The 109,614-nt window shown below is 66.2% G+C and carries 121 protein-coding genes and 1 tRNA gene (2 of these 122 only partly in view); 83 read left to right on the top strand and 39 right to left on the bottom strand.

Annotated elements, in window-relative coordinates; all coding sequences use genetic code 11:
• A protein-coding gene (locus tag B4A39_RS09325) for an LD-carboxypeptidase (RefSeq protein ID WP_292035775.1) crosses the window boundary here: on the bottom strand, window positions 1–279 show its start. 573 nt of this gene lie to the left of the window's left edge; 279 of the gene's 852 nt are visible here — the first part of the coding sequence; its start codon is at window positions 277–279; its stop codon lies off the left edge, out of view.
• An 82-nt stretch (window positions 280–361) separates the two neighbouring features.
• Here B4A39_RS09325 and B4A39_RS09320 point away from each other — a divergent pair, with 82 nt between their 5' ends.
• The 3 genes from B4A39_RS09320 to B4A39_RS09310 all read left to right on the top strand — a co-directional run bounded on the left by B4A39_RS09320 (window position 362) and on the right by B4A39_RS09310 (window position 5,552).
• Complete coding sequence (locus B4A39_RS09320) at window positions 362–1,762, top strand: UDP-N-acetylmuramate--L-alanine ligase (RefSeq protein ID WP_292035772.1); 1,401 nt, start codon at window positions 362–364, stop codon at window positions 1,760–1,762.
• 117 nt (window positions 1,763–1,879) lie between these two features.
• The gene (locus B4A39_RS09315; protein ID WP_292035770.1) at window positions 1,880–3,481 is read left to right on the top strand and encodes an ATP-binding protein; all 1,602 of its coding nucleotides are present in this window, start codon (window positions 1,880–1,882) and stop codon (window positions 3,479–3,481) included.
• Window positions 3,482–3,521: 40 nt separating this feature from the next.
• On the top strand, window positions 3,522–5,552 hold the full coding sequence (locus tag B4A39_RS09310) for a TonB-dependent receptor (RefSeq protein ID WP_292035869.1): 2,031 nt from the start codon (window positions 3,522–3,524) through the stop codon (window positions 5,550–5,552).
• Between the two features lie 17 nt (window positions 5,553–5,569).
• On the opposite strand, the gene B4A39_RS09305 is transcribed toward B4A39_RS09310, so the two are convergent.
• Window positions 5,570–6,409 carry an acid phosphatase gene (locus tag B4A39_RS09305; protein WP_292035767.1) on the bottom strand — a complete coding sequence of 280 codons (840 nt, stop codon included), beginning with the start codon at window positions 6,407–6,409 and terminating at the stop codon, window positions 5,570–5,572.
• A 159-nt stretch (window positions 6,410–6,568) separates the two neighbouring features.
• Between B4A39_RS09305 and B4A39_RS09300 the strand changes: the two genes are divergently transcribed.
• Genes B4A39_RS09300 through B4A39_RS09280 form a run of 5 tightly spaced genes read left to right on the top strand, consistent with a single transcriptional unit; the run spans window position 6,569 to window position 11,033 of the window.
• Entirely contained in the window at window positions 6,569–7,234 is a 666-nt protein-coding gene (locus tag B4A39_RS09300) for a PepSY-associated TM helix domain-containing protein (protein ID WP_292035764.1), read from the top strand.
• Window positions 7,235–7,259: 25 nt separating this feature from the next.
• Complete coding sequence (locus tag B4A39_RS09295) at window positions 7,260–7,775, top strand: DUF2271 domain-containing protein (RefSeq protein WP_292035761.1); 516 nt, start codon at window positions 7,260–7,262, stop codon at window positions 7,773–7,775.
• An 11-nt stretch (window positions 7,776–7,786) separates the two neighbouring features.
• Window positions 7,787–8,581 carry a DUF4198 domain-containing protein gene (locus B4A39_RS09290; RefSeq protein ID WP_292035758.1) on the top strand — a complete coding sequence of 265 codons (795 nt, stop codon included), beginning with the start codon at window positions 7,787–7,789 and terminating at the stop codon, window positions 8,579–8,581.
• A complete protein-coding gene (locus tag B4A39_RS09285; RefSeq protein WP_292035755.1) occupies window positions 8,551–9,657 on the top strand; it encodes an FAD:protein FMN transferase in 1,107 nt (368 codons plus the stop codon). Before B4A39_RS09290 ends, B4A39_RS09285 begins: the two co-directional genes overlap by 31 nt.
• A gap of 2 nt (window positions 9,658–9,659) precedes the next feature.
• Window positions 9,660–11,033 carry a sulfite reductase subunit alpha gene (locus B4A39_RS09280; RefSeq protein ID WP_292035752.1) on the top strand — a complete coding sequence of 458 codons (1,374 nt, stop codon included), beginning with the start codon at window positions 9,660–9,662 and terminating at the stop codon, window positions 11,031–11,033.
• A gap of 4 nt (window positions 11,034–11,037) precedes the next feature.
• On the opposite strand, the gene B4A39_RS09275 is transcribed toward B4A39_RS09280, so the two are convergent.
• From B4A39_RS09275 to B4A39_RS09265, 3 genes are all read right to left on the bottom strand, one after another.
• A complete protein-coding gene (locus B4A39_RS09275; protein WP_292035749.1) occupies window positions 11,038–11,715 on the bottom strand; it encodes a Fe2+-dependent dioxygenase in 678 nt (225 codons plus the stop codon).
• Window positions 11,716–11,797: 82 nt separating this feature from the next.
• Entirely contained in the window at window positions 11,798–14,065 is a 2,268-nt protein-coding gene (locus tag B4A39_RS09270; protein WP_292035745.1) for a TonB-dependent receptor, read from the bottom strand.
• Window positions 14,066–14,193: 128 nt separating this feature from the next.
• Window positions 14,194–15,405: an NAD(P)/FAD-dependent oxidoreductase gene (locus B4A39_RS09265; protein ID WP_292035742.1), complete on the bottom strand. Its 1,212-nt coding sequence runs from the start codon at window positions 15,403–15,405 to the stop codon at window positions 14,194–14,196.
• 127 nt (window positions 15,406–15,532) lie between these two features.
• Here B4A39_RS09265 and B4A39_RS09260 point away from each other — a divergent pair, with 127 nt between their 5' ends.
• From B4A39_RS09260 to B4A39_RS09200, 13 genes are all read left to right on the top strand, one after another.
• The gene (locus tag B4A39_RS09260) at window positions 15,533–15,829 is read left to right on the top strand and encodes a YerC/YecD family TrpR-related protein (RefSeq protein ID WP_207825290.1); all 297 of its coding nucleotides are present in this window, start codon (window positions 15,533–15,535) and stop codon (window positions 15,827–15,829) included.
• Between the two features lie 9 nt (window positions 15,830–15,838).
• Window positions 15,839–16,720 carry an ATP phosphoribosyltransferase gene (gene hisG / locus B4A39_RS09255; RefSeq protein ID WP_292035734.1) on the top strand — a complete coding sequence of 294 codons (882 nt, stop codon included), beginning with the start codon at window positions 15,839–15,841 and terminating at the stop codon, window positions 16,718–16,720.
• Window positions 16,720–18,027: a histidinol dehydrogenase gene (gene hisD / locus B4A39_RS09250; protein WP_292035731.1), complete on the top strand. Its 1,308-nt coding sequence runs from the start codon at window positions 16,720–16,722 to the stop codon at window positions 18,025–18,027. Before hisG ends, hisD begins: the two co-directional genes overlap by 1 nt.
• On the top strand, window positions 18,024–19,457 hold the full coding sequence (hisB, locus tag B4A39_RS09245; RefSeq protein WP_292035728.1) for an imidazoleglycerol-phosphate dehydratase HisB: 1,434 nt from the start codon (window positions 18,024–18,026) through the stop codon (window positions 19,455–19,457). The genes hisD and hisB overlap by 4 nt, the downstream gene beginning before the upstream one ends.
• 166 nt (window positions 19,458–19,623) lie before the next feature.
• Window positions 19,624–20,226 carry an imidazole glycerol phosphate synthase subunit HisH gene (gene hisH / locus B4A39_RS09240; protein ID WP_292035726.1) on the top strand — a complete coding sequence of 201 codons (603 nt, stop codon included), beginning with the start codon at window positions 19,624–19,626 and terminating at the stop codon, window positions 20,224–20,226.
• The gene (hisA, locus tag B4A39_RS09235) at window positions 20,223–20,957 is read left to right on the top strand and encodes a 1-(5-phosphoribosyl)-5-[(5-phosphoribosylamino)methylideneamino]imidazole-4-carboxamide isomerase (RefSeq protein WP_292035723.1); all 735 of its coding nucleotides are present in this window, start codon (window positions 20,223–20,225) and stop codon (window positions 20,955–20,957) included. Before hisH ends, hisA begins: the two co-directional genes overlap by 4 nt.
• A complete protein-coding gene (hisF, locus tag B4A39_RS09230) occupies window positions 20,954–21,721 on the top strand; it encodes an imidazole glycerol phosphate synthase subunit HisF (RefSeq protein WP_292035720.1) in 768 nt (255 codons plus the stop codon). Before hisA ends, hisF begins: the two co-directional genes overlap by 4 nt.
• 148 nt (window positions 21,722–21,869) lie before the next feature.
• On the top strand, window positions 21,870–22,508 hold the full coding sequence (gene hisIE / locus B4A39_RS09225) for a bifunctional phosphoribosyl-AMP cyclohydrolase/phosphoribosyl-ATP diphosphatase HisIE (protein ID WP_292035717.1): 639 nt from the start codon (window positions 21,870–21,872) through the stop codon (window positions 22,506–22,508).
• Window positions 22,509–22,559: 51 nt separating this feature from the next.
• Window positions 22,560–24,020, top strand: coding sequence for a glucose-6-phosphate dehydrogenase (zwf, locus tag B4A39_RS09220; RefSeq protein ID WP_292035714.1), 1,461 nt, complete (start codon window positions 22,560–22,562; stop codon window positions 24,018–24,020).
• Entirely contained in the window at window positions 24,013–24,726 is a 714-nt protein-coding gene (pgl, locus tag B4A39_RS09215; RefSeq protein WP_292035712.1) for a 6-phosphogluconolactonase, read from the top strand. The genes zwf and pgl overlap by 8 nt, the downstream gene beginning before the upstream one ends.
• Window positions 24,726–26,630, top strand: coding sequence for a phosphogluconate dehydratase (gene edd, locus B4A39_RS09210; protein WP_292035710.1), 1,905 nt, complete (start codon window positions 24,726–24,728; stop codon window positions 26,628–26,630). Before pgl ends, edd begins: the two co-directional genes overlap by 1 nt.
• 28 nt (window positions 26,631–26,658) lie before the next feature.
• On the top strand, window positions 26,659–27,642 hold the full coding sequence (gene glk / locus B4A39_RS09205) for a glucokinase (RefSeq protein ID WP_292035708.1): 984 nt from the start codon (window positions 26,659–26,661) through the stop codon (window positions 27,640–27,642).
• A 70-nt stretch (window positions 27,643–27,712) separates the two neighbouring features.
• The gene (locus B4A39_RS09200; protein ID WP_292035707.1) at window positions 27,713–27,988 is read left to right on the top strand and encodes a hypothetical protein; all 276 of its coding nucleotides are present in this window, start codon (window positions 27,713–27,715) and stop codon (window positions 27,986–27,988) included.
• Between the two features lie 77 nt (window positions 27,989–28,065).
• Here B4A39_RS09200 and B4A39_RS09195 read toward each other — a convergent pair whose 3' ends face one another.
• The 4 genes from B4A39_RS09195 to B4A39_RS09180 form a co-directional block, all read right to left on the bottom strand.
• Window positions 28,066–28,464 carry a hypothetical protein gene (locus B4A39_RS09195; RefSeq protein WP_292035705.1) on the bottom strand — a complete coding sequence of 133 codons (399 nt, stop codon included), beginning with the start codon at window positions 28,462–28,464 and terminating at the stop codon, window positions 28,066–28,068.
• The gene (gene hmgA, locus B4A39_RS09190) at window positions 28,461–29,756 is read right to left on the bottom strand and encodes a homogentisate 1,2-dioxygenase (RefSeq protein WP_292035704.1); all 1,296 of its coding nucleotides are present in this window, start codon (window positions 29,754–29,756) and stop codon (window positions 28,461–28,463) included. The genes B4A39_RS09195 and hmgA overlap by 4 nt, the downstream gene beginning before the upstream one ends.
• A 110-nt stretch (window positions 29,757–29,866) precedes the next feature.
• The gene (locus tag B4A39_RS09185; RefSeq protein WP_292035703.1) at window positions 29,867–30,985 is read right to left on the bottom strand and encodes an acyl-CoA dehydrogenase family protein; all 1,119 of its coding nucleotides are present in this window, start codon (window positions 30,983–30,985) and stop codon (window positions 29,867–29,869) included.
• A gap of 4 nt (window positions 30,986–30,989) precedes the next feature.
• A complete protein-coding gene (locus B4A39_RS09180) occupies window positions 30,990–32,174 on the bottom strand; it encodes an acyl-CoA dehydrogenase family protein (protein WP_292035701.1) in 1,185 nt (394 codons plus the stop codon).
• A 130-nt stretch (window positions 32,175–32,304) separates the two neighbouring features.
• On the opposite strand from B4A39_RS09180, the gene B4A39_RS09175 reads away from it, so the two are divergent.
• A complete protein-coding gene (locus tag B4A39_RS09175; protein ID WP_292035699.1) occupies window positions 32,305–32,829 on the top strand; it encodes a GNAT family acetyltransferase in 525 nt (174 codons plus the stop codon).
• Here the strand turns inward: B4A39_RS09175 and B4A39_RS09170 are convergent.
• Together B4A39_RS09170 and B4A39_RS09165 are read right to left on the bottom strand one after the other, a co-directional pair.
• On the bottom strand, window positions 32,826–33,758 hold the full coding sequence (locus tag B4A39_RS09170; RefSeq protein ID WP_292035698.1) for a 2-hydroxyacid dehydrogenase: 933 nt from the start codon (window positions 33,756–33,758) through the stop codon (window positions 32,826–32,828). The genes B4A39_RS09175 and B4A39_RS09170 overlap by 4 nt on opposite strands.
• Window positions 33,755–34,012: an Lrp/AsnC ligand binding domain-containing protein gene (locus B4A39_RS09165; protein WP_292035696.1), complete on the bottom strand. Its 258-nt coding sequence runs from the start codon at window positions 34,010–34,012 to the stop codon at window positions 33,755–33,757. Before B4A39_RS09165 ends, B4A39_RS09170 begins: the two co-directional genes overlap by 4 nt.
• A 48-nt stretch (window positions 34,013–34,060) precedes the next feature.
• Here B4A39_RS09165 and B4A39_RS09160 point away from each other — a divergent pair, with 48 nt between their 5' ends.
• Entirely contained in the window at window positions 34,061–34,891 is an 831-nt protein-coding gene (locus B4A39_RS09160) for an alpha/beta hydrolase (protein ID WP_292035694.1), read from the top strand.
• Between the two features lie 90 nt (window positions 34,892–34,981).
• Entirely contained in the window at window positions 34,982–35,653 is a 672-nt protein-coding gene (locus B4A39_RS09155; RefSeq protein ID WP_292035692.1) for a bifunctional 4-hydroxy-2-oxoglutarate aldolase/2-dehydro-3-deoxy-phosphogluconate aldolase, read from the top strand.
• 112 nt (window positions 35,654–35,765) lie between these two features.
• Here the strand turns inward: B4A39_RS09155 and ppa are convergent, their stop codons facing one another.
• Entirely contained in the window at window positions 35,766–36,323 is a 558-nt protein-coding gene (gene ppa, locus B4A39_RS09150) for an inorganic diphosphatase (protein ID WP_105562476.1), read from the bottom strand.
• Window positions 36,324–36,461: 138 nt separating this feature from the next.
• Here ppa and B4A39_RS09145 point away from each other — a divergent pair, with 138 nt between their 5' ends.
• Complete coding sequence (locus B4A39_RS09145; RefSeq protein WP_292035686.1) at window positions 36,462–37,148, top strand: DUF599 domain-containing protein; 687 nt, start codon at window positions 36,462–36,464, stop codon at window positions 37,146–37,148.
• 255 nt (window positions 37,149–37,403) lie between these two features.
• Here B4A39_RS09145 and B4A39_RS09140 read toward each other — a convergent pair whose 3' ends face one another.
• On the bottom strand, window positions 37,404–38,243 hold the full coding sequence (locus B4A39_RS09140) for an N-formylglutamate amidohydrolase (RefSeq protein WP_292035684.1): 840 nt from the start codon (window positions 38,241–38,243) through the stop codon (window positions 37,404–37,406).
• Window positions 38,244–38,370: 127 nt separating this feature from the next.
• On the opposite strand from B4A39_RS09140, the gene cpdR reads away from it, so the two are divergent.
• A complete protein-coding gene (cpdR, locus tag B4A39_RS09135) occupies window positions 38,371–38,727 on the top strand; it encodes a cell cycle two-component system response regulator CpdR (protein WP_292035682.1) in 357 nt (118 codons plus the stop codon).
• A gap of 113 nt (window positions 38,728–38,840) precedes the next feature.
• Window positions 38,841–38,915: transfer RNA gene (locus B4A39_RS09130), tRNA-Val, on the top strand.
• Between the two features lie 119 nt (window positions 38,916–39,034).
• Here the strand turns inward: B4A39_RS09130 and B4A39_RS09125 are convergent.
• Entirely contained in the window at window positions 39,035–39,829 is a 795-nt protein-coding gene (locus B4A39_RS09125; RefSeq protein WP_292035681.1) for a DUF2971 domain-containing protein, read from the bottom strand.
• Between the two features lie 62 nt (window positions 39,830–39,891).
• On the opposite strand from B4A39_RS09125, the gene B4A39_RS09120 reads away from it, so the two are divergent.
• Both B4A39_RS09120 and B4A39_RS09115 read left to right on the top strand, forming a co-directional pair.
• Entirely contained in the window at window positions 39,892–40,623 is a 732-nt protein-coding gene (locus B4A39_RS09120; RefSeq protein ID WP_292035680.1) for an SOS response-associated peptidase, read from the top strand.
• Complete coding sequence (locus B4A39_RS09115; protein ID WP_292035678.1) at window positions 40,620–40,847, top strand: hypothetical protein; 228 nt, start codon at window positions 40,620–40,622, stop codon at window positions 40,845–40,847. The genes B4A39_RS09120 and B4A39_RS09115 overlap by 4 nt, the downstream gene beginning before the upstream one ends.
• On the opposite strand, the gene B4A39_RS09110 is transcribed toward B4A39_RS09115, so the two are convergent.
• Window positions 40,844–41,107, bottom strand: coding sequence for a hypothetical protein (locus B4A39_RS09110; RefSeq protein WP_292035676.1), 264 nt, complete (start codon window positions 41,105–41,107; stop codon window positions 40,844–40,846). The two genes, B4A39_RS09115 and B4A39_RS09110, sit on opposite strands and share 4 nt — an antisense overlap.
• 587 nt (window positions 41,108–41,694) lie before the next feature.
• Here B4A39_RS09110 and B4A39_RS09105 point away from each other — a divergent pair.
• Window positions 41,695–41,961 carry a hypothetical protein gene (locus B4A39_RS09105; protein ID WP_292035674.1) on the top strand — a complete coding sequence of 89 codons (267 nt, stop codon included), beginning with the start codon at window positions 41,695–41,697 and terminating at the stop codon, window positions 41,959–41,961.
• Between the two features lie 608 nt (window positions 41,962–42,569).
• Complete coding sequence (locus B4A39_RS09100; protein WP_292035672.1) at window positions 42,570–43,079, top strand: hypothetical protein; 510 nt, start codon at window positions 42,570–42,572, stop codon at window positions 43,077–43,079.
• On the opposite strand, the gene trpS is transcribed toward B4A39_RS09100, so the two are convergent.
• Window positions 43,076–44,092, bottom strand: a complete 1,017-nt coding sequence (trpS, locus tag B4A39_RS09095) for a tryptophan--tRNA ligase (RefSeq protein WP_292035670.1) — start codon at window positions 44,090–44,092, stop codon at window positions 43,076–43,078. The genes B4A39_RS09100 and trpS overlap by 4 nt on opposite strands.
• 213 nt (window positions 44,093–44,305) lie before the next feature.
• Here trpS and B4A39_RS09090 point away from each other — a divergent pair, with 213 nt between their 5' ends.
• On the top strand, window positions 44,306–44,866 hold the full coding sequence (locus B4A39_RS09090; protein WP_292035668.1) for a hypothetical protein: 561 nt from the start codon (window positions 44,306–44,308) through the stop codon (window positions 44,864–44,866).
• 33 nt (window positions 44,867–44,899) lie between these two features.
• Here the strand turns inward: B4A39_RS09090 and B4A39_RS09085 are convergent, their stop codons facing one another.
• The 3 genes from B4A39_RS09085 to B4A39_RS09075 form a co-directional block, all read right to left on the bottom strand.
• On the bottom strand, window positions 44,900–45,868 hold the full coding sequence (locus B4A39_RS09085) for a hypothetical protein (protein WP_292035667.1): 969 nt from the start codon (window positions 45,866–45,868) through the stop codon (window positions 44,900–44,902).
• Window positions 45,869–45,887: 19 nt separating this feature from the next.
• Window positions 45,888–46,922, bottom strand: coding sequence for an NAD(P)-dependent alcohol dehydrogenase (locus B4A39_RS09080; RefSeq protein ID WP_292035665.1), 1,035 nt, complete (start codon window positions 46,920–46,922; stop codon window positions 45,888–45,890).
• 116 nt (window positions 46,923–47,038) lie between these two features.
• The gene (locus B4A39_RS09075; RefSeq protein WP_292035664.1) at window positions 47,039–47,689 is read right to left on the bottom strand and encodes a TetR/AcrR family transcriptional regulator; all 651 of its coding nucleotides are present in this window, start codon (window positions 47,687–47,689) and stop codon (window positions 47,039–47,041) included.
• A 519-nt stretch (window positions 47,690–48,208) separates the two neighbouring features.
• On the opposite strand from B4A39_RS09075, the gene B4A39_RS09070 reads away from it, so the two are divergent.
• On the top strand, window positions 48,209–49,390 hold the full coding sequence (locus tag B4A39_RS09070) for an alpha/beta hydrolase (protein ID WP_292035662.1): 1,182 nt from the start codon (window positions 48,209–48,211) through the stop codon (window positions 49,388–49,390).
• Between the two features lie 55 nt (window positions 49,391–49,445).
• Here B4A39_RS09070 and B4A39_RS09065 read toward each other — a convergent pair whose 3' ends face one another.
• Window positions 49,446–50,432 carry a hypothetical protein gene (locus tag B4A39_RS09065; protein ID WP_292035660.1) on the bottom strand — a complete coding sequence of 329 codons (987 nt, stop codon included), beginning with the start codon at window positions 50,430–50,432 and terminating at the stop codon, window positions 49,446–49,448.
• 333 nt (window positions 50,433–50,765) lie between these two features.
• Here B4A39_RS09065 and B4A39_RS09060 point away from each other — a divergent pair, with 333 nt between their 5' ends.
• The 20 genes from B4A39_RS09060 (at window position 50,766) to B4A39_RS08970 (ending at window position 69,618) form a co-directional block, all read left to right on the top strand.
• A complete protein-coding gene (locus tag B4A39_RS09060) occupies window positions 50,766–51,392 on the top strand; it encodes a TetR/AcrR family transcriptional regulator (RefSeq protein WP_292035657.1) in 627 nt (208 codons plus the stop codon).
• Between the two features lie 9 nt (window positions 51,393–51,401).
• Entirely contained in the window at window positions 51,402–51,917 is a 516-nt protein-coding gene (locus tag B4A39_RS09055; protein ID WP_292035654.1) for a hypothetical protein, read from the top strand.
• A 160-nt stretch (window positions 51,918–52,077) separates the two neighbouring features.
• The gene (locus B4A39_RS09050) at window positions 52,078–52,785 is read left to right on the top strand and encodes a hypothetical protein (protein WP_292035652.1); all 708 of its coding nucleotides are present in this window, start codon (window positions 52,078–52,080) and stop codon (window positions 52,783–52,785) included.
• Window positions 52,785–53,414: a hypothetical protein gene (locus B4A39_RS09045; protein WP_292035650.1), complete on the top strand. Its 630-nt coding sequence runs from the start codon at window positions 52,785–52,787 to the stop codon at window positions 53,412–53,414. Before B4A39_RS09050 ends, B4A39_RS09045 begins: the two co-directional genes overlap by 1 nt.
• Window positions 53,411–54,052, top strand: a complete 642-nt coding sequence (locus B4A39_RS09040; RefSeq protein WP_292035648.1) for a hypothetical protein — start codon at window positions 53,411–53,413, stop codon at window positions 54,050–54,052. The genes B4A39_RS09045 and B4A39_RS09040 overlap by 4 nt, the downstream gene beginning before the upstream one ends.
• Before the next feature lie 102 nt (window positions 54,053–54,154).
• Window positions 54,155–54,964, top strand: coding sequence for a hypothetical protein (locus B4A39_RS09035; protein ID WP_292035646.1), 810 nt, complete (start codon window positions 54,155–54,157; stop codon window positions 54,962–54,964).
• Window positions 54,965–55,053: 89 nt separating this feature from the next.
• Window positions 55,054–55,500: a DUF805 domain-containing protein gene (locus B4A39_RS09030; protein ID WP_292035644.1), complete on the top strand. Its 447-nt coding sequence runs from the start codon at window positions 55,054–55,056 to the stop codon at window positions 55,498–55,500.
• Between the two features lie 146 nt (window positions 55,501–55,646).
• Window positions 55,647–56,183 (top strand): hypothetical protein, encoded by a 537-nt coding sequence (locus B4A39_RS09025; RefSeq protein ID WP_292035642.1) that lies wholly within the window; start codon window positions 55,647–55,649, stop codon window positions 56,181–56,183.
• Window positions 56,184–56,200: 17 nt separating this feature from the next.
• On the top strand, window positions 56,201–57,280 hold the full coding sequence (locus B4A39_RS09020; RefSeq protein WP_292035640.1) for a polysaccharide deacetylase family protein: 1,080 nt from the start codon (window positions 56,201–56,203) through the stop codon (window positions 57,278–57,280).
• Window positions 57,277–58,212, top strand: a complete 936-nt coding sequence (locus B4A39_RS09015) for an alpha/beta hydrolase (protein WP_292035636.1) — start codon at window positions 57,277–57,279, stop codon at window positions 58,210–58,212. Before B4A39_RS09020 ends, B4A39_RS09015 begins: the two co-directional genes overlap by 4 nt.
• 62 nt (window positions 58,213–58,274) lie before the next feature.
• Complete coding sequence (locus tag B4A39_RS09010) at window positions 58,275–59,429, top strand: DUF5694 domain-containing protein (protein ID WP_292035635.1); 1,155 nt, start codon at window positions 58,275–58,277, stop codon at window positions 59,427–59,429.
• Entirely contained in the window at window positions 59,429–60,769 is a 1,341-nt protein-coding gene (locus tag B4A39_RS09005) for a cytochrome P450 (RefSeq protein WP_292035632.1), read from the top strand. The genes B4A39_RS09010 and B4A39_RS09005 overlap by 1 nt, the downstream gene beginning before the upstream one ends.
• Window positions 60,738–61,421 carry a response regulator transcription factor gene (locus B4A39_RS16460; RefSeq protein WP_409449574.1) on the top strand — a complete coding sequence of 228 codons (684 nt, stop codon included), beginning with the start codon at window positions 60,738–60,740 and terminating at the stop codon, window positions 61,419–61,421. The genes B4A39_RS09005 and B4A39_RS16460 overlap by 32 nt, the downstream gene beginning before the upstream one ends.
• Window positions 61,418–61,747 (top strand): hypothetical protein, encoded by a 330-nt coding sequence (locus B4A39_RS09000; RefSeq protein WP_292035629.1) that lies wholly within the window; start codon window positions 61,418–61,420, stop codon window positions 61,745–61,747. Before B4A39_RS16460 ends, B4A39_RS09000 begins: the two co-directional genes overlap by 4 nt.
• A 7-nt stretch (window positions 61,748–61,754) precedes the next feature.
• On the top strand, window positions 61,755–62,186 hold the full coding sequence (locus B4A39_RS08995; RefSeq protein WP_292035626.1) for a hypothetical protein: 432 nt from the start codon (window positions 61,755–61,757) through the stop codon (window positions 62,184–62,186).
• The gene (locus B4A39_RS08990; RefSeq protein WP_292035623.1) at window positions 62,183–63,133 is read left to right on the top strand and encodes a HamA C-terminal domain-containing protein; all 951 of its coding nucleotides are present in this window, start codon (window positions 62,183–62,185) and stop codon (window positions 63,131–63,133) included. Before B4A39_RS08995 ends, B4A39_RS08990 begins: the two co-directional genes overlap by 4 nt.
• Window positions 63,130–65,763 (top strand): DEAD/DEAH box helicase, encoded by a 2,634-nt coding sequence (locus B4A39_RS08985; protein ID WP_292035620.1) that lies wholly within the window; start codon window positions 63,130–63,132, stop codon window positions 65,761–65,763. The genes B4A39_RS08990 and B4A39_RS08985 overlap by 4 nt, the downstream gene beginning before the upstream one ends.
• Window positions 65,760–67,055, top strand: coding sequence for a serine/threonine protein kinase (locus B4A39_RS08980; RefSeq protein ID WP_292035617.1), 1,296 nt, complete (start codon window positions 65,760–65,762; stop codon window positions 67,053–67,055). Before B4A39_RS08985 ends, B4A39_RS08980 begins: the two co-directional genes overlap by 4 nt.
• On the top strand, window positions 67,048–68,178 hold the full coding sequence (locus B4A39_RS08975; protein WP_292035614.1) for a UvrD-helicase domain-containing protein: 1,131 nt from the start codon (window positions 67,048–67,050) through the stop codon (window positions 68,176–68,178). The genes B4A39_RS08980 and B4A39_RS08975 overlap by 8 nt, the downstream gene beginning before the upstream one ends.
• A 9-nt stretch (window positions 68,179–68,187) precedes the next feature.
• Window positions 68,188–69,618 (top strand): hypothetical protein, encoded by a 1,431-nt coding sequence (locus B4A39_RS08970; protein WP_292035611.1) that lies wholly within the window; start codon window positions 68,188–68,190, stop codon window positions 69,616–69,618.
• 1 nt (window position 69,619) lies between these two features.
• Here B4A39_RS08970 and B4A39_RS08965 read toward each other — a convergent pair whose 3' ends face one another.
• The 5 genes from B4A39_RS08965 to B4A39_RS08945 all read right to left on the bottom strand — a co-directional run bounded on the left by B4A39_RS08965 (window position 69,620) and on the right by B4A39_RS08945 (window position 72,135).
• Window positions 69,620–69,901, bottom strand: coding sequence for a hypothetical protein (locus B4A39_RS08965; protein ID WP_292035609.1), 282 nt, complete (start codon window positions 69,899–69,901; stop codon window positions 69,620–69,622).
• 74 nt (window positions 69,902–69,975) lie between these two features.
• Window positions 69,976–70,437, bottom strand: coding sequence for a hypothetical protein (locus B4A39_RS08960; protein WP_292035607.1), 462 nt, complete (start codon window positions 70,435–70,437; stop codon window positions 69,976–69,978).
• Between the two features lie 24 nt (window positions 70,438–70,461).
• Window positions 70,462–70,854, bottom strand: a complete 393-nt coding sequence (locus B4A39_RS08955) for a hypothetical protein (protein ID WP_292035604.1) — start codon at window positions 70,852–70,854, stop codon at window positions 70,462–70,464.
• 92 nt (window positions 70,855–70,946) lie between these two features.
• Window positions 70,947–71,327, bottom strand: a complete 381-nt coding sequence (locus tag B4A39_RS08950; protein WP_292035600.1) for a hypothetical protein — start codon at window positions 71,325–71,327, stop codon at window positions 70,947–70,949.
• Window positions 71,328–71,805: 478 nt separating this feature from the next.
• Window positions 71,806–72,135 carry a helix-turn-helix domain-containing protein gene (locus B4A39_RS08945; protein WP_292035597.1) on the bottom strand — a complete coding sequence of 110 codons (330 nt, stop codon included), beginning with the start codon at window positions 72,133–72,135 and terminating at the stop codon, window positions 71,806–71,808.
• Between the two features lie 41 nt (window positions 72,136–72,176).
• On the opposite strand from B4A39_RS08945, the gene B4A39_RS08940 reads away from it, so the two are divergent.
• The 3 genes from B4A39_RS08940 to B4A39_RS08930 are packed head-to-tail and all read left to right on the top strand — an operon-like array spanning window position 72,177 to window position 74,346.
• On the top strand, window positions 72,177–72,731 hold the full coding sequence (locus B4A39_RS08940) for a GIY-YIG nuclease family protein (RefSeq protein ID WP_292035595.1): 555 nt from the start codon (window positions 72,177–72,179) through the stop codon (window positions 72,729–72,731).
• 11 nt (window positions 72,732–72,742) lie between these two features.
• Window positions 72,743–73,114, top strand: coding sequence for a helix-turn-helix domain-containing protein (locus B4A39_RS08935; protein ID WP_292035591.1), 372 nt, complete (start codon window positions 72,743–72,745; stop codon window positions 73,112–73,114).
• The gene (locus B4A39_RS08930) at window positions 73,111–74,346 is read left to right on the top strand and encodes a tyrosine-type recombinase/integrase (protein ID WP_292035588.1); all 1,236 of its coding nucleotides are present in this window, start codon (window positions 73,111–73,113) and stop codon (window positions 74,344–74,346) included. The genes B4A39_RS08935 and B4A39_RS08930 overlap by 4 nt, the downstream gene beginning before the upstream one ends.
• Here the strand turns inward: B4A39_RS08930 and B4A39_RS08925 are convergent.
• A complete protein-coding gene (locus B4A39_RS08925; protein ID WP_292035586.1) occupies window positions 74,312–74,905 on the bottom strand; it encodes a hypothetical protein in 594 nt (197 codons plus the stop codon). The genes B4A39_RS08930 and B4A39_RS08925 overlap by 35 nt on opposite strands.
• A 310-nt stretch (window positions 74,906–75,215) precedes the next feature.
• On the opposite strand from B4A39_RS08925, the gene B4A39_RS08920 reads away from it, so the two are divergent.
• Window positions 75,216–76,445, top strand: coding sequence for a tyrosine-type recombinase/integrase (locus B4A39_RS08920; RefSeq protein ID WP_292035583.1), 1,230 nt, complete (start codon window positions 75,216–75,218; stop codon window positions 76,443–76,445).
• Here the strand turns inward: B4A39_RS08920 and B4A39_RS08915 are convergent, their stop codons facing one another.
• Entirely contained in the window at window positions 76,446–76,655 is a 210-nt protein-coding gene (locus tag B4A39_RS08915; RefSeq protein WP_292035578.1) for a helix-turn-helix domain-containing protein, read from the bottom strand.
• Window positions 76,656–76,761: 106 nt separating this feature from the next.
• Between B4A39_RS08915 and B4A39_RS08910 the strand changes: the two genes are divergently transcribed.
• From B4A39_RS08910 to B4A39_RS08900, 3 genes are all read left to right on the top strand, one after another.
• A complete protein-coding gene (locus B4A39_RS08910) occupies window positions 76,762–77,298 on the top strand; it encodes a hypothetical protein (protein WP_292035573.1) in 537 nt (178 codons plus the stop codon).
• A 55-nt stretch (window positions 77,299–77,353) separates the two neighbouring features.
• Window positions 77,354–77,593 (top strand): DUF5961 family protein, encoded by a 240-nt coding sequence (locus B4A39_RS08905; protein ID WP_292035569.1) that lies wholly within the window; start codon window positions 77,354–77,356, stop codon window positions 77,591–77,593.
• A gap of 68 nt (window positions 77,594–77,661) precedes the next feature.
• On the top strand, window positions 77,662–78,525 hold the full coding sequence (locus tag B4A39_RS08900; protein ID WP_292035567.1) for a Ku protein: 864 nt from the start codon (window positions 77,662–77,664) through the stop codon (window positions 78,523–78,525).
• On the opposite strand, the gene B4A39_RS08895 is transcribed toward B4A39_RS08900, so the two are convergent.
• The 3 genes from B4A39_RS08895 to B4A39_RS16415 form a co-directional block, all read right to left on the bottom strand.
• Window positions 78,522–78,701 (bottom strand): hypothetical protein, encoded by a 180-nt coding sequence (locus B4A39_RS08895; protein ID WP_292035564.1) that lies wholly within the window; start codon window positions 78,699–78,701, stop codon window positions 78,522–78,524. The two genes, B4A39_RS08900 and B4A39_RS08895, sit on opposite strands and share 4 nt — an antisense overlap.
• Before the next feature lie 57 nt (window positions 78,702–78,758).
• On the bottom strand, window positions 78,759–79,490 hold the full coding sequence (locus B4A39_RS08890) for a hypothetical protein (protein ID WP_292035562.1): 732 nt from the start codon (window positions 79,488–79,490) through the stop codon (window positions 78,759–78,761).
• 169 nt (window positions 79,491–79,659) lie between these two features.
• Window positions 79,660–79,893, bottom strand: coding sequence for an excalibur calcium-binding domain-containing protein (locus B4A39_RS16415; RefSeq protein ID WP_349679245.1), 234 nt, complete (start codon window positions 79,891–79,893; stop codon window positions 79,660–79,662).
• Window positions 79,894–80,332: 439 nt separating this feature from the next.
• Between B4A39_RS16415 and B4A39_RS08885 the strand changes: the two genes are divergently transcribed.
• From B4A39_RS08885 to B4A39_RS08875, 3 genes are all read left to right on the top strand, one after another.
• Window positions 80,333–80,845, top strand: a complete 513-nt coding sequence (locus B4A39_RS08885) for a hypothetical protein (protein ID WP_292035561.1) — start codon at window positions 80,333–80,335, stop codon at window positions 80,843–80,845.
• 94 nt (window positions 80,846–80,939) lie between these two features.
• Window positions 80,940–81,848 (top strand): S-4TM family putative pore-forming effector, encoded by a 909-nt coding sequence (locus B4A39_RS08880; protein WP_292035559.1) that lies wholly within the window; start codon window positions 80,940–80,942, stop codon window positions 81,846–81,848.
• Window positions 81,845–83,281, top strand: coding sequence for an SMODS domain-containing nucleotidyltransferase (locus B4A39_RS08875; protein ID WP_292035557.1), 1,437 nt, complete (start codon window positions 81,845–81,847; stop codon window positions 83,279–83,281). Before B4A39_RS08880 ends, B4A39_RS08875 begins: the two co-directional genes overlap by 4 nt.
• Before the next feature lie 42 nt (window positions 83,282–83,323).
• On the opposite strand, the gene B4A39_RS08870 is transcribed toward B4A39_RS08875, so the two are convergent.
• Complete coding sequence (locus B4A39_RS08870; protein ID WP_292035555.1) at window positions 83,324–83,872, bottom strand: hypothetical protein; 549 nt, start codon at window positions 83,870–83,872, stop codon at window positions 83,324–83,326.
• Window positions 83,873–83,962: 90 nt separating this feature from the next.
• Here B4A39_RS08870 and B4A39_RS08865 point away from each other — a divergent pair, with 90 nt between their 5' ends.
• The 4 genes from B4A39_RS08865 to B4A39_RS08850 all read left to right on the top strand — a co-directional run bounded on the left by B4A39_RS08865 (window position 83,963) and on the right by B4A39_RS08850 (window position 87,959).
• Window positions 83,963–84,754, top strand: a complete 792-nt coding sequence (locus B4A39_RS08865; protein ID WP_292035553.1) for a hypothetical protein — start codon at window positions 83,963–83,965, stop codon at window positions 84,752–84,754.
• Complete coding sequence (locus tag B4A39_RS08860; RefSeq protein ID WP_292035551.1) at window positions 84,751–85,185, top strand: hypothetical protein; 435 nt, start codon at window positions 84,751–84,753, stop codon at window positions 85,183–85,185. Before B4A39_RS08865 ends, B4A39_RS08860 begins: the two co-directional genes overlap by 4 nt.
• Before the next feature lie 596 nt (window positions 85,186–85,781).
• Window positions 85,782–86,537, top strand: coding sequence for a Crp/Fnr family transcriptional regulator (locus tag B4A39_RS08855; protein WP_292035548.1), 756 nt, complete (start codon window positions 85,782–85,784; stop codon window positions 86,535–86,537).
• A 27-nt stretch (window positions 86,538–86,564) separates the two neighbouring features.
• The gene (locus B4A39_RS08850; protein WP_292035544.1) at window positions 86,565–87,959 is read left to right on the top strand and encodes a transporter; all 1,395 of its coding nucleotides are present in this window, start codon (window positions 86,565–86,567) and stop codon (window positions 87,957–87,959) included.
• Window positions 87,960–87,992: 33 nt separating this feature from the next.
• On the opposite strand, the gene B4A39_RS08845 is transcribed toward B4A39_RS08850, so the two are convergent.
• Genes B4A39_RS08845 through B4A39_RS08830 form a run of 4 tightly spaced genes read right to left on the bottom strand, consistent with a single transcriptional unit; the run spans window position 87,993 to window position 90,729 of the window.
• Complete coding sequence (locus B4A39_RS08845; RefSeq protein ID WP_292035543.1) at window positions 87,993–88,643, bottom strand: hypothetical protein; 651 nt, start codon at window positions 88,641–88,643, stop codon at window positions 87,993–87,995.
• A gap of 5 nt (window positions 88,644–88,648) precedes the next feature.
• Entirely contained in the window at window positions 88,649–89,383 is a 735-nt protein-coding gene (locus B4A39_RS08840; RefSeq protein ID WP_292035540.1) for a C39 family peptidase, read from the bottom strand.
• A complete protein-coding gene (locus tag B4A39_RS08835; RefSeq protein ID WP_292035537.1) occupies window positions 89,380–89,763 on the bottom strand; it encodes a hypothetical protein in 384 nt (127 codons plus the stop codon). The genes B4A39_RS08840 and B4A39_RS08835 overlap by 4 nt, the downstream gene beginning before the upstream one ends.
• Before the next feature lie 54 nt (window positions 89,764–89,817).
• Window positions 89,818–90,729, bottom strand: a complete 912-nt coding sequence (locus B4A39_RS08830) for a hypothetical protein (RefSeq protein ID WP_292035535.1) — start codon at window positions 90,727–90,729, stop codon at window positions 89,818–89,820.
• Between the two features lie 309 nt (window positions 90,730–91,038).
• Here B4A39_RS08830 and lepA point away from each other — a divergent pair, with 309 nt between their 5' ends.
• On the top strand, window positions 91,039–92,847 hold the full coding sequence (gene lepA, locus B4A39_RS08825; protein WP_292035533.1) for a translation elongation factor 4: 1,809 nt from the start codon (window positions 91,039–91,041) through the stop codon (window positions 92,845–92,847).
• A 171-nt stretch (window positions 92,848–93,018) separates the two neighbouring features.
• On the top strand, window positions 93,019–95,871 hold the full coding sequence (locus B4A39_RS08820) for a M16 family metallopeptidase (RefSeq protein ID WP_292035531.1): 2,853 nt from the start codon (window positions 93,019–93,021) through the stop codon (window positions 95,869–95,871).
• A 61-nt stretch (window positions 95,872–95,932) separates the two neighbouring features.
• On the opposite strand, the gene B4A39_RS08815 is transcribed toward B4A39_RS08820, so the two are convergent.
• Window positions 95,933–96,361 (bottom strand): hypothetical protein, encoded by a 429-nt coding sequence (locus tag B4A39_RS08815; protein ID WP_292035529.1) that lies wholly within the window; start codon window positions 96,359–96,361, stop codon window positions 95,933–95,935.
• Between the two features lie 84 nt (window positions 96,362–96,445).
• On the opposite strand from B4A39_RS08815, the gene B4A39_RS08810 reads away from it, so the two are divergent.
• The 7 genes from B4A39_RS08810 to B4A39_RS08780 all read left to right on the top strand — a co-directional run bounded on the left by B4A39_RS08810 (window position 96,446) and on the right by B4A39_RS08780 (window position 101,519).
• The gene (locus tag B4A39_RS08810; protein ID WP_292035528.1) at window positions 96,446–97,192 is read left to right on the top strand and encodes an NYN domain-containing protein; all 747 of its coding nucleotides are present in this window, start codon (window positions 96,446–96,448) and stop codon (window positions 97,190–97,192) included.
• An 87-nt stretch (window positions 97,193–97,279) separates the two neighbouring features.
• A complete protein-coding gene (locus B4A39_RS08805) occupies window positions 97,280–97,612 on the top strand; it encodes a hypothetical protein (protein ID WP_292035527.1) in 333 nt (110 codons plus the stop codon).
• A 1-nt stretch (window position 97,613) separates the two neighbouring features.
• A complete protein-coding gene (locus B4A39_RS08800) occupies window positions 97,614–97,907 on the top strand; it encodes a hypothetical protein (RefSeq protein WP_292035525.1) in 294 nt (97 codons plus the stop codon).
• A gap of 31 nt (window positions 97,908–97,938) precedes the next feature.
• Window positions 97,939–98,178: a hypothetical protein gene (locus B4A39_RS08795; protein ID WP_292035523.1), complete on the top strand. Its 240-nt coding sequence runs from the start codon at window positions 97,939–97,941 to the stop codon at window positions 98,176–98,178.
• A 134-nt stretch (window positions 98,179–98,312) separates the two neighbouring features.
• Entirely contained in the window at window positions 98,313–98,594 is a 282-nt protein-coding gene (locus tag B4A39_RS08790; protein WP_292035521.1) for a hypothetical protein, read from the top strand.
• Between the two features lie 73 nt (window positions 98,595–98,667).
• Window positions 98,668–100,551, top strand: coding sequence for a cobaltochelatase subunit CobT (cobT, locus tag B4A39_RS08785; RefSeq protein WP_292035518.1), 1,884 nt, complete (start codon window positions 98,668–98,670; stop codon window positions 100,549–100,551).
• Complete coding sequence (locus B4A39_RS08780; RefSeq protein WP_292035517.1) at window positions 100,548–101,519, top strand: esterase-like activity of phytase family protein; 972 nt, start codon at window positions 100,548–100,550, stop codon at window positions 101,517–101,519. The genes cobT and B4A39_RS08780 overlap by 4 nt, the downstream gene beginning before the upstream one ends.
• 9 nt (window positions 101,520–101,528) lie before the next feature.
• On the opposite strand, the gene B4A39_RS08775 is transcribed toward B4A39_RS08780, so the two are convergent.
• From B4A39_RS08775 to B4A39_RS08765, 3 genes are read right to left on the bottom strand one after another with little or no spacing between them, the layout of a single operon-like run.
• The gene (locus B4A39_RS08775; protein WP_292035512.1) at window positions 101,529–102,119 is read right to left on the bottom strand and encodes a demethoxyubiquinone hydroxylase family protein; all 591 of its coding nucleotides are present in this window, start codon (window positions 102,117–102,119) and stop codon (window positions 101,529–101,531) included.
• A 10-nt stretch (window positions 102,120–102,129) separates the two neighbouring features.
• On the bottom strand, window positions 102,130–102,669 hold the full coding sequence (locus tag B4A39_RS08770; protein WP_292035509.1) for a disulfide bond formation protein B: 540 nt from the start codon (window positions 102,667–102,669) through the stop codon (window positions 102,130–102,132).
• Window positions 102,670–102,704: 35 nt separating this feature from the next.
• Window positions 102,705–103,286: a YqaA family protein gene (locus B4A39_RS08765; protein ID WP_292035506.1), complete on the bottom strand. Its 582-nt coding sequence runs from the start codon at window positions 103,284–103,286 to the stop codon at window positions 102,705–102,707.
• Window positions 103,287–103,491: 205 nt separating this feature from the next.
• Here B4A39_RS08765 and hppD point away from each other — a divergent pair, with 205 nt between their 5' ends.
• From hppD to B4A39_RS08730, 7 genes are all read left to right on the top strand, one after another.
• Window positions 103,492–104,580: a 4-hydroxyphenylpyruvate dioxygenase gene (gene hppD, locus B4A39_RS08760; RefSeq protein ID WP_292035503.1), complete on the top strand. Its 1,089-nt coding sequence runs from the start codon at window positions 103,492–103,494 to the stop codon at window positions 104,578–104,580.
• The gene (locus B4A39_RS08755; protein WP_292035500.1) at window positions 104,581–104,763 is read left to right on the top strand and encodes a hypothetical protein; all 183 of its coding nucleotides are present in this window, start codon (window positions 104,581–104,583) and stop codon (window positions 104,761–104,763) included.
• 147 nt (window positions 104,764–104,910) lie between these two features.
• Window positions 104,911–106,089 (top strand): isoaspartyl peptidase/L-asparaginase family protein, encoded by a 1,179-nt coding sequence (locus B4A39_RS08750; protein ID WP_292035498.1) that lies wholly within the window; start codon window positions 104,911–104,913, stop codon window positions 106,087–106,089.
• Window positions 106,086–106,559, top strand: a complete 474-nt coding sequence (locus tag B4A39_RS08745; protein WP_292035496.1) for a methyltransferase family protein — start codon at window positions 106,086–106,088, stop codon at window positions 106,557–106,559. The genes B4A39_RS08750 and B4A39_RS08745 overlap by 4 nt, the downstream gene beginning before the upstream one ends.
• On the top strand, window positions 106,550–106,849 hold the full coding sequence (locus B4A39_RS08740) for a hypothetical protein (RefSeq protein ID WP_292035493.1): 300 nt from the start codon (window positions 106,550–106,552) through the stop codon (window positions 106,847–106,849). The genes B4A39_RS08745 and B4A39_RS08740 overlap by 10 nt, the downstream gene beginning before the upstream one ends.
• Window positions 106,850–106,941: 92 nt before the next feature.
• A complete protein-coding gene (locus tag B4A39_RS08735) occupies window positions 106,942–109,005 on the top strand; it encodes a TonB-dependent receptor plug domain-containing protein (RefSeq protein ID WP_292035489.1) in 2,064 nt (687 codons plus the stop codon).
• 51 nt (window positions 109,006–109,056) lie between these two features.
• A protein-coding gene (locus tag B4A39_RS08730; protein ID WP_292035486.1) for a fumarylacetoacetate hydrolase family protein crosses the window boundary here: on the top strand, window positions 109,057–109,614 show its 5' portion. It continues 450 nt past the right edge of the window; only the first 558 of its 1,008 coding nucleotides appear in the window; its start codon is at window positions 109,057–109,059; the stop codon falls past the right edge of the window.

The following is a 109,614-nucleotide window of genomic DNA, read 5'->3' as shown; positions in this document are numbered from 1 at the left end:
GGCGATGCGGCAGGCGCCGTAGCCGCCGCGCGCGAACCAGACGGCGCCGATACGCGGATCATTGGCGAACTCGACGAAGGCGCGGGCGCGGGTGGCGTCGTCGCCGCCGAAATGGCCATGCTTGTTGAAGACCGACGGATGAAAGACCAGTTGCACCTCGCCGCCCGGATAGGCCTGATCCATCCAGGCCTGGATGGCCGCGCCGCGCGCGGGGTCCAGACGCGAACTGGCGTTGACGACGCCGATCTTGAAAGGACCTGGCTTGAACGATGCAGACATGGCGATGGGGCTGGCCTCCGGCGTCGCCCGTGCTAGTCAGGCCGTCGGACATTCCCCGGTTTCGCGCGTCAAAATCAAGCCGATGAACAAAGACTATTTCTTCTGCGGCGTCGGCGGGTCCGGCATGCTGCCCCTGGCCATGATCGTTCAGGCCCAGGGCAACCGCATCGCGGGCTCGGACCGGGCGCTGGACCAAGGGCGCACGCCGGACAAGTTCGACTGGCTGCGCGCCCACGGCGTCGCCCTGCATCCGCAGGACGGATCGGGCGTGACCGGCGCAGACCAGATCGTCGTCGCCACCGGGGCGGTCGAGGAAACGGTGCCGGACATTGGCGCGGCCAGGCGCGTCGGCGCCGCCATCAAGACCCGCCCCCAGTTGCTGAGCGAGCTGTTCAATGCGGCCCCGACCTCGATCGGGGTGGCGGGCACCAGCGGCAAGTCGACCATCACCGGCATGATCGCCTGGATCCTGGACCGGGCGGGACGCCGGCCGACCGTGGTCAACGGGGCGGTGATGAAGAACTTCGCCGACGCGGACCATCCCTTCGCCAGCGCCCTGGTCGGCGGACCCGACCTGTTCGTGGCCGAGGTGGACGAGAGCGACGGCTCCATCGCCCGCTATGACGCCACCGTCGCGGTCGTCTCCAACATCTCGCTGGACCACAAGTCGATGGAGGAACTGCGCGACCTGTTCGGCGGCTTCGTCGGACGGGCGACGACGGCGGTTCTGAACCTCGACAATCCCGAGACGGCGGCGCTGGCCCAGGAACTGGCGTTGGCCCTGCCGACGGGCAAGGCGATCACCTTCGCCCTGGGCGAGGAAGAGGCCGACCTGTCGGCGCACGACCTCAAGCCCCTGCCGACCGGCATGAGCTTCGAGCTGCGGGTACGCGGCGAGGCTCCACGTCCGGTCGTGCTGAACGTGCCCGGCGCGCACAATGTCGCCAACGCCCTGGCGGCCCTGGGCGCGGTCAAGGCCCTGGGCGTCTCGGTCGATGCGGCGGTCGCGGCGCTGGAGAGCTTCGCCGGCATCCGGCGGCGGCTGGAGGTGGTGGGGACACGGAACGGCGTCACCGTCATCGACGACTTCGCCCACAACCCCGACAAGATCGCCGCCACGCTGAAGACCCTGCACGCCTTCGACGGGCGGCTGCTGGTCCTGTTCCAGCCCCACGGCTTCGGCCCGCTGAAGCTGATGCAGCGGGAGTTCATCGAGGGCTTCGCCGGGCTGATGCGCGAAAACGACGTCCTGCTGATGCCCGAGCCGGTCTATTACGGCGGCACCACCGACCGAAGCGTGGGGTCCGAGGACATCGCGGCGGGCGTGCGCGCCGAGGGTCGTCAGGCCGAGGCCCTAGCCACCCGCGCCGACTGCGGCGACCGGATCGTCGAGATCGCCAAGCCCGACGACCGGGTCGTGGTCATGGGGGCGCGCGACGACAGCCTGTCGAGCTTTGCGGCGGAGCTTCTGGCGCGACTTTAAGGTCCGCGCTCGGATCAATCGTCAAATTGTCCTTGCAAAACATTCATTTCCAGCAAAGCGGCTGTTAAGCGTCGCCGGCCTAACTGCGCTCTCGCGATAAGCGGGAGGGGCGACCAAATGGCCAGGATCGGAGACTTCGTCGAGGCGGCGCCGCCCATGGCGCCCGACGCCTTTGGGGCCGAGGCCTTCGACCGGTTCCAGGATGAGCCGAACACCCTGGTCATCGCCGTGGTGGACGAGGACGGACGGCCCGTCGGCCTGATCGAGCGCAACGCCTTCACCCTGAAGATGGCGGCCGAGTTCGGTCGGGCCCTCTATGCACGCCGCCCCGTCTCGGCCCTGATGGAGCCCGAGCCGCTGATGGTCGAGGCCGACGCCTCGGCCGACGTCCTGTTCCAGAACATGGATGCGGCAGGGTTGGGCGCCCTGCTGAAAGGCTTCATCGTCGTTTCACGCGGCCGCTACGTCGGGGTCGGGGCCGGTCTGCACGTGCTGCAGGCGGGCGTGGCCATCCACAAACGTCGCGCCGAGGCCATGAGCCAGCTGGCCCAGAACCTGGTCCGCGCCGAGGCCGAGGCCCGCGCCTCCAGCCGCGCCAAGTCCGAGTTCCTGGCGGTGATGAGCCACGAGATCCGCACCCCGCTGAACGGGGTGCTGGGGGTGGCCGCCCTGATGGAGCGCGAGCTGACGCAGGACGGCCTGCGGCCCTATGTCCGCACCATTCTGGATTCCGGGAACAGCCTGCTGCGGCTGCTGACCGACGCCCTGGACATGTCGCGGGCCGAGGCCGGCATCCTGACGCTGGAGCCGGCGCCCCTGGACCTCGACGCGGTGGCGGCGGACCTCTCGGCCCTGTGGCGGCCGCGCGCCGAAGAGAAGAACCTGCGGCTGACGGTGGCGACCGACACCGTCGAGGCGCGCTGGGTCGTCGGCGACGAGATGCGGCTGAAGCAGCTTCTGAACAACCTGATCGGCAATGCGCTGAAGTTCACCAACGAGGGTGCGGTCGAGGTCCGGCTGACCACCCGGCTGGACGACGGCCGGGTGCGGCTGGACGCCGTGGTGGATGACAGCGGACCCGGCGTCAGCGACGCGGCGGCTGTCGCCATCTTCGAGCCCTTCAACACCGGCGAGGCGGGGCGCCACGGCGCCGGCGCCGGACTGGGTCTGGCCATCTGTCGCCAGATCGTCGAGCGGATGGAAGGGGCGCTGGCGCTGGAGCGCTCGCCCGCCGGCGGGGCGCGTTTCCGCTTCGACCTGCATCTGCCGCTGGCCGAGGCCGACGCCCGGCGCGACGAGGACAGGACCGCCGCCCCGACCGCGCACGAGACCCTGCACGTGCTGGTGGTCGACGACCACGCCGCCAACCGCTTCGTCGCGGGCAAGGTGCTGGCGCTGTTCGGCTGCACCCACGAGACCGCCGACGACGGCCGGCAGGCTGTGGAGCGGGCGACGCTCGCCCCCTTCGACCTGATCCTGATGGACGTGAAGATGCCGGTGATGGACGGAGTGGCGGCGACGCGGGCGATCCGCGCCCTGCCGGGGGTGGCGGGCGCCGTGCCCATCCTGGCCCTGACCGCCAACGCAGACCCGCGCGACGAGGCCGAATATCTGGCCGCCGGCATGGACGGGGTGGCGCAGAAGCCGATCCAGCCCGACGCCCTGCTGAACGCCATCCGACTGGCGCTGTCGCGACATAGCGTGGCGAAGGCGGCTTAAGGGGCGCAACCGACGCCGCGCTGGGGTATTGTCCCGCTTGATGCTTCAGGACACGCCCCCCGCCCCCCCGACCACCACGCTCGACGAGGTGATCGTCACCGCCGCGCGCCTGCCCCCCGCGGCGGGCGAGGCCGCCTTCTCCGTCATCCGCCTCGGCGAGGACCCCCTGTCGACCGCCACGCGGCTGGACGAGGCCTTGGCCTCTGTCCCGGCGGTGTCGCTGTTTCGGCGGACCTCGAGTCTGGCTGCCAATCCGACGACCCAGGGCATATCCCTGCGGGCCATCGCACCGTCGGGCGCGGGGCGGACCCTGGTGACGCTGGACGGCGTGCCTCTGAACGATCCCTTCGGCGGCTGGGTGATCTGGTCGCAGACGCCGACCGAGAGCGTCGAGAGCCTGGACATCGTGCGCGGCGCCGGGGCCGGTCCCTATGGCGCCGGGGCGCTGACCGGCGTGATTCAGTTGAGAGAGCGCGAGCGCGGCGGGGTGCTTGACGCCTCGCTGGCCGAGCGCGGCGGGGCGCGGCTGGCTGGCTCGGGCGGCGTCGACGCCGGCCCGATGAGGCTGACCGGATCGGCGCTTTACGAAACCAGCGACGGCTATGTTCCGGTGCGCGGACCGGCGGCCGGGGCGGCGGACACGCCGCTGGACCTGGAGGCGAAGAGTGCGTCCCTGCGCGCGGACGCGCCGATCGGCGAAGCCGCCCTGTCGTTGCGCGCCGCCGTCTATGAGGAGGATCGCGGCTCGGGACTGGCGGGCGCGCGGTCCACGGCGAGCGGCCACGTGCTGTCCGCCACCGTCGCGCGTCAGGCCGGCGCCGACCACGCCGGATGGCGGCTGCAAGCCTGGCGACGCGAGAGCGACTTCGCCAACACCTCGGTCGCCGTGGCGGCGGATCGCGCCACGACCACGCCCGCCAACGACCAGTACGAGACCCCGGCGACCGGTTGGGGGCTGAACGCCGCCCTGCGTGGTCGCCGCGAGAGCGCGACGGGGCGACGGATGGAGTGGGAGGTCGGCGCCGACGCGCGCTTCAACGAGGGCGAGACGCGGGAGCTGTTCCGCTACATGGCGGGCGCCTTCACCCGCGACCGGATCGCTGGAGGCGAGGCCTCGGTGGCCGGCCTCTATGGTGAAGGCGCGCTGGAGGCCGGGCCCTGGTTGCTGGCGGGCGGGCTGCGGCTGGACAGCTGGAAAAATCAGAACGGCCGGCGGCTGGAGCGGGAGCTGGCCACCGGCGTCCCGACCCTTGACGAGACCGACCCCGAACGCTCGGGCGAGGTCGTCAGCGCCCGTCTGGCGGCCCGACGCATGATCGGCGGCGGCTGGGCGGCGCGGGCGGCGGCCTATTCCGGCTTCCGGCCCGCCACCCTGAACGAACTTCACCGGCCGTTCCGGGTCGGCAACGACCTGACCGAGGCCAATGCGGGCCTGGTCCCGGAGACCCTGCAAGGGGTGGAGGCGGGACTGGCGTTCGAGGGGCCGCTCTCGGCCTTCGGCGCGACCCTGTTCTGGAACCGGATCGAGGACGCCATCGTCAACGTCACCGTGGGCGAAGGCCCGGGGACCTTCCCGCGCGCGGGCTTCGTCCCGGCCGGCGGGGTGCTGCGCCAGCGCCAGAACGCCGGGACCATCGAGGCGACGGGTGTGGAGATCAACGCGCGTCAGACCGTGCGCGGCCGCCTGGACCTGACCGGCGCCGTCTCGGTCACCGACGCCCGCGTCGATGGCGGGGCCGCGGCGCCGCAGTTGACCGGCCTGCGCCCCGCCCAGGCCCCGATCTGGAGCGCGTCGGCGGGCGTGGACTGGCGGGCGAGCGAGAAGCTCCGCCTCGGCGCGCGCGCGCGCTACGAGAGCAAGCGGTTCGAGGACGACCTGAACAGCCGCGTGCTGGGGGCCGCCGTGACCCTGGACCTGCGGGCCGACTGGCAGGTCAATGACGCCGCCGCCCTGTGGCTGGCCGCCGACAACCTGTTCGACGCCGAGGTCGAGGTGTCCGAGACCGGCACGGGCGTCGAGGGCTATGGCCCGCCGCGCCTGTTCAGCGTCGGGCTGAGGCTGGCCTACTGACCGCCTCGACGCGAACCCTATGCGGCGAGCGCCGCAGCCTCTGAGGCGCAGTCGCTGGCGGGGGCCGCTTGAGCCGTGCGAGCGGTCGCGATCTCGGACCGCGCGGCCTCGACGTCGGCGCGGAATTCCGGCGCGGACTGCAGACGGGCGACGGTCGCGGAGGCCATCAGCCGGCCCTCTTCGGTGTCGCTGAGCCAGTGGACGTTGCACACGACGCGGCTCTGGCCGAAGGCGCGACCCCGCGCCAGAATTTCGTTCTGACGCTCCGGCGCGACCTGGGTCAGGACCAGGGCCCAGCCCCAGCCGATGGCGCTGTGCCCCGACGGATAGGAGCCGTCGTGGCGAAGGAAGTCCTCCTCGGCGGGGGTGCAGGTCGGGGTCGAGGTCACGACGAAGGGGCGCGTGCGCTGGTATTTGGTCTTGGTCGGATAGGTCGACAGACCGACATCGGCCATGGAGCGACGCAGCAGATTGTAGGTGCGCGGCGTTCCCGCCTCGCTGATCTCCACGCCCAGCGCGCAGGTGAAGGCGCGGGCCGCGTTGGGCAGGGACAGGTCGGCGTCGCGCGTGGCCAGCGACCAGCGGGGCGTGCCTTGCTGGCCCTGGGCCGCTGCGGCTGAGGCGTCGTCGCGCGCCTGGCCGGGCGAGCCGAACGCGGGCGGGGCGGGCAGGATGGCGAGGCTGTCGGGCGCGCCCCCCTGGGGCAGATAGGCGGCGGCGAGAATGGCGCGGATCTGCGCTTCCTGCTCCGGGGTCGTGGCCTGGATCGGCGATCCGCCAGGCTGCTGGGCCGCCGAGGCGCAGCCGACCGCGACGACCAGCGCCGCGACGGCCTTTGTGACGAGGGTGATCCGCATGACGGTGCGCTCCGCAGGGTTATGTCGGCCCCACGATCCCCCGAACCGGCTCACGATGTTATCCGGCGAAACCCGGACGGACGGCCCGATCCTATCCGCCGGGCGTCAGCGGCGCGAATGACGTTGCAAGTCGTTCGCACACTGTGGCAGAGCCGTGTTGTGAACCAAGCCACCGCCACCCCTTCCAAAACCGCCGCCAAGCCCAAGGCGGCGCTGAACGCCAAGCGGTCGTTCTGGCTGAAGCAATTGCACAGCTGGCACTGGATTTCGGCGGCGGTCAGCCTGGTCGGCATGATCCTGTTCGCCGTCACCGGCATCACCCTGAACCATGCGGCGCAGATCCCGGCCGAGCCGGTGACCAAGGAGGCCACCGCCACCCTGCCCGGCCCCCTGCTGGCGCGCCTGAGCGACTTTCCCGAGGACACGACCGATGCTGTGCCCGCCCCCGTGGCGCGCTGGGCGGCCGAGGCCTTCAAGGTGCAGGTGGCGAACCGGCCCACTGAAACCACGGCGGACGAAATCTATGTCGCCCTGGCCACGCCCGGCGGCGACGGATGGCTGACCATCGACCGTTCAACGGGCGAGGCCGTGCACGAGACGACGACGCGCGGCTGGGTCGCCTACCTCAATGACCTGCACAAGGGTCGGAACGCCGGAAAGGTCTGGTACTGGTTCATCGACGTCTTCGCCGTGGCCTGCGTGATCTTTTCCGTCACCGGCCTGGCCCTGCTGTGGCTGCACGCCCGCGGTCGGCCCTCGACCTGGCCCATCGTGGCGCTGGGCCTGCTGGTCCCCGTCGGCATCGCCCTTCTCTTCATCCACTAGCCCCTTCACTGGCGAGCATTATCCCATGCGCAAGCTGCCTCTCGTCCTGACCGCCGCCGGCCTCGCCGCCGCTGCGCCCGCCGTCGCCAACGCCGCAGACCTGACCGTCAACGTCGAACTGCCGCGCATTTCCAGCGCCTCCTACCACCGCCCCTATGTGGCCGTGTGGATCGAGAAGCCGGACCAGACCACGGCCCAGACCCTGGCCGTCTGGTATCAGCAGACCCGCAACAACGAGGGCGACGGCAAGGACTGGCTGAAGGATCTGCGCACCTGGTGGCGCAAGGGCGGCCGCGCCATGGATCTGCCCGCCGACGGGGTGTCCGGCCCGACCAAGGCGCCCGGCCGCCATACGGTGACCGTGCCCGCCGCCCGCCTGCGCGCCCTGCCGGCCGGTCAATACAACATCGTCGTCGAGGCGGCCCGTGAACTGGGCGGCCGCGAGGTCGTCCGCGTGCCCTTCCGCTGGGGCGGGGCCAATACGGCCGCCGGAACCGGCTCCACCGAACTGGGCGCCGTCCGCGTCGCCGTGACCCGCTAGGACCTGAGATCATGAAGAAGACGCTCGCCTTCCTGTCCCTGGCCGCTGTTCTGGCCGCCCCGCTGTCGGCCCAGGCGCACCGCGCCTGGCTGGCCCCGACGTCGACCGTCCTGTCGGGCAATGACGCCTGGGTCGGCTTCGACGCCGGCATGTCGAACGGGGTCTTCATCCCCGATCACGCCGCCATGCGTCTGGCCGGCCTGACCATCACCGCCCCGGACGGCTCGACCGCCCAGGCCGAGAATGTGATGCAAGCGAAGTATCGCTCCAGCTTCGACCTGCACCTGTCGCAGCCCGGCACCTATCGCGTCGCCAACGTCGGCTCGGGCTTCATGGCCAGCTACAAGCAGGGCGGCGAACAGAAGCGCTGGCGCGGCGCCGAGGCGGACTTCGCCGCCGCCATCCCGGCCGACGCCACCGAGGTTCAGGCCACGCGCACCGACAGCCGCACCGAGACCTTCGTGACCCTGGGCGAGCCCACGGATCTGGCCGTCGTCGGCAAGGGCCTGGAACTGTCCCCCGTCACCCACCCCAATGATCTGGCCGCCGGCGAGGCCGCGACCTTCAAGCTGCTGAAGGACGGCCAGCCCGCCGCCAACGTGGACGTGATCATCGCCCGCGGCGGCACGCGTTATCGCAACAACCCGGAAGAGATCACGGTCAAGACCGGCGCTGACGGCGCCTTCAGCGTGACCTGGCCGGAAGCCGGACTTTACTGGCTGGGCGCCTCGGTGCGCACGGCAGGCGTGAACGGCCAGCCCGGCTCGAACGCCTCGTGGAACGGCGCGCTGGAAGTCCTGCCCTGACCTCGAAACGCTCCAGTTCGGCCCCGCCGCCCCTCCAGATCGGCCCGGCGGTCGACGGCCGTCAGGACACGCGCGTCCTGATCCCCCCGACCACCCGCGCCCCGGAGCGGCCGCCCAGCGACCTGATCTGGTCGCTGGCGGGGGAGAGCATGGGCACCACCTGGTCGGCGCGTCTGGTTCCGCCGCTCGGAACGGCGCAGGACGCGTTTCAGACCGCGATCGAGGAGGAGCTGGCGCGCATCATCGCCCTGTTCAGTCCGTGGACGCCGGACAGCGAGATCAGCCGTTTCAACAACGCCCCCGCCGGGACGTGGAAGCTGTCGGACGAGTTCTGGAGCCTGCTGAACGCCGCGCTGGACCTGGCCGACGACGTCAACGGCGCGGTCGATCCGACGCTGGGGGCGCTGGTCGATCTGTGGGGGTTCGGCCCGCCGGGACCGCGCGATCCGCTCCACCCCCTGCCCGATGACGAGGAGATCGCCGCGGCGCTGGCCGTGTCCGGCTGGCAGAAGCTGCGGCTGAACCGTGACGGGCAGGCGGCGGTGCAGGCTGGCGGCGTCAAGCTGGACTTCTCGGGTATCGCCAAGGGTCACGCGGTGGACCGCGTCTCGGCGCGCCTGACGGCGATGGGCGCGACCTCGCACCTGGTCGAGATCGGCGGCGAACTGCTGGGGCGCGGCGTCAAGCCGGACGCCCAGCCATGGTGGGTGGAGATCGAGACCGTGCCGGGTTCGCCCGCGCCGCACACTGTGGCGGCCCTGTTCGATGTGGCCGTCGCCACCTCCGGCGACTGGCGCCGCGCCTTCGTGCATGAAGAGCGCCTCTATCCGCACACGCTCGACGGTTCGACCGGGCGGCCGGTGGACAATGGGCTGGCTCAGGTGACGGTGTTCGACGCCTCAGCCATGCGCGCCGACGCCCTGGCTACGGCCCTGACCGTTCTGGGCCCGTTCGACGGGCCGGAGTTCGCCGAGGCCATGCAGATCGCGGCCCACTTCGTCGAGCGCACGCCGCGCGGTCTGGTCGAGCGGATGACGCCCGCCTTCGCCGCCATGATGGACGAAGAAGCAGGCTGATCTTGACCGCCGACCTGACCCGCTGGCTGTGGACGGCCGTCGCCGTCGCCCTGTGGCTGGGCCTGATCGGCCTGACCGTCTGGCGCGTGCGGGTCGCGGCCCACCAAGCCGCCGAACAGGCGCGAGCCCTGGCCGAGGCGGCGGGCGACGACGCCGTCCTGGTCGCCTTCGCCAGCCAGACCGGGTTCGGCGAGGAACTGGCCTGGATGACGGCGCGGGCTCTGGGCGACGGCGGCGCGGGCGCGCGGATCACCACCTTCGCCGATCTGGATCTGACGGCTCTGAAAGGCGCCCGCCGCCTGCTGGTCATCGCCTCGACCACCGGCGAGGGGGACGCGCCTGACGGCGCCGCCCGCTTCGTGCGGCAGGTGATGAAGGCCGACGCCGACCTGTCGCATCTGTCCTATGGTCTGCTGGCCCTGGGCGACCGTTCCTATGACGCCTATTGCAGCTTCGGCCATGCGGTCGGCGACTGGCTGGAGCGCAGCGGCGCTCAGACCCTGTTCGATCGGGTCGAGGTCGACAACGGCGACGCGGGCGCCATCCGCCATTGGCAGCATCAACTGAACCAGCTGACCGGCTCGACCGCCACGCCCGACTGGACCCCGCCCGCCTATGACCGCTGGCGTCTGGTCGAGCGGTCGCTGCTGAACGCGGGCAGCCCCGGCGGCGCGGCCTGGCACCTGGCCTTCGAGCCGATCAACCACGCCCCCGACTGGGCGGCGGGCGACATCGCCGAGGTCGGTCTGCCCGTCCGCGACGGCGAGCAGCAGGCCAGCCGCGAATACTCGGTCGCCTCTTTGCCTTCGGACGGCCGGGTCGAGTTCTGCGTCCGCCTGATGACCGGTCCTTACGGCGCGCCGGGTCTGGCCTCCGGCTGGCTGACGCAGGACGCCCAGATCGGCGACGAGGTCGCCATGCGGGTGCGCCCCAACCGCAGCTTCCACGCCGCACCGCCGCAAGCCCCCGTCATCCTGATCGGCAACGGCACCGGCATCGCCGGCCTGCGCGGACATCTGAAGGCGCGGGCGCAGCATGAAAAGACCGGCGGCGCCTGGCTGCTGTTCGGCGAACGGACACGGGCGCACGACGCCTTCTACGACGCCGAGTTGCAAGCCTGGCTGGCGGCAGGCGTTCTGAGCCGTCTGGACCGCGCCTTCTCACGCGACGGGGGCGAGAACCGCTACGTCCAGTCGCTGGTGGCGGAACACGCCCGGCCGATGGCCGACTGGGTCGATCGCGGGGCCTATGTCTACGTCTGCGGCAGCCTGGAAGGCATGTCCAAGGGCGTCCACGCCGCGCTGGAGGCGGCGCTGGGCGAAGAACGGCTGACGCGGCTGACCGACAGCGGGCGCTATCGGCGCGACGTCTACTGAGGCGTCAGACCTCCGACCAGCGGCGCAGCAGGTTGTGATAGAGGCCAGTCAGTTCGATGACCGCCTGGTCCTTCGGCCCCTTGTCGAGATTGACCCTCTGGGTGGCGACGTCGAGGCGGAACAGGCTTTCGCGGTCGGCGTCGTCGCGGACCAGGCTTTGCAGCCACATGAAGCTGGAGACGCGGGCGCCGCGCGTCACAGGCGTGACCCGGTGCAGGCTCTTGGACGGGTAAAGGACCAGGTCACCGGCCGGCAGCTTGACCGACTGCGCTCCATACAGCTCCTCGATGATCAGTTCGCCGCCCTCATAATCCTCGGGCTCGGACAGAAAGAGGGTGGCCGAGAGGTCGCTACGGATGCGCACGTCCCCTCGCTGGCGGATGGCGTTGTCGACGTGGACGCCGAACTCGCCGCCGCCCTCGTAACGGTTGAACAGGGGCGGAAAGATCGTGTGCGGCAGGGCGGCCGAGACGAACATGGGGTTGGCGTTCAGAGCCTGGACGATCAGGGCTGACACCTCCTTCGCGGCCGCGCTGTCCTCGGGCAGTTGCTGGTTCTTCTTGGCGGTGGCCGACTGATGGCCCGAGGTCATGTTGCCGTCGGCCCAGGGGCCGGCGTCCAGGGTCCGGCGCAGGGCGGCGACCTCGGCCTTGGTGAAGACGTCGGGGATGTGCAGCAGCATGGCTCTCTCACCGCAGGAAACGCATCGGCCCCGCCGCTCGATTGAACGACGGGGCCGACATGATGGCGCGAAACGCCGCCGCTTAGTAGCGGACGTTCAGCGTCAGGATGGCCGAGCGGGCCGGAGCCACGTCGGCGTGGTGAACGCCGTTGGTGCGGATAATGTATTCCTCGTCCGTGGCGTTCTGGACGTTGAGTTGCAGCGAGGCGCGGTCGGTCACGTCATAGGAGGCGAACAGGTCCAGGCGGGTGTAGGCCGGGGCGTAGATACGGTTGCCGCCGCCGCCCGCGCCGCCCTGATTGCCGCCGTAGGACTTGCCGACATAGTAGACGCCGCCGCCGAGGCTGAGCTTGGGCAGCAGGCGATAGGTGGTGAACAGGCTGGCCGTGTGTTCTGGCGTATTGGCCAGTTCGTCGCCGACGTTGACGTTGTTATAGGCGCCTTCGACCAACTCCGAGTCCATCCAGGTGTAGCCGCCGAAGACCTGCCACTTGTCGGTCACATTGCCCGAGACGCCGAGTTCCAGACCCTGGACCTCGGCCTTGCCGGCCTGCTCATAGCGGCCGGCTTCCACCTGGATCTGAGCGTTCTTGCGCACGGTCTTGAACAGGGCGCCGCTGACCGCCAGGCGGTCGCCGAACAGATTGGCCTTGGCGCCGATCTCGAAGCTGTCGGTCTCTTCTGGATCCAGCAGGGTCGTGGCGAGGTTGCCGGTGCCCGTACCCGTCCCGCCGTTCTGGTCGCCGGCCGAAATGGTCGGCGGGGTCGAGGATGTGGCGTAGGAGGCGTAGATGCTGGTGTTGGCCGTCGGCTTGTAGACCGCGCCGATCTGATAGTTGACGAAGTCCCAGTCCGAGCGGGTCGAGGCGTAGACCGGCGCCGCGACCGTACCCGAGGCGTTGCGGGCGTCGACCGAATAGTCGTCCCAGCGCAGGCCCAGATTGACGATGAACTTCTCACCGAAGCTGATCGAATCAAAGGCGTAGACGCCCGTCGACTGGGTGTCGGTCGAGCTGACCAGACCGCGCGTGATTGTGCCGGTCCAGGGGTCGCTCGGGTTGGGGTTGTAGACCTGAGTGCAGTCCAGACCCGTCAGGGGCGCCGGGCAGGCCGTGCCGGTCAGGGTGGTGACCGTGTAGCCGGCGTTGTCGTTGATCTCGCTCGACAGCTCCAGGCCGAGGTTGAAGCTGTGCTTCACGCCGCCCGTCTGGAACGTGCCGGTCAGGTCGGTGACGTTGGCCAGGGTGTCGGCGGGGTTCCAGCGCGACTTCAGGCCCCGCTTCATCCACCAGACGCCGTTGATCTGCTGCGCGGCGCCGCCGTCGCCGGGGTTGGTGACGACGTAGTCGTTCAGGGTCTCGGCGTAGCGGGTGACGTTGCGGATCTTCAGGTTCTCGGTGAGCTGATGCTCCAGGGTGAGCGTGACCGAGTCCACCGTATTGGTCAGGTAGTCGCGCGCCGTCAGGCCGTAGAAGCTGTCGTAGGGCACGTCCAGAACGCCCGAGGCGTCCGGACGGGGCGCGTTCGCGCCGCCCAGCTTGGTGTAGAGCGGGATGCCGTAGTCAGGCATCTGGTCGCTGTCGAGGTGATAGTAGCTGGCGGTGACGGTAGTCCGCGTGCCGAGGCCCACGGCGATGGCGGCCGCGACGCCCCACTTGTCGAAATCGACTGCGTCGCGACCGGCGACATCACCCTGCGAAGCCATCAGGTTCAGGCGCATCGCGGCGGTCGGGCTGACCTGCCAGTTGGCGTCGACCGTGCCGCGCGCATAGCTGTCGGTGCCAATGCCGGCTGACCCGTGGATGAAGTTCTGCAGGCGCGGGGCCTTGGAGCCCAGGTTGATGCTGCCGCCGCCCGAGCCGCGGCCCGAGTAGACCGAGTCCGGCCCCTTGATGACTTCCACCTGCTCCAGGTTGAAGACTTCGCGCTGCTGGCCGCCGGTGTCGCGGATGCCGTCGACGAAGATGTTGTTGCCCGAGGCCTGGCCGCGGATGAAGGGACGGTCGGCCAGAGGCTGGCCGCCTTCACCGGCGCCGAAGGTGATGCCCGGCGAAGTGCGCAGGATGTCCTGAAGCGAGGTGGCGGCGGTCTGTTCGATGATCTGTTGCGGGATCACCGTGACCGAGCGCGGGGTGTCCAGCAGGGGTGCCACGAATTGCGGGTCCTTCGGCTCACGCTTGACGCGCTGGCCATGCACGTCGACCGCGCTCAGCGTCGTGGCGTCCTGGGTCACGTCCGCCGTGGCGATGGGGGCGTCGTCCGCCGCCAGAACCGGCGAAGCGCACAGCATTCCGGCGGCGCTGGATGCGAAAAGAAGCGCCTTGAGCGCGGTGGAACGGGCGTCGGACATGGGGAGGAACCAGTCAATTGATATTGAGACCGGCTCGCAATATCACCTTTTCAGGGTGCGACAATCTGACTCCTGCGACTAAATCGCAATTGCGGCAGAGATGTCACACTGACGTCATGAGAACGCCTTCACCCCGGTTTCGCGACCGCCTTGATCGAGACGGCCGGGTCGGCCAGCAGGGCCGAATCCACGGGCGTCGCCTTGCCGATCAGGAGACGCCCGCCCATGAATTCGGCCGGCGCGTTGACCGCCTCGACGCAGACGATGCGGTCGCCGGTCAGGTGGAAAACGGCGAAGCTTCCGCTGGCCGGGTCGCCACGCACCACCTGCGCGTCGGCGTCAAACGGCAGGCCGGCGATTTGAAGCTTCACGTCATACTGGTCGGACCAGAACCAGGGCGTTTCGGGCGCGGGCGCCGCGCGGCCGACGATGGCGGCCGCCGCCTGCTTGGCCTGCTCCAGGGCGTTGGGCACGCTTTCCAGCCGGTGCATGCGCCCGCCGTGGATCGGGATGGGCCGATGGGTCACGTCGCCGATGGCGTAGATGCTGGGATCGCTGGTGCGGGCCGCTTCGTCCACCACCACGCCGTTTTCGCAGGCCAGGCCGGCGGTGCGCGCCAGGGCCTCGCGCGCCAGGGCGCCGACGCCGACCAGGATGGCGTCCGCCGCAATCAACTCGCCATCCGCCAGCCGGACACCGCCGTCCTCGAAGCCTGAAACCTCGGCGCCCGTCAGGATCTCGACGCCGTGCCGGCGATGCAAGGCGGTGAAGAAGGTCGACAGGGTCTCCGACGCCACGCGGGCCAGCACCCGGTCCATCCGCTCGATCACCACCGCCTCGGCGCCGAGGGCGCGAGCCGAGGCCGCCGCCTCCAGGCCGACATAGCCGCCGCCGACGACCGCCAGCCGCTTGCCGGGAGAAAGCGCCGCCTTCAGCCGCTCGGCGTCCTCTAACGTGCGCAGTTCCAGCAGGTCAGACCGATCCGCGCCGGGGATGGCCAGCTTGCGCGCCATGGAGCCGGTGGCGAGGATCAGCACGTCATAGGTCTCGACCAGACCGTCGGCGAAGGTCACGGTCCTGGCCGCTGCGTCGATGGCCGTCGCGGTGACGCCGGTGCGCAGGTCGATATTCTGCTCCGTGTAGAAGCTCTCGGGCCGCAGCAGCAGGTCCTCCAGACCCGCCTCCCCCTTCAGCCAGGCCTTGGACAGGGGCGGTCGCTGATAGGGCGCCGCAGCCTCCTCGCCGGCCAGGACGATCTCGCCGTCAAAGCCATACTGTCTCAGAAGCGCCGCCGCCGAGCCCCCCGCGTGTCCCGCGCCGATAATCAGAACCTTGGTCATGGGGGACAGATAGAGTGGAGAGCAGTCAGTGGCGAGTGGCGAGACATTCCTTTTCCTCCCCACAGGTGGGGAGAAAAAAGCCCCATCGTCAACTCGCCTCGCTTGACCGTTCCATTGTTACAGCATAATGGAACGCGCCATGAGCACCGACGCCGCCAAGACCGCCCTGCTGGACGCCCTGCTTTCGCTGCAGACGCGGGCGGAGGCCGACGCCTTTCTGTCCGACCTCTGCACCCCCGCCGAGCTGCGCGCCTTTGCTGAGCGGTGGCAGGTGGCGCGCCTGCTGGACGGCGGGGACAAGACCTACCGCGAGATCGCGGTCGAGGCCTCGGCCAGCCCGACAACCGTGGTGCGCGTCGCGCGCTCCCTGAAGGACATGCCGCACCAGGGCTATCGCCTGGTGCTGGACAGACTGAAAGCCTGAGTTGAGATCATGAGCACCGTGCAGGGGCGGCTTCGCATCGCCGTCCAGAAATCCGGCCGTCTGGCCGAACGCAGCCTCGACCTGGTCCGCGACGCGGGGCTGCGCGTGGTCAAGGGCAACAACGACCTGCTGTACCGGATCGAGAACTATCCGATCGACCTCTTGCGGGTGCGCGACGACGACATCCCCACCTTCGTGGCGGACGGGGTGTGCGACCTGGGCATCGTCGGCGAGAACGTGCTGGAGGAGGTGAAGAACGGCGGGCCCAACGCCGAAGTGGTCATGCCGCTAGGCTTTGGCCGCTGCACCCTGAAGATCGCCGTCCCGCCGAGCCTGGACTACGCGGGGCCGTTGTCGCTGGACGGTCTGCGCATCGCCACCTCCTATCCGAAGATCCTGCGTCGTTTCCTCGACGAACGGTACGTGCGCGCCGACATCGTCACCATGCGCGGGGCGGTCGAGGTGGCCCCCCGGCTGAAGCTGGCCTCGGCCATCTGCGATCTGGTCTCGACCGGGGCCACGCTGGAGGCCAACGGCCTGACGGCCCATGAGACGGTGCTGGACAGCCAGGCGGTCCTGATCAAGTCGCCGACCGCGCCGGAAGCCGGGCTGCAGCACCTGCTGGACAGCATCATCGAGCGGATGGCGGGCGTCGTGTCCTCGCAGGGGGCCAAATACGTCATGCTGAACGCGCCGCGCTCGGCCCTGGATCAGATCACCGCCATCCTGCCCGGCGCCGGGTCGCCCACCGTCATGCCCCTGTCCGGCCGTGACGACGCCGTGGCCGTTCACGCCGTCTGTCAGGAAGCCGTCTTCTGGGAGACGCTGGAGAAGCTGAAGGCGGCGGGGGCCTCGGCCATCCTGGTCCTGCCGATCGAGAAGATGATGTGATGAAGCGTATCGACTGGAACAGGCTGGACGCCGCGGGGCGCAAGGCCGCGCTGGCCCGCCCGCAGCAGCGCACCGAGGGCTTCGTCACCAGCGTGGTGCGCGAGATCTTCGATGATGTTCAGGCGCGCGGCGGTCAGGCCGTCACCGACTGGGCGATCAAGCTGGACGGCGCCGCGCCGCGCCGGGTGGCGATCACCGAAAAGGCCGCCGCCCAGGCCCGCGCCGACCTGCCGCCCGCCGCCGCGCGCGCCCTGCGGGTGGCCGCCGACAATGTGCGCGTCTTCCACGCCGCGACCCGGCCGGAGGACACCGCCTTCATCGAGACCACGCCGGGCGTGAAGTCGAAGCTGGTCTGGCGACCCATCGGCTCGGCCGGCCTCTATGCGCCCGGCGGCACGGCGCCGCTGTTTTCCTCGCTGCTGATGCTGGCCATTCCGGCGGGCGTGGCCGGGGTCGGGCGGCGCGTCGCTGTCACCCCGCCGTCGAAGGACGGATCGGTCCACCCGGCCATGATCGTCGCCGCCGCCGAGGCGGGCCTGGACGAGCTGTGGCTGCTGGGCGGGGCGCAGGCCATCGCCGCGCTGACCTTCGGGGTCGAACTGGACGACGGCGTCATCGCCCCGGTCGACAAGCTGTTCGGTCCCGGCAACGCCTATGTGGCCGAGGCCAAGCGCTATGCGTCGTCCCTGCCCGGCGGTCCGGCGCAGGACATGCCGGCGGGGCCGTCGGAGCTGCTGGTCATCGCCGACCGCGACGCCGATTTCGAGATCGTCGCCGCCGACCTGCTGAGCCAGGCCGAGCACGACGCCGACGCCCAAGTCATCCTGGTCTCCGACAGCGGCACGGCCCTGACCGAAATCGTCGCCGAGGTGGAGCGTCAGGTGGAGACCCTTCCCCGCGCCGCCGTGGCCCGCGCCTCGCTGGAACAGGCCCGCGCCATCCGCGTGGCCGACATGGCCGAGGCCTGTGCGGTCGCCAACCTCTATGGTCCCGAGCACCTGTCGATCCAGGCCGACGAGGCCGAACGGCTGGTGGACAGGATCACCGCCGCCGGCGCCGTCTTCGTCGGCCAGTGGGCGGCCGAGACCCTGGGCGACTACGCCGCCGGCCCCAGCCACGTCCTGCCCACCGACGGCGGGGCGCGGACGCTCGGCGGCATCACCACCGCCAGCTTCATGACCACCATGTCGGTGCAGATGGTGACGCAGGCCGGCGCCGCCGCCCTGGCCCCGGTCGCCGCGCGTCTGGCGCGGATGGAGGGACTGGAAGGCCACGCCCGCGCCGCCGATCTGAGGACCGAAGCGTGACCCTGCCCGCCCCCTATCCCCCGCTGGTGTCCGGCGGCGAAGGTCTGGACCGCTATCCGGCCGACCCGACCGCGCTGGGCACGCGACTGGCCGAGCTTTACGGCGTCGCCGCCGCTCAGGTCCTACCGGTGCGCGGCCTGACGCACGGGCTGGAACTGGTCTGGCGTCTGGCCGCCCGCGACGGCTTGAAGGTGCAGGCGCCCGAGGCTGAGCCCTATCAAGGACTGGCGGCGCTCTACGCCCGCCCGGCGGAAGGCGCCGAGATCGCCGCCGTCGTCATCCGCGCCTTGGGCTCGCCCGAGGCGGTGGCCGAGATGGCTGAGCGCGTCGCCCCCGCCCTGTTGGTGGTGGACGAGGGTCTGGTCGAGTTCGCGGAGGCAGAGTCGGCCGCGAATGTGGTCAAGGACCACGCCAACCTGATCGTGCTGCGCAGCCTGTCGATGGCCTATGGCCTGGCCGGGGCGCGGGTCGGCGCCGCCGTGGCGCAGCCGCAGACCCTGGCGCGGCTGGCCAGCGTGCTGGAGCCCTACGCCCTGCCCGAGGTCTCGGTGCGGCTGGCGGGGCAGGCCCTGGACCCGTCGCGGATGATCGAGACCGCCGCGCGCATCGACGGCGTGCGCCGCGAACGCGCCCGCGTGGCCGAGGCCCTGTCGCGGCTGATGCCGCTGGAGGCCGGGGTCGGGCCGGTGATCATCGCCCGACCATCCGATCCGGCGGCGCTCATCGCCGACCTGCGCCGGTTTGGCCTCGAAGCCGATGAAGCGGGCGACCGGGTTCGCCTGCCGGTGTCGCTGAAGCCCGAAGTCAACGACCGGCTGCTGACAGCCCTGGGCGCCATAGCCCCGAAGGTCCGCCGCACCCGCGTCGGACAGGCCGTGCGCGATACGAAAGAGACGCGCATCGTCTGCGCCGTCGATCTGGACAGCGCCGGGCCGGTGAAGATCCACACGGGCGTCGGCTTCTTCGACCACATGATCGAACAGGTGGCGGCGCACGGCGGGTTCTCCATCCGCCTGTCTTGCGAGGGCGACCTGCACACCGATCCGCACCACACCATCGAGGACAGCGCGATCGCCCTGGGTCAGGCGCTGAAACAGGCGCTCGGCGAGAGGAAGGGCATTCAGCGCTACGGCTTCGTCCTGCCGATGGACGAGGCCAATGCGAGCGTCTCCATCGATCTGTCAGGGCGGCCCTATCCGGTGTTCGAGGGGACCTTCGCGACCCCCTTCATCGGCGATTACCGCACCGACCTGACGGCCCACGTCATCCGTTCGCTGGCCGAGAACCTGGGCGCGGCCATCCACGTCCGCGTCACCGGCGACGACGACCACCACAAGACCGAGGCCGTGTTCAAGGCCCTGGGCCGGGCGCTGCGTCAGGCCATCCGCGTCGAGGGCGATGTCGTGCCGAGCACCAAGGGGGTGCTGTGATGAGCGCAGCAGCCTTGATCCTCCCTTGCGAAGCGGGGGAGGGGGACCGCGCAGCGGTGGAGGGGGCAAGCCCCGCCCGCCGCGCCCCTATCTCGCCCCCTCCACCATGCTGCGCATGGTCCCCCTCCCCCGTCGCCGTGCGACAGGGGAGGATCGGAACCGGCTTATGAGCAACGTCACCCTGATCGGTTACGGCTCGGGCAATGTCGCCTCGGTGCGGTTCGCGCTGGAGCGGCTGGGCGCGCGGGTGCGGATCACCGCCGACCCCACCGATCTGGACGAGGCCGAGCGGGTCATCCTGCCCGGCGTAGGCGCGGCGGGTTACGCCATGCAGCGCCTGCACGCGCTCGGACTGGGGGAGCCGCTGCGGCGGTTCAAGCGGCCCCTGCTGGGGGTCTGCCTGGGCCAGCAACTGCTGTTCGAGACCAGCGCCGAAGATGGGGGTGCCGACCTGCTGCGCCTGATCCCCGGTCGGGTCGAGGCCATCGCCCCCGCCCCGTCGCGCCCCTCGCCGCACATGGGCTGGAGCCGGCTGACGATCCGGCGTCCTGACCCCCTGCTGGAGGGCGTCAAGGACGGCGACTGGGCCTATTTTGTTCACGGCTTCGTCTGCCCCGATGGCCCGGCGACGCTCGCCGCCGCCGACTACGGCATCGCCGTCCCCGCCGTGGTCAACAGCGCCAACCGCTGGGGCTGCCAGTTCCACCCGGAGCGGTCCGCCGCGGCGGGCGCGCGTATCCTGAAGAATTTCCTCGAGTTGCCCGCATGATCGTCTATCCCGCAATCGACCTGAAGGACGGCGTCTGCGTGCGGTTGATGCACGGTCGGTTTGATCAGGTGACCCGCTACGACGAGGTCCCGGCCGCGCGCCTGGCCGCCTTCGCCGCCGAGGGCGCCGACTGGGTCCACATTGTCGATCTGGACGGGGCTGAGGCCGGGCGCGCCATGCAGCACGGTCTGATCGGCGAGCTGGCGGCCTCCGTCGCGGTCAGGATTCAGTCGGGCGGCGGGGTGCGCTCCGAAGCCGATGTCGAGCGCCTGCTGGAGGCGGGCGTCAGCCGCGTGGTGGTCGGGTCGCTGGCCGTGACGAAATCCGATGAGGTGCTTGCCTGGCTGAACCGCTTCGGACCCGAACGCATCACCCTGGCGCTGGACGTCAAATACGAAGGCGGCGTTCCCGTCCCGGCGCTGAAGGGCTGGACCCAGTCGGCGGGGGTCGATCTGTGGAGCGTGCTGGACCGCTATCCGTCGGACCTGCTGACCCATGTGCTGATGACCGACGTGGGCCGTGACGGGGCCCTGACCGGACCCAATCTCGACCTGCTGGGCGAGGCGCTGGCCCGGCGCCCCGAACTGAAGCTGCAGGCCTCGGGCGGGGTGGCGTCGCTGGACGACCTGATCGCCGCACGTGATCTGGGCTGCGACGGCGCCATCGTCGGGCGCGCCATCTACGAGGGTCGCTTCACCGCCGCCGAGGCGCTGAAAGCCGTGGCCCGATGACCGCGAGACGCATCATCCCCTGCCTGGACGTCAAGGACGGGCGGGTGGTCAAGGGCGTGCGGTTCGAGGGCCACGTCGACATGGGCGACGCCGCCGAACTGGCCGCCCGCTATCGCGATCAGGGCGCCGACGAACTGGTCTTCTATGACATCACCGCCAGCCCGCAGGGGCGCACGCTGGATTATAGCTGGGTGCAGGACATCGCCCGGCTGCTGGACATCCCCTTCTGCGTCGCGGGCGGCATTCGCACGGTGGAACAGGCGGCGCGCTGTCTCGATCACGGGGCCGACAAGGTGTCGATCAATTCGCCCGCCCTGGAACGCCCCGAGCTGATCGGCGAGATGGCCGCGCGGCTGGGCCGGCAATGCGTCGTGGTCGGCGTCGACAGCGCCTTTCAGGACGGCGAGTGGCGGGTGCACAAATACACCGGCGATCCCGACGCCCGGCGCGGCGCCGGCAGGCTGACCCTGGACTGGATCGTCGAGGCGCAAGATTTGGGTGCTGGCGAGATCGTGCTGAACTGCATCGATCAGGACGGGGTGCGGCGCGGCTATGACATCGCCCAACTGGCCGAGGCGCGACGGCGGCTGACCATTCCGCTGGTGGCCTCGGGCGGCGCCGGGGCGGTCGAGCATTTCCGCCACGTGTTTGTCGAAGCCGACGTATCGGGGGCGCTGGCCGCCAGCGTCTTCCACTCGGGCGCGATCGCAATTCCCGATCTCAAACGTTACCTGGACGCGCAAGGCGTGGAGGTGAGGATATGACCACCCTCATTCCGCTCATCCCCGCGGAGGCGGGGACCCAGGACTTTGGCGACGAACGCCATGGGCCGGTTTTCGCGAACAAGGCCGCCGTCCGTCAGATGGCTCAAACCCGTGTCCCCGCCTCCGCGGGGATGAGCGGACAAGACAAATGACCCTCGCTGCTTCCATCGACATATCCCAAATCGACTTCGCCAAGGGCGACGGCCTGATCCCCGCCGTGGTGCAGGACGCCGACACCCTGCAGGTGCTGACCCTGGCCTATATGGACGAGGCGGCCCTGCGTGAAACCTTGGACAGCGGACAGGCCACCTTCTTCTCGCGCTCGCGCGGCGGACGGTGGAGGAAGGGCGAGACGTCTGGCGACTTTCTGAACGTGGTCTCGGTGACGCCCGACTGCGACGGCGACGCCGTGGTGGTAAAGGTCCGCCCGGTCGGCAACGCCTGCCACCTGAACCGGATCAGTTGCTTCGGCGACGAAGACGCGCCGGGCGTCGGCCGGATCGCACGCTTGGAACGCACCATCCATGTGCGCGCCCAGGCCGACCCGAACGACAGCTGGACAGCGCGCCTGATGGCCCAGGGGCCGAAACGCGCGGCGCAGAAGGTCGGTGAAGAGGGGGTGGAGACGGCTCTGGCCGGGGCGGCGGGAGATAATGCGGAACTCGCCAGCGAGGCGGCGGATTTGATCTATCACCTGCTCGTCCTTCTCCATGCGCGTAACATGGTGTTTCAAGACGTATTGGTCGTCTTGGCGAAGCGGGCGGAAGCGGCCAAGGACGATGGCTAAGCTTTAACGGCCAAGACCCCGCCTGCCGGGGCCACGGAGGATAAAACGCGAATGGCGGCTCTGATTCTGTTCGGCGGAGGCGGCGACCTCGCCATGCGGATGCTGTTGCCTTCGCTCTATTTCCTTGATCACGACGGCCTGCTGCCCGAGGGGCTGAAGATCATCGGCGCCGCCCGCTCAAGCGAAACGGCTGAGGAGTATGTCGCCAAGGTCCACGCGGCGGTGAAGGCCCGCGCGGAAGCCGACGGCGGCTGGGACGAGACCACCTGGTCGCGCATGGCCGCCCGCCTCGACTATCTGGCCGTGGACGCCACCGATCCCGAAAGCCTGAAGGCGCTGAAGGCCAAGGCCGGCGACGGCGAGACGACCTCCTTCCTGGCGGTCTCCCCCTCGCTCTACGGGCGCATCGTCACGGCGATGAAGGCGGCGGGCCTAGCGGAGAAGAACTGCCGCATCGTGCTGGAGAAGCCCGTCGGCCGCGATCTTGAGAGCTTCCTCGAAATCGACGACGCCGTGGCTCACGCCTTTGACGAGCGGCAGGTGTTCCGCATCGACCACTACCTGGGCAAGGAGACGGTCCAGAACCTGATCGCCCTGCGCTTCGGCAACACCATCTTCGAGCCGCTGTGGAACAATCTGACGGTCGATCACGTGCAGATCACGGTGGGCGAGACCGTCGGCGTCGGCGACCGCTGGCCCTATTACGACGACTACGGCGCCCTGCGCGACATGTTGCAGAACCACATGCTTCAACTGCTGTGCCTGGTGGCGATGGAGCCGCCAAGCGACCTGGACCCGGACTCGGTGCGCAACGAGAAGGTCAAGGTGCTGCGCTCCCTGCGTCCCATCACCCCGGAGGAAGCCGAGCGCGTCACCGTGCGCGGTCAGTATGTGGCCGGAACCAGTGAGGGTCAGCCGGCCAAGAGCTATGACGAGGAACGCGGCCAGCCGTCAGACACCGAGACCTTCGTCGCCATCCGCGCCGACATCGACAACTGGCGCTGGGCGGGGGTGCCCTTCTTCATGCGGACCGGCAAGCGCCTGCCCGAGAAGCGCACCGAGATCGTCATCCAGTTCAAGCCGGTGCCCCACTCCATTTTCGGCCACGGCGAGCGCGGCGAGATCAACGCCAACCGTCTGGTCATCGAACTGCAGCCCGAGGAAGACATCTCGCTGTCGGTGATGAACAAGAAGCCGGGGCTGGATCAGCGGATGCAGTTGCAGCCGATCAAGATGAGCCTGTCCTGGGGCGTGGACGGCAAGGGCGCCGCCCCGCCGCGCCGCCGCATCGCCTATGAGCGCCTGCTGCTGGACGCCATGCACGGCGACAGCACCCTGTTCGTGCGCCGCGACGAGGCTGAACAGGCCTGGAAGTGGGTCGACGAGGTGTCCGACGCCTGGTCGGGCGCCAGCTTCAAGCCGCTGGACTATGTCGCCGGAACCTGGGGCCCGGAAGCGGCGGACCTGCTGCTGTCGCGGACCGGCCGTCGGTGGAACACGCGCGATGCCTAACGACGCCATCAAGATCTTTCCCACCGCTGACGCCTGGGCCGCGGCCTGCGCCGCGCGCCTGGCCGAGGCCCTGGCTGAGGGCCTGAGCGACAACGGTCGGGCCGTCCTGGCCGGCGCGGGCGGATCGACGCCTTCGCCCATCTATGCGCGGCTGGCGCCGATCGATCTGGACTGGTCCCGGGTCACCGCGACCCTGGTGGACGAGCGCTATGTGCCGGAGACCTCCCCGGACTCGAACGCGGCGCTGATGAAGCGCACCCTGCTGACCGGACGGGCCGCCGCTGCGGGCTTCCTGCCGCTTTACGCCCCCGCCGTGACCGTGGATCGCGCCGCCGCCGAGGCGTCGAAGGCGTTGGAGACGCAGGGCGGACGCCTCGACGCCGTCCTGCTGGGCATGGGCGAGGACGGACATATCTGCTCCATGTTCCCCGAGAGCCCGACGTTGAAGACCCTGCTGACCCCCGGTCTGAAGCCGGCCGTCTATGGCGTGCCGGCGGGACGCGACGACATGGCGCCGCCGCAGGAACGGCTGTCGATCAACCTGCCCTATCTGATCGGCGCCCGGCGCGTGGTGCTGGCCCTGACCGGGGCGACCAAGCGCGCGGTGTTCGAGCGCGAGGCCGAAGGCGATCCGCGCATCCATCCGATCGCCGCAATGATCGCGGCGAAGGTTCCCCTTGAAGTGCTTTGGACGGAGGCTGTCTGATGGCGCTCAATCCCCCCAACCTAAATCCGATCGTGGCGGAGGTCACCGCCCGCATCGTCGAACGCAGCCGCGAGACCCGAAGCGACTATCTGAGCCGCATGGACGCCGCCCGCGACAGCGGCGCCGGGCGCGCCAAGCTGTCCTGCGCCAACTGGGCCCACGCCTTCGCCGGCCAGACCATCGCCGACAAGCTGACGGCCATGGACGGGTCGAAGCCGAACATCGGCGTGGTCACCGCCTACAACGACATGCTGTCGGCGCATCAGCCGTTCGAGCGCTTTCCCGACATGATCCGCAAGGCGGTGCGCGAAGTCGGCGCCACGGCCCAGGTGGCGGGCGGGACCCCGGCCATGTGCGACGGCGTCACCCAGGGTCGTCCCGGCATGGAGCTGTCGCTGTTCAGCCGCGACGTCATCGCCATGTCGACAGGCGTGGCCCTGACCCATGACGCATTTGACGCCGCCATGATGCTGGGGGTGTGCGACAAGATCGTGCCCGGCCTTTTCATGGGGGCCCTGGCCTTTGGCCATCTGCCGATCGTCTTCGCCCCCGCCGGTCCCATGCCGTCGGGCATACCCAACGCCGAGAAGGCCCGCATTCGCGCCGAGTACGCCCAGGGTCTGGTGGACCGTCCCACCCTGCTGGCCAGCGAGATCGGCAGCTACCATTCGCCGGGCACCTGCACCTTCTACGGCACCGCCAACTCCAACCAGATGATGATGGAACTGGGCGGACTGCACCTGCCCTCAACCGCCTTCGTCCACCCCGAGACCGGCCTTCGCGACGCCCTGACGGCGGCGGCGGCGCGGCGCACGGTCGAGCTGGCCCGGACCGGCGAGAGCCGCATGGCCGACGTCATCAGCGAGAAGTCGATCGTCAACATGATCGTCGCCCTGCTGGCCACCGGGGGCTCGACCAACCACGCCATTCACCTGGTGGCCATGGCGCGGGCCGCGGGCGTGCTGATCGACTGGACCGACATGGATCAGCTATCCTCGGTGACGCCGTTGCTGGCGCGGGTCTATCCCAATGGCTCAGCCGATGTGAACGCCTTCCAGGCGGCGGGCGGCGTGGCCTTCGTGGCGCGCGAACTGGCGATGGCCGGCAATCTCCACACGGATGTCGTGACGGTCATGGGTCAGGGCATCGAGGCCTATTTCCAGGAACCGTCGCTGGTGAACGGAGAGCTGGTCTGGCGCGACGGAGTGTCGGAGACTCTGGACCGCGATATCCTGCGCCCCGCGTCCGATCCCTTCCAGAAGGACGGCGGTCTGCGGCTGGTGCAGGGCGACCTGGGCCGGGCGGTGATCAAAGTCTCGGCCGTCAAGCCGGAGAACCGCATCGTCGAGGCCCCCGCCGCCGTCTTCGAGACCCAGGAAGACGCGCTGCAGGCCTTCAAGGACGGCAAGCTGTTCCGCGACGTGGTGCTGGTGCTGCGCTTCCAGGGCCCCAGGGCCAACGGCATGCCCGAACTGCACAGCCTGTCGCCGGCCCTGTCGGTGATCCAGGACAGGGGCTTCAAGGTGGCCTTCGTCACCGACGGCCGCATGTCGGGCGCCAGCGGCAAGACCCCCGCCGCCATCCACGTCTCGCCTGAGGCTTTGGCCGGCGGCCCTCTGGCCCATGTGCGGGACGGCGACATCATCCGACTGGACGCCGAAGCCGGGGTGCTGACGACCGTCGGCGTGTTGGACCTGACCGCGCGGCCGCTCGCCGTGCGCTCGCCCGCAAACGCCCACGGCGCCTCCTGGGGCTATGGCCGCGACCTGTTCGGCGCCTTCCGTCACGTGGTCACGACGGCCGAAGAGGGGGCGACCGTCTGCTTCGCCGTGCCCGTCCGTCCCGGCGGGCACACCGACACGCCGCCCCACCCCAACTTCGTCGACCGGACGGTGGACGCCTGATCCGCCCGGCCGAGCGCAGGAGACGCCCATGAACGATCTGAACCCTCGCGTAGGCCCTCTGCTGGTCGGGGACGTCGGCGGCACCAACGCTCGCTTCGCCCTGGCCCGGATGGTCGACGGCCGCCCGGTGGTGGAGCATCACGAGAGCTTTCCGGCGGAGACCTATCCCACCTTCCTGGAAGGGGTGAAGGCCTTTCTCGACGGCTGCGAGGTCAAGCCGACGGGCGGCGTCATCGCCGTGGCGGGACCGGTCGCCGACGGCGAGATCGACCTGACCAACTCGCCGTGGCGGGTGTCGGAGGGCGAGCTTCAGACCCTGGGCCTTGATCCGGTCAGGCTGATCAACGATTTCGAGGCCCTGGCCTGGGGCGCGCCCGTCGTGCCGGAGGCGGAGCTGGCGTCCCTGGGCGGGCCTGCGGAGGGCGATCCGCACGCCACCCTGGCCGTGGTGGGGCCCGGCACGGGCTTTGGCGTCTCGGCCCTGGTGCGGGACGCCTACGGCCGGGAAATGGCCATGCCGTCCGAAGGCGGACACGCCTGCTTCCCCCCCGGCGACGCGGTGGAGGACGAAATCCTGCGCATCATGCGCCGTCGCTATGATCGCGTCTCGATCGAGCGGCTGATCTGCGGCCCTGGACTGCTGAACATGCACCGCGCCCTGGCCGAAATCGACGGACGCGAGACCCATATCGACGACCCGGCCGAGATCACCGAGGCGGCCCTGAAGGATCCCGACAGCCCCTGCGGTCATACGCTGGCGCGGTTCTGCGCCATCCTGGGCGCCGTGGCGGGGGACATCGCCCTGACGACCGGCGCGCGCGGCGGGGTCTATATCGCGGGCGGCATCGCCCCGCGCATCCTGCCCTTCCTTCAGACCAGCCCCTTCCGCCAGCGGTTCGAGCGCAAGGGCCGGTTCCATGACTACATGGCCGCCATCCCGACCAAGGTCATCCTGCACAAGCAGGCCGCATTGCTTGGCGCGGCGCGCGTCGCCTTCGCCGACGCGGCCTGAAAATGTGATCACACAGGCGTGAACCGAATGTGAGGCGCGACGTTCTTCCCGCTCAACAAGGAGGAACACCATGCGTAAACTCGTTCTCGCCGCCGCTTCGATCGTCGCCGTCGCCGGCCTGGCCGCCTGCGGTGAAAGCGCCGCTGACAAGGCCGCCGAACAGAAGGCCGACGCCCTGGAAGCCCAGGCCGCAGCGACCCCGAACGAAGCCCAGGAGCAGGCGCTGAACGCCGAGGCTGACCGCATCGAGCAACAGGCCGGCAACGCCGACGGGGGCATGACGACCCAGAACACGCCGAACACCTCGCCGAGCACCACCCCGCCGGCCCCGGCGCCCGCCAACTAAGGCAAGCGCCCAACAGACAAGGCCCCCGCCGCGCAAGCGACGGGGGCCTTTTTCATGCCGTGACCATGGCGGCCAGGCTAGTCGATGCAGAGCGTCGCCTCGGCGTTGCCGGCCTTGACCGTGGTGCGGCAACCGAACCGGTTGCTGTCAGCCTGACAGACGCCGACGGCGGCGGCTCCCGGCGTGACGCCGCTGTTGCCGGCGATCTCGCACTGGCCCTCGCATTGAGAAGCGTCGGTGCAGCGCTTGCCCGCGTCGGCGTATTTCACCACGCACTGCCAGGACTGCATCCGGCCGACCTGGCGCATCTCGCCGCCCTGGGCGGTGCAGGCGCTGGAGCTGACGCTCATCGTCGGCGCGGGCTCGGCGTCTGTATGCGCGATCACCGGCTCCGGCGCCGGCGTCGGCGAACAGGCCGCCAGCCCCAGACCGGAGATGGCGAGACCGGCGGCGAGCAGCAGGGCCTTGATCGTCATTGGGCGTTTCCTTTTTCAAATCCGGTCCAGCAGTCGTCGTAGTCGAGCTGCATCTGCGGCGTCGCCTCGGCCCAGGCCGTGGTGCGGATGGGCATCCGTGTCTCGAACATGAAGGCCAGGGTGTTCTCGATCTTGTGCGGCTTCAGCTCGGCCTTCGTCGCGCCGTTCCAGCTGGCCTGGTCGGGGCCGTGGCCGCTCATGCGGTTGTGCAGGGAAGCGCCGCCCGGGGCGAAGCCGCCCGCCTTGGCGTCGTATTCGCCGAAGATCAGCCCCATGAACTCGCTCATGACGTTCCTGTGGAACCACGGCGGGCGGAAGGTGTCCTCGGCCACCATCCAGCGCGGCGGGAAGATGACGAAGTCGCAGTTGGCCGTGCCGGGCGTATCGCTGGGCGAGGTCAGGACGGTGAAGATCGACGGATCCGGGTGGTCGAAGCTGACCGTGCCGATGGTGTTGAACCGCGCCGTATCATAGCGATAGGGGGCGTAGTTGCCGTGCCAGGCGACCACGTCCAGCGGGCTGTGGTCAAAGGTGGTGGCCCACAGCTGACCGCCATACTTCTGCACGCATTGGGTCGGGCGATCCACGTCCTCGAACCGGGCGACCGGGGTCTCGAAATCGCGCGGATTGGCCAAGCCGTTGGAGCCGATGGGTCCAAGGTCCGGCAGGCGGAAGGGCGCGCCGTAGTTCTCGCAGACATAGCCGCGCACGGGTCCGTCGACCTCGACGCGGAACCGGACGCCGCGCGGAATGACCACGACATGGCCGGGCTGAGCCTCGATCACGCCCATCTCGGTGACGAAGCGGTGCGCGCCCTGCTGCGGCACGATCAGCAGTTCGCCGTCGGCGTCATAGAAGACGCGGTCGGTCATCGAGCGGTTCGCGACGTAGAGGTGGACGCCCACGCCCGCGCCGGAATCGGCATCGCCATTACCGCCATAGGTGGTCAGGCCCTCAACCCAGTCGGTCGGGGTGTCGGGCAGGGGCAGAGGGTCCCAACGCATCCGATTGGGATTGGGCGGGGTCTCGGTGAAGGGGCCGGACCGGACGCGCCTCTGCTCGAACGGCGCATAGGGGCCGTGCTGGGCCGAGGGCCGCAGACGATAGAGCCAGCTGCGCAGGTTGTGGTCGCGCGGGGCGGTGAAGGCCGCGCCCGACAATTGCTCGGCATAGAGGCCCAGAGCCGGGCGCTGCGGCGAGTTCCGGCCGACCGGCAGGGCGCCCTCAACCGCCTCGGTGGCGAAATGATTGGCGAAGCCGGTCTGATAGGCGGGCGCGTTGGATCGCGTCATGTGGTTTCTCCCTTGCGGGAGGTTTAGCCGGGCGCGACCGATGCGTCACCCCGGCCGCGTCCAGCCTTGTCCTGGATCAAATTCCCTTCTCCCCTTGAGGGAGAAGGAAGTCAGAAGCCCTGCGCCCGCGCCAGCCGTTCAGCGTGGAAGCCGGCGTCGCCGAGCAGTTCGTTGAGGACGCGGACGCGCTTCATGAACAGGCCGACGTCGAACTCGTCGGTCATGCCGACGCCGCCGTGCATCTGGACCGCCTCCTGCACCGCCAGTTCGGCGACGCGGCCAGCCTTGGCCTTGGCGATGCCGGCGGTCTGTTCCGCGTCGGGGCGGCCGGCGTCGATGGCCTGAAGCGCGGCGAGCGTCGCGGCCCTGGCCAGCTCCAGCTCGGTGAAGAGGTGGGAGGCGCGGTGCTGCAGGGCCTGGAACTCGCCGATCAGCTTGCCGAACTGCTTGCGGGTCTTGAGGTAGTCCAGCGTCAACTTGAAGGCCTGATCCCCGGCTCCGACCAGGGAGGCGGCGGCGCAAGCGCGGCCCAGAACGAACGCGGCGTTCAGCGGCCCCTGCCCCTCGCCCACGGCGCCGATGACGGCGTCGGCGTCCACCATCACCTCGGCCAGGGTGATCCGCGCAGCGTTGTGGGCGTCGACCATGACGGTGCGCTCGACCGCCACGCCTGGCGTCTTCGGGTCGATCAGGAAGAGGGTCAGGCCCTCGTCGGTCTGCGCGGCCACGATCAGGGCGTCGGCGACGTGTCCGTCCAGCACGAAGCCCTTGGCGCCGTTCAGTTTGAAGCCGTTGCCGGACCGTTCGGCCCGCGTCCTGATCTTGCTCGGCGCGTGCTTGGGTCCTTCGTCAACGGCGAGGCTGAGGATGGCCTCGCCCGCCGAAATCTTGCCCAGCCACGCCTTCTGCGCCTCCGAACCCGCCGCCTTCAGCACCGTCGCGGCCAACACCGACGAAGCCATGAAGGGCGAGGGCGTCAGGGTGCGGCCCAGGCTCTCGGCGATGACGCCCGCCTCGACGGCGCCGAGGCCGGAGCCGCCGTCTTCCTCATCAATGACGACGCCGGCGAAACCCATCTCGCCGAAGGCCCGCCACAGGTCGCGCGAGACGCCATCGGCATCGCGGCTGTCGCGCAGCTGGCGCAAGTGGGCGATGGGGGCCTTCTCGTTCAGGAAGCCGTCGGCGGCGTCCTGAAGCATGGTCTGCTCTTCGGTCAGGATCAGGGGCATCGGCTCAGGCTCCCGGCAGTTGCAGCAGGTGTTTGGCGATGATGTTCAGCTGGATTTCGCTGGTCCCGCCCTCGATGGAGTTGGCCTTGGTGCGCAGCCAGTCGCGGGCGGCGGCGCCGTCTTTCGACCGTTCACCCTCCCATTCCAGCGCGTCGGCGCCGCCGGCCGCCATGGCCAGTTCGTGGCGGCGCTTGTTCAGTTCGGAGCCATAGTATTTGAGCATGGAGGCGATGGCCGGGTGGGCCTGTTTCGCCTTTACCTGATCCCCCACCCGCTCCATCGCCAGCCGGAAGGCGGCGGCGTCGATGTCGTAGTCGGCGATGCGGGCGCGCAAGGACGGCTCGTCCAGCCGCCCGGCCTCGTCCACCCCGAGCGCATCGGTCGCCACCTGGCCCAGGGGACGACCGACGCCGGTGTCGCCCATGGCGCCGATCATGGTCCGCTCGTGCGCCAGCAGGGCCTTGGCCACGTCCCAGCCGCGGTTCAGCGTGCCGATCAGGTTTTCCTTCTCGACGCGCACATCGTCGAAGAAGGTCTCGCAGAAGGGCGACTTGCCCGAAATCAGCGTGATGGGCCGGGTGCTGACACCCGGCGTCGCCATGTCGAACAGGACGAAGCTGATGCCCAGATGCTTGGGCGCCTCGGGGTCGGTGCGGACCAGACAGAAGATCCAGTCGGCCTTGTCGGCGTAGGAGGTCCAGACCTTCTGGCCATTGACGATCCAGTGATCGCCCTTGTCTTCAGCCCGCGTCTGGATCGAGGCGAGGTCAGAGCCCGAACCCGGCTCGGAATAGCCCTGACACCAGCGGATCTCGCCGCGCACGATGGGCGGCAGGAAGCGCTGCTTCTGTTCCTCGGTGCCGAAGGCCAGAAGCGCCGGACCCAGCATCCAGATGCCGAAGCTGGCCAGGGGCATCTGCGCCTTGATGCGGCGCATTTCCGAGGCCAGCACCTTGGCCTCTTCGCGGCTCAGGCCGCCGCCGCCGTATTCGCTGGGCCATTCCGGCGCGGTCCAGCCGCGCTCGGCCATGCGGTCCAGCCAGAGCTTGTGCGCCGGAGTCTTGAACACCGCGTTACGGCCGCCCCAGACATAGTCCTCGTCGCCGTCGCGCGGCCCCCTCACCTCGGCCGGGCAGTTGGCCTCCAGCCAGGCGCGCGTCTCGGCGCGGAATGTCTCCAGATCGGCCATCTGCGTGCCCTTGCTGCGTTTCCCTGAGACCACGCTAACAGCAATCCGTTGCGATTGGCTACGGGCTCTACGAAGGTTCTGAACCGCTGCGGTTGTGGCGCGTTTTCGGCCCGCACAGAGGGGCCTTGTCATGATCATTCTCAATCGTCTTGTGTTCGGGGCGGCCAGTCTGCTGCTGCTCCTGCTGGCGCTCGGGCTGGTCTGGCTGGGGCTGGGCGACGCCTGGGAAGCCGTTCGCAGCCCCGACCAGTCCGGGGCCGACGCGATCCTGGACGTGCTGGGCTATGTCATTGTCGCCATCGCCGTCTTCGACGTGGCCAAGTATCTGTTCGAGGACGAGGTGCGGCGCGGCAGCGAGCGGCGCAGCGCGGCGGAGGCCCGGCGCAGCCTGACCAAATTCCTGTCGACCATCATCATCGCCGTCTTTCTCGAGGCGCTGGTGGTGGTGTTCAAGACCGCGCGCGAGGACGTGGCCCTGCTGGTCTATCCGACCGCCCTGCTGATCGCGGCGGTGGTGGTTCTGGTGGGGCTGGGCGCCTACCAGCGCTTCTCGGCCACCGTCGAGGAGAAGGTGGGCGACGACGACGCGGCCGACGAACGGCGGGACGCGCAGCCCACGCCGAAACGCCGCCCGCCCGCGCGCAAGAAGGCCTAGGTCGACACCGGGGTGACGGCGGGCGCGCCCGACAGCACGGCCAGCAGGTTCTCGACCAGCAATCCGGCCATGGCGGCGCGGGTCTCCACCGTGGCCGAGCCAACGTGGGGCGTCAGCACGCAGCGCGGATGATCCAGCAGGCCCTGAGGCACGCTCGGCTCATGCGCGAAGACATCAAGGCCGGCGCCGAACAGACGATCCTCGCTAAGGGCGGCGATCAAGGCGTCTTCGTCCACCACCCCGCCGCGCGCGATGTTGATCAGGACGCCGTCGGGGCCCAGCGCGGCCAGCACCTCGGCGTCGACGAGCTTGTCGGTCGCGGGGCCTCCCGGCGTGGCGACGATCAACACGTCCACCGCCCTGGCCAAGGCGCGGGCGCTGTCGTGATAGGCGTAGGCGGCGCCTGCGACCGGGCGACGGCTGTGATAGGCGATGGTTCCGCCCAAGGGCTCCAGCCGTCGCGCGATGGCTGCGCCGATACGACCCAGGCCGAGAACGCCGTAGCGCCGTCCGCTGGCGCGGCGGGTCAGGGGCGCGCGTTCGCCCGCCGCCCAGCGACCGCTGCGCAGATGATGCTCGACCGTGGGCAGGGCGCGCAGGGTGTTCAGCGTCAGGGCCAGGGCGAGGTCGGCCACGTCCTCGGTCAGGACGTCGGGGGTATTGGTCACGACCACCCCGCGCGACCCGGCGTGCGCCACATCCACCCCGTCATAGCCGACGCCGTGGACGGCGATGATCTTCAGGTTCGGCAGGGAATCGATCAGGTCGGCGGAAGCCGGGCTGCCGCCGAAGACGACATAGGCGGTCGTCGCCTCGGCCTGCTCCGGGGACGGCGCGCCGTCCATCGTCTGCAGTCTCAGGCCGGAGGCGCGCAGCGGGGCCAGCAAACTGTCGGGCAGACCCGGCGCCAGGAGGACCAGATCGGTCATTTCTGCGACGGCAGGAAGGGCGAGAAGGTGATGACGGTGAAGGTGTCGCGGATGTGCGGCCGCGTCTGGACCTGCTTGGTCACGAAGGTGCCGATGTCGGCGTCTTTCGGCAGCTGGAACTTGGCCAGCAGGTCGTGCTGACCCGAGGTCGAGTAAACTTCCGACACGTTTTCAACGTTGTCGACCAGATCGGCGGCGACGTCGTTGGCGTAGCCCAACTCGCATTTGATGAAGACGAAAATGGCGGTCATCATGGTCGGAACCTCCCGTTCAAGCGGAGGTGCATAGCGGATGGAAACGGCATGGGTAAGGCTCCGGCGACAGTGACGGCCCCTCCAGTCGATTACGAGGCGGCCTACAACAATCGAGAACGCGTGCCGGGTCACCCGGCGATCCTGAAACGATGGCGAGAGGATTCGGCCCGCGTCATCGACGCCCGGCGGCCGGACACCGTCGAATACGGCCCCGGCGAGCGCCAGAAGATGGAATGGTTCGACGCCGGATCGGGCGCGCCGACCGCCATCTTCATCCACGGCGGCTACTGGCAGGCGCTGGACCGGGCCTGGTTCGCCTGGGTCGCGCCGGCCCTGCTGGAGCAGGGGATCAGCGTGGTCATCCCCGGCTACGATCTGGCCCCGGCGGTCAAGGTCGGCGCCATCATCAGCCAGATGCGGCGGGCGACCGAACTGGTGCGCGACCGCACCGGCAAGCGGCCCCTGGTCTTCGGCCACTCGGTCGGCGGGCACATGGCGGCCTGCATGCTGTCCGAAGGACGGGCGCGGGCGGCGCTGGCGATCTCGGGCGTGTTCGATATCGAGCCGCTGATCCACACCAGTTTGAATGAGGCCCTGGCGCTGGACGCCATGACGGCGCGAGCCCTGTCGCCGATCTACTGGCCCGCGCCGAACGGCGGGGCGCCGGGCGGGCGGGCGCTGGACTGCTGGGTCGGCGGGGCGGAAAGCAACGAGTTCATCCGCCAGAGTCGCAGCATGGCCGCCGAGTGGGGCGGCAAGGGCGCCGACACCCATGTCGAGGTGCTGGACGGGCTGGACCACTTCACCATGCTGGACCCGCTGGCCGACAAGGACAGCCGCATGGTTCAGCGTCTCGTGACGCTGGCGACCGCCGAATAGGCGGCGCTTACCAGTGTTGATCCCGGTGTCACTTGACGGGGACGCCGGGAACCGCCGATCTGCGGGCCTCAAGGCCTGTAAGGAGACCCCATGCGCCACGATCGTCTCAGCGTGCTGACCGCCCTCGAATTCCAGGGCGTCGTCCCGGTCTTCTATCACGCCGACCCGGAAGTCTGCGCCGAGGTGATCCGCGCCTGCGCTCGCGGCGGAGCCAAGGCGGTCGAGTTCACCAACCGCGGCGACTTCGCCTGGGAGACCTTCACTACGCTGTCGAAGCAGTTCGCCCAGACCGATCCCGACATCATCATGGGCGTGGGTTCGATCCTGGATGCGCCGACCGCCGCCCTATACCTCGCCTCTGGCGCGCGCTTCGTCATCAGCCCCTGCCTGGTCCCCGAAGTGGCCCAGGTCTGCAACCGCCGTCAGGTCGCCTATTCGCCGGGCTGCGGCTCGGTGCGCGACATTTCGGAAGCCCAGGCCCTGGGCTGCGAGATCGTCAAGCTCTTCCCCGGCGCCTCGGTCGGCGGACCGGACTTCGTTAAGGCGGTGCTGGGCCCCATGCCGTGGACCAAGATCATGCCGACCGGCGGCGTCGACCCCGACGAGGCCTCCATCGCCAAATGGTTCGGCTCCGGCATAGTGGCGGCCGGCATGGGCTCCAAGCTGATCACCGACGCGGCCATTCAGGCCCGGGACTGGGCCGGCATCGAAGCCAAGGTGCGCCAGACGGTGGACGCCATCGCGGCGTTCCGCGCCAAGTAGCAGGACTTGCGCTCAAGCAGCGCGCGACCGCGTCGCGCGCGATAGCGCCCCAAAAAGAAGGCCCCGCCGGTCGAACCGGCGGGGCCTTCTCTTATTCAGAACCGAAAGCGGATCAGGCGGCTTCGGCGGCCGCCTTGGCCAGCTTGGCTTGGTGCGCGGCCATGCCGGCGGCGATCAGTTCGGCGGCTTCGCCGGCGTCGCCCCAGCCGTTGACCGTGACCGACTTGCCCTTCTCCAGATCCTTGTAGCGGGTGAAGAAGTGCTCGATCTGCTCGATCAGGATGGCGGGCAGCTGACGGTAGCTGGAGACCTCGGTGTAGTAGGGGTTCAGCTTGTCGACCGGCACGGCCAGGATCTTTTCGTCGCCGCCGGCCTCGTCGACCATCTTCAGCACGCCGATCGGGCGCGAGCGGATGACGCAGCCCGGCACCACCGGGGTCGGGTTCAGCACGATGACGTCGCAGGGGTCGCCGTCGTCCGACAGGGTGTGCGGCACGAAGCCATAGTTGCCCGGGTAATACATGGCGGTGTGCAGGAAGCGGTCGACGAACAGGGCGCCGGATTCCTTGTCCATCTCGTACTTCACCGGCAGACCGCCTTGCGGGATCTCGATGATGACGTTGATGTCCCAGGGCGCATTCGGGCCGACCGGAATGGCTTCGATGTTCATGTTACGCTCTTGTTGCAGGTGCGAACGGGGAGTTGGGGCGCGTGATAAGCTTTGCGTCGCCGAACAGCAAGCTTCAGGGCGGGCTTTCTGCGGCCTTCACCCTTGCTCCATAGCCCCGACTGAAGGCATCAACAGGGCATGACCCTGCTCGACTGGATCGCCCTCTTCCTCTTCTTCACGGCCTGGCTGGGCTATGGGCCCCTGCTCAAGCTCATCTCGCGACGCAGCGGGTCGTTGAACGACGACATGCTCGTGGTCCGGGACAGCTGGATGACGGCCATGACCCATCGTGAAATGCGGCTGATCGACAGCCAGCTGATGGGCCATTCGATCAACTCCGCCTCCTTCTTCGCCTCGACCAACCTGCTGTTGATCGCGGCGGTCGCCGGCATCCTGTTCGGCGGCGAGAATGCGCTGAAGGGCTTCGCCGCCGTGGGCGCCGAGGCGGTGCCGATGAAGATCCTGGAGGCCAAGCTCGCGCTGGTGCTGATCTGTCTGGCGCGCGGCTTCCTCGATTTCATCTGGTCCCTGCGTCAGATGAACTACGCCCTGGCCCTGATCGGGGCCGCGCCCGAGATCCATTCCGAGACCGACAAGGTCGCCTATGGCCACGCCGTGGCGCGGGTGCTGAACCCGGCGCTGGGCGGTTTCAGCCAGGGGGTGCGCGGCTACTACTTCGCCCTGGCGGCGGCGGCCTGGCTGTTCGGCCCCCTGTGGCTGGCCCTGGGCGTGATCTCGGCCTTCGGTCTGCTGGTCTGGCGCCAGGCCGGATCGCCGGCGGCCCAGGCCGTTCGCGCGGCCCGACGCCTGCTCGAGCGCAGTTAGGCCCGACTTTGGTCTTATTGCGGACGCGAACGATTCGTGCGCGCACCCAGCGGCGCGCAGCGTAACGGCGAAATGTATTTCCGTAACAGCCTGTGATCGCGAGTCAAAAATCGGCGCTTGAAATTTTGTGCGCTGCAACCTAACTTGTTCATCGACGCCTCCGGGCGTCATGCCCTTCCTGGGCGTTTCCTCCCTATAGACTTTATATGCCGCGCCCCCGGGCGCGGCTTTTTTTTGGCCCGTCTGCCAGCTGGCTCAAACGGCGAAATCGCGCCCCAGCGCCGCGATCACCCGGTTCAGACCGGCCTGGCACCGCCCCCAACCCACCGAGGGCGCGCCCTGCGCCTCGTCCCAGTAAAGTCGGCGGGTCAGTTCGATCTGGATCGCCTCGAACCCTTCGTCCGGCCGCCCCCACAGCTGCGTCGCATAACCCCCCGCATAGGGCCGGTTCAGCGCCACGCGCCAGCCCAGCCCCTCGAACAGCAGTCGCAGGGCTCGGGTCAATCCGGTCGCGCAACTGGTTCCATGCCGGTCGCCCAGCACCACATCCGGCCCGCGGGTTCCCGTGGCCCGCGACGGCATGGAATGCCAGTCGATCAGCACCGCCCGGCCATGCCCCCCATGCGCCGCCTCCATCAGCTCGGCCAGCCGCTCGTGATAGGGGGCGTGCACCCGCGCGATGCGCGCCTCCGCCTCCTCCAGGCCCAGACGGCGGTCATAAAGAGCCGTCCCGTCCCCCGCCAGGCGCGGCACGACGCCATAGCCCGCCAGGGTCTTCAGGCCCGGGGGCGGCGCGGTCGGCGCGCCTTCGATCAAGGCGGGGTCCAGCTCATCCGGCGCCCGGTTCAGATCGACGTAAGCCCGCCCGATCCGCCCCGCGATCAAGGGAGCCCCCGCCCCCGCCGCGGCGGTCAGCAGGCGGTCCATCGCCGCATCCTCGGCGCTGCGCAGCGAGGCCGCCGACAGGCCCGGCGCCGCCGCCATGTCGTCCGGGTAGACCATGCCCGAATGAGGCGAGGCGAAGACCAGAGCCGTCGCCCGGCCGCTCGCAGCAGGCGTCAGACTGAAGCTGGTTTCGGTCGGCGAGGAACTCATGGCTTGGCCATAACCTGATTTATCCCCGACCGCGCCCTCTACGCGCTCGCCCCAAGGCTGATTTTCACCGCGAGTTTACCGATCGGCGCCTAGGCTTCGCGCCTGTATTCAAGGACCTGATCCCCACATGGCGCGTATTCTGCTGGCCGAAGACGACGGCTCGCTTCGAGGTTTCCTGACCCGTGCGCTGGAACGCGCCGGTCACGCCGTGGTGGATTGCGAGAACGGCGACGACGCCATCGACGCGCTGGAGCAGGGTCCTTTCGATCTGTTGCTGACCGACATCGTCATGCCGGGCGCCGACGGGATCGAGGTGGCGCGCGTGGCCGCAGTGCGTCAACCTGGTATCCGCATCATGTTCATCACGGGCTTCGCCGCCGTCGCCCTGTCCGCCGCCCAGGCGACGCCCCAGGCCAAGGTCCTGTCCAAACCCGTCCACCTGCGCGACCTGGTGAACGAGGTCGAACGCATGATCGCGGCCTGACGAAAAAATCCGGAAAAAGAAGACACAAGCCCCTTGCGGCCCCCGCGAACTGCGGGTTATAGACGCCGCCTTCCCGCCCACCGGCCCATCAGTCGGCGGGCCGCAGAACAGGCGGACGCGTAGCTCAGCGGGAGAGCACTACGTTGACATCGTAGGGGTCACAGGTTCAATCCCTGTCGCGTCCACCATTTCTTCCTCAAAAATCAAGACGTTAGTGTTGGCGGTGACTTTGGCGCTGACCAGTTACTGGCCAGCTTCATGGTCGTTCGGGCGAGGTCGCAGACGGGCCATCACCACGGTTGGCGGGTTACGGCCAAAGCGAAGCCTTGCGCTGTTCGACCACCCTGAATGATCGGAAAGCCAGTCGCGCCTTGCGTACTTGCGCTGCCGTCCCGACTAACGCGTCGCTGATTTCACGACGGCTTAGATCCGACGAGGCTCCTACAATGACCTCTCGCAGTTGGAGATCAGCGTCGAATGGTCTGAAATACAGGCCGCCCGCGCTGGGCGTATCAAGACGCGCAAACAGCCGAACCTCGTCCTCGTATCGCCAGTGACTAAACTTGGTCGATAGGACCTTCAGCATGGCATCTCTTGCGGCAGCATCCTTCCGCCGGAGCAAATCAACGTCCGGCAGCGGGCGCTTTCGAACGTAGCTCACGACGGTCAGCAGGCCATCCGGAACATCGAAACCGAGGCACACGCCTCTGTGATGATCTGCGTAGTGGCTCCATTGGACCGGGTTTTTCCAGTTTCGGCTGAAACACAGAAGGCCGAACTGCGCTGCAAGCTCAGTCTTTGTATCAGCGAACGCCTTCCGCGTGGCCGGGTCTGGAGCACTCGGTCCGATAAACTCGAACGGATCGTTCAGGGCGGCGATCCTGGCAAGTTTCAGGCGGCGCCGACGAAGGTTCTCCAGTCCGAAGTTGGCAGGAAGAAAATGATAAACCCGCATGGTTTCCGCACCTGCCAAGCTTCGCAGCCACTTCTGACAATTCGGGCCGTCGGTCTTGGTATCCAGCATCGCAGAGTTAGCTAAAGGATTTTCCTTCCCGGACTGCTTGCGGACATCATTGCATCCGCCGGTGTGTCTGGGGATCATCGGCCTAGCGCCGGTCCGCGGTTCCTGCGGGCAGCTCGCGACAAGCTCAGGGGAGAGCGTCGATGTGTAATCTCTACAGCCTCTCGCACCGGCTGCAGGCGATCATTCAAATGGTCGCGGCCATGACCAAGGACATCGGTAACTTCGGGCCGATGCCAGGCATCTTCCCGGACTATTCCGCGCCGATCCTGCGCGCCCAGGCCGACGGCTCGCTGGAGCTGGCGCTCGCGCGCTGGGGCATGCCTAGCAGCAAGCGGGCCTTGTTCGAAGCCGCGACCAACCGGGCCGACAAGCTACGCGCCAAGGGCGGCGCGGTCGACTTCGACGAGATTTTGCGGATGGAGCCGGACAAGGGGACAACCAACATCCGTCGGACCGAGAGCCGTCACTGGTGGCCTTGGCTCGGACCGGAGAACCGTTGCCTGGTGCCTTTCACGTCCTTCAATGAGCCGGACCAGGTCAACCGAACCGACAGCGCCTGGTTTGCCCTCGCCGAGGATCGGCCGCTCGCCTTCTTCGCCGGCGTTTGGACGCCGCACGCCTGCGTTCGAAAGATCAGCACCAGCTGGGAAGAGTTCGAAGCTTTCGGCTTTCTGACCACCGACGCCAACGCCGAGGTCGCGGCCGTTCACCCGAAAGCTATGCCTGTGATCCTGACCACAGCAGAGGAGCGGGATGTCTGGATGCGCGCGTCTTGGGACGAGGCCAAGGCGCTGCAGCGACCTTTGCCGGATGGATCCCTGACGGTGATCCAGCGCGGCGGCAAGCGCGAGCCGCTGGAGGATCCGGCTTGAGCGACGACGACGAGGTGCCCCTGCGGCCGGTCGTTCAGTTCAGCGCCGGCATCGTGGACGGAGCCATCGCCTTAGAGTTGGTTTCCGCCGAGACGGTCGAACAGCTCCTTCTGATGGAAGGATCGGCGTCTCGCTATGTGCTGACGCCGGACGCCGCGATCGAGATTGGGCGCGCGCTGATCGAGCGAGGCGAATTGGCGAGGCGATCCGGGTCGCTAAACTAGGCGCGGTCGGGCGACAGCGTCTCCATGACCTCAAGGTCCGGGATGCCGAACAGCAGGGGCGCGACATACACCGTCTGGCGGATGGACTCAGCGAGCGCGCGCGCCCGCGTCATCGCGGCCTCGTACACGGTCCAGATCCTGGCGCGATCGAACGGCACGAAGTCTCCGTTGTCGTTGGCGTAGCCGACCGACCCGTTATTCAGGCGGCTTCCGAAGATCACGAACTCGGCGTCGGCATCAGGGTTGGTCGCGGTGCTCATGCGCATTCATATAGCACCACTCTTCCGGAACTTCCACAGAATGTTCCTGTTTCGTTCTTGAGATCGTTCCGTCGGTATGTTGGAAGCGATCTCGGGTCGGAGCAGCATGAGGAGAGACGGCGATGGGTGATGTTCCCACCTCCGAAACCATGACGCTCGACCGGTTGGTCGCTCATCTTTGGTCCAGTGGCGAACATGGGCGAAGCCATGTGCGCGCTCTGCTGTCTGCGATCGAAACGGTAGCGCCAGAAGCCGTTGATCAAGTCCAAGCGCGTCGGATCGGCCGCCTTCTGGGCTTGGCTCCGCTGTGATGGTCGCGTCCGGAGAACCCAAGCTTGCGCGCGAAGACATCGCACCGCCGGTCGGCCGCCGCATGGTTGTTCGATGCCTGGCGGAGACCTGCGGGCACGCAGCACTAATCGACCAGCGCCGGTATTTTTCGAGCGCCCGTGACTGGCCCCGAGAGGGCGCGTCGGATCGCTTCCGCTGCATATGTGGAAGCCGGCAGGCGACCGTTGCCTACACGCGCGACGCCTATGCGCGGGAAGGTACGATCCACCCGGCCGCTTTGGCGTTGTGGTTCTGAGATGACCGGCCGCAAGCCGCAGGAGCGAATCCTACATCTGCGTCGGTATCGTTCCCTGCCGAATGATGGGTCTCGAACGCTTTACTGCGTCCTGAGCTACTCGGGTGGCCTGTTCGACCATCTCAGTTTCGTGTCGCCAGGCCAGTATCCGGAATTCACGGGCGAGGAAGCCTGGATGCGGGTGCATTGGTGGTCAAAGGCCAAGCACAAGGTCGTCGAGCAAGTTGCCGACAAGACCGGCAAGCCGATGCCTAGCCATGGGACATAACCCCCGTTTCCGAATGTGGTCGAATGAGGACTGGCGGGGCTATTGCCCCACGATCGGCGACATGGCGCGCAGGGGCTGGCGGCTGACCGCACATTGTCAGCGTTGTGGGCTAACAATGGCTGCTGACGTCGACACCATCGCTAGACTGAAGGGACGGGGATGGAGCCCGTGGGGCAAGTCGGCAAAGTGCCGGCGGCTGTATTGCGCGGGCCGGATGACCCTGCGTGGTTACAGCCCAAGGGCCAATGAGTTCGTCAACATCTGACACGCCAGAGCGAGCGAACGACGCCATCGCGTTAACCCGTCACCGGGAAATATGTATAGCATACGCGATACAAGAATTCCTCACAGCATGGCCGGAGATCTCCATGACGGTTTCTTCGATCGCGACAACCACTGCGAGGCTCAGTCTTGCAGCCGCCACCGAACGGAACTTCGACAAGACAGGCTCTCCAGTCGAAAGCGGACCCCGTCCGACGGTCAGCGTCACTCTATCGAGAGAGGCGCAAGGGCTAGGCGAGGTCCCTCCGTCTGCGACTCCGGCTCAGTCGGCGCGCGCCAAACTAGATGCGGACTATGCTAAGGCGCGTGCTGACGGAACTTGGATCGTGTCGGACACGGCCTATGGCGGTCGCCATCTCAATGTCTCGGGCCTAACGGACGAGGAGTTGGCTGCGGTGAAGACCGACGCCGACGGACTCTTTAAAAAGAACGAGGAACAGACGGCTTGGGCTGAGTTGGGCGCCCGAGTCAGAGTGACCTTGGCGCCGTTCGCGTTGGGTGCGGGCCAAGATCCTCGCGCCTATCAGAGCGCAGTGCAGACGGCTTACAGAGCTATGTCGCCCGCCGTTCGCGAAGCTCTTGGTTGGGACCAAAGCATGCTCGATGCGAGTGAGAGGCTCGTCGAGAGCGCAGAGCAAGAGCTCGGTGAATTCGATCGCAAGTCCCTCCTTCAAAAGTTCATCGATCATCTGAAGGCGTTGCGTGCCGCAGGTCGCGAACGGCCATTAGATCTTGATGTGGACCAGCTGGTGGTCGACGACCCGATCATTTCGCCATCTCGTTCAGGTGGCGAGAGCGGGCCGGCACCTAGCCAAGTTCTCAACCGTCTCATCTAGGTGAATCGGAACATCCCAAGCGCTGTCCGCATCTCGTCGAGCGTCTGTTGGGTTGTCGCGGCAGCTTGCTGGGTGCCTGTCCGCAGCATATCCATTACAAGCCCTGGCTGCTGCGCGAGGGCTAATCGCTTCTCTCGAATGGGAGCGACCAGATTTTGCAGGCGCGCCTCCAATCGCCGTTTTAACGCCATGTCGCCCAGTCCACCCCGACGGTAGTGCGCCTTGAGGCTATCCACCTCTTCAGGGAACTCGTCGAAAGCGTCGAGGTAGGTGAAGACCGTGTTTCCCTCCACCCGACCGGGATCGCTGACGCGCAGGTGATCGGGGTCCGTGAACATGGCTCGGACAGCAGCAGAGATTTCCTCAGGTGAGGCCGACAGCGAGATCGCGTTGCCGGCGCTCTTGCTCATCTTCGCTCGACCATCGATCCCGGGAAGCCGGGTTACCGACGACAGGACGGGGGTGGCCTCCGGGAGGAGGTCTCTGTCGCATTGCCGATTGATGCGACGGACGAGTTCGTTGGACTGTTCGATCATCGGCAGCTGGTCCTCGCCAACTGGTACGGCTCCGGCCCTGAACCCGATGATGTCCGCTGCCTGCGCGACCGGGTAGCAGAGAAAGCCCGCGGGAATGTCCCGATGGAAACCTCTCTGGCCGATCTCCTGCTTGACTGTCGGATTGCGCTCAAGCCGGCTCACGGTGACGTAGTTGAGAAGAAGCATCGAAAGCTCGGCAAGGGCCGGAAGTTGTGACTGGACGCAGACGACCGACTTGGTGGGATCGATCCCCACAGCGAGATAGTCCAGCGCGACCTTCACCACGTTCTGGCCGATCACGTCCGAGCGGTCGGCATTGTCTGTGAGGGCCTGCGCGTCAGCGATCAGGATGTATTGAAGGTGATCCTCCTGAAGCTTCAGCCGGTTCTGCAGCGAACCGACGTAGTGACCGAGATGAAGCGATCCAGTTGGCCGGTCGCCTGTCAGAACGACAGGTAGAGTCGAGATTTTGGTCATCTGTGTTTCTCCGGGGATGAGACGTCGCAGTCCGGCCGGAGGGTCCTCGCGCATGACGATCCAGCCGTAGGCCGGCGGCGTCGTGCTGGGATGAGCATGAACGACCGCCCCTTATGAGAAGGGGCGCCACCAAGAGGATCTGTTCGTGGACAGGTTCATTGCGCCAACTAACACGGTCATGCCTCGCTTTTCAAACTGTAAAGCGATCGCTATATGAATAGCGATGCATTTCAGGGGTGGGAAATGAAAACGCCAAATCTTGCGGCCGTACTGGCCGTAACTTCAGCATTGAGCGCGTGTGCACCCGTCGTGGTCGGGGGGGCGCCTATCGCCTTGCCTGTCGGTCTTCAAGAAACCGCGCAAATCGGCACGGTGATGATGTCGAGCGCCACGTTTGATGCCGAAGGGGATTTCGCAGATACCTTCATGGAGGAAGTTCGCGAAGAGGTCGGTCGCTGCATGTGGGGGACGGCTCCCGTTGATCTGCGGGTACACCTCGAGGGGATGCAGCGATCGAGCAGAGCGGAAGCGTTGTTCGCCGGCAACGGGCGCTATTCGTTGAACGGAACGGTCGAGTTTGTCGATCCGGCTCGCAACAACGCAGTGCTCGGGCGGTATCCGATCCAAGTTACGGTAGAAGCCCAAGGACGGACCGCCAGCCTCATGGGCGACCGTCAGATGATGGTATCCGAAGCGTTCGGCCGAGCAGTCTGTGAAGAGGCGTTCGGCCGCAACCCGCGTGAGGCGGGCGGCCACAACGCGACACGCGGCTGAACGGCATTCCGTGTCGTCGCTGGCTGTCGTCCCCTACGGACGCTCGGTGAGCTGGCGACCGAGATGGACGACCGCAGCCTGATCGACGTCTGTGTTCGCCACTCGCCCGGACGTCTCGGTGATCGCCTTGACCCAGTCGCGGACCGGGGCATCACCAACTTCTCGGGCCAACGTCTCAAACTGCCTCCACGCCGCTTGGTAACGAGCCGGCGCGTTGCTTTCATCGCTCTCCAAATCATCCGGACCGAACGAGAAAGGCCCCGGGGGCACAAAGCTAGGATCATGTTCGGCCCGGCGTCGATCTTCGGGTGAGAGCTGACGCAATAAGGCTTCACGCTTAACCGCGACCCCGCCCCAGCGATCCAGGGCGACGGCGACTGTGCTTCGGGCCAAGGAGTCCTCGCCATCGGCGGCATGTTGATCGGCATGGGTCGGGCTAAGCGCTCGGGTGACTTGCCGCCCGACCCATTCAGCGTGACCCTCATGGAACCAGCGCGGCGTCACGGCGCCGGCGTGCTTCTGGAAGGCGTGCACCTGTTCGTGGGGGATGGTCACGTTCAGACGCGTCAGGGCGGCGTCATCAACAGCGCCATGCGCAGTGGTGACGATCGTCCAGCGGGTTTCGCTTCCGTCGCGGGGCGGCTGGTAGGCTGCATCGGTTGTGAAGGCGACCGACGCCCATCGAGCTTCAGATCGCACATCGGCTGTCTTGTAATGCAAGAGCCGCAACTGGGCCCCCAGACACGGTGCGAACCGAGCCGCCGCTGTCGCGGAGGGGGCGTCGTGGAAGACGGTCATCCAAGCGCCGGAGACCTCGTCGCGCACGGTCAGCCCTGGCAAATCGCCAGGCGCCGCCGGGCGCGGCTCGATGTGAATCCCGTCGATCACGTGCGAGCCGGGCGCGGCGCTACAGGCCAGCCGCGCCTGGTCGAGGAATGTTGGCTGCGCCGACACATCCGGTAGGAAAAGAGATGTGAGTGTCCAGACGAGGGAGGAGATCATCTGCGTCTTTGGTCTCAGCCTAGGTCATTCGGATGGAGATCTTGCCGACGGTCCGGCCAGCCTCGCTCAGCTGATGTGCTTGGGCGATCTGATTCAGATCGAACTGCGCGTGCTCGTGAGGCCGCAGTCGCCCATCGGCCAACCAACGCGCCATGTCGGCCACGTCTGCGGCGCCGCCGAGACCGCCAATCAGGCCGGTGATCATTGTGTAGCGGCCGGAGATAGAGCGACCGATCAACCGGCTCAGAAGTTTGGGCAGATCCGAAAGTCGAGCGTCTTCGCCAGGGCGGTCCGGGCTTACCGCAGGCAAGGCGGCCGCCGCGTAGTGACCCTTCGGCGCCAACAGGTTGGGCGCGAGGGCGCTGTAGTATCGCTCGTCGCCGACCGCGTCGACGATGAGGTCGAAGCCTCCGGCCCACTGCGGGTGAGCCGCTGCGATCGCCTCGGGTGGCGTGCGGTCGTATGCGATCACTTCATGGGCGCCGCAGCTCAAGACGAATGGCGCGTTGCGACTGCTGCAAACGCCGACGACATGTGCAGCCCCAAACACTCGGCGCGCCATTTGGACTGCCAGATGCCCGACGCCGCCCGAGGCGCCGATCACCAAGACTCGGGCGTCTGTCAGTTCACCCCGCCGAGGTCCGGCGCGTAGACAGGCCAAGGCAATCTGACCAGCGAACGGTACGAGGGCCGCGTGAGCATGCGCCACGGTAGCGGGCTTCAGGGCGATTGCGGAGGCTTGACGCACAGCCATGCGCTCGGTGTAGGCGCCACTCAGACGACGGGCGCCGAACACTTCATCCCCGACCCGGAATCGATCGACGCCGGAGCCGACCCCGATCACGACGCCCGAGTAGTCCAGTCCCAGCACAGGATGGCGACCTATTAACAACCGCCAGATCGGATGGGGCAGTCCCAGGCCGGCGCGCATTTTCCATTCGATCGGATTGACGCTGCTGGCATGGACGCGGACCAGCACGTCGTGGCAGCCGATCTTGGGACTGGGCGCAGCCTGCAGCACAAGCTGCTCGGGTCCGCCGAACCGCTTGAGCACGGCGGCACGGCCGCCCGGGCCGCAAGGCCCAGCAGTCCACTCAAATGTAGCGCAGTCGCTATACATAAAGGGGTTCTACCGGTGGAGACACCAGCGGTAAAGTGTGGCGCTGCGCCTCAGTCGGCAGGCCAGCCGCAGCAGGCGGCGAACGCATCGGTTACCGCCGCAATATCCTTCTTGGAAGTCCAGGTATGATTTGGGGCCAGAGCAAAGCGGGAGACGAGATAGCTGAGGTTCAAGGCAAAGAAGACGCCGGCCAAGGCCATGGCGTCCAAGCGCGTCGAGCAAAGACCGAGGCGTTGCATCTGCTCCAGGTGATTGGCCAAAGGCTGGAAGACGCCCTGTGACCATCGCGATCTATAGCGATCTGTGAACGCTTGATCGCGAAGTAGCTCGCTGAAGACGATCCTGTAGCTGTCTTGTGATTTTCCCGCCGTCTCTACGCGCTCTGACAAGAAGTCGGCGTGCCAACGTCGGAACTCCAATACATTGAACGGCTCGGGGTCGTGGATACGTCCGAACGCGGCCAGACGCATGAATTCGATCGAGACCTCTTCGATCGCAGCCTGGTTCAAGGCCGCCTTGTTTCCGAAGTGTTTGAACAGGGTACGTTCGGTCGTCTCCGCTAAGTCGGCGATCTCCCGCGTCGAGCCGCCATCGCCGCCGCGCTCGGCCAGCAGACGAATCGCCGCTTGCAGGATCGCCTGGCGCTTTTCGAGCGATGGCGCACGACCCCGTCGCCGGGGCGAGGCGATGGCATTGTCCATAAATATAGTCCGTGCTATACAAAAACGGTTAGGAAGGTTCGAGCCGAACCACACCTCGAGTTCGGAGACCTTCTTAGGCTAGGCCCAGAAATGCAATCGAAGCCCCTCGCAAAGCGTATCGCCTCCACATCGGCAACCGCCGCGAGCTGTACTTCGGTCGGCACTCTTATGGCCAAGCTGCCCCGCCTGCCGGTTCGAAACGCGGGTGTTCTGGCGGTTGCGGTTTTCACCTTACAGTTCGTCAGCCCAGCCTCAGGCAAGGCCTCCGCGCCTGACGCCGTTTCGGGACTGCGGGTCGAGGTATCCGCAAACGAGATGTTGGGCCGCGGTCGACTAATCCTGTTTGTCCGACGCGCGACCAATCCAGCGGCCACGGCCGTGGACGGAAACGCCTTCGAGCGTGACGGCCTCCAGCTGGCGGCGCGCAACGTCAGTTTTTCAGTGCCACGAACGGTCGTGGTCGACGATGCGGCCGATGCTTGGCCGGGGCCGCTTAGTTCGCTGGCCCCTGGGGACTATGTGGTTCAGGCGGTCTTCGATCGGGACTTCAACTATGCCTACTCCGGTCGGGGCCCTGGCGACGTTCTGAGCCGCGTCGCCACTGTCCGGATCGGTGAGACGACATCGGCTCTTTCGCTCGAGCTGACCGATGTGATCCCTGAGCTGGCGCCCTGGCATGGCCCATGGGGTCCTGTCGCCCCACCCGAGGAGCTGGCCTTCATCCAGCAGAACACGCGCCCGCTAACTGTGCCTTCTGAGCGCCTGGGCCGCTTCTGGGGCCGGCCGATCTCGCTGAACGGTCTGGTCGTCACGCCGCTAGACTATGATCAAACGCAGGATCGTCTTCCGGTCGTCTACTTCACCCACGGCTTCGGCGGCGGCATGGCCTCGCTGCAGGATACGGCGGCGGGTCTTGTGCGACAGATGAAGGCCGGCGTTCTTCCGCGCCTGATCTGGGTCCTGCTGGACCAAAGCGGTCCGATGGGCACCCACGAGTTCGCCGACAGCTTGAACAACGGCCCATGGGGGGCGGCTCTCACCCAGGAGCTGATACCGGTCATCGACGACCGTTTCCGTACCCAGCGGAGACGGAACGCCCGGTTTGTCATGGGGCATTCTTCGGGCGGGTGGGCGGCACTGTGGCTGCAACTCGAATATGCCGACATCTTCGGCGGCGCGTGGGCGACGTCTCCTGATTACAGCGACTTCTCCAACTTCGGCGGCGTTGATCTGACAGCTCCGGGGGGCCGGATGAAAGGTCTGAACTTTGCGCGCGCCGAAGCTGTGCTGGGCGCCTATGGCGGGCAAAACACTTCCTTTGAGGCGGTCTGGTCACCCCGAGGTTCCGACGGCATGCCGGCGCCATTGTTCGATCGGGAAACGGGTCTGGTGGATGCGCAAGTTGCTACTTGGTGGCGAGACCACTGGGACCTGACTGAGAAGGTTCGCCGTGAATGGGTGAACAACGCTGCATACCTGGACGGCGCGATCCATGTCGTGGTGGGCGAGAATGATGAGTTCGCCCTCGATGACTCCGCCCGCGACTTGGAGCGGGCAATCACTTCGGTCTCTGGTCGGGCTTCGTTCAGATACCTACCCGGCAAGGGGCATTTCGACCTCTACGTGGAGGGCGACGAGCGGGCCGCGTTGCGGCGTGTCATGGCGTGGGAGATGGCGGATCATGCTCAGCGCCATCCCTAGTGCCGATCTGCGCTTGATGACGCCGACCTCGTTGGCCGGCGTCGCCAAGCAGCCCTTAGTCGAGCGGCAGATCGTCAGCGTGCAGCGTCGAGACGGCGTCCCGAATAACCTGATGCCGATCGGTGTTTCGCTCGAAGTAGGCCAAGGTGATGAGCTGGACCGATGCAGGGCCTTTGGCGGTATCGAAGTAAGCCGGATTGATCGTCGCCATGTAGAGGTCGGTGTCTTCGCAGCGCTTCAAGATGGTCCTGCGGGTCGCGGCGCATGCCGTTTCCTGTCGCTCGGCCGGCGACAGCGTCGCCAGCTCGGCCGCTGCGCCGGGAGTGCCCATGTACTCCAGGTAAGATTGGCGACTCATGGGGATGAAGAGCGGGACGCCCGGACGCGATCGAACCAGAACGGTCTGGTCGCCTTCGCGATAGACCTCGAATCCATTTTGCTGGGGCAATGGCGTCATCGGCAGCTGCACGTGTCCGCGGTAGTCACCGGCATCCCGCAGAACCGCAGCCAGCGGATCATTGGTTCGCAAGGTGAGACCCGGTCCGCACTGGCTCGCCGGTTGGCCGTCTCTGGACGGACAGTCGGAGCCGCCTGTGATCGGCAAGGTCACCAGAGTAAGCGCCTGACCCTGGAGGAACGGTCGGTCAGGCGTGCTGCGCGCTTGAACCGAATTGCGCAGCGAGAATCCGTCGAGAGCGGCGAAGCGTTCTTGCCGATGCAAGATGCTCAACAAGGCCCGAAGCCGTTCATGCATTCGGCGCCCATCCGACGCCCGCACGCGTATGTCGCTGACTTCGGTCGTCGCGGAAACGTTCACGCCCCGCTGGCCGGCATGCGCGGTCGCCGAAGGGCCTTGCCCACCGCCGCGCACTCCAGTTCGAGCAGAGGCCTGCCGCTGGCTCGTGGCGGGTCGCTCGTCACGCGGACGCGTCGTTTCATCAATCACGCTCGTCACGCTGCGCTCGACCGTTCGTTCTGCCAGTCGTCCCAGTACACGGCCGAAGTCTTGAGCAGATGCGGACGTAGTTGTGGCAGTGGTCAACAGGGCAGCGATTGCACTGACTATCACGCGGTGTCGGCAGACTCCGGACGTCGGGTTCGGTGGGGTGGGCATCGGGCTGCTCATTCCTGCAAGGTTGGGGGTGAGCGACGCTGTGACCAAATTAAAGTAAGTCGTCAATATGTGATGTTAGTGCAACTAACATCGGAGCAGGCTGGACCGTTAGAAACCCCGCCAGCACTGGCATTAATGGGCGCTGTTGCACCTTATCCGACCGATCGACGAGGTCGGTCGATCGATCAAAATGCGCTCAGATGGTGCGCGGAATCGAATTCATGTTGCGAACGGGATTTCGATGTTATAACCACTAACATCATGACCGGCACACGCACCTACAACTCGGATCTTCGTCGCGAACAAGCGGAGGGTACGCGGATGCGAATCCTCGATGCCGCAGCGCGGATTCTCGAGCGCGATGGCGCCGACGCGGGCATGACGAACCGCAAAGTCGCCGCAGAAGCCGGCGTGACCGAGATGACTGTGTATCGCCACTTCCCAAGCCGAGCTGTGCTCGACGAGGCGCTTTGGCGTCACATCAACGACAAGCAGGGCGTGGCGGGTGGTTTCCCCGACCGCTTCGAGGCGATGATCGAGCGACTCCCCGAGCTCTTTGCGTCCTTCGACGCCAACCCTGCTCACATCACGAGCACCGTCACCACGCCGACTGGCCGCGAGATGCGCGCCAGCCAGGATGAGGTCCGGCGTGCCGCCTTCCTTGCGGCGGTCGCTGAGGGTGCTCGTGATCTCCCTGTCGAAGATCAGCGGCGAGCCGCCGCTGTCCTTCAGCTTTTGTATTCCGCCTATGCCTGGATCTCACTGCGCGAGCAGTGGGCGCTGGAAGGGACCGATGCCTCCGCCGCGGTCCAGTGGGCGGCGCGTACCCTTGTGAAAGACCTTGAACAACGCGGCTCGACGCCGCTCCTCCCCCCGCACGAAACCTAGAGACCTTCCATGATTGCCCACTTCTCGCTCCCCGCCCGCGACCCCCAAAGCGTGGCGGCGGTTTTCGCTGACCTCATCGACGGCGTCGCCATGCCGTTCCCGGTCGTTCCCGGCGCTTGGGTCGCCATCGCCAAGGATGGCTCGGGCACCGGTATCGAAGTGCTGCCCGAAGCGTCCGCCCACAACCAAGGTGACGGGGATGCTGACCCGTCGCGCAAGGCCAACGGCCCGGAAGTCATGCCGTGGGAAGTCCAGATCCGACAGGACGGCGCCGCGCAGGACGCCAGCGGTTTTCACGTCGCGCTGACGAGCCCGCTGTCGGCCGAGGAGATCGTGACGGTCGCTCGCGCCCAAGGTTGGCGAGCCGTTACCTGCGATCGCGGCGGCGTCTTCGATTTGGTCGAGGTCTGGGTTGAGAACCGTTTCCTCGTCGAAGTGCTGCCCCCGGCCGGCACGGATCGCTACATGGCTTTCTACAATCCGGAAGTCGCGGGGCAGATGTTCAACATGGCGCCGCCAGCATGAGCGCTCTTCCCGCAGCTCTCTGGCTGATGCTGCTGGCGTTTGCCGCCGCGGGCCTTGCGATCGTTTCGATCAAGCTCCGCTAGATCCTCTTCAAAAACCTGGCGCGCCATCGACGCTTGTTCGCAAGCGAGCGATGGCGCGCGCCTGAAAGGCGCCTCTAATGAAGTACCCCGCCCTTGCCACCGTCGCTACGGCAGTTGTCAGCGCGTCCCTCTGCGGCGCGCAGCCTGCATCAGCTCAGGATTTTGGCCGCATGCTGGGCAGACTCGCCGAGCGAACTGCCGAACGCGCCGCGCGGAATGCTGCTGACGAGCTGACCCGCCCACGTGATGACAGTGACGCACCTGGCCGCTCCGACGCAGCCGAAAGCAGGAGCGGCGCGCCCGCCCCTCAAGATCGTGCCGCCCCGGCTGTGACGCCCGCGCCCCAAGGTGTGGAGCCTTGGCCGATCAACGCCGGACATCGCGCCGTCGTCCGGCCGACCCAGTTCGCCTTCTCCCCCGAGATGATCGCCCAGAAACAGCGGTTCACGGATGCAAGTCGATTCCCGTGCAACACTTGCGAGGGTTCGGTGGACATCGACTCCTGGCGCCGTGCTCTTCAGCCGATTCCTGACACCTACTCCGCGTGGTCGGAAGTGATCGCGCCCTGGACGGTCGGGCGCGTAATCGACTGGCGCGGTACGGTCGTCGATGGTCGGATCACCGTCTTGAGCGAAGTCCCGGTCGGCGGCTTCCAATGTCGCCAACTGCGTCACCGCATCAGTACGCGAGGTCCGAATCCGGTCGTGACCGAACGCCCGGGACTGGTGTGCCTGGGCAAGCGAGACGCCTACTCGGGCGCCGAGACCTGGCACGAAGTGTTCTGATGAAGCTTCCATATTTCATCATCGGGGCGATCTTCGCCATCGGCGTGTCCTTCGCAGAGCCGGCGGCTGCGCACGATGCTCGCGCTGGCATCGGACGGTCGAAAGAGACGCCTGTAGGACGACCGCTTGAGTTGCCCGACGGGATTGTCGTCAGCGAGCCCATCGGGGCCTACATTGAAGATCACTGCTTCCCAGAGGAACAGGAAGTAAGGCCGCAGGAAGGGCATGGCGCGAACATTCAACTGTGCCTTGGCTTCTCGAATACGCTGCCGACGCCTGTCACGATCAGCCTCCCCGCCGGATTGATCTTCGTCAGCTTCGATACGCGCAGTCAGAACGGTCTGCTCATCCAAACCGAGGCCTTCGAGGTGCCACCGGGTGATAACCCGTACTTCGTGAGCTTGTCCCTCCAGTGCCTCAACGCGAGCCGGAGCACAGGGCGAGCACGCGACACATACCATGTGGGTCCGATCACGCAGGACGAACCCATCACTCAACTTATCCGAATGCTTGATGGCAAAGCGCTGACCGATGAGCACATTCCCGCGGTGCAGAATGCGCTGTGGTCAGTGACCGATGGCGACGGCCTGCTGCCTCGAGACCGGGATGCCCTGGAGGCCATACAATGACGTTCTTAAGGGTACTGCTGGCTCTGCTTTTCAGTGTCGCCATATCTGGCGTTGCACTGGCGAACCCAAGCGATCCTCGCCCGGGCATCGGTCGCTCAGACGAAGATCCCGTCGGCAAACCGTTCGAGCTGCCCGCCGGATTGGTTCTGCAGGAGCCGATTGACGGTCATGACCGGGATCGCTGCAAACGTGAGGGCGAAGCGACCGATCTCAAGATTGGCCACGGAACCAGTGTCGACGTTTGCCTCAGTTTCACCAACACCACGCCGGAGCCCATCCAGGTCAGTTTGCCTGCCGGCCTGATCGTGGTTTCGATCAGCGACGAGACTCAGAACGGCTTGCTGATCATCACCGAGACGTTCGAAGTCCCCCCTGGCGACGATCCTTATTTTGTCAGGCTTGGACTTCACTGCCTCAACATCGGACGTGCGCCGGGAGGCGCGCGCGACTTCTTCAAGCTCGGCCCGGTCACCGAAGATGAGCAGCTCCTGAGCGTCATCGCACTTCTGGATGGTCTTAAGATCAGAGACGATCTCGATGATCATATCGGAGTGCAGGACTACGTCTGGAACGTCTCGGACAACCAACGTCTGTACGACCACGATCGAGCCTGGTTGGCGAGCCTCCAGAACCGCTGAGCCTCCTAAGTTTTCATCGGGACCGCGCTGACCCGACGACGCGCGCTGTGCTCCCCCGCAGCCCGTGATTTCCCGCGCCCAACACTTTCATCGAGAAAAACTATGAAATCCTTCTACTTCGCGACCGTCACGGTCGCGGCCCTTCTTGCTACGCCTGCTTTGGCTCAGGACCGGGCTGGTTCTGTCGGAGTCAACTACAGCAACGCCAATCTCGCAATCGAAGACAGCGATACCGATGCTGACATCTGGACGGTCGATGGCACGGTCGCTCTCCCCGTCGCCGACTGGACGGTTACGCTGGACGGCGTGGTCGACAAGGCGGACTCGGACGCCGGCGACACGACATTCGGCGGTGGAGCCGTTCACCTGACCCGCACCTTCGGCTCGGACATCCGCTTCGGCGGTTTCGTCGGCGCCGATGGCCTGGGCGATGGGGACCAGTCTTGGCTGGGCGGCCTGGAAGCTCAGAAATACCTTTCCAAGGCGACGCTGACTGCGCAGACCGCCTATACGTCGGTCGACGACCTGGACATGGATGTCTGGACGCTCGGCGGCGAGGCCGCCTTCTACCCGATGGCGCGCCTGCGTCTGCACATCGACGCGACCTATAACGGCGTCCAGATGGCAGACGAAGACGTGGATGCCTGGTCCTACGGAGCCGGCGCCGAATACTGGCTCCCCAACACCGCATTCACGGTGGTCGGCGACTTCAATCGCCTCGAATGGGAAGCGGTCGAGATCGATACTTGGACGATCGGGCTGCGCTTCAACTTCGGAGGCGACCTCCAGGAACGCGACCGTAAGGGCGGAGCCCTGCGCTTCAACCCGATGATGCGCACCCTGAATGCCTTCGGTAGTTCGGGCGGCGACGACGACACCGAAGTTCCCGAAGGCCCCGGCGGTCCGGTCTAGCGACCTGGAGATCCGGGCGGTCTCTGCTGCCCGGATCATTCCCTCTGCAGCGCACGAATCTTTCAACCCACTTTCGAAAGGAGCTCTCCGTGGCCCCTATCATCGATCATCTTTTCAATCCTGCGGGCCGGATCGGCCGCAAGACCTTCATCGTTTCCGCGGCGGGTTTTCTCGCGCTTGGCATCGTCTGCACGGTCGTCCCCATCGCTGGACAGATCGTGTCGCTCGCCATGCTGTGGCCGTGGACGGTCATCGCCATCAAGCGATTGCACGACATGAATCGCAGCGGGACGCTGGCGATCGTGATGGCAGTCGCCAGCGCCTGTCTTGGTGCGGTCGGCTCACTCGTCGCCGTGCTGGCCCTGAACCCGGCAGTGTTCCTCGCCGTCGCCTCGGTGATGGCAATCGCCGGTCTCGTCGTTGGGTTCGCCGCCCTGGCGTTCATCATCTGGCTGGCGATTGGAGTCGGAAGCCAAGGCTCAAATCGGTTTGGCTATCCCGAAACGAGCTCAGTCTTCTCGTCTTCAAAGGCTTGATGATGATGTCTCGTCGAGCGTCGTCTTTCACAGCTTTCTTAGTCAGTCTTCTGCTTGTCGGAGCCATTGCGTCGCCGGCCTTGGCGTCGGGTGCATCGCAAAGCCGTGACGGTCGCCGGGGCATCGGAGATGTTCCAGGCGACCCCGTGGGAGCCGAGTTTGCCTGGCCGGCGGGCATAGTCGTCCAAGAGCCGATCGACGCGTTCGACGAAGATCGTTGCGGTGCGGAGGAAGACCGGCCTCTGAAAGCCACCGGAGCCAGCGGAAACGTGCGGCTTTGCCTGTCGCTGATCAACACGACGTCTCGGCCCATACAGGTGCGCCTGCCCGCGGGACTGATCTTCGTTTCGCTCGACACGGAGAGCCAGAACGGACTCCTTCTGCAAATCGAAACTTTTGAAGTTCCGCCCGGCGACATGCCTTACTTCGTGGACGTCGGGTTGCAGTGCCTCAACGCCGGCCGATCTCCGGGATTCATTGGTGACCGCTACAGGCCGGGACCAGTCACCGAGGACCCCGCGCTTCTAGATTTTGTCGCACTCATTCAGGACAAGGCCCTGACGTTGGAGAACGCCGCCGTAGTGCAAGACACGCTGTGGCGGATCACGGATGGCGAGGGATTGACGGCGGCTGATCGACGCGAGCTTGCCCGGCTTGAACGCCGGCCTTCAGACCCATCGTAAGCGAGCGGGCGAGTCCAATGGGAAAGACCAACGCGTGTGCGCTTCTCAACCTAACCTCAGGCTGCCTGTGCGCCTTGCTGTTTGCGGCCGGGGCGCCCGAAGCCTGCGCCCAGGAACCGTCTCGCGTCGTGGCCATCACCTTCGACGATCTGCCCTATGCCGGCCGGATCGGCGAGAGCCCCGGCGCGCTGTCAGTAGACGATGTAGCGGCATTGAATGCGCGTGTTCGATCAGTTTTGGCCGAGGCTCGAGCGCCGGCGACGGGGTTCGTTGTCGAGCAGACCGCGGCCGGCTTGGGCGAGGCGCGCTGGGCGGTCCTGCGCGAGTGGACTACCGGCAATCTGACCCTAGGTAACCACAGCTACTCCCACAGCGACATAAATCAGCTGACGTCGGGGCAGATCGAAGACGAAATCGTAAGAGGAGAAATCTCGATTAGACCCCTCATGGTCGCAGCGGGAAAACCGCTTCGTTTCGTGAGATTCCCCCAAAATCACACAGGGGACACAGAGGCCAAGCGTGACGCGATCTCCGCAATGTTGTCGGCGAGGGGTTACATAGCCGCGGCCTCAACGATCGATACTTCCGACTATCAGTTCGAGGCTGCCTACTCGATCGCGCTCGCCGCAGAAGACGAGGAATGCGCGACAAGGATCCGGGAAGCGTATCTCGCCTTTTCTGCGGCCAAGATTGATTACTACGTCGCTCTCAATCTCGAAGTACTCGGTCGCGCTCCTGCCGAGATTGCGCTCCTGCATCTCAATCAGATCAACGCCGACACGCTGCCAGAACTTCTCGACCTTTATCGCGCGCGAGGCTTCGGCTTTGTCTCTCTTGAGACTGCTCACGCTGATCCCGCCTACGCATCGCCTAACACCTTCGTATCGCCCTATGGGCCGATGTGGGGCTACCGTTGGGCTAAGGACCAAGGCGTTCGCGTGGACGGGTCAAAGGATTCCGATCCCCCCGCCTGGCTGGCCGCCTATGCAACCGGCGCATCGCATTGCGGGGACGCGCACCAGTCAATCGGTGCTGGAGAGACGCAGGCAGGAAATCTTCTTCAACACACCTCCTTTATAGCTAGGACACGCCAATGATCACCCTCGCCATTGCGGCATCGCTAGCCCTAGCTTGGCCCCAGACCGAGACTCCTGTTTCGATCCGTTCCGAACCAGCGCCATTGCATGGCACGCTTCTGGAACCTTTCGGCGCTGCACGAGCGGTGGCAGTGATTTTGCCGGGCTCCGGACCCACAGATCGGAACGGTAACACGGCCGCTGCAGGGCTGGTGGCGCAGCCCTACGCTCTTCTCGCCGAAGCACTCGCCGCTCAAGGCATCGCCACCATTCGCGTCGACAAGCGGGGCGTCGGCGAGAGCGCGGCTGCGGCGCCCAGTGAGGCCGACTTGCGCTTCGATGATTTGGCTCGTGATGCCCGGGCCTGGGCGGAAGAGGCGGGGGCACGCACCAATCAGCCGTGCGCTTGGCTCATCGGACACAGCGAAGGCGCGACGGTGGGTCTGGCTGCGGTGCGGCAGGCGACGGATAAGGTCTGTGGCGTCGTTCTGATCGCTGGACCTGGCCGACGCGCGGGGATCGTGCTTCGCGAGCAGCTCCAACGGCAACTGCCCGAGCCGATGATGGCGCAGGTGGACACCGCACTGACGGAACTCGAGGCCGGGCGGGCAACGGCCAGCATTCCGGGACTTGAGTCTCTCCTCAGACCTTCGGTCCAACCGTATCTTATCTCTTGGCTGGCTATGGATCCCCAGGCTCTGGCGGCCGCCTATCAGGGGCCGATGCTCGTAATGCAGGGCACCACGGATCTGCAGGTCACGATGTCGGATGCTGAGGCGCTCCACGCGGCCCAGCCCGCATCGAACCTGGTTCGCCTCGAAGGCGTGAACCACGTCCTCAAATCCGCGCCGGCGGATCGGGCAGCCAATGTCGCCACTTATCGCGATCCGGCGCTGCCCTTGGCGCCCGGCGTGGCAGAAGAAGTCGGCAAGTTCATCTTGCAGGACCGCTAACAGCGGCATGACCGGGAGCCGAACGGGGCTCTCGGGCCAGTCTCAGCATCGGAATCGAACTCGTGAAGATCGTCAGAACACTGATCCTTGCAGCTCCTTTGGTACTCCTGAGCGCAGGAAGCGGTCAGGCTCAGTCCTTCAATCCCGCAGACTTCAGAACCTTGGGCGCCGAGCCTGCCGGTGAGGTTCTCGTGCTGGCCTCACCAAATTTGTCCAGGGTCGGACCGGACTTCGATGCGGCCACCCTCGAGCCATTGCTGGAGCGTCTTGCCCGGTTCAATCCTGCGGGGATCGCCGTGGAACAGCTGTCAGGCGAAAGTCTCCATCGCCTGCAGGCCTATGAGGTGCTCTACCCAGAGTCCGCCGAGAGCTTTGGCGGCCGCCAGCTCCAGCTCGCCGACATGGCGAAAGCTACGACGGGCCTGAGCCTGGTTAGGGCTGAGGGGCAGGCTCGCAGGCTCCTGAAAGATTTGGATCAAACCGTGGCACCGAGCCAGAGACGCCGGCTCACCGCCATCTTCGCGGCGTCCGGAGACCTCGGGTCGGCGCTGGTTCAGTGGCGCCGTTGGGGTCCCGATGAACGGCGGCCCGGCGACGGTGTCTCGGCCGATCTGGCTGCTGCTCTGGATGACGTTTGGATCCGGCACAACGAGGTCTGGCGGGTCGGCGTGGAGTTGGCCGTGCGCCTGAAACTCGAGCGCCTTCACTCGATTGATGATCACGATGCTGATGACCTGATGACACCGGAGGTGGTCCGCGATCTGACGACCGCGATTAGCCAGAACCCGGGCTTTCAGGCCGTGATGAGTGACCCCTTCATGGTGGCGCTTCAGGGCGAAGGCGATCGCCTGTCATCGGCGTCCGCTGCGCTGGAGCTTTATCGCGATATGAACAGCGAGGGCTTCGGCCGGCGAGATGCCGAACTCCAGTGGCTGACCATGCTTCGAGAACCGATCCCGGGAGACGCGGGTCGCATTCGAGTCGCTGAGTGGGAAGCCCGGAACCTGCGCCAAGTCGCCCACATCCGCGAAGCGGCTGCAGCCTATCCCGGAGAGCGACTGCTCGTCATCGTCGGTGCGTCTCACAAGGCTTGGTTTGACGCGTATCTCGGAATGATGACTGACCTCGTTCCGGCGGACGCGGCGTTGGTGCTCGCGAATGACGGCCAGGGCGCCGGCTCGGATCGGTCTGGAGCCGATCGCCTTGAGGTCGAATAATGGGTCGCGATCTTGAAGACGCTGTGACGTCGGGATCTGATTCAATCCCGAAGGCCAATCCCGATGGTTGGCTCTCATCCTTGAAGATGACGCGGGACTATCTGAGCGATCCCTTGGGCACGATGCGGTCGATCCACGAACACCACGGTGGCGTGGCGCAGATGAACCTCTTCGGGATGAAGGCGGTGGTCCTTCTAGGACCGCTCGCCAACGAACTGGTCCTGCTTAACCGCGACAATGCGTTCTCGTCCGAGATTGGTTGGACGCCGGTCATCGGTTCCACGTTCCCGAATGGCCTCATCTCGCTGGATGGGAACCATCATCGGGAAGACCGCAGAATGATAGGCGCGGCGTTCAAGCCCGAGCCAATGCAGGTCTACCTGAAAGCGATGGGGGAAAGGTTTTCGAATGAGATCCGCGCCTGGCCCGAACAGCTGACGTTCTATCCCGCCATCAAGCAGCTGACCTTGGCGTCGGCGGCGCGGGATCTGCTGGGCTTGTCGCTGGGAGCCGAAGTCGATGCAGTCAGCCGCGCGTTCGTTTCGATGCTGGGAGCCTCTGCGGCACTGGTTCGCCATCCCCTACCGGGCAACGCCCTTTGGCGAGGCATCAAGGCGAGGGGCCGGCTGAAACGGTTTCTTCTCGACGAAATTCCGCGGAGGCGGGTGAACCCGGGTCGCGACATCTTCAGCACGGTCTGCAACGCGACTGACGACGAAGGACGGGCCATGGCCGACGAGGCGATCGTCGATCACATGAACCTCTTGCTGATGGCGGCGCATGACACGACCACGTCCGCACTCACGTCCATCGTCTATCTTCTGGGACGCCATCCCGAGTGGCAGGCCTACGTCCGCGACGAGTTGCTCGCCTGGCGAGACCAAGGTGACCTCTATGCCGGGCTCCGCGATCTGAAAGTCACCGAAATGGTGCTCCATGAAGCGTTGCGGCTCTATCCACCCGTCGCGTCGTTACCGCGAGGGCTCGTCAAGGATGTTGAATTCGGCGGCTGTACACTCCCGACCGGCTCGGCGGTGGGCATTCACATCCTGCATACCCACTACATGCCTGAGCTTTGGCCCGAGCCGACGCGCTTCGATCCTCTTCGCTTCTCTCCCGAGCATGTACGCACGCGCCACAAGTACGCTTGGATCCCATTCGGGGGTGGAGCGCACATGTGTCTCGGGCTGCACTTCGCATCGATGCAGGTGAAGCTTTTCCTCTCGGATCTGCTTCGGGAACGGACGATCGTCGTGAGTGCGGATTACGAAATGGACATGCAGTGGATTCCTATTTCGAAGCCGCGGGATGGGCTGCCAATCTCGCTGGCGTTGCGTTGAGAAATTCAATGAGCGCTGTAGGACCAGCCAGCGAGTAGGACCGCAATGCGCTTCAGTCCAACAACCCAACTTCAAAACGAAGTACAACCGAGGCGAAGGTGCTTGGCAATCTAGACGACAGTCTGCCCAGTGTCGTATTTGGACGTCGGGAGGGCTTATGGTTCAGCGTCTTACGCGGCGAGAGATTCAGTGTGTCCGGCTCGCCGGCGAAGGGCGTTCCAACAAGGAGATCGCTCGCGATCTCGCGCTGTCGCCGAGTACGGTGAACAATCACCTCACCCATGCGTATGCCAAGTTGGGTACATCGGATCGGAGCACCGCGGCGGCGATCGCCGCTAGTGACTACCCAGATTTCTCCCGGTTCCAACCCAGTCCCGTAGCCCCCAGCCGGGATGTTGTGCTCCCTCCAACCACGCCGGGTTCTGACCATGGCGACGGGGGTGACACGACTGTCCCATCGAACTGGTTTCTGCCGCCACCTCCAAAGCGGCGTTCGACCAGAGCGCTGGCCATTCTGGTTCTCGCCATCGTCGCTGCGGTCGCGACGATCGGGATGGTGTCAGTTGTCGGGGCCGGGATGTCGGTCTTCGCTGGCCACGCTCCGTCGAACGCAATCCTGGCGCCGGAAAATAAGGGCGGGGAAGCCAGATGACGAACATTCGCATGGGTGCACGCGTTGCACGCAATCTTCAGACGACCGAGCACGCGGTAGACGCAGCCATGGTCGCGACGAGCTGTCTCATTCAGACAATGCTAGAAGCGCGCGCTGATGCGCGCCTTGCTGCGGAAGTCGGTCAGGTCGCTCTGAGCGAGATGGTTTCAAGCTTGTCTCAGCTGAACGACGTGCGTCAGGCGGTCGTCGCTGGCCACCGTGCGCTTGCGGAGGTCGCAGACAATCAGGGCATCGCGTGGCGGCTTGAAGGGCCGCTGGAGGAAAAGGTGAAGCCGACGGCCGTCGTAGTCTCGGTCGCGGCCTGATCGCGCAGTGTTGACGCTGGCTCAATACGCGATGGCTGCCTTTAGCCTCGGCGTCTTGGGTTCGCTTCTATTCCTCGGACGCGGGCCGGAACGTTGCGCATCAGTCGCGCTGCTGGTTGCGATGTTCGGGACCCCCTTCGTCGACCACATCAGTCTTGAGGGCGTGCGTGTGGGCGTGGCTGGTCTGGCGGTGGCTCTATTTTTTGCCCTGGCGACGCTAGCCCTTTTCGCGAACCGCTGGTGGCTGATCGCAGCCGCGGGCGTTCAACTCATTTCGATAGGGTCGTGGGTGGTGATGTTCTCGGGGGCTGAGGCTCAAGTCTGGGCCGGCGTATCGTTTCGAATGATCGTTTGGATGGAGCTTATGGTGTTGGGGGCCGTGGGCCTGCTTGAGGCGCGTCGCGCGCCGTACATTGTGCGATCGGAAGCCGAGGTATGAGTTCGATCACGCCTTTGGAGCTGGCCGAACTCGCCGTCGGCGATCCGGACGAGCTCAATGTCCACCTTCATCTCGTCGAACGGGATGTTGTCACCAGCACCGGCCTGAAGGTTAAAGTGCACTGCCATTGCTTGACGGTGGATGCGTCGGGGAAGATCCGCTTGGCGCGTCTGGCAGAGTTCATGCGTGACGCGATCGTGGACTACGCCATCCCGCGATCGAAGCGGGAGCAAGCGCGGGCGCGTGATGCTCAGTTCAAATCGACCAGCGCTATGACAGGCCTCTATCACGAAGCACGCGCGACCTTCACCGACTTGGATCAGTCCGGCGAGGGCGGCGAGCTCCTTCTCCATCTGTTGGCGCAGCGATTCCTCAAGCTGCCCCAAGTGCTATGCAAAATGGCGCTGAAGACCGATGGCCGCATGCACTACCACGGCGCTGATGGCGTCTACGCATCGGTGGATGATGACGGCGTTCTGAAGCTCTTCTGGGGCGAGTCCAAACTCTATGCATCTGCGAGCGACGCCATCCGCGCCTGTTTGCAATCAATCGCACCCTTCCTGACCGAGCCCGACAGTCAGGCGGCGGCCCGTGATCGAGACCTTGTTCTGCTGAGCGACAACGCGGACCTGGACGATCCCAAACTCACCGCGGCGTTCAAACTGTATTTCGACAAGACGAAGAAGCACTCGACTCGGGTGCGGTACGCCGGCGTCGCCCTGGTGGGTTTTGATGCCGACTTCTATCCAGAGAACGACGCGGAAGCTGTCGCCGACGAAATCGCGCAATCGGCAAAAGCACAGGTCGAGAAGTGGGTCGAGCGGGTAGGCGCTCGTCTCGTCGAGGAAAAGCTCGAGAAGTGTGAAATCGAATTGTTCTGCCTTCCACTGCCCTCCGCTGAAGGCTTTCGGAAGGCGTTCAAAACCGCCTTGGGGCTCGATGCATGACCCAAGATGAACTGCAGGACTGGCTCGTCAACGACGGCCTGAAAGCCGAACTTGCAACCCTTCGAGCTCACACCGCGCTGCTCGAGCTCACGAACGTCGTCGCAAGCGGTGGATTGGAAGCGCGTCTCAGCCGTCTTGATTGGGACCGCCTCATGCTTGCCGGCAGTGTCCTGGGTCGTTCGCAGAAACGCGAACACCAAGAAGCCGTGCTCCGGATCGCTACCGCGGCCATGACACTGCCCTTGGAGGCGCCGTATCGCGATGCGGCCGCAGTGCTTTTCGACAAGGTTGCCAACCATCGCGCTGTGATGCTCGCCGAGAGCCGAGGGCATCTGCCTGATGGCTGGCGCAGAAGGCTCGGGGTTTCGGCTCGGATGGAGGCGACGCGACGAGCCTTGGCGGGCTCGGTGCTCGTCGAGAGCTCTGGCGAACTCCTCCGGGTCAACGACTTTCAGAGCAAATTCTGGCGAGGGGCGATGGGCCCTGCCGACTGGATTTCGGCGTCGGCCCCGACCGCGTCGGGCAAGACTTATCTCGTTCTGCACTGGCTTCTGGACTGGATGCATTCGAAGCGCGCGACGACTGCGATCTACCTTGCCCCAACCCGCGCACTAGTCAGCGAGATCGAGTCCAATCTGAATGCGCTCATCAATGAGCTCAATATCGACGGGCTGAGCGTCACGTCGCTGCCGATCGCCAGCAAGTTCTCGTCGCCGATGGCGGGCGGATCAGGCGTAGTCGGTGTCTTTACTCAAGAACGGTTGCACCTGCTTGCCAACGTGGTGCCAGGCCTGCACGTCGACCTGCTTGTCGTCGATGAGGCTCACAAGGTGGGTGACCGGCAGCGAGGGGTTATCCTTCAGGACGCTGTCGAGCGGATCAGCCGGCAGAATGCAGGGATGAAGGCGATCTTCATCAGTCCTGCAACACAAAACCCTGGCGCGTTGCTCGAAGACGCACCCTCGGACGCCAAGCAGGAACCCATCGACAGCGACGTTCCGACGGTTCTTCAGAACGTAATTTTTGCCACTCAGGTGCCGCGCAAGCCAACCGAGTGGGAGTTGGTCCAGCGGCACGGCGACGCGATGGAGCCGCTCGGTATTCTGAAGCTTCCGACGGCGCCGGGTACGAACAAAAAGAAGCTGGCCTTCATCGCGTCGGCCATAGGCGAACGGGGCGGCACCCTTGTTTACGTCAACGGCGCACGAGAGGCGGAGGACGTCGCATTCCTGCTTATGCAGAAGCAGCCCCGTCCCAAGGAAATCGATCCTGATCTGGCGGCACTTGCGGACCTCTCGCGCAAGGGTGTTCACGAGAAATATCTCCTCGCGTCTGTCGTCGAGCGTGGGGTCGCCTTCCACTACGGCAACATGCCCTCGCTGCTGCGCAACGAGATCGAGAGGCTCTTCCGAATAGGGAAGATCCGCTTCCTCGTGTGCACTTCGACGCTCATCGAGGGGGTGAACCTCTCGTGTCGTAACATCGTCCTTCGAGGTCCGCGCAAGGGGCTCGGTAAGCCGATGGAGCCGCATGATTTCTGGAATCTGGCGGGCAGGGCCGGCCGATGGGGTGACGAGTTCCAAGGCTCGATCATCTGCATCGAGCCGCACAAGATCGACGCTTGGCCAAACGGTGTCCCGGCGCGTACTCGCCATCCCATTCGGCGTGAGACGGATGTTGTGCTCGATCAGCCTCAGGAGCTCTTGGGCTTCCTCGATCGCCGCAGCGAGATGTCACCGCGCGCGCTCAGCCAGAACGCACAGTTCGAGCAGGTGTCCGGCTATCTGCTGTCGACTTACCTGCGCGAGGGTTCGATTACGGATGCGCCTTTTGCGAAGCGTCACGACCCGTTTGCTCTCGCTCTGTTGCAGAAGTCGGTTGGTGACCTAGCCAAGTCGATCGACCTTCCCGACGATCTCATCGCACGGCATTCAGGCGTCAGCCCCCTGGGTCTTCAGAAGTTGCTGGCCTACTTCGAGAAGTCGTCCAACGTGGAGAATCTGCTCCCCGCTCCGGTGGAAAGCGATGACGCCTATCAGCGTCTCATCGCAATGATGAGCCGGGTGAATAGCCACATGTACGGTGCCTTCTTGCCCGAGGCCCGTGTCCCGCTGGATGCCTTGGTCGTCGTGGAGTGGCTCCAGGGAATGTCGTTGGCGCGGATCATCAAGGCCCGCATCAAGTACAACGAGGAGAAGAAGCGGCCCTACAAGATCGCCGACCTGATCCTGAGCACGATGAAGCTGGTCGAACAGACCGCGCGGTTCGCAGCGCCGAAATTCCTCGCGGCCTACATGGATGTGTTGAAACTCCATCTCGAGAGGATTGGCCGTCAGGATTTGATTCCGGACGGCCTGGAGATGGGATTGGCTCTCGAGTTCGGCATCTCGAATGTGACGCTGCTCAACCTCATGGAACTGGGACTCTCCAGGATGAGCGCGGTCGCCCTGTACGAGAAGATGGCTGACGACAACCTAGATCTCGAAGGTTGCCGGGACTGGATCGCCGAACACATCGATCAGTTCGACGGTATGGACATCCCAACAATCATCGTTCGCGAAATCCGTAGTCGCGTGCCCGTAGAAAACGGCTCGCCACCGGCTGTCGAAGCGGAGGCTATCGAAGAATGAACCTGGACCACGTGAAAAAGCTGGCGGCCGATCTGGTCGCTGAAAAAGGCTGGGAACTCGTCGACTACATCGATGCGGGAGCCTCTGGAGCGGTCTTTGAAATCAAGCATCCGGAGCACGGTCCTGCCGCTCTGAAGGTCTACGATCCGAGCTTTTTCGAGGGTGACGACGCCGCCATCGAAGTCCGGCGCGTCGTTCTTCAGGAAGAGCTGAAGGGCCACGGCAACAAGTATTTGGTCGAGATTTTCGAGATAGGCGAGTACCCGGCGGGCGAAACCCATTACCTCATCATGGAGCTGTGCCCATGGAAGACTCTCGACAAACACATTGCTGAACTTCCCGATGACCGGGTCGAGGACCTGCTGCGTCAGCTCGTAGAGGCTGTGCGCTTCCTCGACAGCCGTCAGCTTGTGCATCGGGACATTAAGCCTGCGAATATTGCGATCGCGCCGGACTTCAGCCAGCTCAAGTTGCTTGACCTTGGTGTTCTACGCCGCATGAATCCGGAAGAAGGTGGAGGCACGGACAGCAAACGGTTCGTCGCAACCACCCAGTACAGCCCGCCGGAGTACCTCTCCCGTGACGAAGCCAAGGGTGAAGAAGGCTTCGAAGCACTGAACGTCTACCAGGTCGGAGCAGTCCTGCATGACATGATCATGAAGCGGCCGATCTTCGACGAAGAGGTGAAGTCCAAGAACAAGTACGTGCTGTTCAAGGCCGTCACGTTCAACAGGCCGATGCTCTTCAACAAGAACCTTCCAGCGCGTTTGGTTTCGCTCTGTCGAGCGGCGCTTCAGAAAGACCCCGCCAAGCGCCTCGCTGGCGTAAAACTTAGCGATCTCGCTCAGCCCGTCGATAGTACAGAAGCGGTCCGACGGCGCTTGGCCGCGCAGCGACCAGACCGAGAACCGGAGGCCGCAGGCCCGTCGCTCCGACTCTGGACAGCAAAGGTCGCAGGGTGGATCCGGTCCGCGTTGGACGCGGAAAAGGCGATCATCGGCCCACATCTGCTTAAGGCCGAAAAGGATGCGACCGGTGTCAGTTGGACTCTGCAACTCAAATCGCTCGGGCTTGAGCTGTGCCTGCGATTAGAGCGAGCAGAAGACGGCCCCTACCTTGCACTTAGCATTGATGACGGCGCTGCCGCAGAAGGCGCTCCCCTGCTCGAGATTTACGAGGAGGGTCCCGGCCTCGAGAAGGAGGCCATTGTGGGACAGCTGCGTGAGCTGATCCTGTTTGCTCTAGACGCCGCGCAAGATGGCGAAACCGAGGAAGAGACGACCGATGAATGAGACGTGGTGGGTAGATCCGGCGGATCTCGACGAATCCCAGCTCAAGGTCCTTGCAGAAGGGCCCGATAGCTCGCTCCTCATTATCGGACCGCCGGGGTCTGGGAAAACGAACATCCTCATCTTGCGGGCGAACTATGTCAGGTCCGTCGCGCCTCGCATGCTTTTCCTGACATTCACCCGCACTCTGACGGAGTTTCTCCGAGCGGGCCCGAACGTCGTTCGTGCTGACCAGCTCCAACCCAATGAAATCATGACGTTCATGGGATGGGGTATCCGAACGATCAAAGAGCATGGCGGCGACTACGAGCCCGATGGCGACTTCGATGCTCAGCGAGAAGCGGTGATCGAAGAGCTGAACCGCCTGCTCGACGGGAACAAGATTGGTGAGCTCTACGATGTCGTGTTTGTCGACGAGGTTCAGGACCTCAGAGCTGATGAACTAGCGATTATCCAGCGGGTAACAGACCGGATCAACGCGGCCGGTGATGCGCGGCAACGTATCTATGAGCATCGAGAAGGTCTCCCGACGATCGAGGGGATGGTCGACAAGGTGTTGGAACTGGATACCCACTACCGCGTAGGACGAAAAATCTGTGCCTTCGCCGACAAGATCCTCCCGCCGCCACCCGGTGGGCAGACGCTCGAGGAAGGATCAAACTACGATGAGGACCAAAGGGAGTCGTCTGTCGATGTGGTCCCTTCGGCCAACCTCAATGCCCAGTATGCGGCGTGCATCGAGCGCATCAAAGTGCAGCGGCGCTACATCACTGACGAGCCGATCGGTGTCATTTGTCACACCCGCGCGATGAGGGATGGATTCTGGGAGGCCATTAGCAGCGACGAAGACTTGAGCCCGATCTCCATCATCCAGAAGGAGGACGCGTACCAGCCGTTCGGTCCGAACTCTCTCATTCGCGTAATGACGGTCAACTCGGCGAAAGGCTCTGAATTCAGGGCTGTCCATCTGCTCGGCGCCGAAAAATTCCGGACCGGCATGAGGGAGTTGGCGTTCACTGCTGTGACCCGCGCAAAAACCGAGCTGGTCCTCTATCATGTGAAACCACTGCCTGGGCACATGACGCCCAAGTCGAATACCCTTCCGCCTCTTGGTTCGATCTTCTAAGGCTCGGGGATGCACCTGCCACTCATGTTCCGCACAGTGGACCGAGAGGGCTTCGCCACCGCCTTGGGTAACCTGGCAGGTGAAGCTCTGACGTCCGGCGTCCCCAGCGACTTGGAGGAAGTCGTCATTCCTCGCGGGGGTGCCATCCTGGGTCAGTTTGGTCTGCGGCCATCAGGACTACTCCCGGAGTTTGTCGTTGTCCGGGATGACGATCTGCAAGACACGTACGCGTGGGTGTCCGCCTACTTCAACGGTTTGACGCCGATCACGCAGTGGTGCCGGGTGTGGCGCCAATCCGAGTTCGGTCGTCTGGATATGGCTGCCGAGGTGGGCTTGGGACGCCGACTGGGGGCTTGGATCGGCGCGATCGTTGGTGAGTGCTTGGTACAGGCCAACTACCGACTCAGTCTGAAAGAGATGCCGGGATCGGCTGCGTTGGCGACATCGACCTTCGTGGCCGCGCGCGGGGCAGCCATCTGGGGCGATCTTCTGGATATTGAAGACCTCAGCCGACGCTACGACGACCTTCAGCAACGTTACAGCGTGAGCCGGCGTACTCTGACAAGTCGCAGTCTCATGCCGCTCTGGGTCGTGCTGGCCGATACCCCAATCGTCAGTCGGTCAACGGCTAACCCTCGGCTTCTTGATGATCTCACCGAGCTTCTGGATCAGATTTCCGAGCGCGGTTTGGAGGCTCTGAAACCGATTGCTCGCCAAGCCGCAGGAGACTTCAACCTGCCTGAGCTCTGGGAGTGTGCCCAAGGGTCTCAATCTCAGAGAGTTGAAGCTGTCGATCGGCTGGCGCAGCGACTTGGTGATGGTCCAGCCTCTCCTATGCGGGACGCTTTACTCGGCTTCGGTGCCAGCTTGGTTGATCCTGGCGTCGCCGCCCTGCCGGATCTCCTGCGCAGACATACAGATCGGATGCCGATGGCGCCGTTGTGGCTGGGAGCCTTCGCTGGCGCTTGGTCACCTTCGAAGGTACTGAACGACAACCAGGGTCTGGGTCGGCTCATCCTGAAATCCCTCGAAGGCAGAACGGATCTGAATGACCGTCCGACCGCTGACATCGCCTATGACGAGTTGGCGCGCTGGCTTGGGGCGCCGGGTTCTAAGCGGCCCGCCATTCGGGCGATGTCCTCGCGCAACTTGAATGTCGAGATCATCGCTGGCGTCGTTGCTCCCGTAAGCCTGGTCGCGGACAGTCAAGACACCGTGGCGGCGCCGCGCGCTGTCGCGACCGTCGCTCGTCAATACGGCTACGCTCGACAAGCGCCCCGCGACGACAGTCCTTCTGATCGGGTCATGCGCGAAGTGTTGCGCCGCCTTGATGACTTGGAAGCTGCAATGACCGGTCAGGGCAGCATGCTGTCGGCAATGGAAGCGCCGCAACCACAACCAAAGGGGGGCGGACGTCGCGGGGCGAAGTCGAAATCTTGACTTACCCTCCTTCGCCTTGGATCGCCGAGAGTTCTTCCTCCCACGCGACCTGGCGCAGCTCGCGGCGCACCTGCGCGTCGCCAGGCTCCAACGGGCCGAGGTCCAGCCAGTGGGTCACGCCGACGGAGAAGTCGTCGATGGCGAGCTGATCACCAAAGTCGAGTTGGACAATGTCCCAGGCGGCCGTCACCTCGTTGTAGGTCAAAAAGGCCTGTTCGCCCTCGAGGGGGTCCCTGATCGGCGCGATGGTGATGGGGTTCAGCTGCGTTTGGTGGCTGTGCATGGTCCGTTTCTTTAGGAAAAATGATGGACTGAGAACTGGGGGATCGGGACCCGGACCAGCCGGGTACCGGCGCGTCAGCGCTGGTTCGGCTTGCGAACCAGGATCTGATGACTGGGGAACTCGAACCGGCTCGGCGGCGCCACGTCAGTCGAGCGGCCGCGCAGCGTACCGTGAGCCACGACGGCACCCGCCCCGTCAAACAGGGCGATGCTGGTCACCGCAGGACAGCCAAAAATCTCGAACAAGACCGGGCGGCCGATGGCGAAATGGGTGTTGCTGCGCGGCGACAGATCGACGGACTGACGAGCGTAGCCGGGGTAGCTGAGTTCGACACCGCCGACGCCGTCCGGATCAGGCTTGGAAGTCAGCAGCCCGATGTACAGGTGCTCGGGATAAGCTCCAGTGCTGCGGACAGACAGAGCGGGGGCGAGTTCAGCGGCGAACGGGCCTTGGGCGTACTCGGTTTGCGTCCCAACGGTGGGCAGCGGGCTGTAGGTCGAGCCGGCTTGTCCGGTCAGATGAGAAACGTGGGGCATAGGTTTCAGGTCCAGGATCTAGGCTTAGGGCCGGTTGGTTTCGGACAGGATGGAGAGCGCGACGGCGTCGACATCGGCGCCAATCGCGAGGGTGGCGGCCACGAGCGCCAGCAGAGCAGCCAGGCGGACGCCCCGGTCGGAGGACTTCATGGTGGTCAAGATGGCCTCGGCTCGCGGGTCGTCGCCGTAGACCTCGTCGTAGTCCACCTCGAGGACTTCGCCGGCGTCGTCGGTCGTCGAAGAGAACTGACCATCCAGGTGATCCTGGTAGCGCCCGTTGATCAGACAGGAGCTGATGACGTCAGTCGCGACCGCTTCCGCCTCCTCGACGGAGTCAAGGACGTCCAGGTTGATCAGCAACGTCATGCCGGCCCAGAGGCGGAAGTCGAGATCGGGGTGGTCGACGACGTGACCCACCAAGCGGGTCATCGAGCGACTGGGGTGGAATTGGTCAGAGGTCATTGCTTCCATTGATTGCTGGTATGGATAGGGATGTTCGAAAGGCCGCCTCAGTGGCGGGCGTGGCTCGGGGAGGAGACGAAGCCGCAGAACCGCTGGACCGCCAGGCAGCTGATCTGAAGAGCTTCGAGATCGGGCGCGCGCAACGCGTTCACTAAGCCCGTCAGGCCGACCTTCCGCGCCGCGGGGTCTTCGAGGTCCATCACGATCGACACGATGTCGAAAAGATCATCAGCATCGAGATCGACCGTTTCGATCTCGCAGTTGATCAGTTCGTCGCCATTGGCCCTGCCGATCTGCAGCATCGCTTGATCAAGCACCGACAGGCCGTAGTGCACGCGGTCAATGTGACTTGGATGCAGAACGGCGACGTTGATTTCGCCGGAGAGTTCCTCGGCATCCTGGAGGAAAGAATTGGTGTGGCTGCTCATTCGCGATGCTCCTTTCTTTGTTGGTGATGACGCCTGAGTGCAGTGAGCCGGCTTGAGACGGTGTGCGTCAGCGAGCGTCAGGCTGTCTCAATTGGTGGTCTTTAACTCGTTGTTTTCGTTATAAATCTCCGGACGGGGCGACACCCCCTATTTGAGTCCCGGTCTCGCGCCCGCGCTCGATCAAGGCGTTGTTTTCACGTCGAAATTTGGTCGCGCAGGGCCTCGGGGGTCCGGACTCCGGACTCGATTCCCGACTCGGCTCCGGACTCGCCGCGCAAGGGCCGGCGGACCGGCGCGCAGGGTGCCGCGCAGGCATGAGGGTGCGGGGGTCAGGGTCGGGGGTGAGCGCTCAGGATTCCGGCGAGGGCAGGCCGGGGTCGTCGACCGCTCGCGCTACCCGCGCGAGCCGGCGCCGGGTGAGACGGCCGCTGCAATCGCCGCTGTTGAGAGGGCCCGGCCCGGGTCGCCAGGCGAGGGGTCAGTCGGCTTTGAAGCGAAGGCCCGGCCCGGCCCCGTCATCGTCCAGGAAGGTGACGCCCAGACCGTGAAGCGTCGACACGATCCGGTCGGCATTGGCGGGCGTCACCACCGCCAGGCCCGACTGCTCGGCGCGCTTGAGCGTGTTGAGGCCCAGGCCGGTCAAACGCGCGACGTCCGGCAACGAGAGCCCCAGGGCGCCGCGCGCCGCGCGCAGCTGCGCCGGCGTGGGCCAGGATCGCGCAGGAGGAGGGACTTTGACCAAGAGCGAACGCCGTGTTACGAGCGCCGTTGTGGGCTGAAACAGCCCATATGGGTCGATATGGCCCACATGGGCATTTTTCGTCCACACCCACAAACGGAGCTACTACGATGCAGACCTATACCATTCAGCCCGTCAGCGCGATGCGGGCCCACCCCGAAATGATCCCCGACGTCGGCGGCCTGTACGCCCTGATCCTGGATCACCCCGAAGAACTCGATCCCTCGCTCGATCGCGCCGGCCTCAAGCTGGAGGAGGTGTTCCTGAGCGGCCGCCACGTCCTCTACATCGGGGCCACCGGCCACAGTCTGCGCCGCCGCCTGAAGCATCACCTCGCCGACGACACCTGTATGTCGACCTTCCGGATGAGCCTGGGCGCGGTGCTGATGGAAGCGCTGGGCCTGGAGGTCCGCGCGCGCCCCGGCCAGCGCTACTTCGGGTTCGAGCCGCACAGCGAGGCTTTGCTCAGCGCCTGGATCGCCGAGCATGTGTCCGTTGCGGTTCGTCCGCACGCGCGCGCCCGTGATGTCGAGCAGCGTCTGATCGCCCGCGCCCAGCCGCCTTTGAACATCGCCGGCCGCGGGGCCAACGAAGGCGCCGCCGAGATGGCGCGCCTGCGCCGTCGCTGCCGCGGCCTGCCGCTGCAGCCGGGGACGTTGAACTGATGGCGCCGCTCATGACCGATCCGGTAGTGGCGCCCCCATCGCCCCTGCGCCTCACCACCACCGAGGTGTGTCAGCTGGCGCGCCTGTCGCGCGCCAGCGTCTGGCGTCGCATCGCCGCCGGGCGCCTGCCCGGCCCGATCGACCACGGTCGCCAGGCCCTGTTCTGCGCCAGGGCCGTGGCCGACGCGCTCAACCGCCCGACGCCGACGAGCCCGCCTGCGAACGCCGGGTTCGCCGCCCGGTTCGACCGTCTGATGGCCAATCGCGCAAAGTCGCGCTTGACTCTGAAAAAAGTTCAGAATAAAGACGCCCCTGATTCTGAAGAAAGTTCAGAAATCAGGAGCAACGACGCCGGGCTGGGCCCAGACAGGAGGAAGATTTGAATTCGATCGGCTTGTATATCCGCGCCTACCCGCGCTCGGACGGCAGGGTCAGGCTCCGCTTCGAGCCCCGCGTCCGCCCCGAGGGCTGGCCGTCCTCCAAGCCCCTCTATCTCGAGGGTGAGGACGGCATCGACCTGGACAACCTGACCCCCGCACAGGAGGCCGAGCTCCAGCGTCAGGCGAAGAACCACTACGTCGACTTCAACGCGTTCAAGGCCCAGGCCGGATCCGTCGCTGAGCCGACAGAGCCCGTCACCGACCTCTGGGACGAAATCATTGCTGTTCGTCGCGATAGCGAGAAGTGGCGTCGTCTGGCCGAGCGCACCCAGGAAAGTTACGCCCACGCTCATCGCCAACTGGTCCGCGTCTGTCGCCGTCTCGACCTTTCGCTCGAACGGACGACCGAAAGCCAGTTCGAACGGGCGCTGCGCGGCGCGTTCAACAGCGAATGGACGCGCAAGACGATCTATTCCGAACTGCGGGTCCTGGTCGACCACGCCATGGTGGAGAGCAAACGGCCGGACCACCTGCTGTTCCGGCCGATGGTCCGTCCCCCGGACGTGAGCCTTCAGTTGTGGGAACTGAGTGACGTCCATTCGCTGGTGCGCTCGGCGCTGTACTGCAACGAGGTGGGTCTGGCCCGCTTGATCCTGTTCCAGTGGGAACTTGGGCAGCGCCTGACCAGCGCGCGCAACATGCGTTACGGCCACCAGTATCGCGACGGCATGCTCGTTCACCGCTGTCGCAAGACCAATCGGGAGGTGCGCATCCCGATCCTCAATCCGACGTCCCGCACCCTGCTGGATCGCGACTACAGGCACGGCGACTACATGTTCGTGCGCCGCCAGGACGGCGAGCCGTTCACCGAGCGCAACCTGAGCCGGGCGTTCGCGACGTTGCGCGACCGGACGCCCGGCTATGAGGAGAGCGGGCTGACGATCCGGACGCTGCGTCACACCTGCATCCTGCAGCTGGCGCGCGGCGGCTGTTCGGTGCCCGAGATCGCCTCGGTCACCGGGCACGCGCTCAGCTGGGTTTACGAGACCCTGTCCAGCTACCTGGGTCGCGACAGCTACCTGGCCTTCATGGCCATGTCGAAGCGCGAGCGGATGCGCCTGGACGGCATCGAAGGCGAAATGGTTCTGCAGCCCGAACGCCGCGTCTTCTTCGGGCCGGTCGACCCGGCCACCAAGCCGCTCACCCCGAAGGAAGTGTTGCTTTATGGAGGGTGAGGAAGATCGGCTGGCGCACTTCGGTGGCGACCTCGTAGGGCGGGGCGAAGGGCGCGCCGCGGGCGGCGTAGTGCAGCTCGATCTCGTAGACCTGCGCCTCGGCCTGGCGAAACACCACCTTGATGCTGGCGTGAAGGTGGGGCCGACGGAGGGTCAGCTGGATGTGAGCCAGACCCGGGGCGGGGGCGCCGATCCGGTCGACGGGATCGAGCACGGGCCCCAGCTCGACCAGGCGCGCCACCGCATCGAGCAGGGTGCGGCTGCGCAACAGGGGGCCCAGAGCGGTCGGGCCATCCTTGATGGCGCCGGCCGGGTGCTTGCGCTTCGCTTCGCTGAAGGCTTCGACGACGCGGGGCGCGTCACCCATTCCGGCCGACCCGTAAAGGCCGACGATCAGGGCGGCGGTGTCATGGGCGGTCATCTCGGCGGCGCCGCGCCCGCGCTTGGTCGTCTGGATGAAGCCGGCTTCGCGAACGGCGCGCGCGACATTGTCGATGACGACCCGTTCGCGCCCGTCGATTGCGACCAGGGCGTCCACGAGGGCGGGCAGTCGGGCCATGTTCATCCATCGGAGGCGCAAAACAGGAGGATCCCATTTCCACGGCTCAATCTGAACATTTTTCACAAATCGATGACGATGTCGAGCGCGACGGGCTGGCGCGGATCCGGCTGCGTCCATCTCCTGCCGACTGGGACCCCGACGAGCCGCTTACCCTCGTGGAGGCCGTCGCGCTGTTCTATCCGCGCGGCCCGCTCACCCTGTCGTCGTTCCGCACCGAAATCCGCAACGGGCGCCTGCGGGCGGTCAAACGCGCCGGTCGCTGGTTCGTCACGCCGCGCTCCGTGCGCGCCCTGTTCGAGCTGCACGCGTGGGTAGGCCGCGAAAAGGCGCCCGCCTCTACCTGCGCGCCGGGCGGATCGACAAGCGCACCGGCCGAGCGCTCGCCGCCGTCTACTTCATCCGCGATGGCGACAAAAACATCAGCACAGGTTGCGGCCCGGACCGCCTTGAAGAGGCTGAAGTCGCCCTAGCCGAGTATGTCACCGCCAAGCGTGCGGCAGCGCGCCCCAAGGGCCGGGCGCAGGATCCCGAAGAGGTCCTGATCGACGAGGTGGTGGCGCTCTATGCGCTGGACAAAGCGCCCAGGGCAGCCGACCCCAAGGCTGTGGCGGCGCGCCTGGGCGCCATCCTCGATTTCTGGAGCGGAAAAACGCTGGGCGACATCCGTCGCAGCAGCTGCCAAGCCTATGTCGCCTATCGGACGAACCAACCGATCAAGTCGTTCAAGGATTCGACGAAGGCGCGCAAGGTGACCGAAGCTGGCGCGCGCCGCGAACTGGAGGACCTGTCTGCGGCGACGTCCTGGTGGGCGGCCGAACATCCCCTGACGCGCAAGCCGGTCTTCACCTACCCGGAAAAAGCCGGCGAAAGCCCGCGCGACTCCCTCAGTCGCACCCAGGTCGCAGCCCTGTTGCTGGCGGCGCGCGGTTGGCGCCGGCCCGCAAAGCGCTGGGTCCGCACAGCCGCCTCGACGCGATCCAATCGCGCCCATCTGACCCGGTTCGTGCTCCTGGGCGTCTATTCCGGCAGCCGCCCGGGCGTCCTGCCGAAGCTGCAGTGGGAGCCGTCCGACGACAGCGCCTGGGTCGATCTGGACAAGGGTTGGATCTACCGGCGGGGTCGGCTGGAGCGCGATCACCCCACGAAGCGGCGCCCGGTCATGCGCATTCCCAAGCGCCTGTTGGGGCACATGCGCCGCTGGCGTCGGCAGGATGACGCTCTCAACCTCCAGCGCGCGAAGGCCGGTCTTGCGCCGATCACGACCGTCCTGCACCACGGGGGACGGGCGATCCGGGGGCGGATTCGCAAGGGCTACGCCGGGATTGTCGCCGATGCGGGACTGGCCGCCGAGATCACGCCGCACTGGCACCGCCACACCGCAGCGACCTGGCTGATGGAGGACAATGTGCCGTTGCGACGAGCCGCCCAATACCTGGGCATGACGGAGAAGACGCTCGAGCGGGTATACGGCCACCACCGCCCGACGCATCAGTCCGACGTGTCCAGGGCGTTGGGGCAGGGCGGCCGCGGCCGGTAATCAGGCCTGTTCGAAGAACGCCGCGGGCGAGACGTCCAGCGCGTTGGCGAGCTTCACCAGATAGGTCACCGTCGGGTTCTCTTCGCCGCGTTCCAAGCCCGCCAGATAGCGCATCGACATGCCGGCCCGGTCAGCCAGGGCCTCCTGACTGAGGCCTGCCGCCTTGCGCAGCCGCCTGACGTTGGCGCCGACCTGATCCTCCCACCGCATCTGGCCAGTGGACGACGATAGGCAAGATAGCTCTAGGAACCATACTGCCTAACTCTTCGGTTACCTCTGATGGGAACTATGGTTCCTATCTTTGATGGAGGCCGCGGTGAACCAATCGAAACTCATACCTGCGCTGGCGCTGGCGGTGCTCGTGACCGCATCGGTCCCCGGATCGGTCGGTGCTCAATCGGCCACCGGAGCAGACCCGTGTTCGAATGGGGGCGGCTACCCCGAAGGCTCGCCCGGCACCCTGATGTCGCGCCTGCGCGGCCTCAGCAGCGGATCCTACAGCGCCTGCGCCGAAGCCCGTCGACGCGAACAGCCAAGGCGTGATTTCCGCGGCGCCGATCGCGAGATCGCCGCGCGTCGCGCCGTCGAGCTGCAACTGAGCCAGCCGAGTTCGGCGCAGTTCCGGAACGTTCGGCGTCGCCAGATCGTGGCCGGCGTGGCGACCTACTGCGGCGAGGTCAGCGCGCTCAATCGCGCCGGAGGGCGATCGGCCTTCGTCCGCTTCGAGGCCAGTGTTCCGGACCGCGGCGAAGCCAGCGCCCGGCTGGACAGCGAGCAGGGTCAGATGGGACAGTATTTCGAGGCGGTCTGGCGCAACTATTGTGCACCGGGCGGCGAGCCGGTCATCTTCTGATCCGCCGATGAATCCGTTTTAGCCGTCATGCGTTTCGGTCTTCAGGAGATCGGTCATGACGCCAGCTTCAACCCAGTCCTTCTACGCCTACGCCGACGCCGTCGGACGCAGCCACGGCCATACCGTGTCGGCCGAGAGCTTTGAGGCCGCGGCGGTGGCTTATGTGGAGGCCTGGTCTCCGCCCGTCGATGGCGACAATCATGTCCGGATTTTCGTGATTGATCCGGCCGACGGCGTCGAACACTGCTTCACGCTCGACTTTGATCAGGGCGGCGCGCCCGAGCCGTGCGACTGATCGGAGCGATTCGCCGCCCATCGTGTTGAGTCGAGTCTCGCGGCCCTGAGCCGCCTGGAGGCTCGACCATGGCGTATCGCCCCACTTGGCAAGGACACCTGAAACTGTCGCTCGTGACGTGCCCTGTCGCGATGTACACGGCGACGAATTCCGGCGGCGACGTTCATTTCAACCTGATCAATCCCGACACCGGCAACCGGATCAAGATGGTGACCACCGACCCGGAGACCGGGCCGGTCGAGCGTTCCAGTCTGGTCAAGGGCTATGCCGTGGCCAAGGACGAATACATCCTGGTGACGGACGAGGAGATCAAGGCGGTCAAGCTGGAGAGCACCCGCACGATCGACATCGAGCGGTTCGTGCCTGAAAGCGAGATCGATCGGATCTATTGGGACAATCCCTACTTCCTGGCGCCCAACGGCAAGCTGGCAGAAGAAGCGTTCGGCGTGATCCGCGAAGCGATGCGCTCCGAAGGTCAGATCGCCCTGGGGCGGGTCGTGCTGTCGACCCGCGAACGTCTTTTGGCGCTCGAACCGCGCGGCAAGGGCATTCTTGCCTATTCACTGCGCACGCGCGGCGAGGTGCGTGACGCCGATGACATCTTCGCGGCGATCTCCGATACCCCGCCCGAGCCGGCGATGATCGACATCGCCCGTCGGATCATCGAGCAGCAGGCTGGAGCCTTTGAGCCGGACCAGTTCGTCGATCGCTATGAAGAGGCGCTGAAGGCGCTGATCGCCGCCAAACAGACCGGTCGCAAACCGACCCGCGCGGCGGAACCGAAGGACACCGCCAACGACGACCTGATGGCGGCGCTGCGCGCCAGCCTCCAAGGGCAAGGCGCGGGCAAGACGCGGTCGGCCCGCCCGCGGGCGGCGGCGCGTCCGGCGGCGACGAAAGCCGCCCGCGCGCCGGCGCGCCGTCGCGCCTAGTCCTTGCGATCGCCGCGATCGCCGTGGCCCGGCTTGGCCTCGGTCTTGGCGTCACGCCGTTGGTCCTGGGCCGACGATTTGCCGACGTCGGTCTGCTCGGAAAACTGGCCGTCATCGTCCCGACGGGCATAGCGTTTGTCGCCGGGGGTCGGTTCGATAAGTTCGCGCTTCGACATGAGGGAACTCCTACCTGTCCCTGCGGAATCATCGCGTTCGGAGAAGGTTCCGCGCTGTCAACCGAGGTCGAAACCAGCGTCAAGGTTGGAGCGCCCCGCCTTCGCCTTCGACTTTTCCTCGCGGGCGCGCCAACGAGCGCGATTCAAAGCGCGCTCCGCAATGCCGGGGTGGGTCTTCAGCGAGTTGATGAGATCTTCGAACGATGCGCCCGTCTCATCTCGTTCGGGAGAGAAAAAGCCGAGCCAGGCCGCGTGCATCAAGCCTTCGGCAGCTTCGATGGCCTGGCGAGCCGCAGTAGCCTCAGCCATTCCGACCATTCTGCCGTCGCGGAACAGCGTTGAGATGAACTCTGGCATCTCTGCGTCCGCGTTCTCGCCGCTCGCATGCACCGAAACGCGTCCGTACATGTCGGATGGGCTGATCAGCATCTGTCCATCTTGATCTACTCCCCACAAACTGTGAGCGATTTCGTTGCGCAGATCTGCGGCCTCCTTCACGTGGTTGAGCAAGCCGGCGACGTGATCCTGGAGTTCTGGTCGAACCGCGGCAACTTTCTCGCCAAGAGCTTTCGCCCTGCGATCCCAACCCAGCAGGTCTTTGAATGCAGCCATCGCCGACGGATCGCCTTCGGTGAGATGGCCGAAAATGCCTTCGACCTTGGCTTCCAATGTTGCCCAGGCGTTGATGGCATTCATCAGTTCGATCGCAACTCCCGGCGAAGCGGCGAAAAGCTCATTTCCGAAGGTGGCCTTGGTCGTGGGCGGGATTTGCCGTTGGCTGATCAACATGGTGGTGCTCCGTGATGGGGTGCGAGAGGGGAGCGATTGCAGCCTTGTGGCAACCGGTACTCCATCATTTCGTCGCTCTCAGATCAGAGTTCCGCCGCCAACCTGCAACCACTCGATCGGTTGGTCTGGGACCCAAGGAGAAGTCTTCAAGAAACGAATGAACGACGCCCTATTCACACCCCACGCCGTCACCGTCGCGATCAAGCCTTCGCGCATATCCCGGGTCGCCGCGACGGACAGGCGCAGCACCTGCAGCGCGAGCGGCGGCGCAGTTGCGGTAGTAGGCTGATCCGCCATTCGAACGCGGCGTTGACCCGCGGGCTGATGGCGCGTCGGTGCTGACGAGACCGCGGACTTGCGTCCGGTCATTAGTCCGAGTGGCGGCCAATAGGTCGTCGCGCACCCAGCAATCGCTCGGGCGGTCGATCAGGGACCACCCGTTTTTGGACTCAATGACGCCCACGAACTCGTTGCGATCGAGGCGCGCCACCGAATCCGAATTTGTAGAGACGTCGCTCCTGCAATTCGCCGAGACAGGGCGAATGTACCGCCAGGATTGGATCGACCGGCGAGGCTCGCTCAGCCCGACGCCATCTGTACCGCCGGTATGCTCGCCTCCGCATTTACCGACCAGGGCGATCAGGAGCACGCCCGCAACCAACCAGCCCAGGCAGCCTGCGCCCGCCTTGTTCGACAAACTACCCTCCCCCGAGGAAAGACAAAGGCTACCGGCCAATCAGAAGTTGTGTCAAACCCGTGTTGACGCCGTCGTTCGGCGCGTCGGGATCGCATCGTGCAGCCTGCAACATATGCGGATCAGACAAATCGGGGAGGCGCTTTGAATGGCTGTCATGCACACCACCTTATGGGGCGCCAGCGGAAGCTTTGGCATGCAGGAGGCCAGCGCCATGGCGCGCAAGGCCTCCAGGGAGCTGCAACGAGCCGAGAACGCCGCAGAGACAGATGACCGCGTGGATGCCGCGATCAACTGCGCCATAACGGCGTGGCATATGACCGACTGGTGCTGGAACGGCATTACCGCGACGAACCGAAACAGCCAGGAAGTCGCGCGGTACATTGGGGCAGTGACGCCGCTCAAGAAGAGCGATCTGGTCGCCTGGGCGATCCGCGAGTGTCCTGAACTGGAGTTGTGTCAGAGCATTTGCAATGGCTCCAAGCATGTCAAATCGGAACGGCTGATACAGACCCAGGCAAGACATGCTGGGGATGACCCGACCTCAGTCGCCGCGCTTACGATAACCGACGGACCGGCAGAGCGAGATGCGATCGAGGTGCTGCGGGCCGCCGTCTGGTTCTGGGGACGCCAGGCAACGAACGATAGCGAAATGCGATAGCGCCTCAATCGGCGCAGCCGGGTGAATTTCGTCGTCCAGGCATTTGGTCGCTGGTATAGCTTAGGTTGTCTCCGACCAGCCATCGAACGCCGACATGAACGCGATACCCGAGCGACAGAACCAAGAGCCCCAGCTTCGGCTGCTGCGGGCCCGAAAGCGCATTCTTGACGATGCCAGCCTGTGGCTGGTCGTTCAGTTCAGCCTGACCGTCGTAATGCCGATGGGGCTGACGATCACAGGCATCTTCGCACAGAGTATCCGACCGTGGGCAGCGGCTGCTGCGCTGGCTGTGACCCTGCTCGACGTCCTCATCCTGGATCGGACCCAACGCCATCGCATCCGCTTGTCAGCGAAGATCGCAGAAAAGTTCGATGAAGCTGTACTCCAGGTGCCTTGGAACAAGTTGGTGGCCGGCAAGTCCGCGCCTTATCCTGATATTGCTTCGGCAGAGCGTCGATGGGCGCGATGGGGCGGTAAGGATGACAAGCTGAGGGATTGGTATCCCGTTGCCGCAGGACGGCCGCCTCATCATCTGGGCCGGATCATCTGCCAGCGAACCAACCTCTGGTATGACGGAGAGCTACGTCGCCACTATGGCCGGTGGTTGATCGGCATAGGTGTAGGCCTGCCGATGATCCTTCTCGCGATCGCCGGCTACGTTGGTTTGACCATCGACAGTTTCGTTACGACGGTTCTGGCACCGGCCGCGCCCATTCTGATCTGGTCTGCTCGCGAGTACTTCCGGCAGAAAGACGCCGCCGACGCTCAGGAAACGCTGCGAGGTGAGGCCGAATCGCTCTGGGAAGACGCCAAGAAGGGCAGGTGCAGCGAGGCCGATTGCCTCCTGCAGGCGCGCGAACTGCAAAATGCCATCTACCTGCGCCGAGCCAGCACCGGTCTGATCTTCCCGGGCGTCTACAAGCACCGTCGCAAGGCGATGGAAGTCGCGATGAATGATGCTGCCGAAGGCTATGTCGCCGAGTGGGAGGCGTTGGACAGATGAAGCTGATTGAGCACTTCAACGACTTCCTGCGCGACACGGTCAACCTGAACGCCACTCGCCTGCAGACGCTGGAAAAGAACAGCGAAGCTATTGAGACCTACCTGCGTGGTTCGGATTGGGAACCATCGATCCAGTGCTTTGAACGTCAGGGCTCTTGGGCGCATGGCACAATCATCCGCCCGGTCGATCAAGGAGAGTTCGACGCCGATCTTCTGGTGCTGGTGGACCCCGTCGAGGACTGGACAGCCGCGGACTATGTCCGTTCTCTCGTGGCGACGTTTCGCTCGAGTGGCGTCTATCGCGACAAGGTCAAGGGCTGGCCCTACTGCGCAACCATCACCTACGCCAATGATGCGATGGTCGATGTTGCGCCCTTGGTCATCGGTCGTGAGATCGCCGGTCGACCGGAGGTCTGCAATCGATCGGCGGACCGCTTTGAACGATCCGAGCCGATGGCCTACACCGCCTGGCTCATCGAGAAGAACAGCTACTCAGGCTCGAACTCTTTTCGAAAGGTCACGCGCCTCATCAAGTTCCTGCGTGACATCAAGACCCGATTTGTCTGCTCGTCGGTGCTGTTGACGACCCTGCTCGCTCAGCAGATCAACGAAGCCGACAAGGGGTCAGCCGAGTTCGCTGATGTTCCCACCGCGCTTCAAACCGTGATGGGCCGCCTCGATGACTGGCTTCAGGCTCGAGCTGACAAACCGGCCGTCTGCAACCCTTTCTTGGCTGCGGGCGCCGATGCAGAGGATTTCGCCAGCGCCTGGACGCAGGATCAGTACACGAACTTTCGAGCCTCCATCCATCGCTATCGCGGCTGGATCGATGAGGCGATCGTCACGGCCGATCGGGATGCCAGCGTAAGAGCCTGGCGACGGCTGTTCGGCGACGACTTCGCGGCGTCCGTCAAGCTGGACGAGAGCGCCGGCCGGTTTGCGCTGGCTAGCCCGACGGCTCCGGCCCGCACTGCGCTTCAGGATCTCGTCGATCTGGTCGTCACTTTCGGGCGCTCTGCCATACCAGTGAACTTCCGTCGCGTGCCGCACATGCAGCGACCGACTTGGACGGATCGTCGCGACCCAGACCTCGAAGTGGTCGTCGGCGCGACGTTGAAGGGCGGCGCGAAGAGTATGTACGCGGTCCCAGTCTTGTCCGGTGATCCTCTGAAGCCGAATCAGAAGATCTGGTTTCACGCTCTACGCTCGTCCGGGGAGCCGATCGGATCAGAGTTCGTGGTCCATTGGCGCATTACGAACACCGGTGACGTGCCTGCGCCGCGCGGTGACTACTATGCCTCTGAACTCGGCCATGAACGCGCCGAGACGCTTGAGTGGCGCGGCGTCCACCTGGCGGAAGCATTCGTCGTGCGACGAATCGACGGGAGCCTCGCATCCATCAGCGAGCCGTTTTATGTCGTGATCACCGACTAGATCGACGCGCAGCGCCTAGGTGACATTATCGAGAAACTGACGTCATCGCATTGAGCCAAGCGGGACCCATTTCATCGGATAGGCGTCGGCTTGCCAGTTGCGTGTCGGTGCATTGCGATCCTGGAAGGTCCCTCGCAAGCTGGTCTGCTCGTTCGGCGCCAGCCTCGTGTTGAAGGTCCAGGTGAGGGTCGTGATTTTCGCGTCGGCCGGAAACTGACCGTTCGGGAGAGCGGGCTTGTCCGAAAAGTCGGCTATCACCTCAACCTCGGTCAACATCTTGTCCGAGAAGCTGTTGCTGACCTCGATCACGATGGCGTCTTCGGTGCCGCCGTTCGCATAATCCTGCACTGCGTAGTGCGCGGTGCGGTTCACGGCGACGGTGTCGGTCCGCAGGTTCAGCGGAACGTCCTCGACGAACCTGCGGACGCAGACATCGATCGCCATGGTTCGACTGGACTGGTCGCCGCCGTCACGTGCGTTCTTCAGGATGCATTCGTCGTAGCTCAAACCGAAAGTTTCGGCGGATCGATCTGGCTTTTCACAGCCCGCGACCACCATAGCGGCGACGGCCGCAATCATTATTTGACGCATGCTTCCTCCGGTTTCGCCTCACTACGTCGCCTGGCGGCTTGGCGCGACCCCGCCGCGCTGGCATAGCATTCACAACTCTAGGGGGAAGCTATGCTTGAAGCTATCGGGGCGCTTATCGGCCTCGCGGGGATGCTGCTGTTCTTGGTGGCCATCGTTTGCCTGATCCGGCCTATCCGAGCGATCAAACTGGGCACTCGGAAGCGGGCGGGACTGGCGCTGTTGGCTTCCATTGCCTTGTTCACTATGGGCGGTCTGATTTTGCCGGAGCCGACTCCCGAGCAGATTGCGCAACGGGAGGCCGCTGCGGCTCAAGCCACGGCTGACCGCGAGAAGCGTAACGAGCAACGAGCGGCTGAACGCGCAGCGGAGGAGGGGGCGCGCGAGGAACGCGAAGCTGCTGCTTTAGCGCAGCAAAAGCCCGCCATGACGGCCGCCGCCAAAACGCTCTGGGAACAGGTCAGCGCGCAGGCGTCGCCGTGTGACGTGACCGGAAAGAACCTGGCCGATTATATGGGCCGACGTGGCGCGAGCGTCTACGAAGCTTACGACCTGGCCCGGCAAGCAAGCCGGATTTGCAGCGAGACCGGCACCAACATCGGTCGCCTTCGGGTATCGGACGACATCCCGTCATCGAAGCGCGGCGCGTTCAGTGACGCGGTCGAAACCTGCCGTAACGCCTACTACGCCAAATCGTCGGCATTCGATCAGATGGCTACGGTTCTGAATGGGGACATGCGCCCGTCAGCAGTCGCCGATGCACGCCAGGCCGCCGAGCGTTCGCAAGCCGGCACAACGCTCTGCGGCTTGGCTTTCTTGAAGGCGGTCAACGACGCTGGCCTGTCGCTTGAAGACGTCATGGGCGAGGAGTTCGCCGGACAATGATCCTGATATTTCGAGCCGCAAGCATTGCAGCCACTCTGGCTGCTGCCGCCACGCCCTCGCTCGCTTCACCTCAGTTCAATCTGGTCTGCGAGGGGCGACGCATTCTGTCCAATGATCATGCAGAGCCATTCACGACCACGCTTAGAGTCGATCTTGAGCGTCGATACTGGTGTAGGGACGAATGTGCCGGTGCGCTCGAGATCGATACCATCGGCGATGCGTTCGTCACCTTCATGGATCGTCCTTCCCTCACCATCGCAGACAACAACCGTGAAGCTACGCCGACGAAAGAATACCTTGGCGTCTCGCGGGAGAATGGCGTTTTCGCGGAGATGAGATGGTCGCTGCACGGTGACAAGTTTTCCGCATACGGGCGATGCGAGGTTGCACCTTTCACGGGCTTTCCAGAGGTCAGAGGCAACCTCTTCTGAGGGTGTACATCCGCAGCGCATCGCCGCTCGCGTCAATGCCGCTGGCCCGTTTGCTGACCGGAAACTAGCCAACAACAGATGGAAACGATCGGTATCAGATGGAAAAGATCGACACGCTTCGACAGCGAAAACCAGTGGTGGCGCAGGTTTGGAGCGCAGTTCGGTTCGTTGACATCGTAGGGGTCACAGGTTCAATCCCTGTCGCGTCCACCATTCTTCTTTCCAGTAAAATCAGCCCTTGGTGGGCCCAGATTCGCACACGGCGAAGCTTGGCTTTTGCACCGGTGTCTAAGGTGGAACCCGGAGCGACGCATCCGGGTTAACCCTGTGCATTCTCGTGGGGAAGATTGCCGACGGCCCGGCGCCGCATAAGCCCTCACACGGCGCGCGCCGGGCCGTTTCTATTCAGACCTGTCGGGTCACCGCCCTCGCCTCCCAGATCACAGATGACGCGGAAATAAATGTTTCCCTAATGTCGGTGGAACACCGGCGTTCTCTGGCCGTTTGCCGGGTCGGAGGAGCGCGGGTATGCCTTGGGCGAGGGAGGGGCGTCGTATGGCTGGAGGGCCGTCGTCGCGCCAGAAAGCGGGCGGAGAATGACGTCGCGGGCGCTGAACGTGCGACGCAGCTTTTCCGTGCCCGCGGACACGGCGGCCCTGCGCATTCTCAACACCGTCGCCCGTCTTTCCGAAGAAGAACGCGCCTTGGTGCGCCGGCTTTGCGTCTTTCAGGAAGTCATACCTGCCGGCGACGCCTTCACCTCGGAAGGGCGCGCGGTCACGCCCCGCCTGATCCTGAGCGGCTGGGCCTGCCGGCAGCGCACCCTGGCCGACGGCCAACGTCAGATCTTCGGCTTCCTTCTGCCCGGCGACGGCCTGGGACTGGCGGCCGAGCCTCGCCCGCTCGATGAAACCACCACGGTCGCCCTGACGCGCGTCGAATGCGTCGACGCTGTGATGCTGCGCGAAATTCTCAGCCTTCAGGACCCCCGGCACGACCGCCTGCGCCGCGCCCTGATCGCCGCCCGACGCTATGAGGACATCTGCCTGCTGAACCATGTGGTGCGGCTGGGGCGGCAGTCCGCCATGGCGCGGATAGGCCACCTGCTGCTGGAGTTGCGCGACCGCCTGCAACGCGCCGGGCTGTGCAGCGTCGATCGCATGCACCTGCCGCTGACCCAGGAGGCGCTTGCCGACGCCCTCGGCCTCAGCCTGGTGCATGTCAGCCGGACGCTCAGCCAGATGAAGCGCAACCGCCTGATCGCAATGCAGAGCGGCTGGCTGACCATCCTGGACGAATCCTATCTGCGCTCCGTCTGCGACTACGGCGCCGACTACCCGGTCCTTCACTGATCCCCTTGTAGAAAGAGAGAGCGCGTCATGACACAGCATCGTCCTTCGCCTCGGCGGCCCGAGCCGCGCGGCGCTCTCGCAAACGGACGGTCGGGCCTGTTGCTGGCCACCGTCGCGGCGGGAGCCCTGCTCGGACCGGGCGCCGCCTGGGCCCAGGACGGTGATCTGGCCGCGCGAGTGGCGCGGCTCGAAGCCCTGGTGGTGGAGCAACAGAAGCGCATCGAGGCCCAGGACGCGCTTCTGGCCCAGCGCGCCGCCGGGACCACGCCGCCCGCGGGGATTCCCGCCTCGGACGTGGATGGCCGCTGGCGCGTGGAGAACGGCCCCGCCCTGTTCGCCGACAGCGACATGAACGCCCTGCGCGCCGGCCAGGCGGCGCCGAGCCAGCCCCCCTCTGGGCAGGCGGCGCCGGGTCAGTCCGCCAGTCAGCTGACGGCCAACGGGCAACCCTTGCAGACCCCCGCGCCCGCCGGGGCGCCGCCGGTCGAGCCCCCGCTTCTGCAAGCGCGTCGCGAGCAACTGGCCGCCATACCGGAAGGCGTGGCGGTCCTGACCCGACCGGGACGCCTGACCGTCGACCTGTCCACGGAGTACACCCGCTCCAGCGCCAACCGCCTGGTCTTCCGCGGCATCGAGATCGTGCCCGGCGTCCAGATCGGGGTCATCGAGGCCAATGAGGCGGATCGCGACACCGGGGTGGCGACCGTCGCCGCCAAGTATGGCGTGAACTCGCGCATGGAGGTCGAGCTTCGCGCGCCATACGTGTGGCGCAACGACACCATCACCACGGTGCAGCAGCGCGACGAAGCCGTGACCCGCACCATCGATCTGAGCGGCGACGGCATAGGCGATGTGGAAGGCGCCATCCGCTATCAGATCAACGGCGGCGAACGCGGCCGCCCCATCTTCATCGCCGCGCTGCGCGTCAAGAGCGACACCGGCGAGGGCCCGTTCGACATCCCGCGCGACGAGTTCGGCGTCGCTCGCCGTCTGGCGACGGGGTCGGGCTTCTGGGGCGTCGAGCCCAGCGTCAGCTTCCTCTATCCCAGCGATCCGGCGGTCATCTACGGCAGCCTCAGCTACTTCGCCCACCTGCCCCGCGACATCAATCGAATGGAGGGCGACGTCCTCATCGGCGAGGTTGATCCGGGGGACGCCATCGGCATGTCGATCGGCTTCGGCTTCTCGCTCAATCCCAAGTTCTCGTTCTCGCTGGGCTACAAGCACAGCTACATCCGCCCGACTTCAAGCGAGTTGAACGATCTCACTGAGAAATCCGATTCCCTGCAGGTGGGCGCGTTGCAGTTCGGCCTGTCCTACCTGCTGAGCGAGCGATTCAGCCTGAACGGCAACTTCGAGTTCGGCGTGACGGAAGACGCCCCGGACATGCGGTTCGTTCTGCGCGTGCCGATCATTTTCTGATCGTCTGGGGCCTTCGTCCCGAGGCGGAGGCCGTCAGCGCCCCAGAGATCCGACCAGAGAGGTGTTGAGGTCGTAGGTCAGTTGCGAGACCTGCTGCTGGGCGCTGTTCGCGGTCTGCATCGCCGCCAGATCGGGCAGGTAGAGGTTCAGCTCCATGTCCTGCCGCAGATTGCGGTCGCTGGCGCTGTTGACGATCAGGTTCTGCAACTGGCCCGTCGTGACGTTATGGATCAGGGCCGTGGCGCCCTCGCCGCTGACCAGGGCGACGCCGCCGCTCGTGCCGCTCAGCCCCCTCAGATCGATGCCGCTGTTCAACATCGCCGTCATGGCGCTGGCCAGGTCGGTCAGACCGGGCACGTCGCCGCGCACCTGCTCCGTCAGCGGTCCGGTCGGGGTCCAGGTCAGCCGCGTCTGCAGGGCGAGCTGGTCGTTGATATAGGATCGAATGACCACCCCGAACCCGAAGGTGAAGCCGTTGGTGGTGATGAAGCCCCCACGAAGCCCCGACAGTTCCTCGTCAGAGAGGGACTGGGCGCCCTGCGGCACCCCTAACGGGGTCGTGGCTCCGGCGTAGGCCCCGCCCGCCGCTTCCGGCAGCATCGGCCGCAGCCAGGCCTGGGCGGACGCTCCCACCGGGGCCAGGGCCGCTGCGACCAGCAAGGCGAGAAATGGCGCGCGACGCATCACCGTCACCTCAGATAGGGGTCAATGGGAAAGCGCGTGGTGACCTGATAAAGCGGCGGCAGTTCCCGCGTCAGCTCGGCCAGCGAGCTGTTGGGCAGGGCCTGCTCGGGCCGCGACCGGTTCCAGGGCTTCCACTCCGCCTTGTCGTTGAAATTGTCGGCCGGTTCGCGAACGACGAAGGCGATGCCGTTCCACATCGAGGTGAACTCGGCGCTGGTGTAGATCTTGAGGCCCAGGGCGGGATCGCCGATCAGGACCCGGCCCGCATCCGCGCCCTTGAAGATCACGAAATGCTTGTAGCCGGCGGTGTCGATCATGACGATCGCCGGCTTTTCCATGCTGGCCAGATTGTCGAGGGTCAGGCGATAGCCGTCGGCGTTGAAGCCGTGAGCTTCGAGGTAGTTCTTCATATCCAGCAGAGAGAAGCCCACGCGACGGATCGTATCCTGATCGCCCGCCGCGTACATGGCCCGGAAGATCTGCTCTTCGCCCACCTCGCGATCGTAGTGATAGCGCAACAGGGTCGCCAGGGCCGCAGAGCCGCAGCTGAAGTCATAGCGCTGGCGAACCACCGTGCGGAAGGGAATGTCGCGATAACTGACCACGCTGACGCGTGACGGCGCCGGCCCGCTGCTGAGCAGGATGTCGGCGCTGGCGGGCGCGGCGCACAGGGCCGTCGCGCCCAGTACGCCCGCCGTCAGGCAGGCGCTGATGAAGACGTTCACCCCCACTCGCGTCACGGCGTCGGACTCGTGGTCACGATATTGATCGTGATGGCGCCCTGAAGGTTGTTGTTGTGGCCGGTGTTCATGACGAAGTTGCCGACGCCGCTGTAACCGGCGAAGGCGTTGGCGCCGACGGTGATGCTGCCCGACCCGACCGTATTGGCCGTGACGCTGTTGCCGCTGTTGGTGGCCTTCAGAAGCTGATCGCTGGCGACGATCACGTTGACGCCCTGGCGACCGTTGAGGTCGTGAAGTTCGTCCAGACCCAGGGGCTGGATACCCGGTGCCGGCGCCGTGGCGACGGGCGGCTCGGCCACAGCTGGCGCGGAGGCTTGGCCCGAAGACGCGGGGTCCGAGCCGGCCAGCAAAGACGCAGCCGCAAGAACAATTAGCATGGCTTCCTCCCGGAAAGGGATCGGCGGCCGGTCGCCCGGCCGCCGACAGAACGCTTAGCCGCCGTTGCCGAAGGTCACGTTGGCGTTGGCGCTGATGGCCGTGGCAGCCTGACCGACCGAAGCTTGGCCGGAGATGTTGCTCACGGTCTGAATCCCCGCGAAGCCGGCGAAGGCGCCGCCGTTCTGGGTGATGTCGCCGCTGCGGACACGGCCGTTTTGCGGACCGTCGCCGCCTTCAGAGAGGTCGAAGCTCAGATCGCTGACGTTGGCGGCCAGCGACTGGTTGCTCAGCGACACCCGCCAGGTCGAGTTGTCGTTGAACGAGTCGGTGATGCCGACGTTGGTCGAGTTGTCGTTGCCCGAGTCATTGACGGAATTGTCGTTGAACGAGTCAGCGATATCCACCGCCAGATCCAGGTTGGTGGAGTTGTCGGTGTTGGTCGAGTTGTCGTTACCCGAGTCGTTCACCGAATTATCGTTGAACGAGTCAGCGATATCGACGGCCAGATCGGTCGAGCTGTCGGTATTGGTCGAGTTGTCGTTATTCGAGTTGTTGGTCGAGCTGTCGTTGAACGAATCCGCGATATCGACGGCCAGGTTGGTGGAGTTGTCGTTGCCGGAGTCATTGACCGAGTTGTCGGAATTGTCCGAGTTGTCGTTCAGCGAGTCGGTGATGCCGACCGCGAGGTCGGTGTTGGTGGAGTTGTCCGAGTTGTCCGAATTGTCGGAGTTGTCGTTCAGCGAGTCCGTGATGCCGACCGCGAGATCGGTGTTGGTCGAGTTGTCCGAACTGTCGTTCAGAGAATCGGCGATGCCCAGGTCGGTGCTGTTGTAGGAATCGGTGGCGGTGGTGTTGCCGCCGACGCCGCCGTTGGGGCCGCTCGAGGTGGACTGGGCCTGGGTCATGGTCGAGAAGGCGAGCACCCCCACCAGGACCGCCGCCGAAGTCATCAATTTGGCACGCATATCTTTAGCCTCCAGATCAAAATGGATACGGAGGTTCCTCCACCTCCGGACAACCCAATCGCCCTGAACGACCGTCGTTCCGCGTTCGCGCGGCAGGCGAATCGGCCTGAAAATCGACGTTCTTCGGCCCCTCGCGCGGCGCGACGCGCCATTTGTTATGGTTAACCGCCGTTTTCGTCCCCGGATCGGATCATTTGACGGACTGACCACCCGGAATAAACTTCATCATTTCGGGAACACGGTCAGAAGCGCTCGCCGAACACCGGGTGCATGGCGTTCGGACGCTGCGGATGCTAAGCGCGCCGGACCATGACGACGCCCCCTATCGAACGCATCCGCAATTTCTCGGTGGTCGCCCACATCGACCACGGCAAGTCCACGCTGTCGGACCGGCTGATCCAGCACACCGGCGGCCTGACCGCGCGTGAAATGTCGGCGCAAGTCCTTGATAACATGGACATCGAAAAGGAGCGCGGCATCACCATCAAGGCGCAGACCGTGCGCCTGCACTACAAGGCCCAGGACGGGCTGGACTATGTGCTGAACCTGATGGACACGCCCGGCCACGTCGACTTCGCCTATGAGGTGTCGCGATCGCTCGCCGCCTGCGAAGGTTCGTTGCTGGTGGTGGACGCCTCGCAGGGCGTCGAGGCCCAGACCCTGGCCAACGTCTATCAGGCCATCGACAACAACCACGAGATCGTCCCGGTCCTCAACAAGATCGACCTGCCCGCCGCCGAACCCGAGCGCGTGCGGGCCCAGATCGAGGACGTCATCGGCATCGACGCCTCCGACGCCGTCATGGCCTCGGCCAAGTCGGGCATCGGCATCGAAGAGGTGCTGGAGGCCATCGTCACCCGCCTGCCGGCGCCCAAGGGCGACGTCAACGCCCCGCTGAAGGCCATGCTGGTCGACGCCTGGTACGACCCCTACCTGGGCGTGGTGCTGCTGGTGCGCGTCTTCGACGGCGTGCTGAAGGCCGGCCAGCGGGTGCAGATGATGCAGTCGGGCTCGACCCATCTGGTCGACCGCGTCGGCGTCTTCCTGCCCAAGAACACCCCGGTCGATCAGCTTGGCCCCGGCGAGGTCGGCTTCATCACCGCCCAGATCAAGGAAGTGGCCCACGCCGCCGTCGGCGACACCATCACTGATGAAAAGAAGCCGACCGCCGAACCGCTGAAGGGCTTCAAGGAAGTCCAGTCGGTGGTCTTCTGCGGTCTCTTCCCGGTCGACGCCGCCGACTTCGAGGACCTGCGCGCCGCCATCGGCAAGCTGCGCCTGAACGACGCCAGCTTCACCTTCGAAATGGAATCCAGCGCGGCCCTTGGCTTCGGCTTCCGCTGCGGCTTCCTCGGCCTGCTGCATCTGGAGATCATTCAGGAGCGCCTGAGCCGCGAGTTCAACCTGGACCTGATCGCGACGGCCCCATCGGTCGTCTACAAGATCGGCCTGCGCGACGGACGCGAGATCGACCTGCACAACCCGGCCGACCTGCCCGACGTGATGCAGATCGAGACCATCAGCGAGCCGTGGATCAAGGCCACCATCCTGACCCCCGACGAATACCTGGGCGGCGTCATCAAGCTGTGTCAGGACCGCCGCGGCTCGCAGATCGAGCTGTCCTACGTCGGCAGCCGCGCCCTCGTGGTCTATGAGCTGCCGCTGAACGAAGTGGTGTTCGACTTCTACGACCGCCTGAAGTCGATCTCGAAGGGCTACGCCTCGTTCGACTATGAGCTGACGGAGTACAAGGTCGGCGATCTGGTCAAGATGAGCATCCTGGTCAACGCCGAGCCGGTCGACGCCCTCTCCATGCTGGTCCACCGCGGCCGCGCCGAGACGCGCGGACGCGGCATGGTCGAGAAGATGAAGGAGCTGATCCCGCCCCACATGTTCGTCATCCCGATCCAGGCGGCCATCGGCGGCAAGATCATCGCCCGCGAAACCGTCCGCGCCCTGCGCAAGGACGTGACGAGCAAGTGCTACGGCGGCGACGCCACCCGCAAGAAGAAGCTGCTGGAGAAGCAGAAGGCCGGCAAGAAGCGCATGCGCCAGTTCGGCAAGGTCGAGATCCCGCAGGAAGCCTTCATCGCAGCGCTGAAGATGGATGAGGATTGATCCTCGGTTGAGGCGATCGAGAACAGGAGGAGGGCGGAAGACCGAGCTTTCCGCCCTTTTTTCCATCACGCTCAACATGAACAATCCTTCACATACGATTGTGTCGCGTTGCGGCGCGAGCGTGCGCGGCTAAGGTCCGGCCCCAGCATTATCTGTTGGGGACTGAAATCCATGCGCCTTGCCGCCTCTTCCGTCGCGCTGGCCGCCCTCGTGGCTGTCGCTTCGCCCGTTCTGGCCCACGCGCCCGCCGCCACGACGGCCGTGACCGCGCCGTCGGCCACGCCGCTGCGCGCGGCTCCGGTGTCGGAGCTGATCGCCCGCGTCGACATCCCGTGGAAGCGCTTCCAGCTGGAGAACGGCCTGACCGTTCTGGTCCATGAGGACCGCAAGGCGCCGGTGGTGGCGGTGTCGGTCTGGTACAATGTCGGGTCGAAGGACGAGCCCAAGGGTTCGACCGGCTTCGCCCACCTGTTCGAACACCTGATGTTCGGCGGGTCGGAGAACTCGCCGTCCAGCCACATCCAGACGATGAATGCGGCGGGGGCCACGGGCCTGAACGGCACGACCTGGTTCGACCGCACCAACTACTTCCAGACGGTGCCGACCCCGGCGCTGGACTACACCCTGTATCTGGAATCCGACCGCATGGGCTATCTGCTGGGGCAGGTCAGCCAGGAGGTGCTGGATCTGCAGCGCGGCGTTGTCCAGAACGAGAAGCGCCAGGGCGACAACCAGCCCTACGGCCTGACCTACTACGCCACGCTGGAAGCCCTGTTCCCAGAGGGTCACCCCTATCGCCACTCGACCATCGGCTCGATGGCCGACCTGGACGCCGCCAGCATGGAGACGGTGCGGGACTGGTTCCGTGAGAACTATGGTCCGAACAACGCCGTCCTGGTCCTGTCGGGCGACATCGACGAGGCCAAGGCCCGCGAACTGAGCCAGAAATACTTCGGCGCCATCGCCCGCGGCCCGGTCAACACCCCGGCTGAGGCGCCGATCCCGACCCTGTCCGCCCCCGTCGAGCAGGTGCTGCACGACCGCGTGGCCCAGACCCGAATCAGCCGCACCTGGACGACGCCGGGCCTGAACGACCCGGACTCGGTGCCGCTGAGCGTCGGCGCCTCGGTGCTGGGCGGGCTGGCCAGCTCGCGTCTGGACAACGTGCTGGTGCGCGACGAGCAGATCGCCTCGAGCGTCTCGGCCGGCAACCAGGTGTTCCAGCGCGTCAGCATGTTCAGCTACTCGGCCATGGTGAAGCCGGGCGCCGACGCCGACGCCGTGGCCAAGCGCATGGACGAGGTCCTGGCCGACCTGATCGCCAACGGTCCGACCCAGGACGAGATCGACCGCGTGGTGACGCAGTACGCCTCGCGTCGCATCCAGGGTCTGGAAATGGCCAACGGCAAGGCCTCGGTCCTGGCCGAGGGCCAGCTCTATTCGGGCGATCCCGACTTCTACAAGAAGGAGCTGGCGGCCTATGCAGCCGTGACCCCGGCCCAGGTTCAGGCCGCGCTCAAGAAGTGGCTGAGCCGTCCCGTCTATAGCCAGATCGTCATGCCGGGCGAGCGTGAGGCCTATGTCGACGCCGCCGCCGCGCCGTCGGGCGCCACCCCGACCCCGGCCGCGCCGATCCAGCGCGTGGCCCGCGAAGCGACCCCGGCCATCGGCCAGGTGTCGAACGTGGACTTCCCCGCCGTCGAGCGCGCCGCCCTGTCGAACGGGATCGAGGTGGTCTACGCCCGCTCGACCACCGTGCCGGTGACGCGCGTGGCGCTGGAGTTCGACGCCGGCGTCGCCGCCGACCGCGCCGACCGCCTGGGCGCCCACACCCTGATGCTGAACGTCATGCAGGAAGGCACGACGACGCGCGACTCCAAGGCCCTGGCCGAGGCCCAGGAACGTCTGGGCGCCAGCGTCTCGGTCGGCTCGTCGATGGACCGCACCACGGCCAGCCTCTCGGCCGTCACCACCAACCTGCAGCCGTCGCTGACCCTGCTGTCGGACGTGGTGCGCAACCCCGCCTTCGCTCCGGCCGAGGTCGAGCGCCTGCGCGCCCAGCGTCTGGCCGGCCTGGCCAATGAGAAGACCCAGCCGGCCGCGATCGCCGGTCGCGCCCTGCCGCCGCTGATCTACGGCGAGGGGCACCCCTATGGCCGTTCGTTCAGCGGCACCGGCGACGAGGCCGTCGTCCGCAGCCTGACCCGCGCCGATCTGGTGGCCGACCACGCGGCCTGGATCCGTCCGGACAACGCCAAGCTGTTCGTCGTTTCGGACCTGCCTCTGACCGAACTGAAGCCGCAACTGGAAGCCGCCTTCGGCGACTGGCGCGCGCCGACGACGGCCAAGGGGACCAAGGCCTTCAACGCCGCCCTGCCCCAGACCTCGGCCCGCATCGTCCTGATCGACCGTCCGCAATCGCCGCAGTCGTTGATCTACGGCGGTCAGGTGCTGCCGGTGTCGGGCGCCGACGACATCCTGACCCTGACCACGGCCAACACCGTGCTGGGGGCCGACTTCCTGTCGCGGATCAACGCCGACCTGCGCGAGACCAAGGGCTGGTCCTATGGCGTGCGCGGCAACGTCAACACGCTGCAGAACCGCTCGCCCTATATCGTCAACGCTCCGGTTCAGGCCAACCGGACGGGCGAGTCGATCGCCGCCTTGATCGGCCAGTACGAGCGCTTCCTGGGCGCCGACGGCGTGACACAGGCTGAACGCGACCGCACGGTGCTGGGCGACACGCGTGGCCTGTCGGGCAGCTATGAGACCTCGGCCCAGGTGCTAGGCGCCCTGCGCTCCAACGCCCTCTATGGCCGTCCCGACGGGTATCAAGAGGCCCTGGCCGGGCGCATCAACGCCCTGACGGCGCAACAGATGGACGCCGCCGCCCGCGCCGCCATCAAGCCGGACACCTTCGTCTGGGTGGTGGTCGGCGACGCCTCGGTGGTCAAGCCGCAGCTGGACGCCCTGGGCCTGCCGGTCGAGGTCCGCTCGGCCACCGCGCCTACGACGGCCCAGTAAGAGCCGTCGATCAAAACAAATGGAAAGGCCGGCGGGGCTACCCGCCGGCCTTTTACTTTGGCTACCGTTTCCTGAAGCGGGCGGCGTCTGCGGCCAGGCCGGAACCCCAATCCGTCGCCGGATGATCGGGCTCGACATGGAAGGGCAGTTCGCCGGCGACGCCGCGGATCGCGAGCGCCAGAGGCAGGGCGTAGTGGGACATGAGGCGCAGGGGCTTCCTGCGCTTGTCCGTCACGTCCCACCCCAGAGCCTCGAAGGCCTCGGCCAGATCGGCCCCTTCCAGACGGTGGATGTCGTCCCAGTCGTCCGGCAGCGCCACCGCTTCGGCCGCCTCGCCGGTCAGGCCGAACAGGGCGCTGGTCAGGGCGTCGATCTCGGGAAACTCTTCGCGGGCGTCGGGATCGGCGTAGCGCGGCTTCATCAGCGCCTTCAGTTCCAGATCATCGACGCCGGGCAGGTCGATCAGGCGGCGGAGCGAGGCTTGGGTCATGGTGCCCTGTAGCACGTCCGACAGCGGTTGACCGCGCCTGCTTGCAGGTCGAGGCTGGCGCGGCGTCAACAGAAGGCCCTGCTTATGCCGACCGACCTGCCCACAACCGCCCGCGCGCCTCGGCTGGCCGTGCTGATCGACGGCGAGAACGCGTCGGCTCGGATCGCCGAGGCCCTGTTCACCGAGATCGCCACTCTGGGTGAGGCAAGCGCCAGGCGCATCTATGGCGACGCGGCCAGCCCGTCCCTGAAGAGCTGGGTCGAGGTCCTGCCCCGATGGGCCATCCAGTGGCAGCAGAATTTCGCCAACACCAAGGGCAAGAACTCGGGCGACATCGCCTTGGTGATCGACGCCATGGACCTGTTGCACTCGGGCCGGTTCGACGGCTTCTGTCTGGTGTCCTCGGACAGCGATTTCACCCGGCTGGCGGCGCGGATCCGCGAACAGGGCGTGCCGGTCTACGGCTTTGGCGAGCGCAAGACGCCCGAGAGCTTCCGTCAGGCCTGCACCCGCTTCATCTACACTGAAAACCTGACCGGTCGGGGCGGCGGCAATGACGACAGCGGAGAGCCCGCGTCCGCCCCGGTCGCAGAGAAGAAGCCGGCGGACGCGGTGCGCCTGATCGCCGCCGCCATCGCCGACATGGACGAGGACGGCGACGGCTGGGTCAACATCGGCGGCATCGGCAACCGGTTGAGGAACGCCTATCCCGACTTCGACCAGCGCACCTACGGCCACGCCAAGCTGTCCGACCTGATCCGCGCCACCGGCCGTTTCGACGTCGAAGCCGGGGCGGGCGGAGCCATGCGGGTGCGGGTCAGGCCTCGCTGACAAGCGGCGCCGTTCGTGTAACAGTGTTGCCACAACAGGAAACCACAGGCAGGATGGCGAATACTTTTGCCTGCAGAGGAGCTCGCCATGCTGTTGATCGCCGCCGCCGCCCTGAGCCTGCTGGGCGCGCCTGTAGTTCAGGAAGAGGATGACGCCCGCCCGCGCGTCGCCTCGAGCACGCCGTCGCGTGTCATCTCGGCTCGCTCGCCCAGCGTGCCTGATGGCCCGACCCGCACGGTCTGCAGCCGCGAGCGGGCGATGGACAGCAACATCATGCGCCGCGTCTGCCGCGAGGTGCCAGTGAACAGCGCCGGTCGTGAACGCATGTCAGGCGACTATCTGCGGCAGATGCAGAGCATCGGCCTGGATTCCACCAGCGGCCCCAATCAGCGCCAACCCGGCGGCCGCTCGATAAACTGACATGCTGGCCACGCTGATCGCCGTCGCGATGTTGTCCCAGTCGCCCGAGGCGACGGCGCCCGCATCTGCGCGTCCGCTCATCGTCGCCAGCACTCCGTCGCGCACCATATCCGCTCGCGCCCCGACCCTGCCGGACGGCCCGACGCGCGTGGTCTGCACGCGCGAGCGATCCATGGACAGCAACATCCAGCGCCGCGTCTGCCGGCGCGTGCCGGTGAACAGCAGCGAACGCGAACGCATGGCCAGCGACATGCTCAAGGACATGCAGCGGCTGGGCCGCATTGAAGGCGACTGATCTGAACCTGTAGCCACAAGTGGGTTTTCCGATGCTTGTTTCGCTCATTCTGGTCCTGAACCTTTCCGGCCCCGTGGCCGCGCCCGTCCATGCGCAGTCGGCCTCCGCCATGCCCGTCGGCGCCGTCGTCCGGGATCGCTCGGCCGTCGAACCCGGCATGGCCGTCCGCGAGGTCTGCTATCGCGGCAAGCCGACCGGATCGAACGTCACCCAGAACCTCTGCCGCATGGTCCCGGTGGCAACCCCGGCCAAGAGCTCGAACAGACATTAGGCGGTTCCTGGCGGTCGGCCCCGATCGCCCCTTGTTCGTCCGCACGACGTGATCAATAGAATGCGCCTCTGGCGGCCAAAGCCGCCCGATGTGTCCACGCTCGTTTCTCGCCGGAAAACTTCGAAGCCTCGCAGATGTTTATGATCCTTGTCGCGTCGGTCGCCGTTCTCGCTCTCGATCCGGACCCCGCCTCCGCGGGACGCCCCTCCAATCCATCCGGCATGACCATCACCGCCGCCCCGAATGTTCCGCAGGGCGCGCCCATGCGTGAAATCTGCCGACGGGAACGGGCGCCGGGCTCCAATGTGACGCAGCGTGTCTGTCGGCAGGTCCCGGTGAACAGCTCGGCCCGAGACCGCTCGGCAGGCGATCGCCTGCGCGAGGTGCAGGGCACGCGCATACCTGAGGGCGTCTAGCGACGACGGGCTTTTCGCGCGCTGAAGACGGACGCCCCCTTCCCCCACGCGCGGGGTGGTCTATGTGTGGGCCATGGCCGCCGCAGAGACCCCCGCCGAGACCTTCAAACGCGCCCTGGCGCACGCCGCGCGCGCCCTGGCCGAGCAGGCCGAGCTGGAGGTTCACTTCGGCTCGGACGGGCCGCGGCTGTCGAATGGCGTCCTCACCCTGCCCCATCCGCCGCGCGATCCGGGCGCGCCTGAAAGCGCCGCCCTGCGTGGTCAGGCCGACCGGCTGGCCCTGCGCCTGGCCAATCACGACGAGGCCCTGAACGCCCGGTTGCGTCCTGTGGACCAGACGGCGGCCGAGGTCTTCGACGCGGTCGAACAGGCGCGGGTCGAGGCCGTCGGCGCGCGCGAACTGAAGGGGGTGCGCAGCAATCTGAACGCGGCCCTGCTGACCCGGCTGGAGAAGTCCGGCGCCCTGCGGGCCGAGGCCGAGCGGGTGCCCGTGGCCGAGGCCGCAGCCCTGCTGGTGCGTGAACGCCTGACCGGCGAGCCGGCGCCGGACGGCGCCAAGACCATGCTGGACCTGGTGCGCTCCAACATGGAGCTGAAGGCGGGCGCCGAACTGGACGCGCTGGCCGCCGTCGCGGACGACCAGACGGCCTTCGCCGCCAGGCTGAAGGACGTGCTGCGGGCGCTGGACCTCGATCCCGGCGACGGTCAGGCCGAGGACGCCAATGACGAACAGGGCGAGGACGAGCCCGACCAGTCACAGCAGGACTCGCCCGACGAGGACGAACAGGAAGAAGAGGACGGCGGCGAAGGCGGCCAGTCGCTGGAAGGCACGGCCGACGACCAGTCCGCCGAGGACGAGCGCCAGACCCGCCCCGACGGCGCCCCCGCCGATCCCGACGGCGAGGCCTCGGACGACGGCCCCGAACTGAACGAAGGCGCCCTGCCCAACCGACAGGACAGCGTGGACGACGGGCGCGCCATCGACGCCTACCGCGTCTTCACCACGGCCTATGACGAGACCATCGGGGCCGAGGAACTGTGCGACCCGATGGAGCTGGACCGGCTGCGTTCGCTGCTGGACGCCCAGCTGGCGACCCTGTCCAGCGTGGTGTCGCGTCTGGCCAACAAGCTGCAGCGCCGCCTGATGGCGCAGCAGAACCGCAGTTGGGCCTTCGATCTGGAAGAAGGCGTGCTGGACACCGCGCGCCTGACCCGCGTCATCACCGATCCGACCAGCCCCCTGTCGTTCAAGATGGAGAGCGAGAGCCCGTTCCGCGACACGGTCGTGACCCTGCTGATCGACAACTCGGGCTCGATGCGCGGGCGGCCGATCATGGTGGCGGCGGTCTGCGCCGACATCCTGGCGCGGACGCTGGAGCGCTGTGGGGTCAAGGTCGAGATCCTGGGCTTCACCACCCGCGCCTGGAAGGGCGGCCAGTCGCGCGAAGCCTGGATCACCGCCGGAAAGCCCGCCAATCCGGGCCGCCTGAACGACCTGCGCCACATCATCTACAAGTCCGCCGATGCGCCTTGGCGCCGGGCCAAGAAGAACCTCGGCCTGATGATGCGTGAGGGCCTGCTGAAGGAAAACATCGACGGCGAGGCCCTGACCTGGGCGCACGACCGGATGAAGGGGCGCACGGAATCCCGCAAGATCCTGATGGTCATCTCCGACGGTTCGCCGGTGGACGACTCGACGCAATCGGCCAACGCCGCCCTCTATCTGGACAAGCATCTGCGCCAGGTGATCGAGCAGATCGAAACGAAGTCGCCGGTCGAGCTGATCGCCATCGGCATCGGCCACGACGTGACCCGCTGGTATCGTCGCGCTGTGACCATCGTCGACGTCGAGCAGCTGGCCGGCGTCATGACCGAGAAGCTGGCCGAGCTGTTCGAGGCCAAGCCCAAGGCGGTCTCCAGATCCTCCCACCGGACCTTGGGGAAACGCGCCGCGTGAACCGACGGATCTATGTCGCAGCCCTGGCGGCGCTGACGCTGGCCGCCTGCGCCGGGGCGGTCGTGACCTCGCAACCCTGGACGCCCGCGCCAGAGGCCGATGGCTGGAGCGCGGTCAGCGCCTCGACCCGCCCCGTGGGGCTGGGCCTGCCGGGCGCTGCGGTGCTGGGCGACGGCGTGCGCTACGCCGGCGGCGTAACCGTGCTGGCCGGCGCCGACTCGCCGCTGCACAGCCTGTCCGACCTGAAACTGACCGGAGGCGGCGGCTTCATCACCGTGTCCGACGTCGGCGATCTGGCGCGCGGGAGCCTGATGCTGGATCGACGAGGGCGGCTGATCGGTCTCGACGGCTTGCGCGTGCGCCGCCTGACCCTGACCGACGGATCCCTGATCAGCCAGAAGGCCGAGGGCGACGCCGAGGGACTGGCCGTTACGTCCAACGGCGACCTGCTGGTCAGTTTCGAACGCGATCACCGCATCTGGAACTATGGGCCGCTGACGGCCCTGCGGTCGCCCCAGGCCGTGCGCCGCCCCGACTTCCCCTTCGCCGAGAACGACGGGATGGAGGGCCTGGCCGCGTCGGGCGAGGGCTGGCGGGTCGCCGGCGAATCCGGCGGAGTCTGGGACTGCGTCCCCGCGCGTTGCACGGTCGTGACGCCCCCGCCCGAGACGCCGCTGCGCGAGGGCGACTATCGCATCACCGGCATGGATCGCGACCCGGCAGGCGGCTGGTTCGTGGTGCAGCGCTCCTGGCGCGCGCCGATCGACGTGCGGGCTCGGGTGCGGCGGATGGCGCAGGATGGCACGCTGGGGCCGGTGCTGATCGAACTGAAGCTGCCCGGCACGACCGACAATTTCGAGGGGATCGCGGCCGAACGGCGCGGCGACCGGACGCGCCTCTACATTCTGTCCGACGACAATTTCAACGCCGTGCAGCGGACCATGATGCTGGCGTTCGACGTCCGCTAGGGCGGCGCGTCAGATCCGTTCGCTGATCTTGATGGCGGCCTTGCAGCCGACCTTGATGACGCTCGACAGCAGGCGATAGGCCGGAGCCTCGCGGCTGCCGTGCTCGATGGCGTGGTCGTGGTGGGCCAGTTCCTCCTCGCGGAACCTGGTCAGCTCCGCGGCCAGTTCGGGGTCGCGCTCGCGGACCTCCTCGATCTGGTCGGCGTAGTGTTTCTCGATGACGCTCTCGACCGCCTCGGTGCAGGCGTGGGCGGCCTTCTCCGAGATCAGGGCGGTGCCGGCGCCCAGCGCCGTGGCGGCCAGCTTCCACAGCGGAATCATGGCCGTGGGACGAACGCGGTTTTCCGTCAGCAGGGCCTCGAAGCGGGCCAGGTGGACAGCCTCGTGCCCCTCCATCTCGGTCAGGTCGGCGGCGATGGCGGCCTTGCCCTTGCGGCCTTCCAGCACGGCGCGCTGGGCGCGGTAGATGTGGACGGCGGCGAACTCGCCGGCATGATCGACGCGGAGCATTTCAGCCATGCGAGCGCGGGTCTGGCCCACGCCAGGACGCGGCAGGGGGATGCGGCGGGCGGCGGCGACGGTGTCGGTGGCCTCGGTCATGATCGCTTCCTTACGCCTTGGGCGCTCGCGCGTCCTTGGGACGTTTCGCCGCCAGCAGGCTGAATACGGCCAGGGCCAGGGAGATTATGAAGTTCCACCCCGCCATGGAGACGCCGCCGAAGCTCCACGCCACATCACCGCAGCCGACAATGGGTTTCATCTCGGCGGTGCCGTCGGCCAGGGCGCTGAGCGCGCTGAGGTCGATGGTGGTCGAAGGAATGGCCGAACAGGTCGCAGGCAGGTCCCACCATTTCAGCTCCCCGCCGGCGTGGAAGCCCGCCGTGATCGCGCCGGTGAAGAAGACCGCGGCCAGCAGGAAGGAGGCGATGCGCGGCGTGCCGCGGCTGGCGCGGCTGAACACGGCCCAGAAGGTGGCGGCCCCGGCGATGGCCACGGCGGCCCAGTAGACCTCGCGCTGCTTGAGGCAGAGGTTGCACGGGGCCAGGCCGGCGACCCGCTCGAAGGCGTGGGCGGCGCCCAGCATGGCCAGAGAGGCCGCCAGCGCAAAGGCGGTCCACCAGCCGGTCAGACGTTGATACAGGCGCTTCATCACGCCTTCTTAGACGCAGCCGGGGCCGGCGTCGATCAGTGTCCGATCAGCTTGACCGCAAACACGGCGCCGACCAGCAGGACCAGGAAGAGGACGGTGAACAGGGCCAGTCGTTTCTCGATCACGGCCAGCATGGGCTCGCCCCAGCGCTTGAGCACAAAGGCCACCAGGAAGAAGCGCGCGCCCCGCGTGACGACGCACAGGGCGATGAAGAGGGCCAGATTGAACTGGAAGATGCCCGAGGCAATGGTGATCAGCTTGAACGGGATGGGCGTCAGTCCCTTGATCAGGATGACCCAGGCCCCGTGCTGCTGGAACAGGGCCTTGGAGGCCTCGAAGGTCTCGGCCTTGCCCAGGACCGACAGCATCCACATCCCCACCGGCTCGAGGAAGTAGCCGATGGCGTAGCCCAGCAAGCCGCCCAGGACCGAGGCGATGGTGCAGACCGTGGCGTAGAAGTAGGCGCGCTCGGGCCGGGCCAGCACCATGGGCGCCAGCATGACGTCGGGCGGAATGGGGAAGAAGGAGCTCTCGGCGAACGAGACCACGGCCAGCGACCGGGTCGCGTGACGGTGGCGGGCCAGGGAGAAGACCCAGTCATAAAGCTTGCGAAGCATACAGGCGTCCCGGTTGAGCCGTCGGCTCTAGCAGGCCCAAAGCCGGCGCGCACCCGTCGATAATCGCCTGCGACACCGCAACGTGTCCTGTTTCGACGCAGGCCCGCCTTGCGCGCCATGGGGGCCGACCATTAGGTTCCGCCCCAATCGGCGCCCGGGCTCAAGGGTCGGGGGCGCCCCATAAGACAGTCAGAGGAGACGCGTCATGCAGGACGCCGCCGCCAAACTCGACCAGGAAAACCCGCTGGGCGTGGACGGTTTCGAATTCGTCGAGTTCACCGGCCCGGAGCCGGAAGCCATGATCGCTCGCCTGGAGCTGATGGGCTTCACCCCGACCCATGTGAACCCGACCACGGACGTGGTGCGTCTGAAGCAGGGCGACATCACCATGCTGGTCCACCGCAAGCCCGCGGGCCAGGCGGCCGACTTCGCCAAGGACCACGGCCCCTCGGCCAACGGCATGGCCTTCCGCGTCGCCGACGCCAAGGCCGCCTATGAGGGCGCGCTGGCGCGCGGCGCGGTCAAGGCCGAGGGCGCGAGCGGCGGGGCCCTGGGGAGCGACTATCCCTACATCCTGCAAGGCATCGGCGGTTCGCTGCTCTATGTCATCGACCAGTATGGCGAGCAGGGCTCGCTGTACGAAGCCTGGGACGAGATCGAGGGCTGGGAAGAGGCCGAGCGCAAGAACTCCATGGGCCTCGAGATCCTGGACCACCTGACCCACAACGTGCGTCGCGGCCAGATGCGCACCTGGTCGGGCTTCTACAACTCGATCTTCAACTTCGAAGAGCAGAAGTATTTCGACATCAAGGGCAAGGCGACCGGCCTGTTCTCGCAAGCCATGATCGCGCCCGACCGCGCCATCCGCATCCCGCTGAACGAGAGCCAGGACGAGAACTCCCAGATCGAGGAGTTCATCCGTCGCTACAACGGCGAAGGCATCCAGCACATCGCCCTGACCACCGAGAACATCTTCGAGACGGTCGAGGCCATGAAGGCCCGCGGCGTGGACTTCCAGGACACGATCGAGACCTACTTCGAGCTGATCGACAAGCGCCTGCCCAACCACGGCGAGGACGTGGAGCGGATGCGCAAGAACCGCATCCTGATCGACGGGTCGGACGAAGAGGGCCTGCTGTTGCAGATCTTCACCCAGGACACCTTCGGCCCGATCTTCTTCGAGATCATCCAGCGCAAGGGCAACGAGGGCTTCGGCAACGGCAACTTCCAGGCCCTGTTCGACTCGATCGAGCTGGACCAGATCCGTCGCGGCGTCATCAAGGTCGACGCCTGAATGAAGAGGCGGCCGCCGCACTGGCTGCCCTGGCTCGGCCCGCTTCTGGCGGCCGGGGCCGGGGCGCTGGCCGGGGAATACTGGCTAGGGGGAGGCTTCTGGATGGTGCTGCTGGCGGCGCTGGTCTGCGGCTTCGCCCCCATCCTCGGCTACCGCGTCTGGAAGCGACTGCACCACCGCTGACGTTTTCCTCCCCACTCTGGTGAGGAGGGGGACCACGAAGTGGTGGAGGGGCTTTGCCACTTCAAAAGTGGCCCCTCCGTCACGGCGCTTGCGCGCCGCGCCACCTCCCCATTTCATGTGGAGGAGAAACCCGAGGGGAAACCGCCGATGAAATCCGTCCTGACCGCCGCAGCCGCCCTGACCCTGCTGGCGTCGCCCGCGCTCGCGCAGGAGGCGCCGACCTGGTCGCTGGCCATCCACGGCGGGGCGGGCGTCATCGAACGCGCCAACCTGACCCCTGAACGCGACGCCGCCTATCGCGCCGGCCTGCAGGCGGCGCTGGACGCCGGTTCGGCGGTTCTGGCCCGGGGCGGCTCGGCGCTGGACGCGGTTCAGGCCGCGGTTCAGACCATGGAGGACAACCCCCTGTTCAACGCCGGACGGGGCGCGGTCTTCACCGCCGCCGGCAAGAACGAACTGGACGCCGCCGTGATGAACGGGTCCGACCTGACCGCCGGGTCCGTGGCGGGCCTGACCCGAACCCGCCATCCGATCGCGGCGGCCCGCGCGGTGATGGAGCGATCCCCCCACGTCATGCTGATCGGCGAAGGGGCCGAGACCTTCGCCGCCTCGGTCGGTCTGGAGCAGGTCGAGCCGGGCTTCTTCTTCACCGAGAGCCGCTGGCAGGCCCTGCTGAAGGCCCTGCGCGACAAGAACCTGCCCCTGCCGCCGCGTCCGCAAGGCGCGCCGCCGGAACCCGCCACCCTGGCCCGGCCGGTTCCTCTGGCCTCCCTCAATGAAGCCCCGCTGGACGAGCGCAAGTTCGGCACTGTCGGCGCCGTGGCTATGGACAGCCAGGGGCGTCTGGCGGCCGGCACCTCGACCGGCGGCATGACCGCCAAGCAGTGGGGCCGGGTCGGCGATGTGCCGGTGATCGGCGCCGGCACCTACGCCTCCAACGCCGACGGCTGCGCCGTCTCGGCCACCGGATCGGGCGAGTACTTCATCCGCGCCACCGTGGCGCGCGACATCTGTGCGCGCATTGGCCTGATGCGCGCTAATCAAGACGGAAACCTCAACGCCGCCCTTGAACGCGCCGACGCCGCGAACAAGACGAGCAACGGCGACACCATCACCGCCGTCCACGAACTCCAAATCGAAGCCGTAGCCGCTGACGCCGAGATCGCCGAGGTCGGCGCCATCGGCGGCGACGGCGGCGTCATCGTCATGGGCAAGGACGGCGCGGTCGCCTTCTCGATGAACACCTCGGGCATGTATCGCGGCGAGGCCGGCTCGGGCCGCCCGTCGCGCGTCGCCATCTACGCCGACGAAGAGGCCGCCCGTTGACGACGGCAAAGGACCATCCGGGCGTTATCGCCCCGCCGCCCCTGATCTACCTCGGCTTCCTGCTGGCCGGATTTGGCCTCGGCCAACTGGTCAGCGAGCCTTCCCTAGGGTTGAACGTCGACCTGCGGCGCGGGCTGGCCTTTGTTCTGGTGATCGGCGGCCTGCTGCTGGACGGGATCGCGGCGGGGACCTTCCGCCGTCTGGGCACCCCGCCCGAGCCATGGAAGCCGACCACCGCCCTGGCGACCGGCGGCCTCTATCGCTACAGCCGCAACCCCATCTATGTCGGCTTCGCCATCACCTACGCCGGGTTCGCCCTGGCCATGGACAGCCCGTTCGCCCTGGCCCTGTTGATCCCCTGCCTGATCGTCGTCGACCGCTTCGTCATCGCCCGCGAGGAGCGCTACCTGACGGGCAAGTTCGGCGCTGAATACGAAGCCTACAAAGGAAAGGTCCGCCGATGGCTGTGACCCCGAACCGCCCCGCTCCGCACGCCGACGAATTGTCGGAAATGGCCATTGAGGAACTGGACGCCGCCTGCGGCCTGCTGTGGGTCGAGATGAAGGCCGTCACGCCCTGGGGCGACACCTATGAGGGCACGGCCCCATCGGGCCGGGCGGTCGAGATCGAGCGTCGCTACCTGTGGGCGCACGAGCCCGCCGGCGCCATCGCCGTCGAGGTCGAGGTGCGCGACCCGGCCCTGCGCACCGGGGCCGAGGCCCGCGCCGTGATCTCGCCCCCAAACAGTAAGCAGCCCTGACCCCAGGCGACGGTTTGTCTGCTCGCATCTGACCCGATGACAGTGCAGGGATAGGGTTCGCTTGCGATTCGCTCGCATTAAAGGGGTATTCGATGATCGGTTCGCGCGCAGCCTGGCTGCTGTTGTCGGCCTTGCTGGCCGGACCGGCATGGGGTCAGACAGCGCCAGCAGAGGGAGCCGATGCGCGCAGCCGGGGCGCGGCCCCGACCGGGACCCTCAGCTATCCGGCCGACTTCTACGCCGCGGCGCGGCCTGTCACGGCGCTGGACATGATCGGCCGCACGCCGGGCTTCACCCTGGACGAAGGCGATTCCGTGCGCGGTCTTTCGGGCGCCCAGGGCAATGTGCTGATCGACGGCCGCCGTCCGACCTCCAAGGGCGAGGACCTGGGCGATCTGATCGCCCGCATCGCTGCGGGTCAGGTCGAACGAATCGATATCGTGCGCGACCGGGGCGCGGGGCTGGACATGCAGGGCCACCCCGTGGTCGCCAACATCGTCCGCCGCGCCGATGCGGCCACCACCAGCGGCGCTGTGACCCTGGCCACAGAACGACATGCCGGTGATCGCTGGGCGACGGATGTCGTTGCTGAAATGACTCGCAGCCTGTCAGGCGGTCGTCTGCTGGAACTGTCCGGCTCGCTCTACAACTACGTCGACGACGAAGCCGGGGACGGACGTGAGGAGTTGCGCGATGCTTCGGGTGCCCTGATCGGTTCGGCGGACCGGTTGACGGACGCCGCCGGACACGGCGCCAGGATCAGCGGCGCATGGCGTCAGACCCTGGCCGGCGGCGACCTGTCAGCCAATGGACGGCTGGTCGGAGAACGCTATGAATTCGACCTGCTGGAACGACCTGCGGCTGGCGACGCCAGGCGGATCAACGAGGTTGAGGACGTCCTCGAAGCCGAGTTGGGCCTGGGCTGGGAGCGGGCCTTCGGCGCCAGTCGGTTGCGTCTGACGGGCTTGCAAACCCTGGAGGATGATCAGGAGTTGTCGCGTTCGGTCAGCGGCGACGGGGAAGACCTCTTCCGCAGCAATGAGCGCGCGGGCGAGACCATCGGACGCGCCGCGATCAGCCGTGAACTGGCGTCGCGGAACCTGACGATCGAGGGCGGCGTCGAGGGCGCCTTCAACTGGCTGGAGGGGGCGATCAGCGCCGAGGAAGACGGCCAGGCTGTGGTTCTGCCTTCTTCCAATGTGCGCGTGGAGGAAAGACGGGGCGAAGCCTTCGTCAGCCTTGCCTGGAGCCCCAGACCCGATCTTTCGGCGGAAGCCGGTCTTCGTGTCGAGACCTCGACCCTGTCCCTCAGCGGAGACGCGCCGCTGGAACGCAGCCTGACCTACGCCAAACCGCGCCTGCTGCTGACCTGGACGCCCGATCCGGCCAGTCAGTGGCGGTTGCGGGTCGAACGCGAACTGGGCCAGCTCTCGTTCAGTGACTTCGTCACCTCGGCCAGCCTGGACACGGGGGTCGTCACGGCGGGGGCCGCCGACCTGAGGCCTCAGGACGCCTGGACCGGCGAACTGGTCTATGAGCGCCGCTTCTGGACCGAAGGCGCGATCAAGGCGGCCCTGCTGCATCAGGAGATCACCGACGCGACGGACCGCGTTTTGCTGACAGGACCTGGCTTCGCCTTCGACGCCCCGGGCAATATCGGCGACGCCCGGCGGACCGTCTTCATGGTCGAACTGGCCCTTCCGCTGGACAGGGTCGGCCTGTCGGGCGGCCTGCTGAAAACGACGGTGGAGCGCGCCCATACCCGGGTGACGGACCCCACCACCGGCGAACAACGCCGCCTATCCGGTTACAATCCCTTCGAAGCCGAAATCGAACTGACGCGCGATCTGCCGGGCCAAAACCTGAAATGGGGCCTGACCGCAGAAATCGGCTCGCCCTATCGCGAGTTCCGTTTCGATGAGGTGGTCGAGGAATTCTACCAGCCCTGGTACGGCGCCTTTATCGAATGGACGCCAAGCCCACGCTGGACGGTCGGCCTCAAGGCGGAGAATCTCGGCGACCGCGCCATTCGGGTGGATCGGCAGTTGTTCGACACGCCGCGAGACGGACGTTCGCCCGATCGTATCGAGTATCGCGTCGAACGCACCGGCCCCTACGTCGGTCTGACCCTGCGTCGCGCCCTGGGCGCATCCTGACGCGTCTGCAGGACGTTGATCAGGACGACCGAAAGCGCCTAGACTTTCGCCATGAAACTCGCCTCGCTCAAGCACGGCCGTGACGGCCGCCTCGTCGTCGTCTCCAACGACCTGAACTGGTTCACGGACGCCTTCCTGATCGCCCCGACGCTGCAGGCGGCGCTGGACGACTGGGACCGCTGCGAGCCCCTGCTGCGGGCCCTGGCCGAAAGCCTCGAGCACGAGGCCGTGCCGCGCGGCCGCTTCCACGAGCGCGACGCCGCCGCCCCCCTGCCCCGCGCCTATCAGTGGGCCGACGGCTCGGCCTATGTGAACCACGTCGAACTGGTGCGCAAAGCCCGCAACGCGGAGATGCCGGCCACCTTCTGGACCGACCCGCTGATGTATCAGGGCGGCTCCGACAACTTCCTCGGTCCGCGCGACGCCATCCCGCTGAAGGACGAGACTTGGGGCTGCGACCTGGAGGCCGAGATCGTCGTCGTGACCGGCGACGTGCCCCTGGGCGCCAGCCGCGACGAGGCTCTGGCCGCGATCCGTCTGGTCGGTCTGGTCAACGACGTCAGCTTGCGCAACCTGATCCCCGGCGAACTGGCCAAGGGCTTCGGCTTC

It is taken from the genome of Brevundimonas sp. UBA4553, from assembly GCF_002387245.1.
GTDB lineage: Bacteria > Pseudomonadota > Alphaproteobacteria > Caulobacterales > Caulobacteraceae > Brevundimonas.
Note: the sequence above shows the minus strand (reverse complement) of the source record. Positions and strands in the feature narration are given on the sequence as shown.

Coding starts and splice junctions, on each gene's coding strand:
- B4A39_RS09320 (WP_292035772.1), top strand. CDS start 362: ATGAACAAAGACTATTTCTTCTGCGGCGTCGGCGGGTCCGGCATGCTG.
- B4A39_RS09315 (WP_292035770.1), top strand. CDS start 1,880: ATGGCCAGGATCGGAGACTTCGTCGAGGCGGCGCCGCCCATGGCGCCC.
- B4A39_RS09310 (WP_292035869.1), top strand. CDS start 3,522: ATGCTTCAGGACACGCCCCCCGCCCCCCCGACCACCACGCTCGACGAG.
- B4A39_RS09305 (WP_292035767.1), bottom strand. CDS start 6,409: ATGCGGATCACCCTCGTCACAAAGGCCGTCGCGGCGCTGGTCGTCGCG.
- B4A39_RS09295 (WP_292035761.1), top strand. CDS start 7,260: ATGCGCAAGCTGCCTCTCGTCCTGACCGCCGCCGGCCTCGCCGCCGCT.
- B4A39_RS09290 (WP_292035758.1), top strand. CDS start 7,787: ATGAAGAAGACGCTCGCCTTCCTGTCCCTGGCCGCTGTTCTGGCCGCC.
- B4A39_RS09275 (WP_292035749.1), bottom strand. CDS start 11,715: ATGCTGCTGCACATCCCCGACGTCTTCACCAAGGCCGAGGTCGCCGCC.
- B4A39_RS09270 (WP_292035745.1), bottom strand. CDS start 14,065: ATGTCCGACGCCCGTTCCACCGCGCTCAAGGCGCTTCTTTTCGCATCC.
- B4A39_RS09265 (WP_292035742.1), bottom strand. CDS start 15,405: ATGACCAAGGTTCTGATTATCGGCGCGGGACACGCGGGGGGCTCGGCG.
- B4A39_RS09260 (WP_207825290.1), top strand. CDS start 15,533: ATGGAACGCGCCATGAGCACCGACGCCGCCAAGACCGCCCTGCTGGAC.
- hisG (WP_292035734.1), top strand. CDS start 15,839: ATGAGCACCGTGCAGGGGCGGCTTCGCATCGCCGTCCAGAAATCCGGC.
- hisD (WP_292035731.1), top strand. CDS start 16,720: ATGAAGCGTATCGACTGGAACAGGCTGGACGCCGCGGGGCGCAAGGCC.
- hisH (WP_292035726.1), top strand. CDS start 19,624: ATGAGCAACGTCACCCTGATCGGTTACGGCTCGGGCAATGTCGCCTCG.
- hisA (WP_292035723.1), top strand. CDS start 20,223: ATGATCGTCTATCCCGCAATCGACCTGAAGGACGGCGTCTGCGTGCGG.
- hisF (WP_292035720.1), top strand. CDS start 20,954: ATGACCGCGAGACGCATCATCCCCTGCCTGGACGTCAAGGACGGGCGG.
- hisIE (WP_292035717.1), top strand. CDS start 21,870: ATGACCCTCGCTGCTTCCATCGACATATCCCAAATCGACTTCGCCAAG.
- zwf (WP_292035714.1), top strand. CDS start 22,560: ATGGCGGCTCTGATTCTGTTCGGCGGAGGCGGCGACCTCGCCATGCGG.
- pgl (WP_292035712.1), top strand. CDS start 24,013: ATGCCTAACGACGCCATCAAGATCTTTCCCACCGCTGACGCCTGGGCC.
- edd (WP_292035710.1), top strand. CDS start 24,726: ATGGCGCTCAATCCCCCCAACCTAAATCCGATCGTGGCGGAGGTCACC.
- glk (WP_292035708.1), top strand. CDS start 26,659: ATGAACGATCTGAACCCTCGCGTAGGCCCTCTGCTGGTCGGGGACGTC.
- B4A39_RS09200 (WP_292035707.1), top strand. CDS start 27,713: ATGCGTAAACTCGTTCTCGCCGCCGCTTCGATCGTCGCCGTCGCCGGC.
- B4A39_RS09195 (WP_292035705.1), bottom strand. CDS start 28,464: ATGACGATCAAGGCCCTGCTGCTCGCCGCCGGTCTCGCCATCTCCGGT.
- hmgA (WP_292035704.1), bottom strand. CDS start 29,756: ATGACGCGATCCAACGCGCCCGCCTATCAGACCGGCTTCGCCAATCAT.
- B4A39_RS09185 (WP_292035703.1), bottom strand. CDS start 30,985: ATGCCCCTGATCCTGACCGAAGAGCAGACCATGCTTCAGGACGCCGCC.
- B4A39_RS09180 (WP_292035701.1), bottom strand. CDS start 32,174: ATGGCCGATCTGGAGACATTCCGCGCCGAGACGCGCGCCTGGCTGGAG.
- B4A39_RS09175 (WP_292035699.1), top strand. CDS start 32,305: ATGATCATTCTCAATCGTCTTGTGTTCGGGGCGGCCAGTCTGCTGCTG.
- B4A39_RS09170 (WP_292035698.1), bottom strand. CDS start 33,758: ATGACCGATCTGGTCCTCCTGGCGCCGGGTCTGCCCGACAGTTTGCTG.
- B4A39_RS09165 (WP_292035696.1), bottom strand. CDS start 34,012: ATGATGACCGCCATTTTCGTCTTCATCAAATGCGAGTTGGGCTACGCC.
- B4A39_RS09160 (WP_292035694.1), top strand. CDS start 34,061: ATGGGTAAGGCTCCGGCGACAGTGACGGCCCCTCCAGTCGATTACGAG.
- B4A39_RS09155 (WP_292035692.1), top strand. CDS start 34,982: ATGCGCCACGATCGTCTCAGCGTGCTGACCGCCCTCGAATTCCAGGGC.
- ppa (WP_105562476.1), bottom strand. CDS start 36,323: ATGAACATCGAAGCCATTCCGGTCGGCCCGAATGCGCCCTGGGACATC.
- B4A39_RS09145 (WP_292035686.1), top strand. CDS start 36,462: ATGACCCTGCTCGACTGGATCGCCCTCTTCCTCTTCTTCACGGCCTGG.
- B4A39_RS09140 (WP_292035684.1), bottom strand. CDS start 38,243: ATGAGTTCCTCGCCGACCGAAACCAGCTTCAGTCTGACGCCTGCTGCG.
- cpdR (WP_292035682.1), top strand. CDS start 38,371: ATGGCGCGTATTCTGCTGGCCGAAGACGACGGCTCGCTTCGAGGTTTC.
- B4A39_RS09125 (WP_292035681.1), bottom strand. CDS start 39,829: ATGATCCCCAGACACACCGGCGGATGCAATGATGTCCGCAAGCAGTCC.
- B4A39_RS09120 (WP_292035680.1), top strand. CDS start 39,892: ATGTGTAATCTCTACAGCCTCTCGCACCGGCTGCAGGCGATCATTCAA.
- B4A39_RS09110 (WP_292035676.1), bottom strand. CDS start 41,107: ATGAGCACCGCGACCAACCCTGATGCCGACGCCGAGTTCGTGATCTTC.
- B4A39_RS09105 (WP_292035674.1), top strand. CDS start 41,695: ATGACCGGCCGCAAGCCGCAGGAGCGAATCCTACATCTGCGTCGGTAT.
- trpS (WP_292035670.1), bottom strand. CDS start 44,092: ATGACCAAAATCTCGACTCTACCTGTCGTTCTGACAGGCGACCGGCCA.
- B4A39_RS09090 (WP_292035668.1), top strand. CDS start 44,306: ATGAATAGCGATGCATTTCAGGGGTGGGAAATGAAAACGCCAAATCTT.
- B4A39_RS09085 (WP_292035667.1), bottom strand. CDS start 45,868: ATGATCTCCTCCCTCGTCTGGACACTCACATCTCTTTTCCTACCGGAT.
- B4A39_RS09075 (WP_292035664.1), bottom strand. CDS start 47,689: ATGGACAATGCCATCGCCTCGCCCCGGCGACGGGGTCGTGCGCCATCG.
- B4A39_RS09060 (WP_292035657.1), top strand. CDS start 50,766: ATGACCGGCACACGCACCTACAACTCGGATCTTCGTCGCGAACAAGCG.
- B4A39_RS09055 (WP_292035654.1), top strand. CDS start 51,402: ATGATTGCCCACTTCTCGCTCCCCGCCCGCGACCCCCAAAGCGTGGCG.
- B4A39_RS09050 (WP_292035652.1), top strand. CDS start 52,078: ATGAAGTACCCCGCCCTTGCCACCGTCGCTACGGCAGTTGTCAGCGCG.
- B4A39_RS09045 (WP_292035650.1), top strand. CDS start 52,785: ATGAAGCTTCCATATTTCATCATCGGGGCGATCTTCGCCATCGGCGTG.
- B4A39_RS09040 (WP_292035648.1), top strand. CDS start 53,411: ATGACGTTCTTAAGGGTACTGCTGGCTCTGCTTTTCAGTGTCGCCATA.
- B4A39_RS09035 (WP_292035646.1), top strand. CDS start 54,155: ATGAAATCCTTCTACTTCGCGACCGTCACGGTCGCGGCCCTTCTTGCT.
- B4A39_RS09020 (WP_292035640.1), top strand. CDS start 56,201: ATGGGAAAGACCAACGCGTGTGCGCTTCTCAACCTAACCTCAGGCTGC.
- B4A39_RS09015 (WP_292035636.1), top strand. CDS start 57,277: ATGATCACCCTCGCCATTGCGGCATCGCTAGCCCTAGCTTGGCCCCAG.
- B4A39_RS09005 (WP_292035632.1), top strand. CDS start 59,429: ATGGGTCGCGATCTTGAAGACGCTGTGACGTCGGGATCTGATTCAATC.
- B4A39_RS16460 (WP_409449574.1), top strand. CDS start 60,738: ATGGGCTGCCAATCTCGCTGGCGTTGCGTTGAGAAATTCAATGAGCGC.
- B4A39_RS09000 (WP_292035629.1), top strand. CDS start 61,418: ATGACGAACATTCGCATGGGTGCACGCGTTGCACGCAATCTTCAGACG.
- B4A39_RS08990 (WP_292035623.1), top strand. CDS start 62,183: ATGAGTTCGATCACGCCTTTGGAGCTGGCCGAACTCGCCGTCGGCGAT.
- B4A39_RS08985 (WP_292035620.1), top strand. CDS start 63,130: ATGACCCAAGATGAACTGCAGGACTGGCTCGTCAACGACGGCCTGAAA.
- B4A39_RS08980 (WP_292035617.1), top strand. CDS start 65,760: ATGAACCTGGACCACGTGAAAAAGCTGGCGGCCGATCTGGTCGCTGAA.
- B4A39_RS08975 (WP_292035614.1), top strand. CDS start 67,048: ATGAATGAGACGTGGTGGGTAGATCCGGCGGATCTCGACGAATCCCAG.
- B4A39_RS08970 (WP_292035611.1), top strand. CDS start 68,188: ATGCACCTGCCACTCATGTTCCGCACAGTGGACCGAGAGGGCTTCGCC.
- B4A39_RS08965 (WP_292035609.1), bottom strand. CDS start 69,901: ATGCACAGCCACCAAACGCAGCTGAACCCCATCACCATCGCGCCGATC.
- B4A39_RS08960 (WP_292035607.1), bottom strand. CDS start 70,437: ATGCCCCACGTTTCTCATCTGACCGGACAAGCCGGCTCGACCTACAGC.
- B4A39_RS08950 (WP_292035600.1), bottom strand. CDS start 71,327: ATGAGCAGCCACACCAATTCTTTCCTCCAGGATGCCGAGGAACTCTCC.
- B4A39_RS08940 (WP_292035595.1), top strand. CDS start 72,177: ATGCAGACCTATACCATTCAGCCCGTCAGCGCGATGCGGGCCCACCCC.
- B4A39_RS08935 (WP_292035591.1), top strand. CDS start 72,743: ATGACCGATCCGGTAGTGGCGCCCCCATCGCCCCTGCGCCTCACCACC.
- B4A39_RS08925 (WP_292035586.1), bottom strand. CDS start 74,905: ATGGCCCGACTGCCCGCCCTCGTGGACGCCCTGGTCGCAATCGACGGG.
- B4A39_RS08915 (WP_292035578.1), bottom strand. CDS start 76,655: ATGCGGTGGGAGGATCAGGTCGGCGCCAACGTCAGGCGGCTGCGCAAG.
- B4A39_RS08905 (WP_292035569.1), top strand. CDS start 77,354: ATGACGCCAGCTTCAACCCAGTCCTTCTACGCCTACGCCGACGCCGTC.
- B4A39_RS08900 (WP_292035567.1), top strand. CDS start 77,662: ATGGCGTATCGCCCCACTTGGCAAGGACACCTGAAACTGTCGCTCGTG.
- B4A39_RS08895 (WP_292035564.1), bottom strand. CDS start 78,701: ATGTCGAAGCGCGAACTTATCGAACCGACCCCCGGCGACAAACGCTAT.
- B4A39_RS08890 (WP_292035562.1), bottom strand. CDS start 79,490: ATGTTGATCAGCCAACGGCAAATCCCGCCCACGACCAAGGCCACCTTC.
- B4A39_RS08885 (WP_292035561.1), top strand. CDS start 80,333: ATGGCTGTCATGCACACCACCTTATGGGGCGCCAGCGGAAGCTTTGGC.
- B4A39_RS08880 (WP_292035559.1), top strand. CDS start 80,940: ATGAACGCGATACCCGAGCGACAGAACCAAGAGCCCCAGCTTCGGCTG.
- B4A39_RS08875 (WP_292035557.1), top strand. CDS start 81,845: ATGAAGCTGATTGAGCACTTCAACGACTTCCTGCGCGACACGGTCAAC.
- B4A39_RS08870 (WP_292035555.1), bottom strand. CDS start 83,872: ATGCGTCAAATAATGATTGCGGCCGTCGCCGCTATGGTGGTCGCGGGC.
- B4A39_RS08865 (WP_292035553.1), top strand. CDS start 83,963: ATGCTTGAAGCTATCGGGGCGCTTATCGGCCTCGCGGGGATGCTGCTG.
- B4A39_RS08860 (WP_292035551.1), top strand. CDS start 84,751: ATGATCCTGATATTTCGAGCCGCAAGCATTGCAGCCACTCTGGCTGCT.
- B4A39_RS08855 (WP_292035548.1), top strand. CDS start 85,782: ATGACGTCGCGGGCGCTGAACGTGCGACGCAGCTTTTCCGTGCCCGCG.
- B4A39_RS08850 (WP_292035544.1), top strand. CDS start 86,565: ATGACACAGCATCGTCCTTCGCCTCGGCGGCCCGAGCCGCGCGGCGCT.
- B4A39_RS08845 (WP_292035543.1), bottom strand. CDS start 88,643: ATGCGTCGCGCGCCATTTCTCGCCTTGCTGGTCGCAGCGGCCCTGGCC.
- B4A39_RS08835 (WP_292035537.1), bottom strand. CDS start 89,763: ATGCTAATTGTTCTTGCGGCTGCGTCTTTGCTGGCCGGCTCGGACCCC.
- B4A39_RS08830 (WP_292035535.1), bottom strand. CDS start 90,729: ATGCGTGCCAAATTGATGACTTCGGCGGCGGTCCTGGTGGGGGTGCTC.
- lepA (WP_292035533.1), top strand. CDS start 91,039: ATGACGACGCCCCCTATCGAACGCATCCGCAATTTCTCGGTGGTCGCC.
- B4A39_RS08820 (WP_292035531.1), top strand. CDS start 93,019: ATGCGCCTTGCCGCCTCTTCCGTCGCGCTGGCCGCCCTCGTGGCTGTC.
- B4A39_RS08815 (WP_292035529.1), bottom strand. CDS start 96,361: ATGACCCAAGCCTCGCTCCGCCGCCTGATCGACCTGCCCGGCGTCGAT.
- B4A39_RS08810 (WP_292035528.1), top strand. CDS start 96,446: ATGCCGACCGACCTGCCCACAACCGCCCGCGCGCCTCGGCTGGCCGTG.
- B4A39_RS08805 (WP_292035527.1), top strand. CDS start 97,280: ATGCTGTTGATCGCCGCCGCCGCCCTGAGCCTGCTGGGCGCGCCTGTA.
- B4A39_RS08800 (WP_292035525.1), top strand. CDS start 97,614: ATGCTGGCCACGCTGATCGCCGTCGCGATGTTGTCCCAGTCGCCCGAG.
- B4A39_RS08795 (WP_292035523.1), top strand. CDS start 97,939: ATGCTTGTTTCGCTCATTCTGGTCCTGAACCTTTCCGGCCCCGTGGCC.
- B4A39_RS08790 (WP_292035521.1), top strand. CDS start 98,313: ATGTTTATGATCCTTGTCGCGTCGGTCGCCGTTCTCGCTCTCGATCCG.
- cobT (WP_292035518.1), top strand. CDS start 98,668: ATGGCCGCCGCAGAGACCCCCGCCGAGACCTTCAAACGCGCCCTGGCG.
- B4A39_RS08775 (WP_292035512.1), bottom strand. CDS start 102,119: ATGACCGAGGCCACCGACACCGTCGCCGCCGCCCGCCGCATCCCCCTG.
- B4A39_RS08770 (WP_292035509.1), bottom strand. CDS start 102,669: ATGAAGCGCCTGTATCAACGTCTGACCGGCTGGTGGACCGCCTTTGCG.
- B4A39_RS08765 (WP_292035506.1), bottom strand. CDS start 103,286: ATGCTTCGCAAGCTTTATGACTGGGTCTTCTCCCTGGCCCGCCACCGT.
- hppD (WP_292035503.1), top strand. CDS start 103,492: ATGCAGGACGCCGCCGCCAAACTCGACCAGGAAAACCCGCTGGGCGTG.
- B4A39_RS08755 (WP_292035500.1), top strand. CDS start 104,581: ATGAAGAGGCGGCCGCCGCACTGGCTGCCCTGGCTCGGCCCGCTTCTG.
- B4A39_RS08750 (WP_292035498.1), top strand. CDS start 104,911: ATGAAATCCGTCCTGACCGCCGCAGCCGCCCTGACCCTGCTGGCGTCG.
- B4A39_RS08740 (WP_292035493.1), top strand. CDS start 106,550: ATGGCTGTGACCCCGAACCGCCCCGCTCCGCACGCCGACGAATTGTCG.
- B4A39_RS08735 (WP_292035489.1), top strand. CDS start 106,942: ATGATCGGTTCGCGCGCAGCCTGGCTGCTGTTGTCGGCCTTGCTGGCC.